108 protein-coding genes, 3 pseudogenes and 2 riboswitches are annotated in these 112,897 nt (G+C 73.5%); of the genes and pseudogenes, 46 read left to right on the top strand and 65 right to left on the bottom strand.

The genetic code is table 11. The features are described from left to right. Positions 1–35: 35 nt before the first annotated feature. Complete coding sequence (gene phoU, locus ABZ783_RS28745) at positions 36–689, top strand: phosphate signaling complex protein PhoU (RefSeq protein ID WP_357443516.1); 654 nt, start codon at positions 36–38, stop codon at positions 687–689. A 53-nt stretch (positions 690–742) separates the two neighbouring features. Here phoU and ABZ783_RS28740 read toward each other — a convergent pair whose 3' ends face one another. Continuing rightward, a complete protein-coding gene (locus ABZ783_RS28740) occupies positions 743–1,510 on the bottom strand; it encodes a phosphoglyceromutase (RefSeq protein ID WP_357443514.1) in 768 nt (255 codons plus the stop codon). 151 nt (positions 1,511–1,661) lie between these two features. Between ABZ783_RS28740 and ABZ783_RS28735 the strand changes: the two genes are divergently transcribed. Further along, positions 1,662–2,987, top strand: coding sequence for an MFS transporter (locus ABZ783_RS28735; RefSeq protein ID WP_357443512.1), 1,326 nt, complete (start codon positions 1,662–1,664; stop codon positions 2,985–2,987). Between the two features lie 101 nt (positions 2,988–3,088). After that, the gene (locus ABZ783_RS28730; protein WP_357443510.1) at positions 3,089–4,351 is read left to right on the top strand and encodes an MFS transporter; all 1,263 of its coding nucleotides are present in this window, start codon (positions 3,089–3,091) and stop codon (positions 4,349–4,351) included. 384 nt (positions 4,352–4,735) lie between these two features. Here ABZ783_RS28730 and ABZ783_RS28725 read toward each other — a convergent pair whose 3' ends face one another. From ABZ783_RS28725 to mshA, 3 genes are all read right to left on the bottom strand, one after another. Beyond that, complete coding sequence (locus ABZ783_RS28725; RefSeq protein WP_357443508.1) at positions 4,736–5,686, bottom strand: hypothetical protein; 951 nt, start codon at positions 5,684–5,686, stop codon at positions 4,736–4,738. Positions 5,687–5,763: 77 nt separating this feature from the next. Next, entirely contained in the window at positions 5,764–6,297 is a 534-nt protein-coding gene (locus ABZ783_RS28720; RefSeq protein ID WP_357443506.1) for a YbjN domain-containing protein, read from the bottom strand. Between the two features lie 58 nt (positions 6,298–6,355). Continuing rightward, positions 6,356–7,720 (bottom strand): D-inositol-3-phosphate glycosyltransferase, encoded by a 1,365-nt coding sequence (mshA, locus tag ABZ783_RS28715; protein WP_357443504.1) that lies wholly within the window; start codon positions 7,718–7,720, stop codon positions 6,356–6,358. A 171-nt stretch (positions 7,721–7,891) separates the two neighbouring features. Between mshA and ABZ783_RS28710 the strand changes: the two genes are divergently transcribed. Further along, positions 7,892–8,671, top strand: a complete 780-nt coding sequence (locus tag ABZ783_RS28710) for an SDR family oxidoreductase (protein WP_357443502.1) — start codon at positions 7,892–7,894, stop codon at positions 8,669–8,671. Between the two features lie 42 nt (positions 8,672–8,713). Further along, a complete protein-coding gene (locus tag ABZ783_RS28705) occupies positions 8,714–9,499 on the top strand; it encodes a class I SAM-dependent methyltransferase (protein ID WP_357443500.1) in 786 nt (261 codons plus the stop codon). A 134-nt stretch (positions 9,500–9,633) separates the two neighbouring features. On the opposite strand, the gene ABZ783_RS28700 is transcribed toward ABZ783_RS28705, so the two are convergent. Continuing rightward, positions 9,634–10,725 (bottom strand): UDP-N-acetylmuramate dehydrogenase, encoded by a 1,092-nt coding sequence (locus ABZ783_RS28700; RefSeq protein ID WP_357443498.1) that lies wholly within the window; start codon positions 10,723–10,725, stop codon positions 9,634–9,636. Between the two features lie 70 nt (positions 10,726–10,795). Between ABZ783_RS28700 and ABZ783_RS28695 the strand changes: the two genes are divergently transcribed. Then, on the top strand, positions 10,796–11,551 hold the full coding sequence (locus tag ABZ783_RS28695) for a maleylpyruvate isomerase family mycothiol-dependent enzyme (RefSeq protein WP_357443496.1): 756 nt from the start codon (positions 10,796–10,798) through the stop codon (positions 11,549–11,551). 121 nt (positions 11,552–11,672) lie between these two features. Next, positions 11,673–12,680 (top strand): LacI family DNA-binding transcriptional regulator, encoded by a 1,008-nt coding sequence (locus tag ABZ783_RS28690; protein WP_357443494.1) that lies wholly within the window; start codon positions 11,673–11,675, stop codon positions 12,678–12,680. Positions 12,681–12,737: 57 nt separating this feature from the next. On the opposite strand, the gene ABZ783_RS28685 is transcribed toward ABZ783_RS28690, so the two are convergent. Continuing rightward, positions 12,738–18,389 carry a ThuA domain-containing protein gene (locus tag ABZ783_RS28685; RefSeq protein WP_357443492.1) on the bottom strand — a complete coding sequence of 1,884 codons (5,652 nt, stop codon included), beginning with the start codon at positions 18,387–18,389 and terminating at the stop codon, positions 12,738–12,740. 178 nt (positions 18,390–18,567) lie between these two features. Between ABZ783_RS28685 and ABZ783_RS28680 the strand changes: the two genes are divergently transcribed. Continuing rightward, a complete protein-coding gene (locus ABZ783_RS28680) occupies positions 18,568–19,467 on the top strand; it encodes a GNAT family N-acetyltransferase (protein WP_357443490.1) in 900 nt (299 codons plus the stop codon). Between the two features lie 43 nt (positions 19,468–19,510). Here ABZ783_RS28680 and ABZ783_RS28675 read toward each other — a convergent pair whose 3' ends face one another. After that, positions 19,511–20,296, bottom strand: a complete 786-nt coding sequence (locus ABZ783_RS28675) for an EI24 domain-containing protein (protein WP_357443488.1) — start codon at positions 20,294–20,296, stop codon at positions 19,511–19,513. Between the two features lie 64 nt (positions 20,297–20,360). Between ABZ783_RS28675 and ABZ783_RS28670 the strand changes: the two genes are divergently transcribed. After that, positions 20,361–21,392: a YafY family protein gene (locus ABZ783_RS28670; RefSeq protein WP_357443486.1), complete on the top strand. Its 1,032-nt coding sequence runs from the start codon at positions 20,361–20,363 to the stop codon at positions 21,390–21,392. Here ABZ783_RS28670 and ABZ783_RS28665 read toward each other — a convergent pair. Then, positions 21,376–22,290, bottom strand: a complete 915-nt coding sequence (locus ABZ783_RS28665) for an SDR family oxidoreductase (protein WP_357443484.1) — start codon at positions 22,288–22,290, stop codon at positions 21,376–21,378. The two genes, ABZ783_RS28670 and ABZ783_RS28665, sit on opposite strands and share 17 nt — an antisense overlap. 77 nt (positions 22,291–22,367) lie before the next feature. Between ABZ783_RS28665 and ABZ783_RS28660 the strand changes: the two genes are divergently transcribed. After that, positions 22,368–23,054 (top strand): nucleotidyltransferase domain-containing protein, encoded by a 687-nt coding sequence (locus tag ABZ783_RS28660; protein ID WP_357443532.1) that lies wholly within the window; start codon positions 22,368–22,370, stop codon positions 23,052–23,054. A gap of 71 nt (positions 23,055–23,125) precedes the next feature. On the opposite strand, the gene ABZ783_RS28655 is transcribed toward ABZ783_RS28660, so the two are convergent. From ABZ783_RS28655 to ABZ783_RS28635, 5 genes are all read right to left on the bottom strand, one after another. Continuing rightward, positions 23,126–23,863 carry an alanyl-tRNA editing protein gene (locus ABZ783_RS28655; RefSeq protein WP_357443482.1) on the bottom strand — a complete coding sequence of 246 codons (738 nt, stop codon included), beginning with the start codon at positions 23,861–23,863 and terminating at the stop codon, positions 23,126–23,128. Between the two features lie 10 nt (positions 23,864–23,873). Beyond that, entirely contained in the window at positions 23,874–24,761 is an 888-nt protein-coding gene (locus ABZ783_RS28650; protein WP_357443480.1) for an alpha/beta hydrolase, read from the bottom strand. Beyond that, positions 24,758–25,078: a DUF2516 family protein gene (locus ABZ783_RS28645; RefSeq protein ID WP_073834475.1), complete on the bottom strand. Its 321-nt coding sequence runs from the start codon at positions 25,076–25,078 to the stop codon at positions 24,758–24,760. Before ABZ783_RS28645 ends, ABZ783_RS28650 begins: the two co-directional genes overlap by 4 nt. A 73-nt stretch (positions 25,079–25,151) precedes the next feature. After that, positions 25,152–25,811 (bottom strand): hypothetical protein, encoded by a 660-nt coding sequence (locus ABZ783_RS28640; RefSeq protein WP_357443478.1) that lies wholly within the window; start codon positions 25,809–25,811, stop codon positions 25,152–25,154. After that, entirely contained in the window at positions 25,808–26,440 is a 633-nt protein-coding gene (locus tag ABZ783_RS28635; protein WP_357443476.1) for a helix-turn-helix transcriptional regulator, read from the bottom strand. Before ABZ783_RS28635 ends, ABZ783_RS28640 begins: the two co-directional genes overlap by 4 nt. A gap of 111 nt (positions 26,441–26,551) precedes the next feature. On the opposite strand from ABZ783_RS28635, the gene ABZ783_RS28630 reads away from it, so the two are divergent. Beyond that, positions 26,552–27,349, top strand: coding sequence for an alpha/beta hydrolase (locus ABZ783_RS28630; RefSeq protein ID WP_357443474.1), 798 nt, complete (start codon positions 26,552–26,554; stop codon positions 27,347–27,349). Between the two features lie 16 nt (positions 27,350–27,365). On the opposite strand, the gene ABZ783_RS28625 is transcribed toward ABZ783_RS28630, so the two are convergent. The 4 genes from ABZ783_RS28625 to ABZ783_RS28610 all read right to left on the bottom strand — a co-directional run bounded on the left by ABZ783_RS28625 (position 27,366) and on the right by ABZ783_RS28610 (position 30,910). Further along, positions 27,366–28,325, bottom strand: coding sequence for an asparaginase (locus tag ABZ783_RS28625; RefSeq protein ID WP_357443472.1), 960 nt, complete (start codon positions 28,323–28,325; stop codon positions 27,366–27,368). A gap of 94 nt (positions 28,326–28,419) precedes the next feature. Beyond that, positions 28,420–29,247, bottom strand: a complete 828-nt coding sequence (locus ABZ783_RS28620; protein ID WP_357443470.1) for a 3-keto-5-aminohexanoate cleavage protein — start codon at positions 29,245–29,247, stop codon at positions 28,420–28,422. Positions 29,248–29,372: 125 nt separating this feature from the next. After that, positions 29,373–30,485, bottom strand: a complete 1,113-nt coding sequence (locus ABZ783_RS28615) for a folate-binding protein (RefSeq protein ID WP_357443468.1) — start codon at positions 30,483–30,485, stop codon at positions 29,373–29,375. Further along, entirely contained in the window at positions 30,482–30,910 is a 429-nt protein-coding gene (locus tag ABZ783_RS28610) for a Fur family transcriptional regulator (RefSeq protein ID WP_073834482.1), read from the bottom strand. The genes ABZ783_RS28615 and ABZ783_RS28610 overlap by 4 nt, the downstream gene beginning before the upstream one ends. A gap of 69 nt (positions 30,911–30,979) precedes the next feature. Between ABZ783_RS28610 and ABZ783_RS28605 the strand changes: the two genes are divergently transcribed. Next, positions 30,980–31,846, top strand: a complete 867-nt coding sequence (locus ABZ783_RS28605; RefSeq protein ID WP_357443466.1) for an aminotransferase class IV — start codon at positions 30,980–30,982, stop codon at positions 31,844–31,846. 76 nt (positions 31,847–31,922) lie between these two features. Here the strand turns inward: ABZ783_RS28605 and ABZ783_RS28600 are convergent, their stop codons facing one another. Both ABZ783_RS28600 and mtfM read right to left on the bottom strand, forming a co-directional pair. Then, complete coding sequence (locus tag ABZ783_RS28600) at positions 31,923–32,528, bottom strand: FABP family protein (RefSeq protein ID WP_357443464.1); 606 nt, start codon at positions 32,526–32,528, stop codon at positions 31,923–31,925. A gap of 55 nt (positions 32,529–32,583) precedes the next feature. After that, positions 32,584–32,688, bottom strand: a complete 105-nt coding sequence (gene mtfM / locus ABZ783_RS28595) for a small membrane protein MtfM (RefSeq protein WP_274534545.1) — start codon at positions 32,686–32,688, stop codon at positions 32,584–32,586. 12 nt (positions 32,689–32,700) lie between these two features. On the opposite strand from mtfM, the gene ABZ783_RS28590 reads away from it, so the two are divergent. The 3 genes from ABZ783_RS28590 to ABZ783_RS28580 all read left to right on the top strand — a co-directional run bounded on the left by ABZ783_RS28590 (position 32,701) and on the right by ABZ783_RS28580 (position 35,605). After that, complete coding sequence (locus tag ABZ783_RS28590; RefSeq protein ID WP_073834485.1) at positions 32,701–33,075, top strand: DsrE family protein; 375 nt, start codon at positions 32,701–32,703, stop codon at positions 33,073–33,075. 89 nt (positions 33,076–33,164) lie between these two features. Further along, on the top strand, positions 33,165–33,557 hold the full coding sequence (locus ABZ783_RS28585) for an SCP2 sterol-binding domain-containing protein (protein ID WP_357443461.1): 393 nt from the start codon (positions 33,165–33,167) through the stop codon (positions 33,555–33,557). Beyond that, positions 33,554–35,605, top strand: a complete 2,052-nt coding sequence (locus ABZ783_RS28580; RefSeq protein WP_357443459.1) for a glycogen debranching N-terminal domain-containing protein — start codon at positions 33,554–33,556, stop codon at positions 35,603–35,605. The genes ABZ783_RS28585 and ABZ783_RS28580 overlap by 4 nt, the downstream gene beginning before the upstream one ends. Positions 35,606–35,660: 55 nt before the next feature. On the opposite strand, the gene ABZ783_RS28575 is transcribed toward ABZ783_RS28580, so the two are convergent. The 6 genes from ABZ783_RS28575 to ABZ783_RS28550 form a co-directional block, all read right to left on the bottom strand. After that, the gene (locus ABZ783_RS28575; RefSeq protein WP_357443457.1) at positions 35,661–36,506 is read right to left on the bottom strand and encodes a hypothetical protein; all 846 of its coding nucleotides are present in this window, start codon (positions 36,504–36,506) and stop codon (positions 35,661–35,663) included. A 243-nt stretch (positions 36,507–36,749) separates the two neighbouring features. Further along, positions 36,750–37,091 carry a DUF1416 domain-containing protein gene (locus ABZ783_RS28570; RefSeq protein WP_357443455.1) on the bottom strand — a complete coding sequence of 114 codons (342 nt, stop codon included), beginning with the start codon at positions 37,089–37,091 and terminating at the stop codon, positions 36,750–36,752. A 5-nt stretch (positions 37,092–37,096) separates the two neighbouring features. Then, complete coding sequence (locus ABZ783_RS28565; RefSeq protein ID WP_073834489.1) at positions 37,097–37,945, bottom strand: sulfurtransferase; 849 nt, start codon at positions 37,943–37,945, stop codon at positions 37,097–37,099. 204 nt (positions 37,946–38,149) lie between these two features. After that, positions 38,150–38,227 (bottom strand): Ms5788A family Cys-rich leader peptide, encoded by a 78-nt coding sequence (locus ABZ783_RS28560; RefSeq protein WP_311202345.1) that lies wholly within the window; start codon positions 38,225–38,227, stop codon positions 38,150–38,152. Between the two features lie 149 nt (positions 38,228–38,376). Then, complete coding sequence (locus ABZ783_RS28555) at positions 38,377–39,162, bottom strand: DUF2993 domain-containing protein (RefSeq protein ID WP_357443453.1); 786 nt, start codon at positions 39,160–39,162, stop codon at positions 38,377–38,379. 113 nt (positions 39,163–39,275) lie between these two features. Continuing rightward, positions 39,276–40,322, bottom strand: a complete 1,047-nt coding sequence (locus tag ABZ783_RS28550; protein WP_357443451.1) for a hypothetical protein — start codon at positions 40,320–40,322, stop codon at positions 39,276–39,278. A gap of 251 nt (positions 40,323–40,573) precedes the next feature. Here ABZ783_RS28550 and ABZ783_RS28545 point away from each other — a divergent pair, with 251 nt between their 5' ends. From ABZ783_RS28545 to pstB, 7 genes are all read left to right on the top strand, one after another. After that, positions 40,574–41,287: a response regulator transcription factor gene (locus ABZ783_RS28545; RefSeq protein WP_357443449.1), complete on the top strand. Its 714-nt coding sequence runs from the start codon at positions 40,574–40,576 to the stop codon at positions 41,285–41,287. 172 nt (positions 41,288–41,459) lie between these two features. Beyond that, entirely contained in the window at positions 41,460–42,305 is an 846-nt protein-coding gene (locus ABZ783_RS28540) for a polysaccharide deacetylase family protein (protein ID WP_357443447.1), read from the top strand. Between the two features lie 226 nt (positions 42,306–42,531). Next, entirely contained in the window at positions 42,532–43,458 is a 927-nt protein-coding gene (mshD, locus tag ABZ783_RS28535) for a mycothiol synthase (protein ID WP_357443445.1), read from the top strand. Between the two features lie 346 nt (positions 43,459–43,804). Beyond that, positions 43,805–44,908 (top strand): phosphate ABC transporter substrate-binding protein PstS, encoded by a 1,104-nt coding sequence (pstS, locus tag ABZ783_RS28530; protein ID WP_073837890.1) that lies wholly within the window; start codon positions 43,805–43,807, stop codon positions 44,906–44,908. Positions 44,909–44,952: 44 nt separating this feature from the next. Then, entirely contained in the window at positions 44,953–46,038 is a 1,086-nt protein-coding gene (gene pstC, locus ABZ783_RS28525) for a phosphate ABC transporter permease subunit PstC (protein ID WP_357443443.1), read from the top strand. Continuing rightward, on the top strand, positions 46,035–47,123 hold the full coding sequence (gene pstA / locus ABZ783_RS28520; RefSeq protein WP_357443441.1) for a phosphate ABC transporter permease PstA: 1,089 nt from the start codon (positions 46,035–46,037) through the stop codon (positions 47,121–47,123). Before pstC ends, pstA begins: the two co-directional genes overlap by 4 nt. Positions 47,124–47,143: 20 nt before the next feature. After that, positions 47,144–47,920 carry a phosphate ABC transporter ATP-binding protein PstB gene (gene pstB / locus ABZ783_RS28515; protein ID WP_357443439.1) on the top strand — a complete coding sequence of 259 codons (777 nt, stop codon included), beginning with the start codon at positions 47,144–47,146 and terminating at the stop codon, positions 47,918–47,920. Between the two features lie 65 nt (positions 47,921–47,985). Here pstB and ABZ783_RS28510 read toward each other — a convergent pair whose 3' ends face one another. After that, a complete protein-coding gene (locus ABZ783_RS28510; protein ID WP_357443437.1) occupies positions 47,986–48,813 on the bottom strand; it encodes an NUDIX hydrolase in 828 nt (275 codons plus the stop codon). Between the two features lie 70 nt (positions 48,814–48,883). Between ABZ783_RS28510 and ABZ783_RS28505 the strand changes: the two genes are divergently transcribed. Continuing rightward, complete coding sequence (locus tag ABZ783_RS28505) at positions 48,884–49,852, top strand: Gfo/Idh/MocA family oxidoreductase (protein WP_357443435.1); 969 nt, start codon at positions 48,884–48,886, stop codon at positions 49,850–49,852. A gap of 42 nt (positions 49,853–49,894) precedes the next feature. On the opposite strand, the gene ABZ783_RS28500 is transcribed toward ABZ783_RS28505, so the two are convergent. The 3 genes from ABZ783_RS28500 to ABZ783_RS28490 form a co-directional block, all read right to left on the bottom strand. Beyond that, positions 49,895–50,899 (bottom strand): inorganic phosphate transporter, encoded by a 1,005-nt coding sequence (locus ABZ783_RS28500; protein WP_357443433.1) that lies wholly within the window; start codon positions 50,897–50,899, stop codon positions 49,895–49,897. 4 nt (positions 50,900–50,903) lie between these two features. After that, positions 50,904–51,530, bottom strand: coding sequence for a DUF47 family protein (locus tag ABZ783_RS28495; RefSeq protein ID WP_073837884.1), 627 nt, complete (start codon positions 51,528–51,530; stop codon positions 50,904–50,906). Between the two features lie 143 nt (positions 51,531–51,673). Further along, the gene (locus ABZ783_RS28490) at positions 51,674–52,648 is read right to left on the bottom strand and encodes a PPK2 family polyphosphate kinase (protein ID WP_357443431.1); all 975 of its coding nucleotides are present in this window, start codon (positions 52,646–52,648) and stop codon (positions 51,674–51,676) included. Between the two features lie 317 nt (positions 52,649–52,965). Between ABZ783_RS28490 and sigJ the strand changes: the two genes are divergently transcribed. Continuing rightward, positions 52,966–53,925 (top strand): RNA polymerase sigma factor SigJ, encoded by a 960-nt coding sequence (gene sigJ / locus ABZ783_RS28485; RefSeq protein ID WP_357443529.1) that lies wholly within the window; start codon positions 52,966–52,968, stop codon positions 53,923–53,925. Positions 53,926–53,931: 6 nt separating this feature from the next. Here the strand turns inward: sigJ and ABZ783_RS28480 are convergent, their stop codons facing one another. After that, positions 53,932–54,438 carry a DUF402 domain-containing protein gene (locus ABZ783_RS28480; protein WP_357443429.1) on the bottom strand — a complete coding sequence of 169 codons (507 nt, stop codon included), beginning with the start codon at positions 54,436–54,438 and terminating at the stop codon, positions 53,932–53,934. Positions 54,439–54,522: 84 nt separating this feature from the next. On the opposite strand from ABZ783_RS28480, the gene ABZ783_RS28475 reads away from it, so the two are divergent. Further along, a complete protein-coding gene (locus ABZ783_RS28475) occupies positions 54,523–56,709 on the top strand; it encodes an ATP-dependent DNA helicase (protein WP_357443427.1) in 2,187 nt (728 codons plus the stop codon). A 99-nt stretch (positions 56,710–56,808) separates the two neighbouring features. Here ABZ783_RS28475 and ABZ783_RS28470 read toward each other — a convergent pair whose 3' ends face one another. Further along, positions 56,809–58,089, bottom strand: a complete 1,281-nt coding sequence (locus tag ABZ783_RS28470) for an AI-2E family transporter (protein WP_357443527.1) — start codon at positions 58,087–58,089, stop codon at positions 56,809–56,811. A 173-nt stretch (positions 58,090–58,262) separates the two neighbouring features. Here ABZ783_RS28470 and ABZ783_RS28465 point away from each other — a divergent pair, with 173 nt between their 5' ends. Together ABZ783_RS28465 and ABZ783_RS28460 are read left to right on the top strand one after the other, a co-directional pair. Beyond that, on the top strand, positions 58,263–58,610 hold the full coding sequence (locus ABZ783_RS28465; RefSeq protein ID WP_357443425.1) for a co-chaperone GroES: 348 nt from the start codon (positions 58,263–58,265) through the stop codon (positions 58,608–58,610). A gap of 76 nt (positions 58,611–58,686) precedes the next feature. Next, positions 58,687–58,854, top strand: a complete 168-nt coding sequence (locus ABZ783_RS28460; protein WP_357443423.1) for a hypothetical protein — start codon at positions 58,687–58,689, stop codon at positions 58,852–58,854. Positions 58,855–58,943: 89 nt separating this feature from the next. Here ABZ783_RS28460 and ABZ783_RS28455 read toward each other — a convergent pair whose 3' ends face one another. Beyond that, a complete protein-coding gene (locus tag ABZ783_RS28455; RefSeq protein ID WP_357443421.1) occupies positions 58,944–60,428 on the bottom strand; it encodes a PrsW family intramembrane metalloprotease in 1,485 nt (494 codons plus the stop codon). Positions 60,429–60,451: 23 nt separating this feature from the next. Next, a riboswitch (SAM riboswitch) is annotated at positions 60,452–60,572 on the top strand. A 49-nt stretch (positions 60,573–60,621) separates the two neighbouring features. Here ABZ783_RS28455 and ABZ783_RS28450 point away from each other — a divergent pair. Then, complete coding sequence (locus ABZ783_RS28450; RefSeq protein ID WP_357443419.1) at positions 60,622–61,941, top strand: aminotransferase class V-fold PLP-dependent enzyme; 1,320 nt, start codon at positions 60,622–60,624, stop codon at positions 61,939–61,941. Between the two features lie 104 nt (positions 61,942–62,045). Here ABZ783_RS28450 and ABZ783_RS28445 read toward each other — a convergent pair whose 3' ends face one another. After that, complete coding sequence (locus ABZ783_RS28445; protein WP_357443525.1) at positions 62,046–63,305, bottom strand: FUSC family protein; 1,260 nt, start codon at positions 63,303–63,305, stop codon at positions 62,046–62,048. A 71-nt stretch (positions 63,306–63,376) separates the two neighbouring features. On the opposite strand from ABZ783_RS28445, the gene ABZ783_RS28440 reads away from it, so the two are divergent. Continuing rightward, positions 63,377–64,018 (top strand): metal-dependent phosphohydrolase, encoded by a 642-nt coding sequence (locus ABZ783_RS28440; RefSeq protein ID WP_357443417.1) that lies wholly within the window; start codon positions 63,377–63,379, stop codon positions 64,016–64,018. Here ABZ783_RS28440 and ABZ783_RS28435 read toward each other — a convergent pair. Then, positions 63,984–64,271: a DUF4031 domain-containing protein gene (locus tag ABZ783_RS28435; RefSeq protein WP_357443415.1), complete on the bottom strand. Its 288-nt coding sequence runs from the start codon at positions 64,269–64,271 to the stop codon at positions 63,984–63,986. The two genes, ABZ783_RS28440 and ABZ783_RS28435, sit on opposite strands and share 35 nt — an antisense overlap. 58 nt (positions 64,272–64,329) lie before the next feature. On the opposite strand from ABZ783_RS28435, the gene ABZ783_RS28430 reads away from it, so the two are divergent. Further along, complete coding sequence (locus ABZ783_RS28430) at positions 64,330–65,730, top strand: FAD-linked oxidase C-terminal domain-containing protein (RefSeq protein WP_357443413.1); 1,401 nt, start codon at positions 64,330–64,332, stop codon at positions 65,728–65,730. Positions 65,731–65,733: 3 nt separating this feature from the next. On the opposite strand, the gene ABZ783_RS28425 is transcribed toward ABZ783_RS28430, so the two are convergent. Further along, positions 65,734–66,210 (bottom strand): hypothetical protein, encoded by a 477-nt coding sequence (locus tag ABZ783_RS28425; protein WP_357443411.1) that lies wholly within the window; start codon positions 66,208–66,210, stop codon positions 65,734–65,736. Between the two features lie 94 nt (positions 66,211–66,304). Further along, on the bottom strand, positions 66,305–68,122 hold the full coding sequence (locus tag ABZ783_RS28420; protein WP_357443523.1) for a glycerol-3-phosphate dehydrogenase/oxidase: 1,818 nt from the start codon (positions 68,120–68,122) through the stop codon (positions 66,305–66,307). A gap of 73 nt (positions 68,123–68,195) precedes the next feature. Between ABZ783_RS28420 and ABZ783_RS28415 the strand changes: the two genes are divergently transcribed. From ABZ783_RS28415 to ABZ783_RS28405, 3 genes are all read left to right on the top strand, one after another. Further along, on the top strand, positions 68,196–70,718 hold the full coding sequence (locus tag ABZ783_RS28415) for a S8 family serine peptidase (RefSeq protein WP_357443409.1): 2,523 nt from the start codon (positions 68,196–68,198) through the stop codon (positions 70,716–70,718). 75 nt (positions 70,719–70,793) lie between these two features. Beyond that, the gene (locus ABZ783_RS28410; protein ID WP_357443407.1) at positions 70,794–71,723 is read left to right on the top strand and encodes a GNAT family N-acetyltransferase; all 930 of its coding nucleotides are present in this window, start codon (positions 70,794–70,796) and stop codon (positions 71,721–71,723) included. A gap of 92 nt (positions 71,724–71,815) precedes the next feature. Next, entirely contained in the window at positions 71,816–72,058 is a 243-nt protein-coding gene (locus ABZ783_RS28405) for a hypothetical protein (protein WP_357443405.1), read from the top strand. 65 nt (positions 72,059–72,123) lie between these two features. Here ABZ783_RS28405 and groL read toward each other — a convergent pair whose 3' ends face one another. The 3 genes from groL to ABZ783_RS28390 form a co-directional block, all read right to left on the bottom strand. Further along, complete coding sequence (groL, locus tag ABZ783_RS28400) at positions 72,124–73,746, bottom strand: chaperonin GroEL (RefSeq protein ID WP_357443403.1); 1,623 nt, start codon at positions 73,744–73,746, stop codon at positions 72,124–72,126. A 277-nt stretch (positions 73,747–74,023) separates the two neighbouring features. Next, positions 74,024–75,076, bottom strand: coding sequence for a hypothetical protein (locus tag ABZ783_RS28395; protein ID WP_357443401.1), 1,053 nt, complete (start codon positions 75,074–75,076; stop codon positions 74,024–74,026). A gap of 415 nt (positions 75,077–75,491) precedes the next feature. After that, complete coding sequence (locus ABZ783_RS28390; protein WP_018787966.1) at positions 75,492–75,695, bottom strand: cold-shock protein; 204 nt, start codon at positions 75,693–75,695, stop codon at positions 75,492–75,494. A gap of 285 nt (positions 75,696–75,980) precedes the next feature. Between ABZ783_RS28390 and ABZ783_RS28385 the strand changes: the two genes are divergently transcribed. Further along, positions 75,981–76,511: a GNAT family N-acetyltransferase gene (locus ABZ783_RS28385; RefSeq protein ID WP_357443398.1), complete on the top strand. Its 531-nt coding sequence runs from the start codon at positions 75,981–75,983 to the stop codon at positions 76,509–76,511. A gap of 266 nt (positions 76,512–76,777) precedes the next feature. Here ABZ783_RS28385 and paaN read toward each other — a convergent pair whose 3' ends face one another. From paaN to ABZ783_RS28365, 4 genes are all read right to left on the bottom strand, one after another. Further along, the gene (gene paaN / locus ABZ783_RS28380) at positions 76,778–78,451 is read right to left on the bottom strand and encodes a phenylacetic acid degradation protein PaaN (RefSeq protein ID WP_357443396.1); all 1,674 of its coding nucleotides are present in this window, start codon (positions 78,449–78,451) and stop codon (positions 76,778–76,780) included. 52 nt (positions 78,452–78,503) lie between these two features. Next, positions 78,504–79,523, bottom strand: coding sequence for a GNAT family N-acetyltransferase (locus ABZ783_RS28375; protein ID WP_357443394.1), 1,020 nt, complete (start codon positions 79,521–79,523; stop codon positions 78,504–78,506). Positions 79,524–79,882: 359 nt separating this feature from the next. Next, a complete protein-coding gene (gene thrC / locus ABZ783_RS28370) occupies positions 79,883–81,172 on the bottom strand; it encodes a threonine synthase (RefSeq protein WP_357443392.1) in 1,290 nt (429 codons plus the stop codon). A gap of 11 nt (positions 81,173–81,183) precedes the next feature. Continuing rightward, positions 81,184–81,315: riboswitch (SAM riboswitch) on the bottom strand. A gap of 83 nt (positions 81,316–81,398) precedes the next feature. Continuing rightward, positions 81,399–82,370 (bottom strand): DMT family transporter, encoded by a 972-nt coding sequence (locus ABZ783_RS28365; RefSeq protein ID WP_357443390.1) that lies wholly within the window; start codon positions 82,368–82,370, stop codon positions 81,399–81,401. A gap of 90 nt (positions 82,371–82,460) precedes the next feature. On the opposite strand from ABZ783_RS28365, the gene ABZ783_RS28360 reads away from it, so the two are divergent. Then, positions 82,461–82,787 (top strand): metalloregulator ArsR/SmtB family transcription factor, encoded by a 327-nt coding sequence (locus ABZ783_RS28360; RefSeq protein ID WP_357443388.1) that lies wholly within the window; start codon positions 82,461–82,463, stop codon positions 82,785–82,787. Between the two features lie 67 nt (positions 82,788–82,854). Here ABZ783_RS28360 and ABZ783_RS28355 read toward each other — a convergent pair. Together ABZ783_RS28355 and ABZ783_RS28350 are read right to left on the bottom strand one after the other, a co-directional pair. Next, a pseudogene (locus ABZ783_RS28355) lies at positions 82,855–83,728 on the bottom strand (ABC transporter permease subunit). 13 nt (positions 83,729–83,741) lie between these two features. After that, on the bottom strand, positions 83,742–86,612 hold the full coding sequence (locus ABZ783_RS28350; protein ID WP_357443386.1) for an alpha/beta fold hydrolase: 2,871 nt from the start codon (positions 86,610–86,612) through the stop codon (positions 83,742–83,744). A gap of 366 nt (positions 86,613–86,978) precedes the next feature. Here ABZ783_RS28350 and ABZ783_RS28345 point away from each other — a divergent pair, with 366 nt between their 5' ends. The 3 genes from ABZ783_RS28345 to ABZ783_RS28335 all read left to right on the top strand — a co-directional run bounded on the left by ABZ783_RS28345 (position 86,979) and on the right by ABZ783_RS28335 (position 90,328). Further along, positions 86,979–87,446, top strand: a complete 468-nt coding sequence (locus ABZ783_RS28345; protein ID WP_357443384.1) for a roadblock/LC7 domain-containing protein — start codon at positions 86,979–86,981, stop codon at positions 87,444–87,446. 83 nt (positions 87,447–87,529) lie between these two features. Further along, positions 87,530–88,000, top strand: a complete 471-nt coding sequence (locus ABZ783_RS28340; RefSeq protein ID WP_357443382.1) for a hypothetical protein — start codon at positions 87,530–87,532, stop codon at positions 87,998–88,000. A 54-nt stretch (positions 88,001–88,054) separates the two neighbouring features. Next, entirely contained in the window at positions 88,055–90,328 is a 2,274-nt protein-coding gene (locus tag ABZ783_RS28335) for an AAA family ATPase (protein ID WP_357443380.1), read from the top strand. Positions 90,329–90,411: 83 nt separating this feature from the next. On the opposite strand, the gene ABZ783_RS28330 is transcribed toward ABZ783_RS28335, so the two are convergent. From ABZ783_RS28330 to ABZ783_RS28255, 16 genes and pseudogenes are all read right to left on the bottom strand, one after another. Then, the gene (locus ABZ783_RS28330) at positions 90,412–90,804 is read right to left on the bottom strand and encodes a gas vesicle protein K (RefSeq protein WP_357443378.1); all 393 of its coding nucleotides are present in this window, start codon (positions 90,802–90,804) and stop codon (positions 90,412–90,414) included. Beyond that, a complete protein-coding gene (locus ABZ783_RS28325) occupies positions 90,801–91,073 on the bottom strand; it encodes a gas vesicle protein (protein ID WP_357443376.1) in 273 nt (90 codons plus the stop codon). Before ABZ783_RS28325 ends, ABZ783_RS28330 begins: the two co-directional genes overlap by 4 nt. Next, positions 91,070–91,897 (bottom strand): GvpL/GvpF family gas vesicle protein, encoded by an 828-nt coding sequence (locus ABZ783_RS28320; protein ID WP_357443374.1) that lies wholly within the window; start codon positions 91,895–91,897, stop codon positions 91,070–91,072. Before ABZ783_RS28320 ends, ABZ783_RS28325 begins: the two co-directional genes overlap by 4 nt. Further along, positions 91,881–92,258 (bottom strand): gas vesicle protein, encoded by a 378-nt coding sequence (locus ABZ783_RS28315; RefSeq protein ID WP_357443372.1) that lies wholly within the window; start codon positions 92,256–92,258, stop codon positions 91,881–91,883. The genes ABZ783_RS28320 and ABZ783_RS28315 overlap by 17 nt, the downstream gene beginning before the upstream one ends. A gap of 1 nt (position 92,259) precedes the next feature. Continuing rightward, positions 92,260–92,610, bottom strand: a complete 351-nt coding sequence (locus ABZ783_RS28310) for a gas vesicle protein (protein ID WP_357443370.1) — start codon at positions 92,608–92,610, stop codon at positions 92,260–92,262. A gap of 1 nt (position 92,611) precedes the next feature. Continuing rightward, the gene (locus ABZ783_RS28305; RefSeq protein WP_357443368.1) at positions 92,612–92,950 is read right to left on the bottom strand and encodes a gas vesicle protein GvpG; all 339 of its coding nucleotides are present in this window, start codon (positions 92,948–92,950) and stop codon (positions 92,612–92,614) included. A gap of 3 nt (positions 92,951–92,953) precedes the next feature. After that, positions 92,954–93,724 carry a GvpL/GvpF family gas vesicle protein gene (locus tag ABZ783_RS28300; protein WP_357443366.1) on the bottom strand — a complete coding sequence of 257 codons (771 nt, stop codon included), beginning with the start codon at positions 93,722–93,724 and terminating at the stop codon, positions 92,954–92,956. A gap of 202 nt (positions 93,725–93,926) precedes the next feature. Then, positions 93,927–94,151 (bottom strand): annotated as a pseudogene (gene gvpJ / locus ABZ783_RS28295) (gas vesicle protein GvpJ); the annotation flags it as partial. Continuing rightward, a complete protein-coding gene (locus ABZ783_RS28290; RefSeq protein ID WP_357443364.1) occupies positions 94,148–95,296 on the bottom strand; it encodes an SRPBCC family protein in 1,149 nt (382 codons plus the stop codon). The gene ABZ783_RS28290 and the pseudogene gvpJ, both read right to left, overlap by 4 nt. A gap of 2 nt (positions 95,297–95,298) precedes the next feature. Then, entirely contained in the window at positions 95,299–95,745 is a 447-nt protein-coding gene (locus ABZ783_RS28285; RefSeq protein ID WP_073837851.1) for a hypothetical protein, read from the bottom strand. Positions 95,746–96,035: 290 nt separating this feature from the next. After that, positions 96,036–96,545, bottom strand: a complete 510-nt coding sequence (locus ABZ783_RS28280) for a GNAT family N-acetyltransferase (RefSeq protein WP_357443361.1) — start codon at positions 96,543–96,545, stop codon at positions 96,036–96,038. A 150-nt stretch (positions 96,546–96,695) separates the two neighbouring features. Then, positions 96,696–97,598, bottom strand: a complete 903-nt coding sequence (locus ABZ783_RS28275) for a hypothetical protein (RefSeq protein WP_357443359.1) — start codon at positions 97,596–97,598, stop codon at positions 96,696–96,698. A 193-nt stretch (positions 97,599–97,791) separates the two neighbouring features. Continuing rightward, on the bottom strand, positions 97,792–98,229 hold the full coding sequence (locus tag ABZ783_RS28270) for a DUF3263 domain-containing protein (protein WP_357443357.1): 438 nt from the start codon (positions 98,227–98,229) through the stop codon (positions 97,792–97,794). Positions 98,230–98,360: 131 nt separating this feature from the next. Next, entirely contained in the window at positions 98,361–99,374 is a 1,014-nt protein-coding gene (locus ABZ783_RS28265; protein WP_357443355.1) for an ABC transporter permease subunit, read from the bottom strand. Then, the gene (locus ABZ783_RS28260) at positions 99,371–100,381 is read right to left on the bottom strand and encodes an ATP-binding cassette domain-containing protein (RefSeq protein WP_357443353.1); all 1,011 of its coding nucleotides are present in this window, start codon (positions 100,379–100,381) and stop codon (positions 99,371–99,373) included. Before ABZ783_RS28260 ends, ABZ783_RS28265 begins: the two co-directional genes overlap by 4 nt. A gap of 118 nt (positions 100,382–100,499) precedes the next feature. Continuing rightward, on the bottom strand, positions 100,500–101,285 hold the full coding sequence (locus tag ABZ783_RS28255; protein WP_073837845.1) for a DeoR/GlpR family DNA-binding transcription regulator: 786 nt from the start codon (positions 101,283–101,285) through the stop codon (positions 100,500–100,502). A 199-nt stretch (positions 101,286–101,484) separates the two neighbouring features. Here ABZ783_RS28255 and ABZ783_RS28250 point away from each other — a divergent pair, with 199 nt between their 5' ends. The 3 genes from ABZ783_RS28250 (at position 101,485) to nagA (ending at position 104,540) form a co-directional block, all read left to right on the top strand. Then, the gene (locus ABZ783_RS28250; RefSeq protein WP_357443350.1) at positions 101,485–102,414 is read left to right on the top strand and encodes a sugar isomerase; all 930 of its coding nucleotides are present in this window, start codon (positions 101,485–101,487) and stop codon (positions 102,412–102,414) included. 76 nt (positions 102,415–102,490) lie between these two features. Next, positions 102,491–103,411: an ROK family protein gene (locus tag ABZ783_RS28245; RefSeq protein ID WP_357443348.1), complete on the top strand. Its 921-nt coding sequence runs from the start codon at positions 102,491–102,493 to the stop codon at positions 103,409–103,411. A 19-nt stretch (positions 103,412–103,430) separates the two neighbouring features. Further along, positions 103,431–104,540, top strand: a complete 1,110-nt coding sequence (nagA, locus tag ABZ783_RS28240; RefSeq protein WP_357443346.1) for an N-acetylglucosamine-6-phosphate deacetylase — start codon at positions 103,431–103,433, stop codon at positions 104,538–104,540. A 32-nt stretch (positions 104,541–104,572) separates the two neighbouring features. On the opposite strand, the gene ABZ783_RS28235 is transcribed toward nagA, so the two are convergent. Next, the gene (locus ABZ783_RS28235) at positions 104,573–105,784 is read right to left on the bottom strand and encodes a DUF4032 domain-containing protein (protein ID WP_357443344.1); all 1,212 of its coding nucleotides are present in this window, start codon (positions 105,782–105,784) and stop codon (positions 104,573–104,575) included. Between the two features lie 143 nt (positions 105,785–105,927). On the opposite strand from ABZ783_RS28235, the gene ABZ783_RS28230 reads away from it, so the two are divergent. Then, a complete protein-coding gene (locus ABZ783_RS28230) occupies positions 105,928–106,665 on the top strand; it encodes a phosphatase PAP2 family protein (RefSeq protein ID WP_357443521.1) in 738 nt (245 codons plus the stop codon). A gap of 4 nt (positions 106,666–106,669) precedes the next feature. On the opposite strand, the gene ABZ783_RS28225 is transcribed toward ABZ783_RS28230, so the two are convergent. Continuing rightward, the gene (locus ABZ783_RS28225) at positions 106,670–108,448 is read right to left on the bottom strand and encodes an NAD-binding protein (protein WP_357443342.1); all 1,779 of its coding nucleotides are present in this window, start codon (positions 108,446–108,448) and stop codon (positions 106,670–106,672) included. Between the two features lie 87 nt (positions 108,449–108,535). Between ABZ783_RS28225 and ABZ783_RS28220 the strand changes: the two genes are divergently transcribed. After that, entirely contained in the window at positions 108,536–109,015 is a 480-nt protein-coding gene (locus ABZ783_RS28220) for an MSMEG_6728 family protein (RefSeq protein WP_357443340.1), read from the top strand. Between the two features lie 286 nt (positions 109,016–109,301). Continuing rightward, positions 109,302–109,745 (top strand): HNH endonuclease, encoded by a 444-nt coding sequence (locus ABZ783_RS28215; protein ID WP_357443338.1) that lies wholly within the window; start codon positions 109,302–109,304, stop codon positions 109,743–109,745. Between the two features lie 113 nt (positions 109,746–109,858). On the opposite strand, the gene ABZ783_RS28210 is transcribed toward ABZ783_RS28215, so the two are convergent. After that, on the bottom strand, positions 109,859–111,712 hold the full coding sequence (locus ABZ783_RS28210) for a hypothetical protein (RefSeq protein WP_357443336.1): 1,854 nt from the start codon (positions 111,710–111,712) through the stop codon (positions 109,859–109,861). Here ABZ783_RS28210 and ABZ783_RS28205 point away from each other — a divergent pair, their 5' ends adjacent. Beyond that, positions 111,713–111,874, top strand: coding sequence for a hypothetical protein (locus ABZ783_RS28205; RefSeq protein WP_357443334.1), 162 nt, complete (start codon positions 111,713–111,715; stop codon positions 111,872–111,874). A gap of 96 nt (positions 111,875–111,970) precedes the next feature. On the opposite strand, the gene ABZ783_RS28200 is transcribed toward ABZ783_RS28205, so the two are convergent. Then, on the bottom strand, positions 111,971–112,738 hold the full coding sequence (locus tag ABZ783_RS28200) for an enoyl-CoA hydratase/isomerase family protein (protein WP_357443332.1): 768 nt from the start codon (positions 112,736–112,738) through the stop codon (positions 111,971–111,973). Between the two features lie 62 nt (positions 112,739–112,800). Between ABZ783_RS28200 and ABZ783_RS28195 the strand changes: the two are divergent. Next, a pseudogene (locus ABZ783_RS28195) lies at positions 112,801–112,897 on the top strand (transcriptional regulator); the annotation flags it as partial.

Here is a 112,897-nt window from a genome sequence, read left to right as displayed (position 1 = left end):
CGGCCGCCCGCGGCCACCGACCTCAGGAAGTGACGATGCGCGACGAGTTCCGGGCCGACCTGCAGATTGTCAGCCAACTGCTGGTGGACATGGCGGAGGGGGTGCGCGCCGCGCTGCGCCAGGCCACCAGGGGCCTGCTCACCGCCGACCGCGCGGCGTCCGAGACGGTGGTCGCGCGGGACGCCGAGATCGACGACCTCTACCGGCACGTGGAGGAGCGGGTCTGCGACCTGCTGGCCCGGCAGGCGCCGGTCGCCTCCGACCTGCGGGCGATGATCACGGCCCTGCACGTGGCGGCCGACCTGGAGCGGATGGGCGACCTGGCCGACCACGTGGCCAAGACGGCGCTGCGCCGGCACCCCTCCCCGGCGGTGCCGGCAGAGCTGCGTCCGGTCTTCACCGACATGGCCGCCATCGCCGACCGGATGGCCGAGAAGATCGCCACGCTGCTGGCCCGGCCCGACGCCGCGCTCGCGGCCGAGCTGGACAGCGACGACGACACCATGGACGACCTGCACAAGAGCCTCTTCGGCGTGCTGCTCGGCGACGACTGGCCGTACGGGGTGGAGACCGCGATCGACGCCACCCTGCTGGGCCGCTTCTACGAGCGTTTCGCCGACCATGCGGTGAACGTCGGCGAGCACGTGATCTACCTGATCACCGGCGAGGCCGCCGCCTCGGCGAGCTGAGCCCGGACGCGACGAAGGGGCCCCGGTCACCCGGGGGCCCCTTCGTCGTCCGGTCAGCGGCCCTGGTTGGCGACCGCGGCGGCGGCCTCCTTGGCCGCCGCCGGGTCCAGGTACGTCCCGCCCAGCGTCTGCGGGCGCAGCTGCGGGTCGAGGTCGTAGCGCAGCGGGATGCCGGTCGGGATGTTCAGCTTGGCGATCGCCTCGTCGGAGATCTGGTCGAGGTGCTTGACCAGGGCGCGCAGCGAATTGCCGTGCGCCGCGACCAGCACCGTACGGCCGGCCAGGATGTCCGGCACGATCGAGTCGTACCAGTAGGGCAGCATCCGCTCGACGACGTCCTTCAGGCACTCCGTCCGCGGCATCAGCTCGGTCGGCAGCAGCGCGTACCGGGAGTCACCGACCTGGGACCACTGGTCGTTGTCGTCGATCGGCGGCGGCGGCGTGTCGTACGACCGGCGCCAGAGCATGAACTGCTCCTCGCCGTACTCGTCCAGGGTCTGCTTCTTGTTCTTGCCCTGCAGGGCGCCGTAGTGCCGCTCGTTGAGCCGCCACGACCGGCGCACCGCGATCCAGTGCCGGTCGGCCGCGTCCAGCGCCAGCTCGGCGGTGCGGATGGCGCGGCGCAGCACGCTCGTGTGCACCACGTCCGGCAGCAGGCTGTGCTCGCGGAGCAGCTCGCCGCCGCGCCGCGCCTCGCTCTCGCCCTTGGCCGTCAGGTCGACGTCGACCCAGCCGGTGAAGAGGTTCTTGGCGTTCCAGTCGCTCTCGCCGTGCCGCAGCAGGACCAGCGTCCCGACGGTGGGCCCCTCGCTCGCAGTCATGCGGATCATCCTGCCGTACCTCGTCGGCGGACACGCGGGGACCGGTCGTGACGACCACCACGTGGAAAAGCTGATGACCGGCGTTCCGGCCCGAGACTAGGTTGTAAGGCGCTGACGATTCGTCAGTCATTACCAAAACGGGGGCGTCGGAATGCGGACGGTGCAGGGCTGGTTCCGGGACACCACGGGCGGGCTGCCGAGGTCCTTCTGGTACCTCTGGACCGGCACGCTGATCAATCGGCTCGGCTCGTTCGTCCTGGTCTTCCTGGCCATCTACCTCACCCGCGAGCGCGGCTTCTCGGCCTCCCAGGCCGGCCTCGTGATCGGCCTGTGGGGCGTCGGCGGCGCGGTCGGCACCACGATCGGCGGCACCCTCACCGACCGGTGGGGCCGCCGCCCCACCCTGCTCACCGCGCACCTCGGCGCGGCCGTCATGATGGTCGGGCTCGGCCTGGCCCGGCCGCTCTGGGCGGTGGCCCTGGGCGCGCTGCTGCTGGGCCTGTTCGCCGAGGCGGCCCGCCCGGCGTTCGGCGCCATGATGGTCGACGTGGTGCCGGAGAAGGACCGGCTGCGCGCCTTCTCGCTGAACTACTGGGCGATCAACCTCGGCTTCGCCTGCGCGGCGGTGCTCGCCGGCGTCGCCGCCCAGGCCGGCTACCTGCTGCTCTTCCTGGTCGACGCGGCGACCACAGTGGTCACCGCCCTGATCATCTTCACCCGGGTCGGGGAGACCCGGACGCCCCCGACCGGCCCGGTCGCCAAGGGACCCGCGGTCCCCGCCGGTGCCCTGCGGACCATCCTCACCGACCGGGTCTTCCTCGGGTTCGTGGCGCTCAACCTGTTCGCCGCGCTGGTCTTCCTCCAGCACATCTCGATGCTGCCGATCGCCATGGGCGACTCGGGCCTGAGCCCCGCCACGTACGGCTCGGTGATCGCGCTCAACGGGGTGCTGATCGTGGTCGGCCAACTCTTCGTACCCCGACTGATCAAGGGTCGGAGCCGCTCGCACGTGCTGGCGCTCGCCTCGGTGGTGACAGGTTTCGGCTTCGGCCTCACCGCGTTCGCCGACGCCGTCTGGTTCTACGGGCTCACCGTGCTGATCTGGACCGTCGGCGAGATGCTCAACTCGCCGTCCAACGCCACCCTCATCGCCGAGCTCTCCCCCGCCGCGCTGCGCGGCCGCTACCAGGGCGTCTTCTCGCTCTCCTGGCAGTTGGCCGGGGCGACCGCCCCGATCCTCGGCGGCCTGGTCCGGGAGCACGCCGGCAACACCGCGCTCTGGGTCGGCTGCGCCGCGATCGGCGGCGTGACGGCGGTGGCCCACCTCGTCTCCGGCCCCGCCCGGGAACGGCGCGCGGTCCAGCTCCGGACCTCCGCCACGCCGGTCCGGCCGGTCACCGTGGTCCGGTCGCCGGCCCCGGAGGTGGCCGAGGCCGCGGCCACCGCTCCCGCCGAGCCGGTCCGGGCCGGTTCCTGAGGTACGCCCGTCCGGGTGGTGATCAGGGCCACCCTGGCGCGGCCCGGACCGGCTCCCTACGGTCTGAGGCGGACCGGTTAACAAACCTTCATGGAGGACGCGTGCGCGGCCTGCGGCGCTGGTGGGACGACACGGCCGGCGGGCTCCCCGCCACCTTCTGGTACCTCTGGTCCGGCCTGCTGATCAACCGGGCCGGGGCCTTCGCGATGCTCTTCCTGTCGCTCTACCTGACCGCCGCGCGAGGCGCCTCCGAGTCCCTCGCCGGGCTCGTGGTCGGGGCTTACGGGGCCGGCGGGGCGGTCGGCACGCTGCTCGGCGGAGTGCTGGCCGACCGGTGGGGGCGCCGGGCCACCCTGCTCGCCGGCCACCTGGGCGCCGCCGGGCTGATGCTGGCCCTGGCGTTCAGCCGGGAGTTGGCGGTGATCGGGGTGCTCGCCGCGCTGGTCGGGGTGGCGCACTCGATGCCCGGCCCGGCCTTCGTTGCGGCCATCGTCGACGTGGTGCCCGAGGAACGCCGCTCGCGGGCGTTCAACCTCCAGTTCTGGGCGTTCAACCTCGGCATGGCGGTGGCCTCGCTGCTGGCCGGCGTGCTCGCCGAGGCGAGCTACCTCGCGCTCTTCCTGGTCGACGCCGCCGCGACGCTGGCCGCCGCGGCCGTCGTCGCCCTGAAGGTCCCCGAGACGCTGGCCCGCCGGGCGGCGGCCCCCCAGGTCGTGGCGGGGCGGTCGCGGCGGCCGGGGCTGCACACCGCGCTGACCGACCGGACCTTCCTCGTCTTCGTCGGGCTGACCTTCCTGTTGGCCGTGCTCACCATGCAGACCTCGACGATCATGCCGCTGGCCATGCGGGCCGACGGGCTGGGCCCCTCGGCGTACGGCGTGGTGGTGGCGGTCGGCGGCGCACTCATCGTGGTGGGCCAACTCTTCGTGCCCCGGCTGATCGAGCCGTTCCGGAAGTCCACCGTGCTCGCGGTCTCCACCGGGCTGATGGCGCTCGGCTTCGGTTGGCTCGCCGTCGCCGACCACCTGCCGTTCTATCTCGGCGCGGCGGTGGTGTGGACGGTCGGGCAGATGCTCGCCGCACCCCCGAACGCGCAGATCAACGCGGATCTCGCGCCTCCGGAGCTACGCGCCCGCTACCAGTCGGTGTTCTACCTGACCTTCCCGGCGGCGTCCTTCGTGGCGCCGGCGCTGGGCGGGCTCAGCCTGCAGCACCTCGGCGAGCGGCACTGGCTCGTGGTGGGCGGGCTGGGCCTGGTGGCGGCGGTCGGTCACCTGCTCGCCGGCCCGCCGCGGGAACGCCGGGTCGCCGCGCTGCGGACGGCGCCGGCGGACCGGGCCGAAGCGCTGGCCGGCGGCCGCTGAGGCGGTCCGGCTCCAGACGGCGTCGAGCGCCCACCACGACCCCCGTCGTGGTGGGCGCTCGCACCGTACGCCCGGCGGCGGCGGGCGACACTCACCCCCGTAAGCGTCGCCCGCTCGCGCCGCCGGTTCCACGGGTGGCACCGTCCCCCAACGGTGTGCTCCACCCGATCCCTCGCGCCTCGCCTGCGCGGATCTGTTCGATCCGCCGCTCCCCCGAACGATTACAAGCGTGGCGCGGTGCAATAAAGTTAGTTCGCCCGGATTCCGGATTCAACTCAGATCGCTGTCTTGCCCGTCACAGCACCCGTGTCGGAAATCCGGCTGTCCTTGCTCCGGGCCATGTGTTGGCCAACAGCGGTTTCCCGCCAGCCATTCCCGCAAACCTCAGGCGTCCTCCCGGTTGGGATTCTCGGTGCGGAAGAAGTTGCTCTGCCGGCCGTCCCGCATCTGCTCCTGGTAGATCAGGTTCAGGCCGCGCAGGTCGAAGGTCCGGAACCAGTCGTCCCAGGTGATCTCCCGGATCCGGCTGCTCTCCCGGTACCCCGGGATGTTGAACGTCAGCACACCCGGCCGGCCCTCCCGCTCGGTGCCGGCGATGGTGGCCGGCTTGGCGCCACGGTCTCGCGCCCAGCGCTGGATCACCTCGTGGTTGGCGGTAACCAGGCTCCGGCCGGGACGCTCCGGACGATCCTGCAGTGAGGTGATCTGCTGGGACGACCGCACCGAACGGGCCGACGACCGGCCGGTCCGGACCGGCGTCGCCGCCGTACCACCGGTGGCGACCGCCGTGGGCCGACCCGCACCGGCGGCCGTCGTCGCGCCGCGCGCCCGGGACGCCGCCTTCTTCGCGGGAGCCGCCCGCTTCGCAGCAGGCACCTTCTTCGCCGCCGCCTTCTTCGCGGGAGCCGCCCGCTTGGCGGCGGGTACCTTCTTCGCCGCGGCCCGCTTGGTGGGGGCGGCCTTCTTCGCCCGCGCACCGGTGACCTTCGCGGCAGGCGCCGCCTTGGCCGCGGCGGTCCGCTTCGCCGGTGCCTTCTTGGCGGCCGCCTTCTTCGTGGCGGCGGCGCGCCCGGCCGGCCCGGTCGGCCGACGTGCCGCGCCACCGCCCCGGCTCTCCGCCCGCAGGGTCTTGGCCAGTGTCTTCACCAGTTCCGGCTTGCGCAGCGTGGAGATCCCGGAGACTCCGCGCCGGCGGAGTTGGTTACGCAGGTCGTCGACCCGCATCCGGGAGATCTCGGATTCGGAGATCCGTGGCGTGTTCGGAGTCTGGTTACCGGGTTGCCGGTTGGTCCTGGTCGCAGTCGTGCCGCGACCTGAGCTGATGCGCTGAGCCATGGGACACGCTCCTCGACAGTTCCGTCCTCGGCCCGCGGTGGGTCCCAAGTGCCGCACCGCGCGGTGCCGCATACCCGTCAGGACGGGTCCGAACCTCCGGCGGCCGAGCCGGTACTGGTCGACGGCGCGAAAAGGTGGGCGAACGCGGCCAGATTGGCCGTCGACTCGCCCCGTTTGACCCGCCACTCCCACTCCCGGCGGATCGCGGTGCCGAAGCCGATCTCCAGCATGCTGTCGAAGGATTCGTCGGCGTACGTCAGGACGGCCCCGAGCAGCCGGTCCAACTCGTCGTCGTCCAACCCGGCCAGGTTGACCCGGCCGGTCAGGTAGACGTCGCCGACCGTGTCGATGGAGAAGGCCACCCCGTACATCCGGGCGTTGCGCTGGAGCAGCCAGGACCAGAGCTCCTCGCGGCGCTCGTCCGGCTGGCGCATCACGAACGCCTCGATCCGCAGCGCGTGCTCGCCGACGATCAGGTTGCAGATCGTCTTGAGCTTGTGCGTCCCCGGCAGGGTGACCGCGTACGACGCCTCGCCGGTGGACTCCCACTCCAGCTCGCGCTCGGCGCAGACGGACTCGATCAGCGCGGCGACGTCACTCCGGCGGCTCACCGGTCCCACTGTACGGCCGCGCCCCGGACCCCGCCGGGCGGCGGCCGGACGGGGCCGGTCACCAGGAACAGGAGAGGGCGGGGTCGCCGGAGAGCTGACCGGCGAGCCGCGCACGATGCTCGGTGATCGCCTCGCCGTACACGGCGAGCAGGCCGGAGACCGTGCGATGCCAGGAGAAGTTGCGGGCGTGCTGCTGTGCACCCCGGCCCAGGGTGGCCCGCCGCAGCCGGTCCGGCAGCAGCCGGGCCAGCGTACGGGCCCAGTCGACCGGGTGGTGACCGTCGATGAGGACCCCGCTGACCCCGTCGCGGACGGCGGTGACCAGGCCGCCCACGGCGGCGGCCAGGACGGGTGTGCCGCACGCCTGGGCCTCCAGCGCCACCAGCCCGAACGACTCGTTGTACGACGGCACCGCGACCAGGTCGGCGGCCCGGTAGAGGGCGGGCAGGTCGTCACCGGTCTGCGGCGGCAGGAAACGCACCCGGTCGGCCACGCCGAGCGCGCCGGCCAACTCGATCAGCGCGGTGGGCCGGTCGAGACCGCTGCCGCTGGGGCCGCCGCAGATCACCACGGTCAGCTCGTCGACCAGCGCGGGCTCCCGCTCGCGCAGCGCGGCGACCGCCCGGATCAGCACGTCCGGGGCCTTGAGCGGCTGGATCCGGCCGACGAAGGCCACCACGTACCCGGTGGTGGGCAGGCCGAGACAGCGGCGGGCGGCGTGCACGGCGGCGTCCCGATCCCCGGCGACGGGGCGGAACCGGTCGAGGTCGACGCCGGGCTCCACCACGGCCACCCGGTCCGGCTCGGCGTCGTACCGGGCGATCAGGTCGCGCGCCTCCACCCGGGTGTTCGCGACCAGCCGGTCGGCCTCGGCGACCACCTGCTCCTCGCCGATGACCCGTGCCTTCGGCTCCGGCCGGTCGCCGGCGGCGAGCTGCGCGTTCTTGACCTTGGCCAGGGTGTGCGCGGTGTGCACCAGCGGCACGCCCCAGCGCTCCTTGGCCAGCCAGCCGACCTGCCCGGAGAGCCAGTAGTGCGAGTGGATCAGGTCGTAGTGGCCCGGCGGGCGGGCCGCCTCGGCGCGGAGCACGCCGGCGGTGAAGGCGCAGAGCTGCCCGGGCAGCTCCTCCTTGGTCAGCCCTTCGAGCGGGCCGGCAGTGACGTGCCGGACGTGCACGCCGGGCGCCATCTCCACCATCGGTGGCAGGTCACCGGAGGTGGCCCGGGTGAAGATCTCCACCTCGACGTCGGCCTCGGCCAGCCGTCGGGCGACCTCCAGGATGTAGACGTTCATGCCGCCCGCGTCGCCCGTGCCCGGCTGGTGCAGCGGCGAGGTGTGTACGGAGACGGTGGCGATGCGGCGCGGCCGCGGCCACGGCAGGGCACCTCGCTGACGACCGACACCGGTGTGCAAATCCGCCACGTCCGCTCCCTCTGTCACGGTTGATGCCGTCCCGCACGACCGGCGCTTCTTCGGTCAACCTCCGCGCCGGATGTCATCTTCCCCATCGGGCATCGGAAATGCCTGCCGGTGGTCCCCGGCGTGACGGACCTCATCGCGCCATGACAGCAGGGGCCGGGAGAGAATGATCGGATGACCTCTGTCGCCATCGTCACCGGGGCGTCCAGCGGGATCGGCGCGGCCACCGCCCGCCGGCTGGCCGCCGAGGGCTTCCACGTGCTCGCCGCCGCGCGGCGTACCGACCGGCTGGCCGGCCTGGTCGCCGAGATCGAGGCGGCCGGCGGCGCGGCCACCGCGGTGGCGTGCGACGTCACCTCGGACGCGTCGGTGGCCGCCCTGGCCGCGGCGGCCGCCGCCGCGCCCGGCCCGGTGACCCTGCTGGTCAACAACGCCGGCGGGGCGCGCGGCCTGGACCCGGTGGAGTCCAGCTCGATCGACGACTGGCAGTGGATGTACGACGTAAACGTGCTGGGCACGCTCCGGGTCACCCAGGCGCTGCTGCCCGCGCTGGAGGCGTCCGGCGCCGGCACCATCGTGGTCGTCAGCTCCACCGCGGGACACGTCGTCTACGAGGGCGGCGGCGGTTACACCGCCGCCAAGCACGCACAGACGGCGATCGCCGGTACGCTCCGGCTGGAGCTGTGCGGCCGGCCGGTGCGGGTGATCGAGATCGACCCGGGCATGGTGCAGACCGAGGAGTTCGGCCTGGTCCGATTCGGTGGCGACGCCGAGCGGGCCGCCGCTGTCTACGCCGGGGTGGCGGAGCCGCTGGTCGCCGAGGACGTGGCCGACTGCGTCGCCTGGTGCGCCACCCGCCCGCAGCACGTGAACATCGACCAACTGGTGGTCCGCCCGCTGGCCCAGGCCGCCCAGCACAAGGTGCACCGGGTCGCGGTGACGCGCGAGGAGTGAGCCGGGTTGCGAGTCCCGCAGTCGCGAACGGAGGGTGCGCCGATGCGGCAGCGCCCGCTCGGCGTGGTGACCCGGGGGACGACCAACCCGAACCGGCTCCGGCGGGTCGACAACTGGATCGTGGAGACTTGCGGCGACGCGCTGCGCGCCGCCGCCGACCCGCTGGTGGTCGACCTGGGCTACGGCGCCACCCCGGTCACCGCCGTCGAGTTGCGGGCCCGGCTCGCGACCGGGGTACGCGCCGACGTCCGGGTGGTCGGCCTCGAGATCGATCCGGTACGCGTGGCCGCCGCCCAGCCCGCCGCCGACCCGCCCGGGCTGGCCTTCGCCCGGGGCGGATTCGAGCTGGCCGGGCTCCGGCCCGCCCTCGTCCGGGCGTTCAACGTGCTGCGCCAGTACGACGAGAGCGAGGTGGCCGACGCCTGGCGTACGGTCACCGAGCGGCTGGCCCCGGGCGGGCTCCTGGTCGAGGGGACCTGCGACGAGCTGGGCCGGCTGGGCAGCTGGGTGCTGCTCGACGCGACCGGCCCCCGCACCCTGACCCTGGCCGCGAAGCTGACCACCCTGGACAGCCCGGCCCAGCTCGCCGAACGGCTGCCGAAGGCGCTGATCCACCGCAACGTCCCCGGCGAGCGGATTCACGATCTGATCCGGGCCCTGGACGATGCCTGGCACGCTGCCGCCGGCTACGCCCCCTTCGGCCCGCGCCAGCGGTGGCTAAGGACAGTCACCACGGTCAGACAGGCGGGCTGGCCGGTCCTCGACCGCCCCCGCCGCTGGCGCCACGGCGAACTCACCCTCCCCTGGCTCACCATCTCCCCCACCTGACCCCGCGTCCGTCCTCCGACCGCCCTCCGACCTCCCTCCGACCGCGTTGATCATGAGGTTAGCGGCGCCTGGTGTCCGATTTGTCGCCGCCACCCTCATGATCACCGAGGGCCGTCGGGGGTGGGTTGGGTGGGTCAGATGGTGCAGTTGATTAGGACGGGTTCGGGGTGGAGGGTTACGCCGAAGCGGTCGTGGACGCCGTCGCGGATCTCCCGGGCCAGGGCCACCAGGGCCGAGGTGCTGGCCGTGCCGCTGCGGTTGGTGAGCGCGAGGGTGTGCTTGCTGGAGATGGCCACCCCCTCCGGGCCGGGGTACCCCTTGCCGAAGCCGGCCTTGTCGATCAGCCAGGCGGCGCTGACCTTGACCACGTCCCCCGCGCCCGGCCAGGACGGCGGCTCGCCGAGCTCCGCGGCGCGCTCCCGGAACAGCTCGTACGCCTCGCGCTCGAGGACCGGGTTGGTGAAGAACGAGCCCACCGACCAGGTGTCCGGATCGTCCGCGTCCAGCACCATGCCCTTGCCGGCGCGCAGCCGCAGCACGGCGGCCCGGGCGTCGGCCAGCGGCACTCGGTCGCCCACCTCGACGCCGAGTGCCCGGGCCAGCTCGGCGTAGCGCACCGGGCCAGAGAGCGGGGAGCGGGCCAGCCGGAAGTCGACCGACAGCACCACCCAGCGGTCGCTGTACTTGAAGATGCTGCCCCGGTACACGAACCCGCAGTCGCCCGCCTCGATCCGCACCACCTCGTGGTGGGTGCGGTCGTACGCCTGGACGCCGGTGATGGTCTCGGCCACCTCCTGGCCGTACGCGCCGACGTTCTGGATCGGGGTGGCGCCGGCCGAGCCGGGGATGCCGGAGAGGCACTCCAGCCCCGACCAGCCCTGCGCCACGGTGGCGGCAACCAGATCGTCCCAGGGCTCACCGGCCTCGACCTGTACGGTGACCGTGTCGGCGTCCTCGGCGACCACCCGGAACCCCCGGGCCCGGACCAGCACCACCGTGCCGGGGAAGCCCTGGTCGCCGATCACCACGTTGCTGCCGCCAGCCAGGATGAGGACCGGCTCGTCCCGCGCCTCCGCGTCCTGCACCTTTTGTACGATTTCTTCGGCGCTGCCGGCGGTCTCCAGCCGCCTGGCCGCGCCGCCGAGGCGAAGCGTGGTGTACCTCGCCAGGGTGGCCGGGTCGATCGGGTCGGCTCCGGTCGTCGGTTCGGCGTAGACGTCTGACACGCCTTTCACCCTAGGCTGAGGGGTAGCCGCGGCACCCACTGGTGGCCGGGTCACCCCCGGGAGGATTGCGATGGGCAGACTGCACGGCACGAAGGACTTCTGGATCGGCGCGTTGCGGACGGAGGGTCCCGCCTTCGCCGCTGCCGTCGCGGAGGCGCCGCTGGAGACTCCGGTGCTCTCCTGCCCCGGCTGGACGATCTCCGACCTCGCCCAGCACCTCTGCGGGGTCTACCGCTGGGCCCGCACGGTGGTGACCGCCGGGACCACCACCAGGCCGGTACGCGAACCGGTGACCCCGCCGGCGGACCTCACCCCGGCGCAGTGGTACCGACAGGAGTACGACCAGCTCATGCGGCTGCTTGAGGGGCTGGACCCGGAGGCGCCGGCGTGGAACTTCGCGCCGCAGCCGAAGAAGGCGGGCTTCTGGCCGCGCCGGATGGCGCACGAGACGGCGGTGCACCGCTGGGACGCCCAGGTCGCCGTCGCCGCCGGTGAGCCGATCGAGGCGAAGCTCGCGGCCGACGGGGTGAGCGAGGTGCTGGACACCTGGCTGCCGGCGGGCCGGCGGATCCAGCCCGGCCAGTGGCACGGCGTGGTGCAGCTGACCGCGACCGACGCCGCCCAGGAGTGGTACCTGCGGCTACGCGGCGAGGGGGTGGCCCTGCTGGACACCACCACCATCCTCGACCACGACGAGCACCACGCCCGGGCGCAGGTCACCGGGACGGCGAGCGACCTGCTGCTGGCCCTGATGGGCCGGATCAGCCTCGACGCCCTCGGAGTGGCCGGCGACCGCCGGCTGCTCGACGGGCTGCGGGTGGGCTGACCCCCCGCCCGGGCGGCGCCGGGTCGCGCAAGGTGCCCGCACCGGAGCATCGCCCGCGGGGTCGACCTGCGCGGCCATCTCGTATGGTCGCTCTGGCGGTGACGAGGTGGGGGTGACGGGGATGACGACGGCCCAGCGTCCGACCCTGGAGGCGGTGGCCCGACGGGCCGGCGTGTCCCGGGCCACGGTCTCCCGGGTGGTCAACGGCTCCACCACGGTCGCCGAGTCGATCCAGCGGGCGGTCCGCCAGGCGGTCGAGGAGCTCGGGTACGTCCCGAACCTCGCCGCCCGCAGCCTGGTCACCCAGCGCACCGACTCGATCGCGCTGGTGCTGCCCGAGGCGGCCACCCGGGTCTTCTCCGACGACCAGGTCTTCCCGGGGATCATCCGCGGCGCCGCGCAGGAGCTGGAGGCGGCGGACAAGCAGCTCGTGCTCATGCTGGCCGGCTCGCCCGCCGGCCACGAACGGGTCGAGCGCTACACCACCGGCCGGCACGTGGACGGCGTGCTCTTCGCCTCGCTGCACGGCGAGGATCCGCTGCCCGGCAAGCTGGCCCGGCTCGGCATCCCGGTGGTGTGCAGCGGCCGGCCGCTGGACGGCGCCGAGGTGCCCTACGTCGACGTCGACCACGTCGGCGGGGTCGCCCGGGCGGTGCGGCACCTGATCGAGGGCGGCCGGCGGCGGATCGCCACCATCGCCGGCCCGCAGGACATGGTCGCCGGCATCGAGCGGCTGGTCGGCTACCGGGAGACCGTCGCCGCCGCCGGCCTGCCGGAGCTGGTCGCGTACGGCGACTTCACCCGGGAGTCCGGCGCCGCGGCGACGCGACAACTGCTCGCCGCACAACCGGACCTGGACGCGCTGTTCGCCGCGTCGGACCTGATGGCGCACGCCGCCCTGCGGACCCTGCGGGAGGCGGGGCGGCGGGTGCCGGACGACGTGGCGGTGGTCGGGTTCGACGACATCGAGACGGCGGCGTACACGGAGCCGCCGCTCACCACGATCCGGCAGCCGATAGTGGAGCTGGGCCGGGCGATGACCCGGCAACTGCTGCGCATCGCGGCCGGCGAGAGCGTGGAGCAGGCGCTGCTGCTCCCCACCGAACTGGTGGTGCGCGAGTCGGCGTAGCCGGGACGCACCGGACCGGGGCCGGGGGTGTGACACCCCCGGCCCCGGCTCGTCGACCTACTTCCCGGACAACCGCTCGATCATCACGTCCGCGTCGCGGACCAGGACGGCGCGCACCTCGGCGTTCGGCACCACCTTCGGATCACCCGCCAGGTCCCGGAACGGCCGGAGCTCCCGCACCGCCTGCTTGTTGAGCCCCTTGGCCGCGAACTTGCCGGCCTGGTCCAACGGTTTGTGCAGCTGACTGGCGCTCTCGGCAGAGAGCCAGCCGGTGGCCCGGAACCGGTCCACCAGGTTGCCCATGTCCTCGATCGAGGTCGTCACGGTGAACGTGATCGACCGGGTCGACCGGTTGCCCGCCGCGTCGGTCGCCACCACGGCCAGCGTGTGCTCGCCGAGCGACAGCCCGTAGAGCGGCAGCAGGGTGTCGTCGAGGATCGGCTTCCCGTCGAGCGTGCCGACCAGCGAGGTGACCCCCGACGTGCCGTCGGTCGCCGAGTAGGTGATCCGCACGTCCTGGCTGTCGCCGTACGTCGCACCGGCCGCCACCCCGGAGAGCAGGACCGCCGGGGCCGTGCCGTCGATCTTCAGTACGGCGGACTTCACGTCCTCCACGTTCCCCGCCCGGTCCGTGGCGCGGTACCGGAGGGTGTGGTTGCCGTCGCCACGCACCTCGACCGAGTCGACGTACGGCGTCCAGGCGCCGCCGTCGAGCGAGTACTCGATCCTCGCCACCCCGGACGTCTGGTCGGTGGCCGTTATGGTGACCGGCACCGCACCGTTGTGCCACCCCGAGTCGCCCGGCGGGGCGAACGTCGCGGCGGAGACGGGCGCGGTCCCGTCAAGCTTGAGCGCCAGTTTCCGCGGCGCCTCGGCGTTGCCCGCGAGGTCCACCGAGCGGTACTCGACGGTGTGCTCGCCGTCGCCGGTCACCGGGATCGGCCCGCTGTAGCGGGTCCACCCGCCGTCGGTCCGGTACTCGGTCCGCGCCACGCCGCTGTCGTCGTCGGTGGCCTGCAGGGTCACCGTGACGTCGGAGCGGAACCAGCCGGCGGCACCGTCCGGCTCGGCCGGCGAGGTGGTCGCCCGGGTGGTGGGCGCGACGGTGTCCGACGGCAGTTGCTTGAGCCGGACGTTGCGGAAGTAGACGTCGTCACCGTTGCCGTGGTTCTGGATGCCGACGTAGCTGGGCTGCCGCATCCGGGCCGGGTCGGTGTTGACGTACTCGTTGATCTTCACGCCGTTCAGGTGGACCACGATGCTCTGGCCCCGGACGACGATCTCGTACGAGTTCCACTGCCCCGGCGGCTTGAGCGCGGCGTCCCGGGCGGCCAGGTCGGCCGACTGGAAGTTGTAGATCGCCCCGGTCGTCTTCTCCGGCACGTCCGTGGCGTCGATCTGGATCTCGTGCCCCTGGTTGACCGCCAGCCACGGGTCGTTGCCCGGGTTCGGGAACCCGACGAAGATCCCGGAGTTGTCGTCCCCGGCCATCTTCCAGTCCAGCTTCAGGCTGTAGTCGCGGAAGCTCTGGTCATACCAGTGCAGGCCCAGCCCGCCGTACGACAGCAGGGTGCAGTCGGCGGCGTGCAGGAACCCGCCCGGCCCGGCTTGCTTCCACTTGGCCAGGCTCGCCGAGGTGCCGTCGAACAGGCTGGTGTAGCCGGCCTCCGGAGCGGTCGGCGTGCAGGCGTTCTGCGGCGCGTCGTCGAGCCGGAAGAAGTCGAACGACGCCGGGTTGCCGGTGCCGTTGAAGGCGGCGACGCCCACCTTCGGGTTCGGCACGGCGGACAGGTCCCGCGGCCGGCCGACGGTCGTCCACTGCTCACCGTCGGTCGAGTACGCCGCCGTCAGCGCCCGCCCGTCGCTGGTGATCTTCATCCACACCGTGTGCGGGAAGTCCACGGCCAGGTTGGGTGAACGGTCGACGGCGCCGCCGTCGATCGGCGACCCGCCCTGCTGCTGGATGAACTCGAAGTTGCGCACCCCGCTGTCGGTCCTGATGAACGAGAACTTGACGAAGTTCGGGTCGTCGCCGTGCACGATGAGCCCCGCCTGCTCCCACGCGTCCGTGTGGTCGATGGTCACCTTCGTCACGGCCTGCCACGCCCCGGCCGGGGCGTCCTGGAGCAGGATGTTCTTCGCGTCGGTGGCGCCGCCGTACATGTCACCCGGGAGGGCGTCGATCTGTAGCGACCCGCCGACGAGCCGGTAGCGCGCGGGGTCTTCGCGCAGCACCGACCACCGGCACCGGTCGATGACCTCGCCGGTGAACTCGTCGTCCGGGTTCACCTCGGCGGACGGGTCTGCGCACGGCGGTGCCACCCGATAAGTGTTCACCGTGACGGTGGCCGACGCGGCCAGCCCGGACGGATCACGCGCGGTGACCTTGGCCGTGTGGATGCCGGCCTTGGTGTAGGTGTGCGTCGGGTTCTGCTCCGTCGACGTCGCTCCGTCACCGAACTCCCAGGCGTAGCTGAGCGGGTCCCCGTCGCGGTCGGTGCCGGCGGCGGTGAACCTGACGGTCGCCGGGATCTGCGCCTGGGCGACGTCGGCCGACGCGGTCACCTCCGGGCGGGTGCTCGACGCCACGCCCTTGCCGTGGAAGGTGAACTCGTCGACGTCGAAGAGCCCGCCGCCGGAACCCTTGAACACCAGGTAGAGCCGGTGGGTGCCACCGGGGTCGGTGACCGGGACGACCGGGCTGTCGACGTAGTTGTCCCAGCCGCCGGTGTTCGCCACGGCCATGCTGGCGAGCAGGGGTCCGTCCGGCCGGTCCGTCCGGAACTCGAGGGTGCCGCCCCCGCCGCCCGAGGAGAGCCGGGCCTGGACGCCGGTGATGCCGGTCAGGTTGTACGTGTCGAACGCGATCCAGTCGCCGTTGTCGATGTAGCCGACGCGCTTCCCGCCGTGCGCGCCACCCGCGTCAACGACCTGGATCCCGTTGGCCTCGGTGAAGTGCTCACTCTGCCGGACCCGCGGCTGGAGGACCAGCCGGGTCTGCCCGGTGAGCGGCGGCACGCCCGCTGCGCCCTGGTCGGTGTAGGTCGCGGCGAGCACGCCGTAGAGGTTGGCGTCGGCGCTGTGGCCGTCCTCGGCGACGGTGTCGAGCACCCCCTCGCAGGCGTGCGTCTGGACCAGCCCGTGGCTGTGTGTGTCGTGGCCCAGGGCGTAGTCGATCTGCACGGTCCCGCAGTCGATCTCGCCGTCCTCCGGGTCGGTGACCCGCGCGGTGAACGGCACCCGGTCACCGAACTGGAACACGCCACCGGCGGGCGGGGCGGCGAACTCGACCCGCGGCGCGGTGTTGCCGACCGTGATCTGCATGGTCGCCGTTCCGGTCGTACCGGCCTGGTCGGTCAGGGTGAGCCGGGCGGTGAACTGCCCGTTCGTGGTGTAGGTGAAGGTGGGGTCCGGCTCGGTCGAGTCGACCGTGCCGTCATCGGTGAAGTCCCAGGCGTAGGTGAACGAGTCGCCCGGATCGGGATCCCGGGACCCGGCGGAGGAGAAGGCCACGGTGAGCGGGGCCGGCCCGGAGGTCGGGTTGGCGCTCACCGCCGGGATCGGGGCACGCTTGCCCTTGACGTAGTCGATCCGGTAGACGGCCGAGTCCGGCGCGCCACCGAAGTAGCCGCTGCCGTAGTCGAGGACGTAGAGGGAGCCGTCCGGGCCGAACTCGATGTCCATCGGCCGCACGACCTGCTCGGGGAACGGGTTGATGCTGAGCGGCTGGCCGGCGTCGTCCAGGACGACGTTCTTGATCCAGCCGCGTCCCCAGTCGGCCGCGAAGAACGTGCCGTCGAAGTACTCGGGGAACTTGGTGTCCGACCTCAGGTCGGGGTCGTACCGGTAGACCGGGCCGCCCATCGGCGACTCGCTGCCGTCGCCGAACTCCGGCACCGAGGCACCGTCGTACGTGATCCACGCCGGCTGCGCGGCGGGCAGGTCCTGCTTGCCGGTGTTGCGGGGCGAGGTGTTGCGGGGGGCGGCGCAGTCGAACTTCGGCCCGGAGGTCCCGGTGGCGAAGTCGTAGTCGTTGTACGCGACGTTCGGGCCGACGCAGTACGGCCACCCGAAGTTGCCGGGGCCGCGGATCTGGTTGAACTCCACCATCCCGCCCGGACCGCGGTTCGGGTCGGCGGCGCCGGCGTCCGGGCCGTACTCACCGAGGTAGAGCCAGCCGGTCTCCGGGTCGACGGTGAACCGGAACGGGTTGCGGAAGCCCATCGCGTAGATCTCGGGCCGGGTGCCGGCGGTGCCGGCCGGGAAGAGGTTGCCCGCCGGCGACTGGTAGCTGCCGTCGGCGGCCACCTTGATGCGCAGCACCTTGCCGCGCAGGTCGTTCGGGTTGGCCGACGAGCGCTGCGCGTCGTACGCCGGGTTGCGGCTGGCCCGCTCGTCGATCGGGGTGTAGCCGTTGGAGGCGAACGGGTTGGAGTCGTCGCCGGTGGAGAGGTAAAGGTTGCCCGCCGCGTCGAAGGCGATGTCGCCCCCGGCGTGGCAGCAGATGCCCCGGTTGGCCGGCACCTCGAGGATCTTCTGCTCACTGGCCAGGTCGAGGGTGCCGTCGGTGAGTTTGAACCGGGACAGCCGGTTCACCCCGTCGAAGCGGGCGAAGTCCGCGCTGGTGCCGTCGTTCGGCGCGTCCCCCTCCGGGGTGTCCAGCGGGGGCGCGAAGTAGAGGTAGATCCAGCCGTTGCTGGCGAAGCCGGGGTCCACCCCGATGCCCTGCAACCCGTCCTCGTCGTGGTTGTAGACCGGGAGCCGGCCAGCGAGGCTGGTCACGCCCTGCGGCGTGGTGAGGAAGACGCGGCCGTCGCGGGAGGTGTGCAGCACCCGCCGGTCCGGCAGCACGGCGAGGTTCATCGGTTCGCCCGTGGTGTCCGCGCCCTTGGCGAGGGTCACCTGCGCGAAGTTGGCGTCGACGGTCGCCCCGCAGTCCGCCGGCACGGCCCCGGCGGCCGTTTTGATCCCGCCGAGCAGGTGCCGCAGGAACTCCGGCTCGCGGTACGAGGCGTCGGTGTGGCCGCCGCCGGTGTACCAGGACCGCCCGCCGTCGTACTGCTGGCACCAGGCGATCGGGTGGCTCGTGCCCATCGCGCCCGCCCCGGCGGCGTACGTCCGCTCGTCGAGGGCCGCGAGCACGTGCACCTCGCCACGCGGATCGGCGCGGTAGTTGTACCACTCGTCGGTGCGGACCCACCGGTCCGGCAGCGACTCGGTGGACGGGTGCACGTGGTCGTCCACCTTGACCGTGGCCTGCTGGATGGCCGGGTGGCTGTTGAAGTACGCGCCGACGAGCTTGCCGTACCACGGCCACTCGTACTCGGTGTCCGAGGCGGCGTGCACGCCGGCGTACCCGCCGCCCTGGCGGATGTACCGCTCGAAGGCCGCCTGCTGGTCGGCGTTGAGCACGTCGCCGGTGGTCGAGAGCCAGACCACCACGTCGTACTGGGCCAGGTTCGCGTCGGTGAACGCCCCGGCGTCCTCGGTCGCGTCGACGGCGAAGTTGTTCTCCTGCCCGAGCTTCTGGATCGCCGCGATCCCGGCGGGGATCGAGTCATGCCGGAATCCCGCGGTCTTCGAGAAGACCAGGGCCCGGAAGCCCGGTTCGGCCGCCGAGGCCGGCGTCGAGAGGCTCCCGGCTATCGGCAGCGCCAGCAGCGCACCGAGCGCTGCCGACAACAGACGGCGTAACGGCTTGCGGGACACGGCGCCTCCTCACCCGATCGACCAGCTTCTACGCGGGACCTTAACGGCCGCGAAACACAAAGGACAGATGCAGGAGACGAAAGTTCTGCCGGACCGTGCACGACTTTTTCCATCTACAGGCGAAAGTGGCCGCCATTAACCCGTCGCGCGTTCCGGAAGCTGCGGCTACCGTCGGCCCGTGCCTGTGATCCGTCCCGCCCGCCCCGACGACGCGCCGGGCGTCGTGGCCCTCCGCGCGGTCGTGCACCCGTACCTGGTACGCGGCGTCGAGTCGACCCGGCGCATGATCGCCCAGCCGCCGCCCGAGGAGGACTGGACCGCCTGGGTGGCCGAGGCGGACGGACAGGTGGTCGGCTGGACGTCGGCCTACCGGAACAGCCAGACCTCGGAGCCGGACGTCGGGGAGGTTGCCACCCTGCACGTGCATCCGGCGTACCGAGGTCAGGGTGCCGGCACCGCGCTCCTGGCGGCCGCGCTCGGTCACCTGCGCGTCATCGGCGCGCGGCGGGTGCTCACCTGGTCCCAGCCCGAGTCCCTGCCGTTCGCCCGCCGGCACGGCTTCACGCCCAGCCGGGAGCTGCGCTACTCCGCGCTCGACCTGCAGCCGGCCCCGCCGATGCCCGAGCCGCCGCCAGGCGTACGGCTGCTCCCGGCCGCCGAGCTGGACCCACGCCGGATCCACCAGGTGGACGCCGAGTCGTCGCTGGACGAACCGGGCGACGTCCCGACGGACGCCATGGGCTACGACATCTGGCACCACGAGGTCTGGGACAACCCGGGGCTGGACCGGGCCGCCAGCACGGTGGCCGAGGTGGACGGCACGCTGGCCGCGGTCAGCCTGGTCAAGCGGGACGGCGACCGGATGTGGTCGGCATTCACCGGCACGGTGCCCGGACACCGGAGCCGCGGCCTGGCCAGGCTGGTCAAGCGGGCCGCGCTGCACCGGGCCGCGCTCGGGGGCGTCCGCGTCGCGTACACCTCGAACGACGGGGCGAACGCGCCGATGCTGGCGGTCAACGCCCGGCTCGGCTACCGGCCGGTGGCCACCCAGTGGTCCTGCCTACGCGAACTCACCTGAGGCCGGCAGCGACCCGACGGCCGCCTGGCACGGCCCGGGAAGACTACTCGACGGACTGGCCGAGCGACCGGCGGGCGAGCAGGGTGGCGCCTGCGACGGCGGCCGGCATGACCAGCACCGCGCCGAGCGGGATCAGGAAGCACACGAAGACGGCCACGCCGAAGCCCAGGGTGGTCGGTCGGTCGGCCTTGAGCAGTGACCGGCGCTCCGGCAGCCCCATCCCTCGGCGGTAGAAGGCCGCGCCGACCAACTCCAGGGCGAGGAACCAGCCACCCACCGCCGCGCCGAGCACCGGGACGACCGTCTGCCCGACCACCGGGATGAAGCCGGCCGCGAAGAGGGGTACGCCGACCAGCACGGAGACCGCCAGCAGCCGCAGCGAGTCGACGATGCTGCGGCGCACCGAGGCCCAGAAGGGCACCTCGACCGCGCCCGGGGTGCCGCCGAGCCGGTCCTCGACCCGCTCGGAGATCTTCTCGTAGAACGGGTCGCCGAGGGCCAGGGTGACCGCGGTGAAGGTGAGCACCCCGAGCAGGCCGGCCAGGCCCACGATCGCCAGCCCGGCGATCACCCGGACCAGACCCCGCCAGGCCCCCGACCAGTCGTCCGCGAACGGGGTGACCAGCGCGGCGAGGTCGTCCACGAAATAGAGCAGGGTGGCGAACGCGGCGACGAAGAGCACGCCGGAGATGAGCGCCGGGACGACGCCGAGCAGCATGAGCCCGGGGCTGCGGACGTAGAGGCCGATGCCGCGCAGCAGCAGACCGGCGCCGGCGAGGAAGCGGGTGGCGGCGCCGGTCACCGGCGCGGCGAGGCGGGGTACGTCCACGACCCGACAGCGTAGTCGTCGCCTGCGGCAACCCTGGTCGCGCGAACTCGGGCAGGATGGTCGGATGCGTGCCTCCCGGCTGATCTCCCTCGTGCTGCTGCTGCAGTCGCGGGAGACGATGACCGCGGCCGAGCTGGCCCGCGAGCTGGAGGTCTCCGAGCGCACCGTCTACCGGGACGTGCTGGCGCTCTCCGCCGCCGGGGTGCCGGTCTACGCGGACCGGGGCCGGGCCGGCGGGTACCGCCTGCTCGGCGGCTACCGGACCCGGCTGACCGGGCTGACCAGGGACGAGGCGGAAGTGCTCTTCCTGGCCGGGCTGCCCGGACCGGCCGGCGACATGGGGCTGGCCGACGCGGTCGCCGGTGCCGAGCTGAAGGTGCTCGCCGCGCTCCCGCCGAGCCTCCGCGACGCGCCGGCCCGGACCGGGCAGCGGTTCCACCTCGACGTGCCGGGCTGGTTCCGGCAGAGCGAGCCGCCCGCATGGCTGACCGAGCTGGCCCGGGCGGTCTGGCGGGACCGGGTCGTCGAGCTGCGCTACCGCCGGGGCGAGCGGGAGGTGACCCGCACCGTCCAGCCGTACGGGCTGGTGCTGAAGAGCGGGGTCTGGTATCTGGTCGGCCGGGTCGGCCACGGGTACCGGACGTACCGGGTGGACCGGGTGGTCGGCGTCGAGGTGGGCGGGGCGACCTTCGACCGGGACGAGGGCTTCGACCTGGGGGCGTACTGGCGGGAGCAGGCCGAGGCGTTCCTGCGGGACATGCTCCGGGCCGAGGTCAAGGTCCGGCTCAGCCCCGCCGGCCTGCGCGCGCTCCGGCACCTCGCCGACGCACCCTTCGTGTACGACGAGGCGGTCGGCGCCGCCGAGGGGCCCGACGGGCAGGGTCGGATGGTGCTCCGGCTGCCCGTCGAGTCCGTCGCGGTGGCGTACGCCCAACTGCTCTCGCTCGGCCCCGAGGTGGAGGTGCTCGACCCGCCGGAGCTGCGCGAGCGGTTCGCCGAGGCGGCCCGTCGCGCGGCCGCGCTCTACCTGGAGCCGGACCCGGCGACGTCGGCAGGGCTCGGCACCGCCGCGCCGGCGGTCAGCGGTAACCGGTGACGTCGGCCGGCTTCCCCGGGTCCTGCACCTCGACCAGATAGCGCCAGGCATCGGGACGGCTGCCGTCGAGGTCGGTGAAGCCGTACACCTGGGCCAGCTCGCCGCTGGAGACGGACCTTCCGTTCCACCGGGCCCGGTCCGGGTCGGCGGCGAGGGCCGCAACCGCGCGTCCGACGAACGCGGGCGTCTCCGAGATGGCGAAGTGCGGTTGCTTCTCCAGGGCGTCCTGCCAGTTCTCCTCGGTGACGCCGAACAGCTCCAGCATGTTCTCGGAACGCAGCCAGCCGGGGGTGAGCGCGACCGCGGTCGCGCCGTGCTGGCGCAGCTCATGGGCCTGAGCGAACGCCAGCCGGTTCACCGCGGTCTTCGCCAGGTCGTAGAAGAACGAGACCCGGTAGTTCGACGCGTTGTATTCGGTGGTGCCGTCGCCGACCTCCACGACCAGGCCGCCGGGGTTGCGCACCAGCAGCTTCAGCGCGAAGTGACTGGTGATGATGTGCGTGTCGATGGCGAGCCGGAGCGCGCGCAGACCGTCATCGAGCGGCTGCTCCCAGAGCGGCGTCTCCCAGGTGATGAACGGCTCGGCGCCCCAGATGTCGTTGACCAGCACGTCCAGCCGGCCCTGCTCGGCGTCGATCCGGTCGACCAGGCGGCGTACCTGGTCGGGGTCGAGGTGGTCGACGGGGACCGCGATGCCGGCGCCCCCGGCGGCCGTGACCAGCTCGGCCGTCTCCTCGATGGTCTCCGGCCGGTCCAGCTCGGAGCGGCGCTCCCGGGTGCTGCGGCCGGTGGCGTAGACGGTCGCCCCGGCGGCACCGAGCTGGACGGCGATCTGCCGGCCGGCGCCCCGGGTCGCCCCGGCGACGAGTGCGATCTTCCCTGTCAGCGGTTGGCTCATGCGGACGACGATGGCAGCGATACCTGACAGCGGAAGTCCGGTTTTCGGTGTGCATCGGATCCGCCATCATGACCGGCATGCACCTGCTGCTCTCCGGGATCGTCGGCTCGGTCGCGTACGGGCTGGCCGGACCAGGATCGGACGTGGACCGGATCGGCGTGTTCGCCGCTCCGACCGTCGCCTTCCACGGTCTGCACCCGCCCCGGGAATCGGTGGTCACCACCGAGCCCGACGTCACGCAACACGAGGCGGCGAAATACTGTCGTCTCGCCTTGAGCGGCAACCCGACCGCAACCGAGCTGATGTGGCTGCCGGACGACTGCTACGAGACGCGGACGGAGTTCGGCGAGCGACTGATCGCCATCCGCTCGGCCTTCCTCAGCGCCCCCCGGGTCCGGGACGCCTACCTCGGTTACGCCACCCAACAGTTCCGGAAGCTGGCCGGGCGAGACTCGTCAACGGGTGGCCGGCGGCGGTCGGCGAAGCACGCCCGGCACCTGGCCCGGCTGCTGCACCAGGGCCGGGTGCTCTACGCGACCGGGGTGCTGGAGATTCGGCTGGCCGACCCGGAGTGGTTCCGGGCGTTCGGCGAGCGGGTCGCGGGCGGCGCGCTGGACGAGGCGGAGGCGCTGGTCACGGCGGCCGAGCGGGACTTCGACCAGATCCGTACGCCGCTCCCGGAGCGGCCCGACGAGGAGACCGTGGAGCGCTGGCTGCTCGACGTCCGGGCCGCCCACCTGCCGCCCGACCTGCTCGCACGCTGACGGCACGGTGCGGCAACCAGCCCAACGTCTGATCCACGGCTCCCGGCGCGCGGCACGCGCCGGGAGTCGCGTCAGTCCACCAGGCGGACGCGGACCCGGCGGTTGGCCCGGCCCTTGCTCTCCACCTTGACCACCTGGACCTTGCCGATCTGGGCGGTGGAGGCGACGTGGGTGCCCCCGTCGGCCTGCACGTCCAGCCCGACAATGTCGACGATCCGGACCTCCTGCTCGTCCGCCGGGATCAGATTGGACTGGGTACGGATGATGTCCGGCAGGGCCAGCGCCTCCGCCCGGGGCAGCACCCGCACGGCGACCGACCGGTCGGCGGCCACCTCGGCGTTGACCAGCTCCTCGATCCGCGACTTGAAGTCGGACGGCACCGCGGGGAGGTTGAAGTCCATCCGGGCCTCGCCGGGTTCCATGTTGCCGCCGGTGACCAGCGCGCCGAAGTCCCGGAAGACCACCCCGCAGAGCACATGCAGGCCGGAGTGGGTACGCATCAGCATGGTCCGCCGGACGTCCTCGACCGCGCCGGTGACGGCGGTGCCGACCGGCGGCAGCGGATCACCCTCGGCCGGGATGAGCCAGAGGTCGTCGCCCTTGCGGGTGCCCACGATCCGGGTCTGCACCCCCTGCCAGAGCAGCACCCCGTGGTCCGGCGGCTGCCCGCCGCCGCCCGGATAGAAGGCCGACCGGTCCAGCACGATGCCCTGCCCGGGATCGGCCGCCAGCACCGTGCACGTCCACTCCCGCAGGGTGGGGTCGGCAAGGTCGAGGCGATGCGTACGGCCGTGGTGTGTGACGCCCATGCCGGGCAGGTTACCCGTTGAGGAACGTCGAGATCCGGTCCCGCAGGTCGGCGCGTTCCGACCAGAGGACGCCCGGGCGGTCGTACACGTGCAGGGTGGCCTGCGGGAGCGCGGCGGCCAACTGCTCGGCGACCGGCACCGGGTGCAGGTCGTCGCCGGCGCAGCCGATCACCAGCGCCGGAGCGGTGACCCCGGCGAGCGCGTCGGCGGTCCGCAGCGGGGCCTGGTCCGGCAGGCTGGCCAGCCCCGGCGCGAGCCCGTCGCGGAGCAGCTGGTCCAGCCGTTGCCGCAGGTAGGCCCAGCCGGCCGGGCTGTTGCGGACGGCCGGCGGCAGTTCCAGCGACACCACGTCGGCCAGGGCCGAGGCGTCCCCCTCCGCCACCGCGTCGAGCAGGTCGGTCAGCCGGGCCCGGGCCACCTCACCGCGCGGGCTGTCCAGCACGGCGGGGAGGAAGAAGACCAGCTTCTCGAAGCGTTCCGGGCTCTCGGCGAGCAGCCGGCACAGCGCGCCGGCGCCCAGGCTCGCCCCGAAGGCCCGGGCGGCGCCGCCGAGGTCGGCGATCGCCCGCAGGTCGCGGGCCAGGTCGAGGTAGTTCCACGGCCCGGGCGGCGAGTCGGAGCGGCCGTGCCCGCGGAACTGGAAGAAGATCTTGCGGCCGGTGACCCCGCTGCCGAACGGGCGGGTGGTGGCGATCCCGTTGCCGAGCCCGTGGGCGAACACCGTCACCGGGTCACCGGTGCCGGTGACCAGCCGCTCCAGCCGTACGCCGTGCGGGGTGGCGACCAGCTCGGTCTCCGGTTCGGGCAGCGCCGGCCGGCCGGTGCGGGGCGCGCCGGGCCCCGGCCCCCAGGTGCGGGGACCGCCGTCCGGCGGCGGGGGCCAGCGGAAACTCCTCACCAGGAACCTCGGCCGTCGTGCAGGTCACGCAAGCCGACCCGGACGTCCAGCAGATAGATCAGACCCGCCGCGATGCCGATCAGGGTAAAGATGCTCAGCACCCCGCCCCCGACCCCGAGCAGGGTGAGCACCAGGCAGACCGCCAGGATGGCGATCCAGCCGCCCTTGGGCAGGGTGCCGATCGCGGCGAACGCGTCGGAGCGCTGGGTGATCGCATGGACCAGGGCGACAGCCTCGATGACCAGGGCGAAGACGAGCAGGATCAGCTCGATCACGTAGCGGACTTCGAACGCGAAGATCGGCGCGGCATAGGCCATGCCGGCAAGCTTATGCCGAGACCCCGGAAAACGTCCTACAGGACGCTGTCCGGGGTCTCGGTCCAGGTTCGACTCACTCGGCCGCGGGGCGGGTCCGCTTCGTGGTCTTCGGCAGCTTCGCCGACGGGGTCGCCGGCTTCGCCGCGGTGGCCCTGGTGGCGGTGGCCTTGGTCGCCCGGGTGCGCTTCACGGCGGCCGGCTTGGCCTCGGCGGCCTCGGCCACCTCGGTCGGGGTCGGCACCTCGGCCGGCTTGGCGGCCGGCGTGGTGACGGCCCCGGTCGCCTCGATGTCGGCGTTCACCGTGTCCGCGGCCTCCAGCACGCCTGCGCCGACGACCCGCTCACCGCGGGCGACCAGCTCGGCGTACGCGGCCACGGCCCGGGCCGACGCGGCCTGGGCCCGCTCCTGGGCGCCGGCCAGGACGGCGGCGGCGTTGCGGCCGGCGGCCTCACGGAACTTGTCCAGGTCGAGGTCGGTCGGGACGGCCTTCTCCCGCAGCCCGGTCGCGGTTGCGGTCTTCAGCGTCTCGTTGGCGCTCTTCAGCGTCTCGGTGGCCTTCTGGCGCAGCTCGACGCCGGTCACGACAGCCTTGCCGCCGAATTCGGCGACGACCCGGGTGCCGAGGTCGCTGACCACGGTGGGCAGCTTGCGGAGCTGCTCGAGGGCCAGCTCGCCGGCGCCGGCGGCGGCGTAGAGCGGGGCCGGAATGCGGTTGGTCTTCGGCTGGGTCATGACTTCTCCTCCTCGGCCGCACCGGCGGCCTTCCGGACCACCCGGTGGGCGGTCTTCTTCTCGGGATCGGCGGCGGTCGGGGCGGGCGCGGGACCCGCCTCGGTGACGGCGACCGACTCGAGGACGCCCTCGGTCGGCGTGCCGTCCGGCGTCGCGGGGCCAGCGGTGGCCGGCGTGATGGTGGCCGCGGTCGGTGGCGCCTCGCCCGGCACGCCGGCCGACGGGGTCGGCTCGGTGGCCGGGGCCGGCTCGGCGGCGCCCTGCGCCGCGGCGGTCGCCTCGGCGAGCCGGGCGTTCTCCCGGCGGAACGTCTCGTAGATCTGGGTGAGGGACTGTTTCTGGGCCATGGTCAGCTCGGGGTCGACGGCGATCGCCGCGAGCACGCCCTGCCCCTCCTTGGCGTCCAGCAGCCCGGCGCGCAAATACATCGCCGGGGTCGAGACGCGCAGCGCGCTGGCGAGCTGCTGGAGCACCTCGGCGCTCGGCTTGCGCAGTCCGCGCTCGATCTGGCTGAGGTACGGATTGCTGACGCCGGCCTGCTCGGCGAGCTGCCGCAGGGAGATCTTCGCGTTGCGGCGCAGATCCCGAATGAACCCGCCGACGTCGGGTAGCTCCTTACCGGTGGCCATGACTCCACGCTAGCGCGGGGTGCTAGCTACTGCAAGCAGAATGCTTGCCAGAGTTAGCAGGGTCTCAGATAGCCGGTTGCGTCCCGGCTGTCGGGTCCGTACGGTTCCCCCGTGCTCAAGATCGACGTGAATGGTGCGGTGCTCGCGTATGACGAGGCTGGCAGCGGCAGCCCGCTGGTGCTGCTCCACGCCGGCATCGCCGACCGGCGGATGTGGCGGGGCCAACTGCCCGCGCTCGCCGCCCGGCACCGGGTGATCGTCCCCGACCTGCGCGGCTACGGCGACTCCGAACTGCCCCCGGCCCCGTTCGCGCACCACGACGACGTGATCGGGCTGCTGGACGCCCTGGGCGTCACGCGTGCCGCCCTGGTGGGCTGCTCGTTCGGCGGCAAGGTGGCGGTGGACACCGCACTGGCCTACCCGGACCGGGTCTCCGCGCTGGCCCTGTTCGGCGCCCCGGTGTCCGGCAATGAGTGGTCCGAGGAGACCGAACAGCTCTGGGACGAGCTGGTCGGCGAGGCGGACCCGGAGGACTTCGCCGCGACCGCGGCCGGCGAGGTGCGGTTCTGGGTGGTCGGCCCGACCCGCCGCCCGGAGGACGTCGATCCGGAGCTGATCCGGTTCGCCGACGAGATGGACCGTCGGGCACTCGCCGCCGAACTGGCCCTCAGCGCCGTCGAGGTGAGCGAACTCGACCCGCCGGCGATCGACCGGCTGGGTGAGCTGGCCATGCCGGTGCTGGTCGGCACCGGCGCGGACGACGTCGCGGACCTCCGCCGGCTCGCCGACCGGATCGCCGCCGAGGCCCCGCACGGGGTGCGCCTACCGGACGTCCCGAACGCCGCCCACCTGCTGCCGCTCGAACGCCCCGAACCGGTCAACGCCGCCCTGCTCGACTTCCTGCCCTGAGCCGCCGCCGCGTGCGTCACCAGACGGCGCGGACCCCACCGACCGGCAGGCCGCCGCCGAGCAGCGGCAGCTCGGCGTACTCGGCCAGCACCGGGGCCTCGACGCCGAGCCGGCGCAGCGCGCTCACCAGCACCGGCATCCGGGCCCGCCCGGCGCCATCATCGATCTTGAGAGCCACCGCGCCGACCCCCGGGACCGCCGCCGCGATGACACCCTCCGCGCCGACCTTCGCCAGCAGCCCGGGCACGCCGCGCATCAGCCGGGTGTCGTCCGCCTGGGTGCCGCCCACCAGCTCCGGGTACGACCGCATGGCGTCGGCCACGGTCCGCTCCACGGTGCCGGGCTCGGCGGAGACCAGCCGCAGGTACGCCCGGGCCAGCCCGGTCAGCGACACGGCGAGCACCGGCGCGCCGCAGCCGTCCACCCCGACGGCCGCCACCCTCTCCCCGGTGCACTCCTCGACGGCGGCCGTCAGCCGCTGCTGGAGCGGGTGCTCGGGCCGCCAGTAGCCGTCCAGTGGCCAGCCGGCGGCGAGGCAGGTCAGCAGCATCCCGGCGTGCTTGCCGGAGCAGTTCATCCGGGTCCGCGTCGGCCCGCCCCCGGCCCGCAGCACCGCCTCCCGGGCGGCCTCGCCGACCGGCAGGTCCGGCGGGCAGTGCAGCGCCTCTTCGGTCAGGCCGGCGCCGCGCAGCAGCGCGGTGACCCGCTCCACATGGAACTCCTCGCCGGCGTGGCTGGCCGAGACCAGCGCCACGTCGGCCGGTTCGGTCAGCGGCAGGCCGGCCCGGAGCATCCCGATCGCCTGCATCGGCTTGTTGGACGAGCGGGGGAAGATCGGCGAGGTCGGGTCCCCCGCCCCGGCCACCGGCGCGCCGGCGGCGTCAAGCACCGCCACGGAACCACGGTGGACGCCCTCCACGAATCCGGACCGGACCACCTCGGCGAGCGGTACGCCGCCCTCGTACGTCTTTCCCACGAGGTGGACGGTACCGACGGGTCCGGCGGGCCCGTCACCGGGGTGACCAGCGGCGTCGACCGCGGGCGTACAGGGGTGTAGGGCTTGCCGCGGCTTACATGCCGAGGAGCTGCCGGGCCTCGGTGGTCGTCAGCGGCGGGCGCTGGGCGAGCTGGGCGAAGCCGACCGCCCGGGCGACCAGTTGCATGTTGGACTCGACCGGCCGGCCCTTGGCGTAGGTGACCGTGTCCTCCATGCCGACCCGCAGGTGACCGCCGGCCGAGAGGGAGGCGAGCAGCACCGGGATGGTGCTGCGGCCGATCCCGGTGGCCGAGAAGGTGGTGCCCGCCGGCAGGTCGCGCAGCATCTGCTCGGCCGCGACCAGGGTCGCCGTGGTGCCCGGCATGCCGCCCGGCACGCCCATCACGAAGTCGACGTGCACGTGCCCGCCGTGCGGCAGGCCGTACTTGCCGAGCAGGCGCTGGAGGGCGGTGAGGTGGCCGAGGTCGAAGATCTCGTACTCGGGGACGATGCCCTTCTCCTGCATCCGGGTGTGCAGGGCGACGATGAACTCCCAGCGGTTGAGGAAGACGTCATCACCGAAGTTGACCGTGCCCATGGTGCAGGAGGCCATGTCCGGGCCGGCGTCCAGCACGGCCAGCCGGTCGGCCTCCGGGTCGGTCACCGCACCGCCGGAGGAGAGCTGCACGATCAGGTCGGTGGTCTCGCGCAGCGCCGCGACGGTCTCGCGCAGCCGCCCCTGGTCGAGGGTGGGCTTCGCCTCGTCGTCGCGGATGTGGACATGGATCACGGCGGCGCCGAGGGCCTCGCACTCCTTGGCGGTCAGCAGCAGCTCGTCGAGCGTCACCGGCAGCGCCGGCACGTCCGCCTTGGCCGACTCCGCACCGGTGGGGGCAACCGTGATCAACGTCCCAGTGGTCATGCTGGCGATCCTAGACGGCCCACCCGCCTCCGGTCGATGCCCGGGAGGCGGCCAGGCGGAAGAATCGTGCCCGTTGACCCATAGAGCCGAAAGATTTCCGGCTTGCGACCCCTAGTAAGGCAGGCTTACGACGCGTCGATGGCGGCGGCGGTCTCGCCGACGAGCAGTCGGGCGTCGTCGGCGACGTTGCGCTTCACCACGGCGAGGGCGATCTGGCCCAGCTCGTAATGCTGCACCGCGGTGCCGATGAAACCGACCGTCCGGCCGTCCAGGGTCACCGGAGCCCCGGCGGCCGGCAACTGGTCCGTGGTCACCCCGTCCAGGTGCAGCAGGACGAGCCGGCGCGGCGGCCTACCCAGGTTGTGCACCCGGGCCACCGTCTCCTGCCCCCGGTAGCAGCCCTTGTCGAGGTGTACGGCCGGCGCGATCAGGTCGACCTCGGCCGGGATGGTGCGATGGTCGGTGTCCACCCCGGCCCGGGGCTGCCGGGCGGCCACCCGGATCGCCTCGTACGCCCACAACCCGGCCACCGGCACGCCGGCGCCCCGCAGCTCGTCCACCACCTGGGTCATCGCGTCGCGGGGCACCAGCAGGTCCACGCCGAGCGGCACCCGCCGGGCCCACCCGCCGATCGGCAGCGGCCGGACGTCGTACACCACGGAGGGCCGCGCCGGCAGATCACCGGAGCGGAACTTCGGACCCGGCACCGCTACCACGTCCGGCGCGGCCAGCCCGCTGACGCCGAGGGCCTCGAGCGCGCCGGTGGCCTCCGGCCCGACCAGCGACAGCAGCGCGTGGTCGGCGGTGGCGTCGCGCGGCTCGACCTTGCTGAAGAACCGCATCTTCTCCAGGTACGACAGCAGCCCGCTGGTCATCCCCGGTTCGGTGTCCAGCCAGGTGGTCTCGCCGTCCTCGGCGACCATGGCGTGCTGCTCGATGTGCCCGTGCGGGGAGAGGACGAGCAGTTCGGTGCCCTGCCAGGCGCCCAGCCCGGCGAGGTGCTGGCTGGTCAGGGTGTGCAGCCAGCCGATCCGCTCCTCGCCCGGCACCGCCACGACGCCCCGGTGCGACCGGTCGACCAGGCCGACGCCGGTGGCCAGGGTGCGCTGCTCGCGCAGCGGGTCGCCGTAGTGGGCGGCCACGGGGCCGACCCCGGCCGCCCGGTGCACCGGCTCCGGCTGCTCCCGGGTCTCCTCGTCGATTGCCTCGGCGGCCACCGCTCCCGCGATGTCGATCATTTGCGTCCCCCGTCCTCGCACTGGCCGCAGACGCCGAAGAGCGCCACGTGCCCGATGTCCACCTGGAACCCCCGCTGCGCGGCCAACTGGTCGGCGAGCGGGCGGAGCAGCTCGGGCTCGATCTCGTCGATCGCGCCGCACTCCCGGCAGACCAGGTGGACGTGCTGGTGCTCGCCCGCCGCGTGGTAGGTCGGCGAGCCGTGGGACAGGTGGGTGTGTGTCACCAGCCCGAGCCGCTCCAGCAGCTCGAGCGTCCGGTAGATGGTGGTGATGTTGACCCCGGCGGCCACCTCCCGGACCGCCGTGTGGACCTGCTCCGGCGTGGCGTGCCCCAGGTCCATGACCGCTTGCAGGACGAGCTGCCGCTGCGCCGTCAGCCGCAGCCCACGGGAGCGGAGCAGTTCCGCGAGGGAGGATTCGGACACCGTCCGATCATAGTTCGGCCGCCGCGCCGGTCCGGTCGCCGCGGTGGTACCCGGCTACCCTCGGCGCTCGTGGGGGCATCGCGGGTGGCCGTGCTGGGTCGGGGCGTCATACCGGCCGGGGAGGCGGTGCTGCGCGGCGACGACCGGGGCGTGCTGCACGGGGACGGCCTCTTCGAGACCATGCACCTGCGCGGCGGGGAGCCCTGGCTGCGCGACGCCCACCTGGCCCGGCTGCGGGCCGGCGCGGCGGCGATCGCCCTGGCGCTCCCGCCCGCCGACGTGCTGGTCGCGTTGCTCGACGAGATCCGGGCCGGCTGGCCGGCCGAGGTGGAGGGGGCGCTGCGGCTGGTCTGCACCCGAGGACCGGAGGGCGATGGCCCGCCGACCGTGTACGCCACGCTGGGCGAGGTGCCGGCCGAGGCCCGGCGAGCCCGGCGGGACGGGGTGACGGTAGCCACCCTGCCGCTCGGGGTGGCCGCCCGGTCCCGCCCCGAGCTGGGCTGGCTGCCGGTCGGTGTGAAGTCCACCTCGTACGCCGTGAGCACCGCGGCGCGCCGTTGGGCGGCCCGGGCCGGCGTGGACGACGTGCTCTGGGTCTCCACCGACGGATACGTGCTGGAGGGGCCGAGCGCGAACGTGGTCTGGCTGGCCGGTACGACGCTGTGCACGGTGCCGGCGGCGGCCACCGGGGTGCTGCCCGGCGTGACCGCCCGCTGGCTCCTCGACCACGCCCCCGAGCTGGGCCTGACCGCCGAGGAACGCCTGGTCACCCCGGCCGAGCTGGCGACCGCCGACGGCGTCTGGCTAACCTCGTCCCTCCGCGGCCTCACGGCGGTCAGGTCCCTCGACAGAACCCCCCTCCCCCACGCCGCCATAACCCCCACCCTGCTCACCCTCCTAGGCTTCCCCCGTCCCCCCGCCGATCCACAGCGTTGATCATGAGGTTGGCGGCAGGATCGGAGACCGCCGCCAACCTCATGATCGACGGGAGAAACAGGACGGAGCGGTGGGGTCAGCCGGCTACGCGGAGGAGGCGGGCGGAGAGGTGGGGGCTCAGGGGCTGGCCCATGGCGGCCATTTCCTGGGCGTACAGCAGGGCACCTTCGACGATGCCGAAGAGGCGGGCGCCGGCGGTGACCTCCTTGGCGGTGGCCGTCCGGACCACCGCGTCGGTGACGAACTCGATCTGGGTGCCCTTGCGCTTGCCGATGTGCAGCTCCATCACGCCGGTGGGCGTGGTCATCAGGGCTTCCAGCTCGTCGGTGACCCGGTCGCCGTCCATCACCGGGCGCCACCAGCCGACCTCACGGCCGGCCGGGCGGACCGGGCGGCTCTGCTCGTCCAGGATCCAGGCGCGGGACTCGTAGAACAGGAACGGCCGGCCGTCGTGGCTGATCCGGATCTCCTGCGCGAAGTCGAAGTCCTCGATGGTCGGGAACCCGCCCCGGCCGCGCCCCCGCCACACCCCGATGTACGGCAGCAGGCCGTCCAGGCTCCGGTGCAGCTTCGGGCCGACGCGCAGGTCGTGGCTCTCCTCGTACGGGTACGAGTCGACCGGCGGCGCGTTCAGCCACGGCGGCGGCGCAAGCGGGTTATCGTCCGACGTGTTCGCGCTCACGGGGCCACCTTCGTTCGCGACTGCGGGGCTCGCAAACCCGGCTCACTCCTCGCGCTCACCATTTTCCTCTCGAAATCTTCACGGCCAGATAGACCAGGCCCCCGGCGAGCGCGCCCAGTCCGGCGACCAGCAGGCTGACGAACCCGATCTCGGTAACCATCCGGGCCATCCTATGCTGGGCGCCATGGCCCGTACTCTCGTCGTCAAGGCCACCGCCGGGGCGGACGCCCCCGAGCGCTGCGCCCAGGCCTTCACCGTTGCCGCCACGGCGGCGGCCGCCGGGGTCGACGTGTCGCTCTGGCTCACCGGGGAGTCGACCTGGTTCGCGCTGCCCGGGCGGGCGCAGGAGTTCGAGCTGCCGCACTCCGCCCCGCTGGCCGAGCTGCTGCACGTGATCCTGGCCACCGGCAAGGTCACCGCCTGCACGCAGTGCGCCGCCCGGCGGGACATCGGCCAGGGCGACGTCATCCCCGGCGTACGCATCGCTGGCGCAGCCGTCTTCGTCGAGGAGACGATGGCCGAGGGCGCGCAGGCGCTGGTCTACTGACGGCCTCCCGGCCGACCCGGGAGAATGTCCGTCTTGGGTGGAGAGCCGATACTGGCCCGACATGTCCGGCTGCTGCCTACGATTCGGATGTGGGCCAGGCGACCGAGCAGTTCTTCGCGGCGCTGCCGAGGCGTGCCCCGGCGGTGCTGCGCGGCCCCACCGCCGGCACTCTCCAGATCGACCTGACCACCGGCAACCGCACCGAGCACTGGTACGTGGAGCTGGCGCCCGGATCGGCCCAGGTGAGCCGGGAGCAGCGGCCGGCCGAGGCCACCTTCACGGTCGGCGCCGACCTGTTCGAGGAACTGGCCGACGGACGCGAGTCGGCCCTCGCGGCGGTGTTCCGCAACGAGGCCACGCTCAGCGGCAACGTACTGCTGTTCCTCCTCTTCCGCCGGTTCTTCCCCGACCCGCCCGGCACCCGGGACCCCCGCGAGGTGGCCCGCGAGGTCGTCCGCGAACAGGCCGGACGGTCGGAATGACGCGGGTCAGCATCCTGGACGGCAACACCTTCCTGGTCAGCGACGAGCGCGGCGACATCGAGCCGTCCTTCGACTTCCCCACCGGGCTGTTCTCCTTCGACACCCGGTTCGTCTCGACCTGGATACTCAGCCTCGACGGCCAGCGGCTGCATCCGCTCTCCATCGACGACTCCCAGTCGTACGGGACCCGGTTCTTCCTGGTCCCCGGCGAGCCGACGCACTACCTCGACGCCAAGGTCTCGGTGCTCCGCAGCCGGTCGATCGGCGGCAGCTTCGGGGAGGAGCTGACCGTGCTCAACCACGCCGGTCAGGAGCAGGAGTTCAACCTCCGGCTCGACATCGGCGCCGACTTCGCGGACGTTTTCGAGATCAAGCACCAGCGGCAGAAGAAGGGCCGCACCACCCCGGGCACCGGGACGAACGAGCTCCGGCTCGTCTACCGGCGGGAGAATCTCCACCGGGAGACCGTGATCAGCACGAGCGCGCCGGGCGACATCGACGAGGGCGGCATGACCTTCCGGATCCGCGTCGGTCCGCACGGCGAATGGACCACCCGGCTGCAGGTCACCACGATCATCTACGGCGCCCGGGGTGAGGACATCCGGACCACCCTGCCGCTGGGCGGGCACCGCACCGCCGCGGCGATCCAAGCCGAGCAGAACGAGCTGATCGAGCGGGCCCCGAAACTCGGCTGCGACTGCCAGCCGCTGGCCGGGGCGTACCGGCGCAGCCTCAACGACCTGGCCGCCCTCCGGTACGAGTCGATCGCGCTGGGGGTACGGCTGCTCGCCGCCGGCCTGCCCTGGTTCATGACCCTGTTCGGCCGGGACAGCATCTTCACCTCGCTGCAGGTGCTGCCCTTCCTGCCCGAGCTGGTCCCACCGACCATCCTCATGCTGGCCGGCCTGCAGGGCAGCCGGGTGGACGACTTCCGGGACGAGGAGCCCGGCAAGATCCTGCACGAGCTGCGGTACGGGGAGACCGCCGGCTTCCTCGAGCAGCCGCACTCCCCGTACTACGGCTCGGCCGACTCCACCGCGCTCTTCGTGATCCTGCTCGACGAGTACGAGCGGTGGACCGGGGACACCACGCTGATCCGGCAACTGGAGCACGAGACCCGGGCGGCGCTGAGCTGGATCGACACGTACGGCGACCTGCTCGGCACCGGATACGTCTGGTACATGACCCGCAACCCGGAGACCGGCCTGCAGAATCAGTGCTGGAAGGACTCCTGGAACTCCGTCTCCTACGCCGACGGCCGACTGCCCGCGTTTCCCCGGGCCACCTGCGAACTCCAGGGGTACGCGTACGACGCCAAGCTGCGCGGCGCCCGGCTGGCCCGGACGTTCTGGAACGACCCCGCGTACGCCGACCAACTGGAACGCGAGGCGGCGGCGCTCAAGGAGCGGTTCAACCGGGACTTCTGGATCCCCGAGAAGGAGTACTACGCGCTGGCCCTGGATCCGGAGGGACGGCACGTCGACGCCCTCTCCTCCAACATCGGCCACCTGCTGTGGAGCGGCATCGTGGACGAGTCACGGGCGGCCGCCGTGGCCCGGCACCTGCTCGGACCGCGCCTCTTCTCCGGGTGGGGGGTGCGTACCCTCGCGGACGACCAGGGCCGGTACAACCCGATCGGGTACCACGTCGGCACGGTCTGGCCGTTCGACAACTCGTTCATCGCGTGGGGCCTGATGAGGTACGGCTTCCGGGAGGAGGCCGGCCGGATCTGCGACGCGATGCTCAGCGCGTCCCGCTACTTCGAGGGGCGGCTCCCCGAGGCGTTCGCCGGCTACGAGCGGGACCTCACCGACTACCCGGTGCAGTACCCCACCGCGTGCAGCCCGCAGGCCTGGTCGTCCGGCACTCCGCTGCTGCTGCTCCGGGTGATGCTCGGCCTGGAGCCGCAGGGTGAGCACCTGATCATCGACCCCGCCCTCCCCGAGGGGATGGGCCGGGTGGAGGTGCTCGACATCCCCGGCCGGTGGGGCCGGGTGGACGCCCTGGGCCGCAGCCGCAGCCCGCACGACGAGAGCCGCGGCCACTGACGGCCACGCGGCCAGGGCGGCCCGCTCCGGTCGGGGCGGCCCGCGACAGGACGGGTCAGCCGGCGCAGCCGGTCGAGGCGGCCAGCCGGAGCTGGTCACCGGTGGTGTCGGCCAGCACGACGACTCGCCCGGTCCGGTACGCGTACCCCTCGGGACGGTCGACCACGGCGGCGCCGAGCGGGCGCAGCGGCGCCAGCGACGCCGGCGTAGCCCCGGCCACCACGCTGATCGTCTGGGCGGCCTTGCCCGCGGGGCAGGGCACCAGGACCACCTCGGGGACCGGCGGCGCGGCCCGCCCCAGCGCCCGCAGCGCCGCCGCCAGCTCCGGCCCGATGGCCTGTCCAGGCAGCAGTTCGGCGTACTCGGTGTCGGCTGGCCGGCAGCCGGTCGCGGCGGACAGTCGGACCCGCCCGTCGGCCACCACCCGCCCGTCGACCGCCACGAACTCCCCCGCGTCGGCGCGCAACCGGGGGCGGCCCGATTCGACGTGGACCCCGGCCCGCCAGTCGGCTGGCAGCCGCTGCGCCACCCGCTCCAGCAGGGCCCGCTCGCCGCCGGCGGCGACCAGCACGTCCAGACCCCGGGTCAGTGCCGTCCCGTCGGCCAACGGGGTGACCCGGCAACCCCGGCGCACCTGGGCCGGGGTCAACTCCCAGGCCTCGCCGTCCACGGCGGCCACCAGGCGCCCCACCGCGCCAGCCACCACCGGAATCGCCTGGCCCAGGCTGCGCTGCTCCTTCACGGTCGGCGGGTCATGGCGCACCGACCACCAGGTCAGCCCCGCGAGCAGCACCGCCCACGCCACCGCCGCGGCCACCAGCCAACGCAGCCGACGCCGGCCGGGGGCCGGCTGGTCGGGACGAGTCGGCGGGGCGTAGCCCGCCTGGACAGCACCACTCACCGGGCCATCGTGTCATGCGGCGGCGACCGCACCGCCACCCGCGTGCGCTCTCCCACGTGCCCAGCACGGCCGGGCTGGCGGGGCCAGGTCGCCGATCCCACGGCCGCCGACCCCACCACAGCGCCGACCCGCGGTCGACCCGACCCGACCCGGGCCAGGCCGGGCGGGAGCGCCCCGGAACGACCCGTGGCCCGCCGCCCTTGGGGGGTAGGGCGACGGGCCACGGGCCGGTCAGAGCGTGGGTCAGGCGGCGACCGTGACGGTCACCTCGTTGATCCCGCGGGCGGCGGCGACGGCGGTGTCGCCGTTGCCGTGTCGGGAGAGCGCCCGCAGGGTCCAGGTGCCCGGCGCGGCGAAGAACCGGAACTGGCCGGCCGGGGAAGTCACCACCTCGGCCGTGAACTCGCCGGTCGAGTCGAGCAGCCGGACGTACGCGCCCGGCACGACCTCGCCGGACTCGGCCTTCACCAGACCGGTGATGACGGTCTCCTTCTCCAGGTCCAGGCTGGCCGGCAGCGGCGCGGCCTGGTCCGGAGCGGCGCAACCGGCGGCAGTGGGAGCCGTTGCTGCAGTGGGAACAGTCATCTCGATCACGCCTCCCCAGGCTCGTCGCCGAGCGCGACCGGCACGCCGACCAGCGAGCCGTACTCGGTCCACGAACCGTCGTAGTTCTTCACGCTCCGGTGGCCGAGCAGCTCCTGCAGGACGAACCAGGTGTGCGAGGAGCGCTCGCCGATCCGGCAGTACGCGATGGTCTCCCGGCTGTCGTCCAGCCCGGCGTCCGCGTAGATCCTGCGCAGCTCGTCGTCGGACTTGAAGGTGCCGTCCTCGTTGGCCGCCTTGGACCACGGGACGCTGATCGCGGTCGGCACGTGGCCGGCCCGCTGGGCCTGCTCCTGCGGCAGGTGGGCGGGGGCGAGCAGCCGACCGGCGTACTCGTCCGGGCTGCGCACGTCGACCAGGTTCTTGGTGCCGATCGCGTCGACCACCTCGTCCCGGAAGGCACGGATCGAGGTGTCCGGCTCGCTCGCGACGTACTGCGTCTTGGGGCGCTCCACCCGGTCGGTGACCAGCGGGCGGGCGTCCAACTCCCACTTCTTGCGGCCGCCGTCGAGCAGCTTGACGTCGCGGTGGCCGTAGAGCTTGAAGTACCAGTACGCGTACGCGGCGAACCAGTTGTTGTTGCCGCCGTAGAGGATGACGGCGTCGTCGTTGGCGATGCCCCGCTCGGAGAGCAGCGCCTCGAACTGAGCCTTGTTGACGAAGTCCCGGCGCACCGGGTCCTGGAGGTCGGTCCTCCAGTCGAGCTTGATCGCCCCGGCGATGTGGCCGGTGTCGTAGGCCGACGTGTCCTCGTCGACCTCGACGAAGACGACGCCCGGGGCGTCGATGTTCTTCTCGGCCCACTCGGCCGAGACGAGTGCGGTGTCGCGACTCATCAGATCACTCCCTGGTGAGGACGGATGGTGAGCCTGCGCGCGGAGATCGAAGTCGGTAGTTGTCGCACCACGCGCGGGACCCAGAGCTAGGAACGGATCACGGGTACGTGCGACGGCGCCGCTGCCGGGCGATCAAGGGAACACCGGAGGGTACGCGGACCCTGCGTGCCGGTGGCCGCTAGGCGGCCGAGGACAGCCCCGCCGTCAGATGACGGGGCGACACAGGCAGGTGGCCACGCGGCACAGGTCGACCGCGCGCCGTTTGGTGAGGAGCGTCCCCATGAGGAGGGAGACTACCAGCCGCTCCGGCCTGCGCCACCGGTCCGACCAGCATCCGGGACGCGGCACGGGCCCGGAGAACGCCGACGGCCCGACCGGTGGTCGGGCCGTGAGCAGGGATTCGTCGGTTGGCTGAGGCGTTGCCCAGCCGGTCAGCCGGCGGAGTTGATCGGCACGTGCTGCGCGTTGGCGGTGACCACCAGGCCCTCCGGCCTCGGTTCCACCTTGCCGACGCTGAGCTGGAACGGCAGCGCCGGCAGGGGCACCTTGACCGAGATGCTCCTGGCGTAGTTAGCCAGCAACGTCTTCGCCAGCGGCAGGTTCGGCAGGCCCTCGGCGGTCAGTTCGTTGAACCGCAGCGCCACCTTGCCGTCGGCGACCGTCAGGTCGGCGGTGCCGTGGACGGTGAGCTTCACACCGAGGATGTCCGCCGGAGCGGTGACCGTGAGCTTGCCGTCCCGCTCGCCGAGGGTGAGCCCCGGCCGGTCGAGCATCTTCGCCAGGCTGTCGTACGCGACGGTGGCGCGACCGTCGACGCTCTCGGCGATCACGTCGCCCCGCCCCGAGCGGAGGGTGTCCAGCGACGCCGTCACGTTGCGGGCATCCACGTCGAGCCGCGGCACGCTGACCGCGTCGCCCTGCACGGAGCCCTGCACGTCGGTCAGCACGATCGAGATGTGCTGGTACCTGCCGGCGGCCACCTGGGTGAGGAACGGGAAACCGCCCACGTCGACCTTCGGCGGCGCGGACCGCACATCCTGCTTGGCGACCTCCTGTCGCACCTGGTCGGCGATGGCGCGCTCGGCCACCCCGGCGGCCACCCGGTCGGCGACCACCAGCAGCCCGGCCAGGACCAGCAGCAGGACGACGAAACCGATTAGCACCTTGCGGCCCCGTCGCCGGGGCCGGTCCTCGTACGCCGGGTACGCCACTGCCACGCCGCCTCCTGTCCTCGCCGGTTCGCCGCCTGGCGGCGCGGGACCCTCGCGGCCGCGCGCCGTCTCGCGGCGCAACGGTACTTACCCGAGGCGTGGAATCCCCAATCGCACGCTCAGAGGAAGAGCACGCACATGGCGTACGCGGCCGGCGCGGCGAGCGCGAAGCCGCCCAGCGGCCCCTGCATGTGGCGGGCGATCCACATGGTGGGCGGCTCGCCGGCCATCAGCCGGCCCGCCTCGGCGTATCCGACGGCGAGGTCGGCCAGCACGGCGGTGGCCGCCGTGACCAGCCCAACCAGGGCGGCGCTGGTCGGGGTGAAGCCGACCAGGTAGCTGCCGAACACCGCGCTGGTCAGGGTGCCGAGCATGGCGCCCACGACCACGCCGGCGGCACCCCGGGGCACCTGTGGGGCGAGCCGGGGCCAGGGCGCCACCGCGTCGGTCAGCCGGGCCACCAGGAGCGCGACGCCGGTGGCGGTGAGGCAGACCGTCATCGCCTGGGTGCCCTTCGGGATCCGACTGAGCACGATCAGGCTGGCGAACGCGACCACGCCCACCACGATCAGCAGGGTGCTGCCGAGCGAGTCGGTCACCCGGACCCGGTCCACCCGGCGGACGAGCTGGCCGAGCACGCCGAGCACGAAGCCGCCGGCGGCGGCGTACCCGAGCGGGGCCAGGCCGGCGATCTCCGTCTGCACCGCCGCGGCGTCGGCGACCGCGGCCACCCCGGCGCTGACCAGCGCGACCACCAGCAGCGCGGGCGGGCGCATGGCCATTGTCCAGGCGAGCACGAAGAGCAGTTGGACGCCGAAGATGATGAATGCGAAGGGCATTCGGTGCCCCGGGCCGGCGGTCTGCGCGCCGAGCACCAGGCCGACGCCGAGCAGCGCGGCGAAGCCCGCGACGGTCAGCGCCAGCGGCCGGCGTACCGGGACCGGGGGCACCTCCTCCGCGACCTCGTCGGCGGACTCGGGGTCCGGGCGCCGCCCCGGGCCGCCCTTGCGGAGCCGGCGCGGGCCCGTCCGCTCGCCCCGCTCCCCGCCGTCGGCCGGACCGGTGCGCGGACCCGGCGGGTAGCCACGGGAGGGGCCGGCCGGCCCCGGACGCGTGTCGGCGGCCCACGGGTCACGGCCCGTGTCCGGCGAGGTCGAGGGAAACACGCCCCGATCGTGCCAGACCCGGCGGCTCCGGCGGAGGTCACGGTTTCGGCAACGTTAAAACCTGAGGCGCGATCGAGGGCAGATCGGGCAAACGGGAAATCTTACGGAGGTGTGGACCGGTCGATCCGTTACGCTCAAGCCGTTAGTCGCCCGTCAGCGACGCCGGGACCCACGCAAGTTCGCAGCGCCACCCGCTACCGGGAGTGTCGCTGGTCGCGCGCGGCCGAGGCCGCCGGGACGGAGGTGATCGTGTGGAGATCCTGCTGCTGGTGACCGCGCGTGCAGGGGAACCATCGGCGGTGCTGCCGGCACTCGACCTGCTGCCGCACTCGGTCCGGACGGCGCCCCGCGACGTCCGCACGCTGGTGTCCGGTCCGACCCCGGACGCCGTCCTGGTGGACGCCCGTTCCGAGTTGAGCGAGGCCCGCGCGACCTGCCGGATGCTGCACGCCACCGGGCTGGGGGTGCCGCTGGTCGCCGTGGTCACTGAGGCCGGGCTGATCGCGCTCAACGCCGACTGGGGCGTGGACGACGTCATCCTGGCCGGGGCGGGCCCGGCCGAGGTGGAGGCCCGGCTGCGGCTCGCGGTCGGCCGGCTCAGCAACGCGACGGCCGGCGCCGGCGGCTCGATCCGGGCCGGCGAGCTCACCATCGACCCGGACACCTACGCGGCCAAGCTCAAGGGTCGCCCGCTCGACCTCACCTACAAGGAGTTCGAGCTGCTGAAGTTCCTCGCCCAGCACCCGGGCCGGGTGTTCACCCGCGACCAACTGCTCCGTGAAGTCTGGGGGTACGACTACTTCGGCGGCACCCGGACGGTCGACGTGCACGTCCGACGGCTGCGCGCCAAGCTGGGCTCGGAGTACGAGTCGATGATCGGCACCGTACGCCAGGTGGGCTACAAGTTCGTCGTGCCGCCGTCGCGCTCGCTGCCGGAGTCGGAGCCCGCTCCGCTGCCCGTCTGATCGGAAACGTCTCCACTTTCCCCCTTCCGTGAGACTTCCTCCCTTCTGACCCTTTTGTGCCCTTGGCCGGATTTATTCTGAGCCAAATTCGGGCAAAGGGGGGCACAGTGCGTACGGGGATCAGGGACAAGACGACAGGCCGACACAGCGAGCCCGACGGGCGGTGCCGCTGATGTCGCCCAAAGCAATCCGCCGGGTCACGACCGTGGCCGTGGTGCTGGCCGCGCTGCTCGGCTCGGCGTTCGCGATCGGCCACAGTCTGATGGCCCAACTGGAACCCCCACCCACCGGGGCGACCGCCAACGTCAACGCCACGCACTACGCCGATCAGCCACCCGTCACCACCCGACCCTCCCCCTCGCCGTCCGCCAGCCCGAGCCCGTCCCGGCGGGACCGCCAGCCGGGTGCCGGCGACGGGCCGTACGGCGCCATGACCACCACCGGGTCGTCGCGGGTCGCGCTGACCTTCGACGACGGACCCGACCCGCAGTACACCCCGCAGGTGCTCGCCCTGCTCAGGGAGTACCGGGTGAAGGCCACCTTCTGCGTGGTGGGGGAGAACGTGGACAGCCACCCGGACCTGGTCCAGGCGATCGTGTCGGAGGGGCACACCCTCTGCAACCACTCCTGGAACCACGACGTGAGTCTGGGCGACCGGTCGCCGGAGACGATCCGGGACGACCTGCTGCGGACCGACGCGGCGATCCGGGCGGCCGCGCCGAAAGCGAGGGTCGACTACTACCGGCAGCCCGGGGGCGCCTGGACGTCCGGGGTGGTGTCGGTCGCCGAGGACCTGGGCATGGTCCCGCTGCACTGGGCAGTGGACCCGGTGGACTGGCAGATGCCCGGCGCGGCGCAGATCACCGAGACGGTGCTGACTCAGACCGAGCCCGGCTCGATCGTGCTGATGCACGACGCCGGCGGCAACCGGTCAGGCACCGTCGAGGCCCTGCAGTACCTGCTGCCCGAGTTGCTGCGCCGGTTCCAACTGGAGGCGCTGCCCACCGGGACCACGTGAGGATCACCATGGGCCGGTGCCCGCGTCGGGGATGATCGGCGGCCCGAGGCCCGCTACCGTGACGGGATGAGCGAGCGTCAGCGAGCGAATCGTCAGCTCAGCGCAAAAGTGCCTCATGCCGACGCCGAGCGCAGCGAGGCGTCGGCATGAGCGAGCGTCAGCGAGCGAATCGTCAGCTCAGCGCAAAAGTGCCTCATGCCGACGCCGAGCGCAGCGAGGCGTCGGCATGAGCAGCACCGAGCCGACCGCTGATCGTGTCGTCCGCGCCGACCGGCTGGCGCCGGTCGAGGTGGCCGAGGTGCTGGCACTGGCCCGCGTCGCCGGGGACGCCGACGGCGCCGACCCGCTCGACGAGCACGTGCTGCTCCGGCTGCGGGAGCCAGCGGCGCCCGCCGTGCACCTCACCGCCCGGGCCACCGACAACACCCTGACCGGGTACGCCCACCTCGACACGACCGACCCGGCCAACGGCATCGGGGTGGAGATGGTGGTGCATCCGACGTACCGGCGGCGCGGCACCGGGCGGGCGCTGGCCCGGGGGGTGCTGGCCGCGGCCTCCGCGCCGCTGCGCGCCTGGGCCCACGGCGACCACCCGTCGGCCGCGGCGCTCGCGGTCGACCTGGGCTTCACCCGCGCCCGGGTGCTCTGGCAGCTGCGCCGCCCGCTGGCCGCCGCGCTGCCCGAGCCGGTGCTGCCGGACGGGGTCGAGCTGCGCGCATTCCGCCCCGGCGAGGACGACGAGGCGTGGCTGGCGCTCAACAACGCCGCCTTCGCCGAGCACCCCGAGCAGGGTCGGTGGACCGCGGCGGACCTGCGCGTACGCCTCGCCGAGCCGTGGTTCGACCCGGCCGGTTTCCTGCTCGCCGTGGAGTCGTCCACCGGCCGGCTGCTCGGCTTCCACTGGACCAAGGTGCACGAGCGGCCCGGCTCGGCCCCGATCGGCGAGGTCTACGTGCTCGGGGTGTCCCCAGCCGCGCACCGGGGCGGGCTCGGCCGGGCGCTCACCACCGCCGGCCTGGCCTACCTCCGCGACCGGCGCGGGCTGGACCGGGTCATGCTCTATGTAGACGAATCGAACACCAGCGCGGTCGCCCTCTACGAGCGGCTCGGCTTCGCCCGCTGGTCCGCGCACGTCAACTACCAGCTCGGCTGACCGCGTCGCGGCCCACGCCGGCGGCCGGCACATGCCCCTCGCCGGCCGGCCTCCAGGACTGGACGAGGACGAGACGTATCACGGGACCGTCACGGGGAGGTTCCGGGGCGATCACGCCCCGCCCGACGTATGGCGATAAAGGGGACACCTCCCCGCCAGTTCATGTAATGGACAACACACACTCAGCTGGCCGTCGTTCCACGGAGCGAGCCTGTTCATCTTCCGTTCACTTCTGACCGGCGAACCGTCTACCTGGCACTTCTAGCTTCATCTTCAGCCGGTCAGCGCCGGCACCCGGCCTCCCGGACCGGGCGACCTGACAAAGACGTGAAGGGAAACCCCTCAGGTGAAGCTCCAGCGCCACGGCGCCATCGCCTGCCTCGCACTTACCGCGGTGCTCGGCCTCAGCGCCTGCGGCTCGGACAACAACGCGCCGAGTGGCACCTCCGCCTCCGGCTCCGCCGCTGCCGCCGACTGCGCCACGGGCACGCTGAACGCGCAGGGTTCCTCCGCGCAGAAGAACGCGATGGCCGAGTGGATCAAGGCGTACCAGCAGAAGTGCGCGGGCACCACGATCAACTACGAGCCCAGCGGTTCGGGCGCCGGCATCCAGGCCTTCATCGCCGGCACCGCCGACTTCGCCGGGTCCGACTCCGCCCTCAAGCCGGAGGAGCAGCCGCAGGCGGACGCCAAGTGCGTCGGCGGCCAGGCCCTCAACCTGCCGATGGTGATCGGCCCGGTGGCCATCGTCTACAACGTAGGCGGCGTGGACAACCTCCAGCTCAAGCCGGCCACCCTGGCGCAGATCTTCGCCGGCAAGGTGACCAAGTGGGACGACCCGGCGATCAAGGCCGACAACCCGGACGCCAAGCTGCCGTCGACCGCGATCCAGGCGGTACACCGCTCCGACGAGTCGGGCACCACCGACAACTTCACCAAGTACCTCTCCAAGACCGCTGAGGCGGACTGGACCTTCGGCAACGCCAAGGCCTGGAAGGCCCCGGGCGGCGTCGGCGCGGCCAAGTCCGACGGTGTGGCCAGCAAGGTCAAGAGCACCGAGGGCACCATCAGCTACGTCGAGTGGTCGTACGCCGAGAACTCCGGCCTGAAGAAGGCCAAGGTCCAGAACGGTGCCGGCGAGTGGGCCGAGCTCACCGCCGACTCGGCCGGCAAGGCCATCGCCGGGGCCAAGATCGAGGGCCAGGGCAACGACCTCAAGATGTCGATCGACTACAACACCAAGGAGGCCGGGGCGTACCCGATCGTCCTGGTGACCTACGAGATCGTCTGCAGCAAGGGCCTTGCGGCCGACAAGCTGCCGCTGGTCAAGGGCCTGCTGACCCACGCGGCCAGCGCCGAGGGCCAGCAGGACCTGGTCGAGCTGGGCTACGCCCCGCTGCCGGACTCGGTCCGGGCCAAGGTCGAGACCGCGGTCAAGAGCCTCGCCTGACGCGCTGACCGACACCACCTTCTCGATACGAAGCGAGCGAGCAGATGGGTGATACCCCTCACCGCTCGGCGCACGCCGGCACCGGCGGGACCCGCGTGGCCACGAGCCACGAGGGACCTGCCGGTGCCTCGGCGCGTGTGGCCGAGACCTCCGGCATCCCCGGTAACAGCGAACCCGGCCTGGGCGGCGGCGGGGCGCTGCCCCGGGCGCGGGCCTTCGGCGCGGAACGGGCGTTCCGTGGCCTGACCCTGGCCGCCGGCACCGCCGTCCTGGTCGTCATCGCGGCGATCGCGATCTTCCTGATCACCAAGGCCGTACCGGCGCTGCGGGCGAACACCGAGTCCTTCTGGACCTTCGAGGGCTGGTTCCCGAACGACAACCCGCCGAAGTTCGGCATCGGCGCGCTCGCCTTCGGCACCGTGCTCACCGCGCTGCTCGCGCTGCTCATGGCGGTGCCGGTCGCGCTGGGCATCGCCCTCTACCTCTCGCACTACGCCCCCCGCCGGCTCGGCAACAGCCTCGGTTTCCTGATCGACCTGCTGGCCGCCGTGCCCAGCGTGGTCTTCGGGCTCTGGGGCCGGGACTACTTCGCCCAGCCGGTCGCCGACCTGTCGGCCTGGCTCAACCGCTACTTCGGCTGGATCCCGATCTTCGGCGACGGCCCGTACGGCAGCTCGGTCCTGCTCGGCTCGGTGGTGCTGGCGATCATGGTGCTGCCGATCATCACCTCGCTCTCCCGCGAGGTCTTCCGGCAGACCCCGACGGCCAACGAGGAGGCCGCCCTCGCCCTGGGCGCCACCCGCTGGGAGATGGTCCGGACCGCCGTCCTCCCGTACGGTCGGCCGGGCGTGATCGCCGCGGTGATGCTCGGCCTGGGCCGCGCGCTCGGCGAGACCATCGCCCTGGCGCTGACCCTCGGCTCGACGTACGCCATCTCGTTCAACATCCTGCAGAGCGGCGGCAACTCCATCGCCGCGAACATCGCGAACCGGTTCGCCGAGGCGAACGACACCGGTCGGGGCGCGCTGATCGCCTCCGGCCTGGTGCTCTTCGCGATCACGCTGATCGTCAACATCACCGCCCGCGCGATCATCTACCGCCGCCGCGAGTTCACGGAGTCGGCCGCATGACCACCACCGTCACCTCCCACCGCCCGCAGCCCCCGGCCCAGCCGGTCACGCTGCGGGCAAAGCGGCTTCCGCGGTACGCCGCGCCCGCCATCGCCGTCGTGGCCCTGCTGGTCGCCGCCGGGATCGTGTACGGCGCCGGCATCGGCGGCCCGGTCCTGGTGGTGGTCGTCGGCGCGCTGCTCTACCTGGCCGGCCTCTACCTCGCCACGAACGCGGTCGAGGGCCGCCGGTCCGCCCGCAACCGGACCTGGAGCGCGCTGATCCACTCCGCCTTCGTGCTGGCGGTGCTGCCGCTGGCCTCGGTGGTCTGGACCCTGGTCAGCAAGGGCGCCGAGCGGCTGGACGGCAACTTCTTCCTCACCTCGATGAACAACATCGGGGCCCGGGACGCGAACGGCGGCGCCTACCACGCCATCGTCGGGACGCTGGAGCAGGTCGGCATCGCCACCTTGATCACCGTCCCGCTCGGCGTGCTCTGCGCGATCTACGTGGTCGAGTACGGCCGGGGCCGGTTCGCCTTCACCATCCGCTTCTTCGTGGACGTGATGACCGGCATCCCGTCGATCGTCACCGGCCTGTTCGTGCTGGCCTTCTGGGTGCTGATCGTCTCGCCGTTCTTCAACGACGGGCGGCCGGGCTTCTCCGGCTTCGCCGCCGCGCTGGCGCTGAGCGTGCTCATGCTGCCGACCGTGGTCCGCTCCAGCGAGGAGATGCTCCGCCTCGTCCCGGCTCCGCTGCGCGAGGGCGCGTACGCGCTCGGCGTGCCGAAGTGGAAGACCATCCTGCGGGTTGTTTTGCCGACGGCACTGCCGGGCATCGTCACCGGTGTGATGCTCGCCATCGCGCGGGCCGCCGGTGAGACCGCCCCGGTGCTGCTCGTCGCCGGTGGCGGCGCGGCGATCAACTTCAACCCGTTCGAGAACAACCAGTCGTCGCTGGCTCTCTTCGTCTACCAGCAGGCCGGCGAGGCCTCGAAGTACTCGCCGGCGCGGGCGTGGACCGCAGCGCTGACCCTGGTCGCCCTCGTCCTCATCCTGACCGTCGCGGCGAAGTTGCTGGCCCGCCGCAACCGGCTCGGCCGATGAATCCCGGAGGTACCACCACCATGGCCAAGCGCATCGAAGCCACCAACGTCACCGCCTACTACGGCGCCTTCAAGGCGATCGAGAACATCAACCTGACTGTCGAACCGAAGACGGTGACGGCCCTGATCGGCCCCTCTGGCTGCGGCAAGTCCACCTTCCTCCGGTCGATCAACCGGATGCACGAGGTGCTGCCGGGTGCCCGGGTCGAGGGCAGCCTGACCATCGACAACCAGGACATCTACGACCCGGACGTCGACGTCACCGCAGTCCGCCGGATGATCGGCATGGTCTTCCAGCGGCCCAACCCGTTCCCCACCATGAGCATCTTCGAGAACGTGGTGGCCGGGCTGCGGCTCAACGGGGTGAAGCGGAAGTCGATCCTGGAGGAGGCGGCCGAGAAGGCGCTCCGGTCGGCGAACCTCTGGGACGAGGTGAAGGACCGGCTCGGCAAGCCGGGCGCCGGCCTCTCCGGCGGTCAGCAGCAGCGGCTCTGCATCGCCCGCACGATCGCGGTCGAGCCGCAGGTGGTGCTGATGGACGAGCCCTGCTCGGCGCTCGACCCGATCTCCACGCTGGCCATCGAGGACCTGATGTTCCAGCTCAAGGACAAGTTCACCATCATCATCGTCACGCACAACATGCAGCAGGCCGCCCGGGTGTCGGACCGGACCGCCTTCTTCTCCATCGAGAAGACCGGCGACCCGGGCCGGCTGATCGAGTACGACAACACCCAGAAGATCTTCAGCAACCCGAGCGTGAAGAAGACCGAGGACTACATCACCGGCCGCTTCGGCTGAGCCGCTGATCCCGGCCCGCGAGGGGAGTCGGTCGACCTCGACCGGCGCCCCTCGGCGTACCCGGGTCAGTCGAGGAGGAAGCGGGGCTCGCCGGCCTCGGGGAGGTCGAGGCGGGGGGTCACCGGCGTGGCTGCGTCGCGGGTCGCGGCGGCCCGGGCCACGCCGGCCAGGTCTCCGGCGGCGGCGACCTCGGCCAGGGTGACCAGGGTGGGCGGGAGCATGGTCAGCTCGCCGGCCTCCGCCCGGGCCACGGCCTCCGCCGGGCGGATCCACAGGGTGTGGTCGGCCTCACCGGAGACGTCCCGGGTCCGCTGCCCCGCCGGCAGCAGGGCCACGAAGAAGTACGTGTCGAAGCGGCGCGGCTCGAACTCCGGCGTGATCCAGCGGCTCCACGGCAGCAGCAGGTCGGACCGGAGGGTGAGCCGGCGGCCGGCCAGCAGGTCGGCGAAGCCGGTCCGGCGGGACACCAGGTCCTGCCGGGCGGCCTCCCAGTCGTCCCCGCTCACGTCGCCCACCACAGTCGCCGCGTCCGGACCGGCCAGCAGCACGCCGGCCTCCTCGAAGACCTCCCGGGCGGCGGCGCAGACGACCGCCTGGGCGGCGTCCGCGGCAAGGCCGAGCCGGCCACCCCACGCGGCTGGCTCAGGGCCGGCCCAGTCCAGGTGCGCCTGCGAGTCGGAGCGGTCCACCCCGCCACCGGGGAACGCGTACACCCCGCCGAAGGCCATCGCGGCGACCCGGCGGATGACGTACACCTCGAAGTCGGGGCCGGCCGGGCGGAGCAGCAGCACGGTGGCCGCGACCCGGGGCACGGCCGGCACGCCGCCCTCGGCGCGGAACCGGCGGGCGTGCTCTACCAGGGCGGGAGGTGCGGCGAAACCGTGGCTGGTCATCCTGCGAGCCTAGTTCCCGACCAATGGATCGATTCTCCGGCGGCGCGGGAGAGCGGGATAGCGTGCCGCCATGACGCGTTGGGGAATCCTGGCCACCGGACAGATCGCCGGCCGCTTCGCCGAGGACCTGCGGCTGGTGCCGGGGGCGGAGCTGGTGGCGGTCGGCTCGCGTACCCGGGAGAGCGCCGAACTCTTCGCGGCCCGGCACGGCGTGCCCCGGGCGTACGCCTCCTGGGCGGAGCTGGCCGCGGACCCGGACCTGGACGCCATCTACGTGGCCACCCCGCACGCCGCCCACCACGAGGCGGCCATGACCTGCCTGGCCGGCGACAAGGCCGTGCTGGTGGAGAAGCCGTGCACCCTCGACCTGGCGACCAGCACCGAGTTGGTCGAGACGGCCCGCGCCCGCGGCCGCTTCCTCATGGAGGCCATGTGGATGCGATGTAATCCGATGATCCTGCGGGTCCTCGAGCTGATCGCGGAGGGGGCGATCGGCGAGGTGACCCACGTACGGGCGGACTTCGGCCTGGCCGGGCCGTTCCCGCCGGAGCACCGGATGCGGGCCCGGACGCTGGGCGGTGGCGCCCTGCTCGACCTGGGGGTCTATCCGGTGAGCCTGGCCCACCTGCTGCTCGGCGTGCCGCAGCACGTGCACGCCTGGGCGAAGCTGAGCCCCGAGGGGGTGGACGAGAACACCGGCCTGGTGCTCGGCTGGGACAGCGGCGCCGTGGCGACGCTGAGCTGCGGAATGATCGGCGCCACCGCGATCACCGCGTCGATCACCGGCACCACCGGCCGGATCGACCTGCCCGAGCCGTTCTACCGGCCGGGCGCGGCGGTGCTGCACCGGCCCGGCGCCGAGCCGGAGACCGTCCCGGCGGACCTGACCGGCGGCGGCTACCAGCACGAGGCCGTCGAGGTGCAGCGCTGCCTGGCCGCCGGGCTGATCGAGAGCCCGCTGGTGCCGCACGCCGCCACTCTGGAGGTGATGGCCCTGCTGGACGACATCCGGGCCCGGATCGGCGTCGCATACGCGTGAGGGCCCCCGGCCCGGTGGCCGGGAGCCCTCCCCACGTCAGCCTCAGAACAGCGGGCGGACCAGCAGATACGCCAGGCAGGCGATGGCCGCCGACGCCGGGAACGTGATGATCCAGGCGATCACGATGTTGCCGGCCACGTTCCAGCGGACCGCGGAGAGCCGCTTGGTCGCGCCCACACCCATGATCGCCGAGGTGATCGTGTGGGTGGTGGAGATCGGGGCCTTCAGCACCAGGGCGTTGAAGTAGAGCACGGCGCTGGCCACCGTCTCGGCGGCGAAGCCCTCCGGCGGGCCCAGGTCGATGATCTTGCGGCCGAGGGTACGGATGATCCGCCAGCCACCCGCGTAGGTGCCGGCCGCCAGCATGGCTGCCGAGGTCCAGAACACCCACTGCGGGATGTGGGTCTTGTCGGACTGGTAGCCGCCCGTGTAGAGGGCCAGCACGATGATGCCCATGGTCTTGGCGGCGTCCTGCATGCCGTGCCCGACCGACATGGCGGCGGCCGAGGCGGTCTGCGCCCAGCGGAAGCCCCGGTTCAGCTTGGCCGGCTGGCCCTTCCGGAAGAGCCAGAGGATCGCCAGCATCACCAGGAAGCCGAGGATCAGGCCGACCACCGGCGAGAGCACCATCGGGATGATGACCTTGTCGATGATGTTGCCCCACTGCACGACGCCGTCGGCGGCGAACAGGGTGGCGCCGACCAGGCCGCCGAAGAGGGCGTGCGAGGAGGACGACGGCAGGCCGAAGTACCAGGTGATCAGGTTCCAGGCGATCGCGCCGAGCACGCCGGCGAAGACCACCCCGAGGCTGGTCACCCCGGTGGGCAGGGTGACCAGGCCGTCGCCGACCGTCTTGGCCACCCCGGCGCCGAAGTGCGCGCCGACGAAGTTGCCGACGGCGGCCAGGGCGAGGGCGACCCGGGGGGTCAGCGCCCGGGTGGAGACGCTGGTGGCGATCGCGTTGGCCGCGTCGTGGAAGCCGTTCGTGTAGTCGAACGCCATGGCGACCACGATCACCGCCAGCACGGCGATGAGTTCGGGAGTCACGGGATCAGGACTCCTTGACCGCGATGGTCTCGACGGTGTTGGCCACGTGCTCGAAGGCGTCGCAGGCGGCCTCCAGCTCGTCGGCCACCTCCTTCATCTTCAGCACCGTCAGCGCGTCGTACTCGCCGGAGAAGAGGCGGACGAGCAGCATCCGGTACGCCTGGTCACCGTCGTTCTCCAGGCGGTTGCACTCGATCCAGTAGTCCTCGAGGTTCTTCATCGACCGCAGCTGCGGCATGGCGTCGGCGGTCAGCTTGGCCTGCTGGTCCAGCACGTTCACCAGCTCGTGCAGCTCGCGCGGAAGGGCGGGGAGCTTGGTCAGGCCGTACAGGTAGAGCAGGTTGCCGACCGCCTCCAGGTGGTCCATCACGTCGTCGAGCAGCGAGCCCAGACGGTAGATGTCCTCCCGGTCGAACGGGGTGATGAAGGTGGAGTTGATCTTCTTGAACAGCTCGTGGGTGATCTGGTCGCTGTCGTGCTCGACCTCGGTCAGCCGCTCGCTGACCGACTGCACGTCAACTCCGGGCAGCGCCAACTCGTTCAGGAGCTCGGTACCCCGCACCAGGTTCTGCGCGGCCCTGGTGAAGAGCTCGTAGAAGGCGCCCTCGGTGGGACGGAAGGAAAACTTCACAGCACGGACCTCGTCGTGTCGGTGGAAGGGTGGCCGTCGCCCCGAAAGGGCGTCCGCTCTGCGCATGCTAGGTACCCGGAGTAACGGGGCATCCTTCGGCCCACCCCTGGTCAGGGGTGATTTACCGCTCGTTCACCTTCCGTTCACCTTGACCTTCTCGGGCCCTCACCCCGCAACCGGTCGCGCTCCCGCTGGACGTCGAAGTCGGCGGGCGGATACCCCAGATCCAACGCGTCGAACGTCTCCCGGAGCAGGTGGGCCACCGCCCAGTCGCGGTACCACTTCCGGTCCGCCGGCACCACGAACCAGGGCGCGGCGTCCGTGCCGCACCGCTGCAGCGCCTCGGCGTACGCGGCCTGGTAGTCGTCCCAGCGGGCCCGGGTGTCAAGATCGCTCGGGTTGTACTTCCAGTACTTCGTCGGGTCGGTGAGCCGCTCCATCAGCCGCTCGCCCTGCTCGGCATACGAGATGTGCAGCATCACCTTCACCAGGGTGACCGAGTCGTCGGTCAACTCCCGCTCGAAGGCGTTGATCGCGTCGTAGCGCCCCCGCCAGGTTGCCTCGTCGACCAGCGACTCGACCCGGGCGATCAGCACGTCCTCGTAGTGGGAACGGTTGAAGATCCCGACGTAGCCGGGCGGCGGCAGGGCCCGCCGGATCCGCCACAGGAAGTCGTGCCGCGACTCCTCCTCGGTGGGCGGGCCGAACGAGCGGATGTGCAGGCCGAGCGGGTTCATCGCGCCGGCCACCCGCTTGATCGTGCCGTCCTTGCCGCCGCAGTCCATGGCTTGGAGCACCAGCAGCACCCGGCGCGGGCGGCCCCCAGCCAGGTGGGCGCCGGCCTGGGCCGGGGCGCTGGTCGGCGCCTCCGGACCGGCGGCGCCCTTCGCCTCGGCGTACAGCATCTCCTGCTGGCGGCCGAGCGCCACACCGAGCAACTCGACCTGCCTACGGGCCCACTCCTTGGGCCCGCGCCCGCTCCCCGCCACCGGGGGCAGCCCCGGCGTCGACCGGGGATCGATGCCCGCGAGGTCCACGGCCGGGCCACCCGGCGCCACCCGCAGCAGCTCCCGCATCGGGCCGCCCACGGGCCGCACCACCTCATCGACTCCGCTCATCCCCCGATCTTCACCCACCTCACCCATCCCCGCCTCCCGAGCGCCCCGCGCCCCGCGCCAAGATCTACACAGTTTCAGGGAAAGAGGTGCTTCCGGCGCGCCGGAGGCAGCATCTTCCGTGACCTAGTGCGGATCTTGCTGGGTGGCTGACCGGCCTGGCACCCAACGCTGCGGAGGGCACGTGAAGTGCGCGGATCTTGGCCGTGGGCAGGGCGGGGCGCGGCGGGACAGCGAACGTGTCACGTTTCGGGGCGGTGGGTCGTCCAGAGGTATGGGGAGAATGTGGTCTCCGACGGGAGGGAGCGGCCGTGACGGACCTGGCGGCGGAGTTCGCGGCGGAGTTCGAGGCGGAGCGCGGCCATCTCATGGCGGTCGCCCACCGGATGCTGGGCAGCCGGAGCGAGGCCGAGGACGCCGTCCAGGAGACCTGGCTGCGGTACGCGGGCGCGTTCGCCGATCCGGCCGCCCGCGCCCAGATCCGCGAGCTGCGCGGCTGGCTGACCACCACCTGCTCGCGGATCTGCCTGGACGTGCTCCGTTCCGCCCGGGTACGCCGGGAGGCGTACCCCGGTCAGTGGCTGCCGGAGCCGGTGGTGACCGACGTGCCCGCGGCGGACGGTTTCGCTCCCGACCCGGCCGAGCGGGCGGTCCGCGCCGACCAGCTCGGCACCGCCCTGCTGGTGGTGCTGGAGCGGCTGAGCCCGGAGCAGCGGGTGGCGTTCGTGCTGCACGACGTCTTCGCCGTGCCGTTCGCCACGGTCGCGGACGTGCTCGGCACCACGACCGTCGCGGCTCGGCAGCTCGCCTCCCGGGCCCGCCGGGCGGTGACCGCGCCGGATGTCCCCCGGCACACCGCCGACCTCGCCGAGCAGCAGCGGGTGCTCGCCGCGTTCATCGCCGCAGCGGAGTCCGGCGAGCTGGAGCGGCTGGTCCAGGTGCTCGCCCCGGACGTGGTGTTGATCGGCGACAGCGGCGGGCACTTCCCGGCGGCCCGCCGGCCGGTGGTCGGCGCCGAGGCGGTGGCTCGGTTCGTCCTCGGGCTCTTCGGCCAGGCGAGCCGCTACGGCGACCGCGTCCTCGCCCGACCCGTGTTGGTCGACGGCGCGCTCGGCTGGCAGGCGGAGACGGTGTTCCGGGACGGGCGGCCGATCCGCGTGGTCACCTCGTTCGCGGTGCACGACGGCCGGATCACGGGTGTGTTCAACCAGCTCAATCCGGAGAAGGTGGCCCAGCTGCCGGCGGTGGGGGCGCAGACCGGCTGGCCGCCGCACTCGTGAGCCGGCTCAGACCACCAGGGCCAGCCACTTCCGGTACGACGTGGCGAACGGCTCGGTGCCGTCCCCGAGCGCGCCGAACAGCCAGCGGGCGGCCGCCTCGGCCTCGACGACCAGGTCGTCCGGATAGCCGAACCGCTCCCGGTGCTCGGCGAACTCGTCCTCGTCGCGCAGCTCGACCACGCCGGTCTCGCGGCGGCGCACCACATCCAGGTCGAGATCGATCAGGTTGACCGTCTCGTCGCCCTCCCAGCGGGCCGGGGTGGCGATGTCGCAGTAGACCTCGCTGGTCCGCGGCGGCGGGTTGAACATCCCGGTCCACCAGGCGTGCCGGGGCACCAGCAGGACGAACGGGATCTGCTCGACCGAGGGCCGGCCGTGGTAGACCGATCCGGTGCCGGCCGGTACGCCGAGCCAGACGCCGAGGTCGTCCTCGGCGAGCCGGCGGGCGGGGTAGTCGCGGTGGGCGCTGCCGTCGTACTTGCGGTAGATCACGCGGACCACGTCGCTCGGCATGACTGGCACCCTAACCGATTCCGGCCACGCGACGCGATCGGCAGGTAACCGGACGCGACCCGGCCGGATCGCGCCACGCGGCGGATGGGCGGGACCGCTGTCGGCGGCGGCGGGTACGGTCGCACGGTGACCCCGCCCCCTGCCGCCACCGGTCCCGCCGTCAGAAAGCAACGTCGGGGCACCCGGCCCGGCGGCGGCGAGCTGCTGGCCGCCGCGGTCGGCGCGGTCCCCGGGGGCGCGACCCGGCCTGGTCAGCAGCAGATGGCCGAGGCGATCGAGCGGAGCATCGCCTCCGGCGAGCACCTGCTGGTGCAGGCCGGCACGGGCACCGGCAAGTCGCTGGCGTACCTGGCCCCGGCGCTGGCCGTGGACGGCCCGGTGGTGGTCTCCACCGCCACCCTGGCGTTGCAGTCCCAGCTGGTCGACCATGACCTGCCCCGGCTGGCCGACGCGGTGGAGCCGCTGCTCGGCCGCCGCCCCACCTTCGCGGTGTTGAAGGGTCGGCACCACTATCTCTGCCTGGCTCGGCTGGACAACTCGGTCGAGGAGGAGCCGGAAGACACCCTCTTCGACACGCCCCGGCCTGGCGGGGGCACCAAGTGGCTCGGCGAGGCGGGCCGGCTCGGCAAGCAGATGCAGCGGTTGCGCGACTGGGCGGAGGAGACCGCCACCGGCGACCGGGACGAGCTCGACCCGGGCGTCGACGACCAGGTGTGGCGGTCGGTCTCGATGCCGGCCCGGGAGTGCGTGGGCGCCACCCGCTGCCCGTTCGGCCAGGAGTGCTTCGCCGAGGCCTCGCGGGTCCGGGCCCGCGAGGCGGACATCGTGGTGACCAACCACAGCCTGCTCGCCGTCGACATGCTGGCCGGCCGGCACATCGTGCCGCCGCACAAGCTGCTGGTCGTCGACGAGGCACACGAGCTGGCCGACCGGGTGTCGTCCGCCGCCCAGGCGGAGCTGGTCCCGGAACTGATCGACCGGTCCGCCCGCCGGGCCCGGCCACTGCTCCGCCCGGAGGTCGCCGAGCGGCTCACCGAGGCGGGCGACGCCCTCGCGGTGGGGCTGGCCGAGGCGCCGGCCGGGCGGCTCACCGCTGGCCTGCCGCCGCCCCTCCGGGAGGCGTGCACGCTGCTCGACGCGGCGACCCGGGCTGCGCTGGAGGCGATCGGCGAGATCAAGGCCGACGACCCGGACCCGGTCCGCAAGCAGCAGGCCAAGGCGGTGCTGGACGAGCTCTCCACCACCGCGCAGCGGCTGCTGGAGGAGGCCGACCACGACGTCGCCTGGGTGGAGAAGCCGGAAAACGGCAGCCGGCGGGCACTGGTGGTCGCGCCGCTCTCGGTCGCCGGCACGCTCGCCACCCACCTGTACGACGAGCGCACCGTGGTCGCCACCTCGGCGACGCTGGCGCTGGGCGGCCGGTTCGACACGGTGGCCCGGGCGCTGGGGCTGGAGGCGCCGCCGCCCGCCCCGCCCTCCCCGGCCGCCGCCGCGCTGGCCAGCGCGGCCGCTGCCGGCCGCACCGGCGCCGCCACCGGGCCGGTGGCGAGCACTCCGGGGAGCCGGGCCGCGGTCGGGACGGTGCCGGCCACCGAGGGGCCCGGCTGGCGCTCGCTCGACGTCGGCTCGCCGTTCGACTACGCCCGACAGGGCATCCTGTACGTCGCCGCGCACCTGCCCCGGCCCAGCGTCTCCGGGCTGCCCGAGGCGGCCGGCGAGGAACTACTGGCGCTGGTCGGCGCGCTCGGTGGGCGTACCCTCGGGCTCTTCTCCTCGCGGCGGGCCGCGCAGCAGGCGGCGGAGTTGCTCCGCGCGCGGACCGACCTGCCCGTGCTGCTCCAGGGCGAGGAGGCGTTGCCGCTGCTGGTCCGCCGGTTCCGGGAGGAGCGGGAGAGCTGCCTGTTCGGGGTGATGTCGCTCTGGCAGGGGGTGGACGTGCCGGGTGACGCCTGCCAACTGGTGGTGATCGACCGGCTGCCCTTCCCCCGGCCGGACGAGCCGCTCGCCGCCGCCCGCGCGGCGGCGGTGGACGCCGGCGGCGGCTCCGGCTTCGCGGCGGTCAGCGTGCCGATCGCGGCGGTCCGGCTGGCCCAGGGCGTCGGCCGGCTGATCCGGGCGACCGGCGACCGCGGGGTGGTGGCGGTGCTCGACTCCCGGCTGGAGACGGCCCGCGGCTACGGCCCGTTCCTGCGGCGCTCGCTGCCGCCGTTCTGGTACACCACCCGCCCGGACGTGGCCCGGGGCGCGCTGGAGCGCCTCGGCAAGTCCTGACCCCCGCCCGGCGTTGACGCCACTCCGGGTGCGGCCGGCGCGGTTCCGACGGTCCGCGCGCCGGCCGCACCCGGAGTGGATCGAGCCGGGGGACGCGCGTCAGGGGGCCTGGGAGGCGACCACCACGGCGTCCGGTGGGGTGTCCGGGACGGTCCGGGCGGCGAGCCGACGGATCGCGGTGTTGAGCACCGCGATCAGCGGCACCGCGACGAGCGCGCCGGCGATGCCGGCGAGAACCACCCCGGCGGCGATCCCGATGATCACCGCGAGCGGGTGGATGGCCACCGCCCGACCCATGATCAGCGGCTGGAGCACGTGCCCCTCCAGTTGCTGCACGCCGATGACCGCGCCCAGGATGATCAGCGCGGTGACCGGGCCGCTGTCGACCAGCGCCACCAGCACGGCCACCCCGCCGGAGAGCGCGGCTCCGACTATCGGGATGAACGCCCCCAGGAAGACCAGCGCGGCCAGCGGGAACGCGAACGGGATGTTGAAGATCACCAGGAAGATCCCGATGCCGACCGCGTCGATGAAGGCGACCAGCACGGTGGCCCGGACATACGCGCCCAGCGTCGCCCAGGAGGCCCGGCCGGCGTCGTCGACCTTCCACCGGGCGGCCACCGGCAGCAGCCGGACCAGGAACCGCCAGATCTTGTTGCCGTCGCGGAGGAAGAAGAAGGTCGCGAAGAGCACCAGGATGGTGCCCGTGAGCACCTCGGCCAGGGTGGCGGCGGTGGAGAGGGCGCTAGTGGTGAACGTCTTGGAGTTGCCGCTGATCCACTTCTGCGCCTCGTCGATGTAGTGGTTGATCTGGCTGTCGGACACGTGCAGCGGGCCGGTCTTGAGCCAGCTCTGGATCTGCCGCACGCCCTGCGACGACTTGTCGCTCAGCTCCGGCACGCCGGCGATGAACTCGTTCACCACCAGGGTCAGCGTGCCGACCACCGCGGCCAGGCCGCCGACGAGCACCACCCCGGTCGCCAGCGACCGCGGGAAGCGGGCCTTGAGCAGCCAGCCGACCGCCGGGGCGAGCAGCGCGGAGAGCAGCAGCGCGATCGCCAGCGGAATGATCACGATGCGGATCGTGCCGACGATCTTGAGCAGCGCCCAGGCCACGAGGCCGATCACGATCAACCGCCAGGACCAGGCCGCGGCGATCCGCAGGGCGTGCGGCACGTCCGCGTCGTCCCGGCTGGTGGTCGAGTTGTGCAGGGCCGCCGGAGGGGCCACCCCGGCCGTCGGGGCGCTGGCGGGGGCGGCCGGGCCCGGCGTGGACGGCGAGGGCGCCGCCGACTCCCCCGGCGCGTCGTCAGGGTCGATCCGGTCGGCCCGCGCCGACTGGCGGCCGGACTCGTACGCACGGCGGAGCCGTCTGCGCATCCGCTCGAAGCGGCTCAAGCGCACCTCCCGCAATTCTGGTCCGCCCACGACACAGGGCGGACAGGATACGTCCGTCCGCCCCACCCTAGGGCGAGTTCGCCACACATTGCCCCTGTCCCGCGCCAATCAACCACGCCGACGGTCGACCACGGGGCACGCGGTAGCGTCTTCGCGTGACCGTCGACCAGAACCTCGACTCCGGCCTGCCGATCCGTCTGCTGCACGACCGCGTGCTGGTGCGTACCGAGGGCGGCGAGGGTGAACGCCGGTCCACCGCCGGCATCGTGATCCCGGCCACCGCGGCCGTGGGCAAGCGGCTGGCCTGGGCTGTCGCCGTGGGGGTGGGCCCGAACGTGCGCTCCATCGTCGCCGGCGACCGGGTGCTCTTCGACCCCGACGACCGCTCCGAGGTCGAGTTGCACGGGCGGGCGTACGTGCTGCTGCGCGAGCGGGACGTGCACGCCGTCGCCGCCGAGCGGGTGGAGAACGAGTCGACCGGTTCGACCGGCCTCTACCTGTAGCCGCCCGCCCCGGGGTGCCGTTTGCGCCGCTTCCCCCTGGGAAGCCAGGCAAGCACCAGCGCCCTGGGGAGGGACCATGCCGGTATTCGTGAAGAAGCTGCTGATCGTGGGAGCGGTCGGCTTCCTGATCTTCTTCATGGCGTTCCGGCCGGACGGCGCGGCGCAGCTGTTCAAGTCGATCGGCGCCCTCCTGATGGCCATCGCCCAGGGCCTCGGCGACTTCCTCAGCGGCCTGATGGCCTGACCTCGCCGCTGTCCCGCCACCGTCAGGCCCTCGGGGGTCAGGGCGCGGCCGGCACCGGAGACCGGGTGCCGGACCAGCCGGGCGGGCCGTCAGGCTCCGGGGGGCCAGGGCGCGGCCGGTCGGTGGCCGTACCAGCCGGGCGGGCCGTAGGGGGACGGCTGGGCCGGGGGCGGGGCCAGCACCACCGGGATCGGCACCACCGGCTCGTCCGGAGCCGCCACCGGCCGCTGCGAGCCGTCCGGGAACCGCAGGTGGTAGTGCTGCCCGTCCCAGACGCCGACCGGGGCCTGCGGATCCCGCCCCACGAAGAACGACCGGTACGCGGTGATCGCGTCCAGCAGCTCCCGTTCCTCCCGTAGGGTCCGCTCCCGTTCGGCCGGCTTCCGGTCCAGCCCGCGGCGCATCCCGTCACGCAGCAGCGCCAGCCGGGTGGCGGCGAACTGGTAGCCCCGCATCGCCTTCAACCCGCCGTCGCCGGCCACCCGCCGGGCCCAGGTACGCGCGGCGTGCCGCCGCCCGAGGCTGCCCAGCGCCGCCACCTCGGGCGGGGTGAGCCAGCCGGCCCGGACGTAGTCCGGCAGGGTCCGCTCGGTGAGCCGCCCCTCCCAGGCGCGCAGCCAGACCGCCAACCCGACCATGCCGAAGAAGATCGGCACCATCACGCCGATGTAGCCGTACAGCACGATGATCGGCTGCCCGGTGGCGACGGCCAGCGACGGCAGCAGGTTCCAGGTGCCGTGCAGCATCATCGCCAGCAGCAGGCCGGCGATCGGGGCGAGGACGCGGATCCGCCGGTCGGCGGTGCGGGCGGCGACGCCCAGCCCCACCCCGGTCATCGAGGTGAACAGCGGGTGGGCGAAGCCGAAGAGCAGGATCCGCACGATGAAGATGGCGATGACCTGCTGCGCGCCGGTGGCCGGTCCGTACTCCTCGACGCCGGTACGGTAGCCGTATCCGCCCAGGTAGAGGATGTTCTCCACCATGGCGAAGCCGATCGCGGAGAGCCCGCAGTAGACCAGCGCGTCGGTGATCCCGGAGAACTCCCGGCGGCGGAAGATCAGCAGCAGGATCGGCCCGGCCGCCTTGGTCAACTCCTCGATGAACGGGGCGACCAGCACCGCGGTCAGCGCCTCGGGCAGTCCCCAGTCCTTGAACAGCCGGGCGCCGGTCTCGTTGACCAGCAGCGAGATGGCGGTGGAGACGAACGCGCCCCAGGCGAAGCAGAAGATCAGATACTTCAGCGGCTCCGGCTCGTACCGGTCCAGCCAGAGGAAGCAGGAGACCAGCACCGGCACCGGCAGGATCGCCGCGACGACGCCGACCAGCAGGGCCTCGGCGCCCAGGCTCTCGCCGAGGGTGAAGACCATGAACACCGCGCCGGCGGCGATCAGCAGCACCACCGCGGCGAGCGCCAGGATCCGCCGCCAGCCGAGCCGGCGCAGCGGCATCCGGGGGGTCGACGACCCCGGCGGCGGGAGGGCGGGCGCGGACGGCGGCGGCGGCAGGGCGCCGCCGGGCGGGGTGTCGGCCATGCGGTCAGCGTAGTCACCCGTGGCCCTCTGGTCCGGCCGCATCGGGCCCGGTATGCTGCCGGGCAGGTCACGAGCGCCAGCGTCAAGCCCCGGCTTGCTGGCCGGCAACCCTCGTCGAGTTCGCGGTGGGGTGCCCCGGGTGATGACCGGGCCCAGCCCGAACCGCGTGCTGGGCAAGCGCGGACCCCGTCCCGGTAGCCCACCCCGGGGTCCCCTGGACCCGGGAGGTTCCGGCATGACCGTCACCGTCGTACCCACACTGCCCACGCTGCCCACACTGCCGGCGTCGAGCCGGCCGGATCCGCTGGGTGTGCTCGGCGTACCCGGGGAGATCAACCTGGACTATGCCGCCAGCGCGCCGTGCGCGCGGGCCGCGGCCGACGCGGTGGCCGAGCTGCTGCCCTGGTACGCGAGCGTGCACCGCGGCGCCGGCGCACTGTCGCGGCGCTGCACCCTGGCCTACGAGCGAGCCCGGCAGACGGTCGCGGACTTCCTCGGTGCCCGCCCGGACGACCACGTGATCTTCACCCGGAACACCACCGACGCGGTCAACCTGCTGGCCCGGGCGCTGCCGGCCGGCACCACCGTGGTCACCTTCGCCGGTGAGCACCACGCCAATCTGCTCCCCTGGCCGCGCGGCTCGGTCCGGCTGCCGGTGCCGGCCAGCCCCGCCGAGGCGGTACGCGCCCTCGACGCCGCCCTCACCGAGCTGCGGCGGGGCAGCGCGGGAACGGGTGTGCAGGCCGGGCAGGCCCGGGTCGGCGCCGGAACCCGGCCGGGCCTGCCGGTGCTGGTCGCGGTGACCGGCGCGAGCAACGTGACCGGGGAATGCTGGCCGGTGGCCGAGCTGGCCCGGGTGGCCCACCGGCACGACGCCCGGATCCTGGTGGACGCGGCCCAACTCGCCCCGCACGTCCCGGTGGACCTGGCCGCGCTGGACGTCGACTACCTGGCCCTCTCCGGCCACAAGCTGTACGCCCCGTTCGGCGCGGGCGTGCTCGTCGGGCGCGCTGACTGGCTGGACGCGGCCCCGCCGTACCTCGTCGGCGGTGGGGCCACCAGCCACGTCGGCGCGGCCACCCACGAGGTGCGCTGGGCCGACGGGCCGGCGCGGCACGAGGCGGGCACCCCGAACCTGCTGGGCGCGGTGGCCCTCGCAGCGGTCTGCGCCGCGCTGACCGAGGCGGACCGGGACGAGCTGCACGCCCGGGAGCAGGCGCTGCTGACCCGGCTGCGGAGCGGGATCGCAGCCCTGCCGCACGTGGTGGAGCTGCGTACCTTCGGGCCGGACGCGCCCCGGGTGGGCATCGTCTCCTTCGTGGTCGCCGGACGGGACTCGGCCGAGGTGGCCGCCCACCTGGCCGACGCGCACCGGATCGGGGTGCGGGACGGGCTCTTCTGCGCTCACCCGCTGGCCCGGCGGCTGCTCGCCGAGGCGGCGGCGCGCAGCGGCCGGCGGGATCTGCCGCCGACCGCGCTGCGGGCCAGCCTCGGCCTCGGCACCGCCCCCGCCGACGTCGACGCCCTCCTCACCGCGCTCGCCACCCTCCCCTGACCGCCGCCCGCCACCGGATCGGCCACGGGGAAGCGGGGCTATTCGCTACCGGATGGCCACTCTTTCGGTGAAGCTGCAGTCAAACGGGACACGCGGGGCGGGGGTCAGCCGACGGGGGGTGCGGTGGGGGGCTTGGGGGATTCGCCCTGGTCGGGTGGACCGCCGGTCCGCTGCTCCCGCTCGCCGAAGGCCTGCCGGATCAGCCGGTTCGCCTCCTCCTGGTCGATGCCGGAGGCCACCATGAGGTCGCTCGCCGCGGTGCGGATCTGGGCGATCACCACGCTGCCAGAGAAACCCACCCCCTCGGCGTACGCCCGGCTGGCCTCGCTGACCGCGCGCAGGGACCGTTCCCGGGCCTTCTGCGGCTCCTCCCCCGCGGCGAACTCCTGGCGGAGCAGGCGGACCGACTCGGCGAGGTGGCTGATCGCGTCGGGCATCGGCCCGGGGATCGGCTCCTCGTCCTCGATCAGGGTGACCGAGCGACGGATCAGGGTGCCGCTGTTGCGCATCGCCCGGTCGATCGGGTCGGCCGCCTCGGCGTAGTGGGTCAGCTCGCTGCGCCGGTGCCAGCGGGCCGGCGAGATGGTGGCGGTCTCCTTGGCGCCCTCGATCGCCTCGGAGAGCGCGGCCAGTTCCTCCTTGTTCTCCCGAAGCCGGAGCAACGCCTGCTGCGCCGCGTGCCGGTCCCGATTGCGCAGCGCCTCCGCGCAGGCCTGGAGCTGGTCGGAGAGGAGGTTCAACGCCGGCCGGGCGGCCCGGTTGATCACGCGTAACGGGTTCAGCGGCAGCAGGACCGCGGTGACCAGCAGCGCGATGCCGCCACCCACCGCCGCGTCGATGAAGCGGGGCACCTCCAGATTCTTGGTGGACGGGCTGAGCGTCACGATCAGCACGGCGGTGGCCGCCGCCTGGATCACCACCGCCACGCTCGCCCCGGCGAAGATGCTCAGCAGGATCGCCGCGGTCACCACCAGACCGAGCTGCCAGGCACCGGTCCCGAGGACGTAGATCAGGCCGTCGCCGAGCAACACCCCGATCGCCACCCCGACGATCAGCTCCACGGTCCGGCGGAACCGCTGGCCGACGGAGGCGGCCAGGGTGCCCACCGCGGAGATCGGGGCGAACACCGGCTGCGGATTCTTGAGCAGCCGGTGGGAGACCAGGTAGGCCAGGGCAGCGGCGAGGCCCGCCTGGACGGCGAGGCCGGCGGAGGTACGCACCCGGTGCAGCCGGTCGTGCCAGGTGGCCCGGCCCCGGTGGCGGAGCTCGTCCATCGCCTCGGCGATCCGGGCCCCGTCGACGTCGACCAGTCCCTCGCGCAGCCGTTTACGCCGCAGGAACGGCAGTCGTCGGTCCCGGGCCACGGCCATGGCCGGGACTACCCGTCCTTCACGGGGTGAATCCTCGTCCCGAGCGGTGGGGCAGACTGCACCGGGTGGACGAACTGATGCAGCGGTGGCGGGACGCGGCCCGCGCGGCAGGCGCGGTCGACCCGGCCGCCGTGGCGGGAGCCGGGGTGCGGCTGCTGGCCGGGTGGCGGGAGCCGCACCGGCACTACCACACGGTGGCGCACCTGCGGGCGGTGCTCGACGTGGTCGACGCGTACGCCGGGCAGGCCCGGCGGCCGGAGCTGGTCCGGCTGGCGGCCTGGTGCCACGACGCCGTCTACGACCCGCGGGCCGGCGGGGACGCCAACGAACGGGCCAGCGCGGAGCTGGCCGGCGAACTGCTCGCCGACCTCGGGCTGCCGGCGGACGCGGTGGCCGAGGTACGCCGGCTGGTGCTGCTCACCGCCGGGCACGTGGTGCGGGCGGACGACCCCGACGGGGAACTGCTGTGCGACGCCGACCTGGCGATCCTGGCCGCCCCGGCCGACCGCTACGACCGCTACGCGGCGGCCGTCCGGCGCGAGTACGCCCACGTCCCCGAACCGGCCTTCCGCGCCGGCCGGGCGACGGTGCTGGCCGGCCTGCTGGCCCTGCCCGCCCTCTACCGCCTCCCCGAGCCGCATGCCCGCTGGGAGGAACCGGCCCGGGCCAACCTCACCCGGGAACTCGCTGCCCTGGAAGGCGGGTGAGGTGCTTGGGGCGGCGCAGCCCGGCGTCCCGCAGCAGCCGCACGAGTTCCCGGGAAGGGACCACCCGGGCGCCGAGCCAGACGGCCATCGGGAACCGCTCCGCCGGCAGGTCGTAGTGGTCCCGGTCGAAGCCGCGGCGGGGTGCGCCCAACGCCTCGGCGAAGGCGTGCAGCTCGGCGTACGAGACGTCGCTGATCAGGTGCGACCAGAGCCGTCCCTGCGAGGGCACCACCGGCCGGTCCAGGTACAGCATGGCGACCAACGGTACGCCCGGTTGATGATCACGACCGGCACGACTTAGCCTTCCCGGCATGGCCGGTACCCCCCTCCTCGACGATCTGCGGGCCGCGCTCGGCGACACCGCGGTGCTGACCGACCCGGATCTGCTCCGCAGCCACGAGCGGGACGAGGCCGACCTCTGCGCGGCGGGTACGCCGCTGGTGGTGGTCCGTCCGCGCACCACCGAGGAGGTGGTGGCGGTGGTCCGGGCGGCGGCCCGGCACGGCGTACCGGTGGTGCCGCAGGGGGCGCGGACCGGGCTGGCCGGCGCGGCGAACGCGGTCGACGGCGCGCTGCTGCTGAGCACGGTGGCGATGGACCGGATCCTGGAGATCGACCCGGTGAGCCGGATCGCCGTGGTGCAGCCGGGCGTGGTCAACGCGGCGCTGGCCGGCGCGGTGGCGAAGCAGGGATTGTGGTATCCGCCGGACCCGGGCTCGTGGGAGTCGTCCACCATCGGCGGCAACGTGGCCACCAACGCGGGCGGCATGTGCTGCGTCAAGTACGGCGTGACGACGGAGTACGTGCTCGGCCTGGAGGTGGTGCTCGCCTCCGGCGAGGTGCTGCGCACCGGCCGACGGACCGCCAAGGGCGTCGCCGGGTACGACCTCACCCGGCTCTTCGTCGGCTCGGAGGGCACCCTCGGCGTGATCACCGAGGTGACCGTCTCGCTGCGGCCGGCACCCGAGGAGTCGCTCACCCTGGTCGCGGTCTTCCCCACCACGGCGGCGGCCGGCACGGCGGTCGCCGGCATCGCCGAGCGCGGGCTCACTCCGAGCCTGCTGGAGCTGCTCGACCAGACCCATCTGCGGGCCATCGAGGCGTACCGGCCGATGGGGTTGCGGACCGACGCGCAGGCGCTGCTGCTGGCGGCGGTGGACACCGGCGGGCGGGCGGCGGACGACCTGGCCCGGCTCGCCGAGGTGTGCACGGCGGCCGGCGCCGACGAGGTCTACGCGGCCACCGACGCGGCGGAGGCGGCGGCGCTGCTCCAGGCCCGGCGGCTGGCCCATCCGGCGATGGAGAAGTTCGCCGCCGACACCTTCCCGGGCGGCAACGGCGGCCTGGTCATCGACGACGTGGCGGTGCCGCGCGGCGCGCTCGCGGCCCTGCTCGACGGGGTGGCGCGGATCGCCGGGGAGTGCGGCGTGCCGATCGGCGTGGTGGGGCACGCCGGCGACGGCAACATGCACCCGAACATCGTGGTCGACCGGGCCGACCCGGCCAGCGTGGCGCGCGGCCGGCGGGCCTTCGACGAGATCATGCGACTCGGGTTGGACCTCGGCGGCACCTGCACGGGCGAGCACGGCGTGGGGCTGCTCAAGCGGGACTGGCTGGCCCGGGAGATCGGCCCGGTCGGCATCCGGGTGCACCAGGCGATCAAGCAGGCGCTGGACCCGGCCGGCCTGTTCAACCCGGGCAAGGTGTGCTGACGCTCAGCCCTTGTCCTCGGCCGGGGTGGTCTGGGTGAGCAGCAGCAGGATCTCGTTGGCCACCGGCGGCTTCTCCTCGCCCGGGCAGTCCTGCGAGGTGATGGTCAGCTCCGGCGAGATCAGCAGGGTGGAGGTCAACGCGTCGATGCAGGTCTGCTTGTAGTGGCGGGCCTGGTCGGTCTCCTGCGCCAGGGCCGGGTCGGCGAGCATCCGCTGCAACCGCTGCGTCTGCTCCGGGTTGAGCGACCCGGTGGAGTCGACCCCGTCGCCGGCGCAGTCCCGGCACTGCCACCGCCCGCTCGGGTCCACCTCGAGCGTGCGGACCGGGCCGTCGGTGCCGAGCTTCTGGATCAGCGAGACCCGCCGGGACTCGCCGGCGACGGCCGTCGCGTTGCCCGCCCCCGGGTTGGTGCCGCCCTCGGCCTGGCCGAACAGCGAGCAACCGGTCAGGGCGGTCGCCAGCAGGACGCCGGCGGACATGAGCGGAACGCGCGACCATGACGGGCGGAGCACGGAGGGAACCTACACTTCCGTAGGTAGCGCCCGATACCCTCCGAACGACGTTACCCGCTGGTCACCGCGAGGACGACGGCAACTCGGCGGCGTCGCCCTCGCCGCCCCGGTCCGCCGCGAAGCCGCGGACGTCCGGAGCGCCCAGCCGCGCCGCGTCGGCGGCCACGTCGTCCGGCATCAGCTGCGACCGCCGCTCGGCCTCCACCCGGGCCCGGTATACCGCTACCTCGCGAGCCCGGGTCGCCGCGTCCCAGCCGAGGACCGCACCCATCAGCTCCGCGGCGTGCTCCGCCGACTCCAGGCCGCGGTGGCTGGTCTCGATGGAGATCCGGGTACGCCGGGTCAGCACGTCCTCCAGGTGCAGCGCCCCCTCGGCGCGGGCCGCGTAGGTCACCTCGGCGGCCAGGTACTCGGGGGCACCGGCGAGCGGCGAGCCGAGCAGCGGGTCGGCACCGACCAGGGCCAGCACGTCGAGGGTGAGCGTGCCGTACCGCTCCAGCAGGTGCTCGACCACACCGACCGGCACCCCGTGCCGGCGGGCCAGGTCGGCCCGGTCCCGCCACATCGCCGCGTACCCGTCGGCGCCGAGCAGCGGCAGGTCGGCCGTACGCGACGGGCGCGTCCCGCCCAGCCGGTGCACCGCCCGGTCGACCACGTCCGACGCCATCACCCGGTACGTCGTGTACTTGCCGCCGGCCACCAGCAGCAGCCCGAGCATCGGCTCGACCACCGCGTGCTCGCGCGAGAGCTTCGAGGTGGAGTCCGCCTCGCCGGCCAGCAGCGGGCGCAGCCCGGCGTACACGCCCTCGATGTCGTCGGTGGTGAGCGGGCGGTCCAGCACGGTGTTGACCTGCTCCAGCAGGTAGTCGATGTCCCGGGCGGTGGCCGCCGGGTGGGACCGGTCCAGCCGCCAGTCGGTGTCCGTGGTGCCGATGATCCAGTGGCCGCCCCACGGGATGACGAAGAGCACGCTGGTGGCGGTCCGCAGGATCAGCCCGGCCTCGCCGGTGATCGCCGAGCGGGGCACCACCAGGTGCACGCCCTTCGAGGCCCGGACCCGCAGGCCGGGGCGCAGCCCGACGTCGTCGAGCATCCGCGACATGTCGTCGCTCCACACCCCGGTCGCGGCGATCACCGTGCGGGCGCGTACCTCGAACTCGGCGTCGGGCGAGCCGGCGGGCGCCTCCAGGTCGCGGACCCGGACCCCGGTGACCTCGCGGGCCTGCCGGAGCAGCCCGACGGCTTGGGCGCTGGTCACCACGGTCGCCCCGAGGCTGGCCGCCGTGCGCGCCAGCGTCACCACCAGGCGGGCGTCGTCGACCTGCCCGTCGTAGTAGCGGATCGCCCCGGCCAGCTTGTCGGCGCGCAGGCTCGGGAAGACCCGACGGGTGCCCTCGCGGGTCAGGTGCCGGTGCAGCGGCATGCCGCGCCCGCCGCCGAAGAGCCCGGCGAAGGCGTCGTAGGCAGCCACCCCGGCGCCGTAGTACGACCGGCGGAAGAAGCGCCCGGGCAGGTCACTCAGCCGGCCCTCGGCAGGAAGCGGGACCAGGATCGGCACCGGGCGTACCAGGTGCGGGGCGAGCCGGGTGGCGAGCAGCCCGCGCTCGGTCAGCGCCTCGTGGACCAGGTGGAACTCCAACTGCTCCAGGTAGCGCAGGCCGCCGTGGATGAGCTTGCTGGACCGGCTGGAGGTGCCGGCGGCGAAGTCCCGCGCCTCCACCAGGGCCACCTTGAGCCCGCGGGACGCCGCGTCGAGGGCGGCCCCCGACCCGGTCACCCCACCGCCGATGACCAGCACGTCGAAGCGCTCGGCCCGGAGGCGGCGCAGGTCGTCGGCGCGGCGCTCGGCGGAGAGTTGACCGGCCGCGGATCGGGACACGTTCGGGTCGCGCACCCGTCCACGGTAACCGTCCGCACGCCACGGCGGCACGCGCCGCCCGGGCCGTACGGTGATGGTCATGGTCTTCGGTCCCCCCGCAGCCCCGGTCCCGCCACCGGTTCCCGCTCCCCGTCGGTCCGGGCCCTGGCCGGTGGTCGCCGCCGTGCTCACCGGCGCCTGGGCCGTCTTCGTGACCGTGCCGGGCCAGGTCGCCGGCTGGGTGGTCGACCAGGTGGTGCTCACCTCGGGTCTCCACCGGGCGGTGCTGACCTGGCCGGTGGTCGTGCTGGTCACCGTGCTGCTGGTGGGCGCGCCCACCCTCGCGCTCGCGCTGCTGCCCCGCTCCCCGGCGGTCCGGGCCACCGGCCGCGCCTGGCTCGCCGGGACGCTGGCGCTCGGCGCGCTGACCCTGCTGCGGACGGTGCCGCCGGTGCACGAGGAGGCGTACCTGGCCGCGCTGGCCGCCACCGGGGCCCTGCTCGCGCTGGTGCTCGGCCGGCTGGCGCGCCGCCGCGCGGACGCCACGCCCCCCGACGTGGTGACCGGCCCGGAGCACCCCCCGGCTGGCCCGGCCGGCGTGCCGCCGGGCTCGGCTCCCGCGCCACCTCGTGGCGGTGGGCCGGCGGGCGGCCGGCGGGCGGACCCGGTGACCCTGCTGGCGGTCGCCGCCGGGCTGGTCACGCTGCTGCCCTGGGCGTGGGTGGGCGCGCTCGGCGGGGTGCTGGAAACGGTGCTCGCCGGCCTCGCCGCCGCCGCGCTCGGCGCACTCGCCGCAGCCCTGCTCGACGCAGCCTTCTGGGCCCGGTTCGCCGTCGGCGCACCGCCCCGGCCGGCCCGGCTGGTGCTGGTCGGCGGGCTGGTCGCCGGGGTCACCCTGGTGCTGCTGGCCGCCGGGGCCGGGCAGTCCGGGGCGCAACTGCCGGCGCTGGTCGTGCTGCCGCCGCTCGGCGTCGTGCTGGGCGCGTTGGAGGTCGCGGCCCGGCGGGCCGGCGCGCCGGCCGGCCGCCGCCCGGTCCGCTGGCTGGTCGGCCTCGCGCTGCTCGGGCCGCTGGCGTTCACCGACCCGGAGGAGATCACCGTCCTGCTGGCCACCAGCCGCGACGTCCCGTTCTGGGTGGCGGTCGCGACCGGCGCCGCGTTCGTCGTCGCGGTCCTGCTCGCCATCGGGTACGGGGTGCTGCTGGCCCGGCCCCGCGCCCGCGCCCCGCGCCGCAACGCGGCCGGGCTGGCCGCCGCGGCCCTGCTCGCCGCCGTGGCCGTGGTCTACGTCGTCCCCGGCCAACCCGGCCTGTACGGCGAGCGGCTGCTCGTGGTGCTGCGCGAACAGGCCGACCTGACCGGCGTCCCGGCCGGGGCGCCCGGGCGGGCCGGCCGGGACGCGCGGGCGGCCGAGGTGTACCGGCGGCTGGTGGCCACCGCCGACCGGACCCAGGGTGACCTGCGCCGCGAACTGACCCGGCTGCGCCTGCACCCCACGCCGTACTACCTGATCAACGCCATCGAGACGGACGGCGGGCCGGCGGTACGGGCCTGGCTGTCCGGGCGCCCCGAGGTGGGCCGCGTGCTGATCAGCCAGCGGCTGCGCCCGTTACCGGCGGCGGCGCCCCCGGCCCGGGGCAACCAGCCGGCGCCCGCCGGTCCGGTCTGGAACGTGTCCCTGATCGGCGCCGACCGGGTCTGGTCGGAGCTGAAGGTGACCGGGACGGGCGTGGTGGTCGGCAGTTCCGACTCCGGGGTGGACGGTCGGCACCCCGCCCTGGCCGCCGGCTTCCGGGGCGGCGACGACTCCTGGTACGACCCGTGGGAGCACCGCCGCACGCCCGGCGACCGAGGTGGCCACGGCACCCACACGATCGGCAGCGCGGTGGGCCGGAACGGGATCGGCGTGGCCCCCGGGGCGGACTGGGTCGGCTGCGTCAACCTGGACCGCAACCTGGGCAGCCCGGCGCATTATCTCGACTGCCTCCAGTTCATGCTGGCGCCGTTCCCGCCGGGCGGGGACCCGTTCACCGACGGTCGGCCGCAACGCGCACCCGACGTGCTGACCAACTCGTGGGGCTGCCCACCGATCGAGGGTTGTGACCCGGGGGCGCTGCGGCCGGCGACCGCCGCGCTGGCCGCGGCCGGCATCCTGGTGGTGGCCGCGGCCGGCAACTCCGGCCCGTACTGCGGCTCGGTGTCCGACCCGCCGGCGCCGTACCCGGACGTGCTGACGGTCGGCGCGGTGGACCGGGCCCGGCAGCTCACCCGCTTCTCCAGCCGGGGACCGGCCGGAGCGGGCATCGCCAAGCCGGATCTGGTCGCGCCCGGCGCGGGGGTGCTGTCGGCGTACCCCGGCGGCGGCTACACCACCCTGGACGGCACCTCGATGGCGACGCCGCAGGTGGCTGGGGTGGTGGCGCTGATGTGGTCGGCGAACCCGGCACTCGTCGGCGATCTGGCCCGGACCCGGCGGATCCTGCTCGACACCGCCGCGCCGGCCAGGGTGCCGCCGGACGCGGCGCGCTGCGGCGGCCCCGCCGACGAGGTCGGCGCCGGCGTGGTCGACGCGTACGCGGCGGTCCGCGCCGCGCAGCGCGCCGGATCACCCTCCTGACACCCGGGTCGCCGTTGGCACCCGGACCGGTCGGGCGGTGCCGGACGGCGGACGGATGACCTAGGGTCGGCGACCATGGACGCGGAGATCATCGAACTCGGCCCGAACCGCCTGCCCGCGATCGTCGACCTCTGCCGGCGGGCCCTCGACCTGCCCGAGGACGCGGCCGAGGCGCCGGCCATCGTGGACACCCTCGCCGCCCGCGCGGCGGCCGACCGGCCGGTGCTGCGGCTCGGCGCGGTACGCGGCACCGAGCTGATCGGCGTGCTGGTCGGGTCGCGGTCCCAACGGGACCCCGAGCTCGGCCACGTGGACCTGCTGGCGGTGGCGCCGGCGCAACGGCGCCGGGGCGTCGGGCGGGCCCTGCTGGCCGAGGCGGAACGGCGGCTCGCCGGGCTGGGCGCGACCGAACTGCTGCTCGCCGGGAACCCGCCGTACTACGCCTGGCCGGGGATCGACGTGCGGTACACCCCGGCGGTCTGCCTCGCGCTACGGCTCGGCTACCGGCAGGACCGGACGGCCTGGAACATGACCGTGGACCTGGCCGAGGGCGCACCGGCGGTGCGTACGACCGAGCCCGCCGAGCGCCGGCTGGCCGACCAGGGCGTCACGGTACGCCGGGCCGAGCCGGCGGACCTGCCCGCGCTGGCCGCGTTCGCCCGGTCCACGTTCGGCGGGACGTGGGACGGCGAGCTGGCCGGTTCGCTCGGGCGGTCGGGCGCTGGCGCGCACCTGGCGGAACGGGACGGCGAGGTTCTCGGGTTCGCGGCGTACGGCTCATCCCGGCCGAGCTGGTTCGGGCCGATGGGTACGGCCCCGGCGGCCGAGGGCTCGGGCATCGGTGGGGTGCTGCTCCGGCGTTGCCTGCGCGACCAGGCGGTAGCGGGAATCGGCACGGCGCAGATCGGCTGGGTGGGTCCGGTGCCGTTCTACGCGGGCGCGGCGGGGGCCAGGATCGAGCGGGTTTTCTTTCTGTACCGGAAGGCGCTGGGTGGACAGGAATGACTAATGGGGCGAAAAGTGCATAGACGCTAATAATGCCATTCCGGCCCGTGGCCATTGACCGCCCCCTACGGTCGAGTCATAAGGAGGCAGCCATGACCACGGACGACGAACGGACCGACGACCAGCCGACGAGCTGGCACCCGGTCGGCGAGGTCTCCGGCCAACTGCCGTTCGACCGGCTCGACTACGGCGACGCCGAGCAACTGGTGGAGATGGCCGGCATCGACGAGCCGGCCAGCGACGAACCGCTGCAACTGGTGGACGAGCCGATCCGCATCCCGCCGCCGTACGAGCGGGTGCACAAGCGGCGAAACCAGCGGCGGCTGCCGACGTGAGACACGGAACGGGGGCGGACCGCTGACGCGGCCCGCCCCCGTTCGGCGTGCTGGTGGAGCTGGACTCAGAAGTCCATCTCCCCGCCACCCGGGCCAGCCGGGGCGGCCGGGGTCTTCTCCGGCTTGTCCGCCACGACGGCCTCGGTGGTGAGGAACAGCGCGGCGATCGACGACGCGTTCTGCAGCGCGGAACGGGTCACCTTGGCCGGGTCGATGATGCCCGACGCGAGCAGGTCGACGTACTCACCGGTCGCGGCGTTGAGGCCGTGGCCCGGGTTGAGGTTGCGGACGTGCTCGACGACGACGCCACCCTCCAGGCCGGCGTTGACGGCGATCTGCCGCAGCGGGGCGTCCAGCGCGATCTTGACGATCTGGGCACCGGTCGCCTCGTCGCCGGCCAGGTCCAGCTTGTCGAAGGCGGTCTTGCCGGCCTGCACCAGCGCGACACCACCACCCGGGACGATGCCCTCCTCGACGGCGGCCTTCGCGTTGCGGACGGCGTCCTCGATGCGGTGCTTGCGCTCCTTCAGCTCGACCTCGGTGGCCGCGCCGACCTTGATCACCGCAACACCGCCGGCCAGCTTGGCCAGGCGCTCCTGCAGCTTCTCCCGGTCGTAGTCGGAGTCGCTCTTCTCGATCTCGGCCCGGATCTGGTTGACCCGGCCCTGGATCTGCTCGGCGTCGCCGGCGCCGTCGACGATGGTGGTCTCGTCCTTGGTCACCACGACCTTGCGGGCGCGGCCCAGCATGTCGAGGCCGACGGCGTCGAGCTTGAGGCCGACCTCCTCGCTGATGACCTGACCACCGGTGAGGATGGCGATGTCGGCGAGCATGGCCTTGCGGCGGTCACCGAAGCCCGGCGCCTTGACGGCGACCGACTTGAAGGTGCCCCGGACCTTGTTGACCACCAGGGTGGCCAGGGCCTCGCCCTCGATGTCCTCGGCGATGATCAGCAGCGGCTTGCCCGACTGCATGACCTTCTCCAGGATCGGGAGCAGGTCCTTCACCGACGAGATCTTGCTGTTGACGATCAGGAGGTACGGGTCGTCGAAGACGGCCTCCATACGCTCCGGGTCGGTCATGAAGTACGCGGAGATGTAGCCCTTGTCGAAGCGCATACCCTCGGTGAGCTCCAGCTCCAGGCCGAAGGTGTTGCTCTCCTCGACGGTGATGACGCCTTCCTTGCCCACCTTGTCCATCGCCTCGGCGATGATCTCGCCGACGCTGGTGTCACCGGCGGAGATGGAGGCGGTGGAGGCGATCTGCTCCTTGGTCTCCACGTCCTTGGCGAGCTTGAGCAGCTCCTCCGAGACGCTGGCCACGGCCGCCTCGATGCCCCGCTTCAGGGCCATCGGGTTGGCGCCGGCGGCCACATTGCGCAGGCCCTCGCGAACCAGGGCCTGGGCCAGGACGGTCGCCGTCGTCGTGCCGTCACCGGCGACGTCGTCGGTCTTCTTCGCGACCTCCTTGACCAGCTCGGCGCCGATCTTCTCGTACGGGTCCTCGAGCTCGATCTCCTTGGCAATGCTCACACCATCGTTGGTGATGGTGGGGGCACCCCACTTCTTCTCGAGCACGACGTTGCGGCCCTTGGGGCCGAGGGTCACCTTCACGGCGTCGGCGAGCTGGTTCATGCCCCGCTCGAGGCCGCGGCGCGCCTCTTCGTCGAACGCGATCATCTTGGCCATACGGCGTTGTCCTCCTGGACACTCACGGGCCACCCGAGTGTGTGCCCCCCGGATGGGCCGCCTGGTGTACGCACCTTGGGACGTCGCCACCTGGCGACGGCGACGTCCGCAGGCCGGGCCGGATAGCCCGCGACGACCGGCCTCGTGCCACTCCGGCGCCATCGAGACGCCGGCGTGGCCGTGGCCCTACCGCCCCGACCATTGGCACTCAACGTATGCGAGTGCCAATGACCTGTTTAGCACTCTCCCTAGCCGAGTGCAAGCACGATGCCCCCGCTCAGCCGAGTTCCGCGGCCAGCCGGGCGGCGTTCACCGGCCCTTCCTGGGCCCGCTGCTCGGCGTACGTGACGACCAGTCCGACCAGCTGCGCCAGGTACACCGGGGTGACCAGCACGGCGGCGACCAGCGACACCGCGACGGCTCCGGCCGCCGTGCCCGGGGTGGCCATCGGCTCCGCCCCGAACGGGAGCTGGCCCACACCCTCGATCACGGCGCCGGCCAGCGACCCGACGACGACCGCCGCGGCGACCAGCGCGACCCGGCCCAGCACCATCCCGAACCGCTGGTGGAACAACCGGAAGGCGCGGCCGATCGGCTCCTGCCGCTCGAACAGGTAGATCGGACCGAACAGGGCGACCGCGAAGGCCGCGTAGATCCCGGGCAGCACGCAGAGGCAGAAACCGACCGAGATCAGCAGGGTGGCGACGATGGTCCAGCCCCAGACGCCGAGGGCCCGACGCCATCCGTACCGGAGGGCGGCCCCGACACCGGCCGGCTCGCCGGCCGCCTGGCGGGCCACCACCCAGGTGCCCGCGGCCCAACCCGCGCTCTGCAGCGGGCCGAAGATCAGGGCGGCGAGGAGCACCAGACCGTAGAGGGCGAACACGTCCTGGAAGTAACCGTCCGGCAGGACCGGGGCGCCGTCCGGCGCGGTGGTGGGCTGCGCCGTCGGGAGGAGGACGAGCGTGAGGATCGACATCACCGCCGCCGGGACCGTCTGGGTGAGCAGCATGATCGGCAGCAACTGGCGCCAGCCGCGCTGCACCGCCCCGGTGCACCGGGCGAACCAGCCACCGATGCCGGCGTACGGCGGCGTGACCAGGGGGTCACCCGGGTCCGCGCCCGGATACCAGCCGTACGGCTGGCCGGGCATCGGGGCACCCGGCCAGGCGCCGGCCGGCACGGGACCGCCCGCGGCCGGCCACACCCAGCCCTGCGGCTGCGCGGCCGGATCCGTCGGGTACGCCTCCCAGGGCTGCCCGCCGGGCACCTCGTACCCCGGCTGGCCGGGCCCGATCGGCGGTCCGGGCGGCGGAAACTGGCCCGGCACGACAGGCTGCCCGGGCGGGACCGGGTGGCCCGGCAGGACGGGCTGGCCGGGCAAGACCGGCTGGCCGGGTGCCGCCGGATATCCAGGCTGGCCGGGTTGCGCCGGCGCTGCGGGGTCACCGGCGCTGGGCTGGGCGGGCACACCCGGAACTGTCGGGGTGGACTGTCCGGGTGTGGCCGGTTCGCCCGTATGCCCCGCCGCCGAGCCCGGCTCGAAGGCTGGCGACGTCGACCGGGTCGGGTCGGCCGGGGGACCGGACGACGCCGGGGGCACTGGCTCGGTGGAACCCGACGGGGGCTGGTCGGACATGAACCCTCCTCAGCGTGACGGCTGGAATGGCTCATGATCTTTCACGGTGCGCGCCGGCACCGCAGCCCCTGATCGGGTGGAAAGCCGCCGGTCGGGCGGCGACGGGTCAGGCGATGAGGCGAACCCGCTCCGCCTGCGGACCCTTCTGGCCCTGCGCGATCTCGAACTCGACCCGCTGGCCGTCGTCCAGCGCCTTGTAGCCGTCCATCTCGATCGCGGAGAAGTGGACGAAGACGTCCTGCCCGCCGTCGACGGCGATGAAGCCGTAGCCCTTTTCGGCGTTGAACCACTTGACGGTGCCCTGTGCCACGGTGCACTTCCTCACTCTGCGCGGCGTTCCACAACCCGGAAACCGGCGGACCGGCACCGGCGGACCACCGGTTCGGCGATCGGCGACGACCGCTGAATCGGTGACCGAAATCGCACGCTACACGAGGCGTGACGACCGCGCACGACCACAAATCGGGCATATTCGGGCCAGCAGCCGACCCGGACGGGCAGAGCCGGCATACCGGGGTGCGGGTGGCGGGCCCTGGTCCTCAGGAGTCCGATTCCGCCCCGCCCTAAACTGCAAGGTCTCCTCGAAGGAGTTCTGATGATCAGCGCGCCGACCACTACCGTGACCCGCCCCGGGACCGTCCGCCGGGTCCGGCCCGAGGACGCCGCGCGAATGCGGGCGCTCCGGCTGGAGATGCTCGCCGATTCGCCGCTGGCGTTCCTGGAGACCGTTGCCGAGGCCGCCGCCCGCCCGCACGCCGACTACGCGGCGCGGATCGCCTCGGTCGCCGACGGCACGGTGACCGCCCAGTTCGTGGCCGATCCGGGCGGTCGGCTGGTCGGCCACGCCGGGGGCACGGTCGTCCCGGGAGAGCCCCAGCTGACCGTGATCTACGCCGTCTACGTCACGCCGACATGGCGCGGCAACGGGCTGCTGGGCGCGCTGGTGGACGAGGTGGCCGCCTGGTCCCGCGCCTGCGGCCGGCCCGAGCTGATGCTGGAGGTGGTGGTGGGCAACGACCGCGCCTACCGGGCATACCGGAAGCTCGGCTTCGTCGACACCGGCGTACGCGTCCCGCACCCCAAGATCCCGGCCCTCAACGAACTCCAGATGCGCCGCCCCGCCTGACCCCGCCACCCGGCGACAACACCCGAGGCAGCGCCGGAGAACGCCCCCGAACCAAGGACCCCACCCAGGGGCAGCACCCGAAGATCACCCACCTCCGGGCCGAAGCCGCGGGAGCAGGGCGACCCGGACGGGTTTCCGGGGCAGGCCGCCTCGCGGAGGGATCAAGCCTGACCGCCCGGAGCGAGGTGGCCTGCCCCGGAAACCCCAACAAGGCCCCCGGAAACCTCAACAAGGCCCGCCCCGGAAACCCCAACAGCAACAGACGATTAGACGTGCCGACGCGACTGCACGATGCGGAACCGGTTCGACACGTAGGCGCCATCAGTAAGAGCAGAGTTGGCAGCCGGGTTCGCCCCCGACCCGTGGAAGTCGGAGAACGCCGCCGACTGGTTGACGAAGACCCCGCCGGTCAGGTTGCAGGACAGGTGCACGCCCGCGTCGATCGCCGCCGCCTCGGCCGCGTCCAGCACCGCCTCGTCGGTGGAGTAGACACCGGCGGTGAGCGCACCCTTCTCCCCCACCGTGGTCCGCAGGATCGCCAGGCTGTGCGCCGTCGAGTCGGTCGCGATGGCGAACGAGATCGGCCCGAACCACTCCCGCGAGTAGGTCGCCGTGTCCGCCGCGTCCAGCTTGACGATGGTCGGCGTACGCACCACCGCGCCGGGGAAGGACGGGTGCTCGACGGTCCGCGACTCCAGCACCGGCTCGCCGACCTTGGTGACCTCCTCCAGCCGCTCCAGCACGCCGTCGTTGACGATCGCGCCGGTCAGCTCGACGCCCCGGGCCGGGTCGGCGGTGAGCTTGCCGACCGCCCCGGCGATCCCGGCGGCCACCTCGTCGAAGCTCTTGTGCCCCTGGTCGGTCTCGATGCCGTCCCGGGGGATCAGCAGGTTCTGGGAGGTGGTGCACATCTGGCCGCTGTAGAGGGTCAGCGTGAAGCCCAGGTTGCGGCACAACCCGGCGAAGTCGTCGGTGGAGTCGATGACCACCGTGTTCAGGCCGGCCTTCTCGGTGTAGACGGCCGCCTGCCGGGCGTTGACCTCCAGCCAGTCGCCGTACTCGGTGGAACCGGTGAAGTCGACGATCTTCACGGCCGGGTGCAGGGCCAGGGTGGAGGCGAGCTTCTCGCCCGGCGCCTCCGGCGCGAGCTGCACCAGATTGGGGTCGAACCCGGCCTCGGCGAGCACCTGGCGGGCGTACTTCACGGTGATCGCGAGGGGCAGCACCGCGCGCGGGTGCGGCTTGATGATCACCGGGTTGCCGGTGGCCAGCGAGGCGAAGAGCCCCGGGTACGAGTTCCAGGTCGGGAAGGTGTTGCAGCCGATCACCAGCGCCACGCCGCGCGGCACCACGTGGAAGGTCTTGGTCATCCGCAGCGGGTCGCCCTTGCCGGCGGCCTTCTCCCAGCCGGCCGTGGCCGGGTGGCGGGTCATCTCGGAGTACGCGTAGGCGATCGCCTCCAGCGCCCGGTCCAGCGCGTGCGCGCCGCCGGCCTGGAAGGCCATCACGAACGCCTGGCCGCTGGTGAACTGCACCGCGTTGGCCAGCTCGAAGACGTTCCGGTGCAGCCGGTCGAGGATCTCCAGGCAGACGCCCGCCCGGGCCTGCGGGCCGGCGTCGCGCCAGGCCGGCAGGGCGGCGGAGGCGGCGGCCACGAGCTGGTCGGCGGTGGTGTGCGGGTAGCGCACGTCCAGCTCCAGGCCGAACGGGCTGACCTCGGTGGCGACGCTCTGCCCGTCACCCGCCTGGTCGAGGGGGAAGTCGGCCTTGAGGTACGCCTCGAAGGCCGCCTTGCCGTCCGCGGCGGCGGTCTCGCCGTACACCCGGGGGCTGGGCGACTCGGGGTAGGCGGACCAGTACCCGCGCTCCGTGATGGCGGTCAGCGCTCGGTTGAGGGTGTCGGCGTGCCTGTCGTACAGGGGGTGCGGGGTCTCCGTCATGCCCGCCATCATGCAACAGCGAGCCACCAGATCAGTAGGGGCGTGTCACAAGTCAGATCGTCAGCTGCCAGTCGGTCGAGCCGGCCGCGGGCCGGTAGCCGAGTTGCTCGTTGATCGCGATCATGTGGGTGTTCGTCGCCGCGTTGAAGGTGTCGATCACGCGCAGCTCCGGTTCGTGCGCCAGCGCGTGGTCGAGGTTCTCGATCTTTGTGAGCAGCCCGAGCCGGTGGCCCCGGTGGTCCGGGTCGACGATGGTGATCTGCTGCCAGGCGTGCCAGGTGGTGTTGGCGGCCAGGCTGACCATGCTCCAGGCGACCAGCCGGCCGGACGCCTCGTGCACCGCTCCGACGTTGTACCGGCGGACCCCGCGCGCGTCGAGCGCCCGCTCCGTGCCGCGGATCCGCTCGGCGTCGACCTTCTCCTGCTCCCATTCGAGGTCACCGAGGGGCGCGTCCACCAGGAGCCGCCCCTCCAGGTAGGCGACGTCGGCGACGTACTCCTCCGGGGTGTGGTTCGACCAGCGGACGGTGCGGTAGCCGGCGGCGGACGTGCGGGCCCCGGCGAGCAGGCCGGCCAGGCGCGGCCGGTCGAGGGCGGTGACGTCCAGCCGGCGGCGGACGTCGGCGAGCGCCGGCTTCGCGCCGACGGTGGCGGCGAAGGCAGCCCCGGGCAGCTCCCGGGCCTCCTCGCCGGGCAGGGCGGTGACGGTCGAACCGACCAGCCGCTTGCCACCGCGTTCCCGCAGCAGCCGCAGCCCGTGCTCGTGCAGCGCCCGCCCCACCCCGCGCCGCCGGTAGGCCGGGTCCACCACCAGCTCGACGCTGGCGTTGTCGGTGTTGTCGAGGGTGTGCAGGTACAGCCGGAGCCAGCCGGCGGGCACCCCGTCGAGGCGGGCGACCCACCAGCGGGTGTCGATGCCCGGCATCGGGTGCCGCAGCGGCGCCTCGAACCGCCGCCGGCACAGCGGCGGGAGGTCCGGCTCGTCCACGGCCTGGGCCGCGGCCGCCGTCCGGTACACCGCGTCGAGGGTCGCCTGGTCGGCGGGATCGAGGGGAGAGACGGAGATGCCCATGCCCCCGAGCGTGGCCCACCGCACAGCGAAGGGGCCAGCGGTTTTCCGCTGGCCCCTTCGGATGCTGGTCGGGAGGGACGTCCGCACAACGCCTCCGGCGTTGGGTCGCAAGAACTTGAAAAGTCTCCGGCGGATGCCCTCCCGCACCGAGCATCTTGCGCCGTCCAATTCCTGCCGTCAAGTCCTTGTCGGCGGGTTTTCCACACTCACAGCGAAAAGCCAGTTACCCGGCGGATCGACCCGATCCCCCGTCCGGGCGATCCGCCCTCCCCCGCATCGTCGAGTTGATCAAGGGGTTTGCGTCCCAGCGCGCGTCGTTCTGGACCCAAACCTCTTGATCGACAAGAGCGGCGGCGCGGTCAGCTGAGGAGGCCGGCGTCGCGGGCGGCGCGGAGGGAGGGCTTGATCCGGTGGGTGGGGCCGACCTGGTCGGCCACCGCGTCGAGGGTCTTGAGGCCCTCGCCGGTGTTGAAGACGACGGTCTCGGCCGCCGGGTCGAGGCGCCCGGACTCGACCAGCTTGCGCAACACCGCCACGGTGACGCCGCCGGCGGTCTCCGCGAAAACCCCGGTGGTACGCGCCAGCAGCCGGATGGCCGCGCGGATCTCGTCGTCGTCGGCGTACTCCATCCAGCCGCCGGTGCGGCGGACCGCCTCCAGCGCGTAGAGCCCGGCGGCGGGGTCGCCGATGTTCAGCGACTTGGCGATGCCGGTCGGCTTGACCGGGACGATGGTGTCGCTGCCGGCGTGCAGCGCCGTGGCGATCGGGTTGCAGCCAGCGGACTGGGCGCCGAACACCTTCCAGCCCCCGGCCGGCGCCTCGACCAGCCCGACCTCGACCAGCTCGGAGAACGCCTTGTCGATCTTCGTGAGCAGCTCGCCGCTGGCCATCGGGATGACCACCTGGGCGGGGATCCGCCAGCCGAGCTGCTCGGCCACCTCGTACCCGAGAGTCTTGGAGCCCTCGGCGTAGTACGGCCGCACGTTGACGTTGACGAACGCGGTGTCCTCGAACTCGTCGGTCTCCACCAGCTCGCCGCAGAGCCGGTTCACGTCGTCGTACGAGCCGTCGATGGCGACCAGCTCGCCGCCGTAGACGGCGGTGGTCACCACCTTGCCCTGTTCCAGGTCGCCGGGGATGAAGACCACCGAGGGCGCCCCCGCCCGGGCCGCGTGGGCGGCCACCGAGTTGGCCAGGTTGCCGGTGGAGGCGCAGGCGTACCGGGTGAAGCCGAGCGCCCGGGCGGCGGTCAGCGCCACCGAGACCACCCGGTCCTTGAACGAGTGCGTCGGGTTGGCGCTGTCGTCCTTGATCCAGAGCGGGGCGGTGAGGCCCAGCTCGGCGGCGAGGTGCGGGGCCGCGACCAGCGGGGTCAGCCCTGGGTTCAGGGTCACCCGGGTGGCCGGGTCCTGGCCGGCGGGGAGCAGGCCCGCGTACCGCCAGAGGTTCTTCGGGCCGGCCTCGATCTGTTCGCGGGTGACCGTGGCGAGGGCGGCGGTGTCGTAGTCGACCTCCAGCGGCCCGAAGCACTCGTAGCAGGCGTGCTGGGCGGCGAGCGGGTAGCGCGCGGAACAGCCGCGACAGACCAGGGCGCGGGCCGGGCTGAGGGTGGTGTCGATGCCGGAGCTGGCGGGAAGCGTCGACGTCATGGCGAGGTGTCCTCTCATCTTCCCCCGCATCGCCTTGTGCGGCGGGGACGGAATTGGCACCTGCCGGCGACGCTCGTCGTCGAGCGCGCGGGTGGTTGCCGGGGCGTCATCGGGCCGTATCCCTCAGCCCCTCTGGATGAGGTATGCAGTTGTGGCACCGAGTCTATGCAGGTCCACCGCCCGCACCAACGGGGGTTCCCATTTTGTGAGCTACCGGCGCGCTGGATCAGCGGGCGAGGACGGCGGCGGGGTCGACGACGGCCTGGCGGTCGGTCACGGCGGAGACCGGCGTGGCCGGGGCGGGAGTCGCGGCGCGGGTACGGGTGGCGAGGTTGGCGGCGATCAGGGCGGCGATGGTCAGGCCCGCGCCGGCCAGCTCCACGGCGCCGAGCCGGTAGCCGCGGAGGGTCTGCACCGCGAACGTGGTCACCGGGACCAGGTTCATGAACAGCGCGGCGTCGGCGGCGCCGAGCCGGCGCACCCCGGTGTTCCAGGCGAGCACCGCGAGGACGGCGGCGACCACCACGGCGTACGCGAGCTGCGGGGCGACCGCGACGAGGTCGGCGGCGGCCGGTGCGTGCTGGAGCCCGGTGAGGTCGGCGGCGGCGCTGGCGGCCAGCATGGCGAGCGTGCCGGCGACGGCGGTCAGGGTGGTGTAGCGCAGCGCGGAGTACTCGGGGAACCGGCCGGCGCCGTGGGTGTAGATCGCCCAGGCGAGCACCGCACCGATCATGAGCAACCCGCCGACGCCGAACTGGCCGAGCCCGTCGAGCCGGCCGCGGGTGATCACCAGACCGACGCCGACCAGGGCGACCAGCGAGAGGCCGAGCAGCGCCGGCCGGGGGCGTACGCCGTCCCGGGCCCAGCGGACGAGCTGGGTGACCAGGGGCGTGGTGGCGGCGAACAGGGCGATCTGCTGCGGGGCGGCGTGCCCGAGGGCGAGGTTGGTGAGCACGTTGAAGCCGGCGAAGCCGACCACGCCGAGCAGCAGCACCTCGGCCCCGCGCCGGCCCGCACGCAGCGCGGTCCACCCCTCCCGGATCAGCAGCAGGGCGACGAGCACGGCGGCGGCGAGGACGTACCGGGCGGCGGTCAGGTTGAGTGCGTCCACCCGGGTGAGCGCGCTGGCCAGGACGGGGAACATGACGCCCCAGCTGAGCACGGCGAAGAGCGGGAACGCGGCGTGACGAGAGCGCATGACAGCTCCAATGTTCGAGTATTGTCGAACCAGCATCGCCGACTCTAGGAGCTTGTTCGATGAAAGTCGAACATGGGTTACCCTGGTCACATGGAGCTGCACGAACCCGAACTGCGCGAGGTGCCGGTCACCGCCGTGCTGGCGGCCCTGGCCGACGACGTCCGGCTGCAGATCGTGCGCGCCCTCGCCGAGGGCGGCGAGTACGCCTGCGGCACCTTCGAGTTCGGCGTCTCCAAGGCGACCCGCAGCCACCACCTCAAGGTGCTGCGCGAGGCCGGCCTGACCCGGACCCGGGTCGCCGGCACCAGCCGCTACGTCCGGCTGCGGCGGGAGGAACTGGACCGCCTCTACCCGGGCCTGCTCGACGCGGTCCTCACCGCCCCGGCCCGCTCTGGGTCTGGGTCTGGGTCTGGGTGAACCAGCGCCAGGCCGCCGACGTGGCGGTGTCCGGACGACCGGATACCGCCACGTCGCCGAAGTGGAGTCAGCTTGTGACGTCCTTGCGGGTGAACCGCCAGAAGGCCAGGCTCCAGAAGATCGTGGCGTAGACGATCGCCGAGATGGCACCGCGTACCACGTCGTCGGTCTGCACCGGCGTGGAGAGCAGGCCCAGCCAGGCGCTGCTGTAGTGGGTCGGCAGCAGGGCACGCAGGCCGCCCAACGCGGTGATCTGGTCCAGGATGCTGGAGAGGATCCAGAGCAGCACCGCCCCGCCGACCGCGCCGAGCGCGGCGTCCGTGCTCACCGAGAGCAGGAACGCCAGCCCGGCCACCACCAGCAGGACGACCGCCAGGTAGCCGAGGATCGCGAGCAGGCGGACCAGCCCGTCCGCCGGGGCCAGCTCGGCGGCGACCTGGCTGCGCAGCGGGGACCAGCCGTACCGCAGGGTGCCGGCGAGCAGCGCGGTGGTGGCGAGCAGCAGCAGGGCCAGCCCCGAGTACGCGAGCGCGACCAGCAGCTTCACCGTGAGCAGCCGGGCGCGGGGCACCGGGACGGCCAGCAGGTAGCGCAGGCTGCCCCAGCTCGCCTCGCTGGCCACCGTGTCCCCGCAGAACAGGGCCACCACCACGACCAGGAGGAACGACGCCGAGACCAGGATCGTGAACAGGGTGAAGTTCAGCCCGCCGGAGGTGGCCAGGTCGGCCAGGCTGGAGAACTCCCCCCGGCCGCCACGGTCGTCCTCACCCGAGTTGAACTGGAACGCGACCAGGATGATCAACGGCAGCAGCACCATGAACCCCAGCGCGAGCTGGGTACGCCGCCGGGACGCCTGCCGGCGGAACTCGGCCAGGAACGGCAGGGTCGCCGACGGCCGGTAGCCCGGCGCGGCCCCGCGGCGCTCCACCGTGGCCACGGATGACGACTGTCCCATCACCGGTCCCCGCTTCCCCGAGAGTTCTCGCCGACCAGGGCGAGGAACGCGTCCTCCAGGCGACGTCGGGGCACCACCCGGTCCACCCCGATGCCGGCCCGGACCAGCTCGGCCACCACCTCGCTGCGGGCCGTGCCGTTCGTGTCCACCACCAGCCCACCGTCGCCGTCGGGCAGCACCCGTACGCCGTGCAGCCGCCTCAGCACGCCGCGTGCCGCGTCCGGGTCGCTGACCTCGAACAGCACGCTCGGCGACTCGCCGACGATCTCCTCGACCGGCCCGGAGGCGACGATCCGCCCCTTGTTCACCACCACCGCGTGGGTGCAGGTCTGCTCCACCTCGGCCAGCAGGTGGCTGGAGACCAGCACGGCCCGGCCGTCGCTGGCGTAGCGCTGGAGCACCCGGCGCATCTCGGCGATCTGCGGCGGGTCGAGGCCGTCCGTCGGCTCGTCGAGCACCAGCAGCTCGGGCAGGCCCAGCATGGCCTGGGCGATGGCCAACCGCTGCCGCATGCCGTGGCTGTACTTCCGGGTCTTGCGGTGCACCGAATCGCCCAACCCGGCGATCTCCAGCGCCTCGTCGAAGTGCGCGTCCGCCCAGGGCCGCCCGGTCGCCCGCCAGTACGCCTTCAGGTTCTCCAGGCCGGACAGGTGCGGCAGGAAGCCCGGCCCCTCGACCAGCGCCCCGATCCGGGAGAGCACCGGCGAGCCGGGCACCAGCCGGTGACCGAAGACGTAGATCTCGCCTGCGGTGGGCTGGGTCAGCCCCATCAGCACCCGCAGGGTGGTGGTCTTGCCGGCACCGTTCGGGCCGAGCAGGCCGACCACCTGACCGGGGTGCACATCGAAGTCCACGTTGGAGACGGCGACGAAGCCGTCCGCGTACTCCTTGCGGAGCTGGCGGACGGCGAGCGGGACGCCCGCGTACGCCGGGTGGATCGAGCTGTCCTGGCGGCGGTGCCGGCGCCGGGCCACCAGGACGACCACGGCGAGCCCGACCGCGATCGCGGCGAGCAGGCCGACCAGCACCCAGCGCCAGATCGTGGCCGTGGTGGGGATCGGCTGGGCGTCGACCGTGGGCAGCACCAGCGGGCCGCCGCCGAGGGCGACGGTGTGCACCACCGGCTCGGCCGGGGTGGCGTACGCCTGGTCGGAGGTGGCCACGACGACCCGCAGCCGGTGCCCGGCCTCGATCCGGCGGACGATCGCCGGCAGGGTGACGGTCACCGGCTGCGCGGCGTCGAGCGCCCTCGGCAGGCCGGTCAGCCGGACCGGGGCGACCAGGCCGTCGGGGAGGGTGGCGGCGCCCTGCGGGTCGACGTCGTAGAGCTTGACGAAGAGCACCGCCTCGCCGGTGGGCGAGGCGGCCCTGATCTGCACGGTGGGCGCGCCGACCACGTCGACCGCGTCGGTCAGCGGGGCGGACTCGAACCGGACGTGCTGGCCGGGGATGTCGCCGGCCACCCCGTCCAGCAGCGAGCCGATCGCCCCGGCGAACGGCACCGAGGAGATCGCCGCCGGGTTGCCGTTGGGCGGGTTGGCGACCGACTGGGCGGGGCCGGCGAGCGTGATGTCCTGCCGGGTCTGCCCGGCCACGCCGGGGTAGTCGGTGGTGCGGTAGCCGGTGGCCACCAGGCCCCGGTCGAGCGCGTCGAAGCCGGCGATCCGGGAGAAGGTGAAGGACTCCCCCGGTGCCGCGCCCTCGCCCTTGACGTAGTGGTCGAGCCACTGCGCGGTCAGGAACTTCACCCGGTCCGAGTCGGAGGTCGGGCCCGTGCCGCCGTCGTGGCCGCCGGTGAACCAGGCGACCCGGACCGGGGTGCCGGCGGCGGCGATGCCGCGCGCGTTGGCGTCCGCCTCGGTGAGCGGGAAGAGGGTGTCCGCCTCCCCCTGCACGAGCAGGGTCGGCGCCTTGATCCGGTCGAGCACCCCGGCCGGGGAGGAGCGGCGCAGCAGGTCGACCGCCTGGGCGTCGGCCCGCCCGGTGGTGGCGATCCGCAGGTACGCGGCGCAGACGTCGGCGGCGAACCGGCCACAGGACGGGTCGGCGGCGCCGCCGGGGGCGCGCCCGGAGCCGGTACCGGGGCCGGCGCCGGGCTGCGGGCTGGGCGCGCCGGCCGACGCCGGGGCGCCCTCGGGCTGGCCGGCGGTGGTGCCGGAGAGGCCGGCCGGGCCGGAGCCGGCGTTGCCGCCGCCACCGAAGAACAGGCCGGCCCAGCCCTTCTTGAACACGCCCTCGGTGGGTGCCTTGCCGGTGCTCTCGGGCAGGAAGGCCCGGGACAGGTCGTTCCAGGTGATCATGGGAACGATCGCGTCGACCCGGCGGTCCTGCGCGGCCAGCAGCAGCGCCAGGCCGCCGCCGTACGAGCCGCCGACCACGCCGACCCGCGGGTCCCCGGCGGCGTCGAGCCGGATGTCCGGGCGGGCGGCGAGCCGGTCGAGCAGCCGCTGGGCGTCCCGCACCTCGTAGTCCGGGCTGTCCAGGTGGATCTCGCCGCCGCTGCGGCCGAAGCCCCGCGCGGTCCAGGTGAGCACCGCGTACCCCCGGTCGGCCAGGTCCTCCGCGTCGGAGCGGACCGACTCCTTGGTGCCGCCGAAGCCGTGCGCCAGCAGCACGGCCGGCACCCGGTGCCCGGCCGACGCATCCCCGGGCAGGTAGAGCGTGGTGTCCAGGTCGACCGGCTGGTCGCCGGCCGGTCCGGAGCGGACGGTCACCAGCGCCGACTCGGTCCGGAAGCCGGGCCGCTGCGGCCGGGCCGCCCAGGTCACCGCGACGGCGACCAGGCCGACCACCACCACCGCGGCGACGACCCGGCGACGGCGGGTGGCCAGGGCACGCCGGATCCGCGCGGCGGTGAGCGGTGATCTCATGCGGCACACGGTACGGCCCGGACGCTGAGCGTTCCCTGAGATCCGCCGTACGTTCGTCCGGCTGCGCCGTTCGGTGCGCGAGATCCGTCGACCGTGGTCCGGCCAGGCCGGCTGAGCGGGACGAATTCGGATCGCGGGAAATCACATCTACGCTCGCAAACCGCCGCCGATCCCGCCATCCTGGCGACTACCCGGGGACGCAGCGTGCCCGACCGGTCGACGACCCGTCACCCACTCGGAAGTGACACCAAGCCGACTCCGCGACGGCGATCACACCGGGCCGGCCTGGGCTACGTTCCGGTCCGAAATCGCCCGTGTTCTGCGCGAAGTCAGTCCGGACCGCCGCTACGAAGAGGACTCATCACGGTGACCAGCCCCGCTGCGCACGGCAACGTCGACCGACCGAACCCCGCCGGGGGCCGCCGGCCCGAGGTCTGCACCTTCAACTGGTTGCTCGACTCGTTCACCTCCAGCACCACCGGGGTACTGGAGGCCGTCGCGGTCTCCGCCGACGGCGTGCTGCTGGCGGCGTCCGCCAGCAAGGACCGGTCCACCGCGGAGCGGCTCGCCGCCGTGCTCTCCGGCCTGACCGGCCTCGCCGGGCGCGCCGCGAACTGGTACGCCCTGGGCGGCCTCAACCGGGTGGTCGTGGACCTGGCCGAGGGCTATCTGCTGATCGGCCCGATCAGCAGTGGTGCCCTGCTCGGCGTGGTCGCCGACCGCTCGGCCAACCTGGGCACCGTGGCGTACGAGATGCGGCTGTTCACCGACCGGGCCGGCGGGACGCTCAGCCCGCGATTGATCGCCGAGTTGAAGAACTCGGTACATCAGTGATGCTGGAGGTGGCCGGCGCGGAACCGGCTACCCGGATCCGCGGCTGCCTGCCCGACCCGTTCTCGACGAAAGGGGTGGACTCGATGAGGGGTGATCTGGACGAGACACTGGCCCGGCTGGCGCGCCGTGAGGAGGCGTTGCGCCGCCGGGGAACCGGCGACGAGGCCGACCGGGACGAGGTGTCGCCGGCGGTGGCGCGGCGGGACGGGCACGGCGCGTACCGGCTGCGCGGCGGGGCCCGGCCCGAACAGGTGGACCCGATCGAGGAGGTGGCCGAGGCGGTACGCCAGGTGGTGGCGGAGCACCCCGGGCTGGCGGTCACCCTGCGGGTGGAGCACGGCGGGCGGGCGTACCCGCTGCGGGTCGCCTGGACGGGCCGGGAGGTGACGGTCGGCCCCGTGCCCGCGCCGCCCCCGCCCCCGCCGGCCTGGCCGATGCCGCCGACCCCCGTGCCGGCCCCCGGCCACGACCGGGAGGGTCCGGACCCGGCGGCCCGGCTGGCCGAGATGGTCCGGCGCGATCCCTCGCTGCTGGAGGATCCGGGCCAGCGCTGACCGGGCGGGACGCGCCGCGGGCACCAGGTGGTGCCGGCGGCTACTGTCGGGCGGGTGGCGGAACCCGAGCTGACCCTGACCGCGAGCCTGCGCCCGGCGGCGCTGGACGCCCGGCGCGGCGTCGTCCGCCTGCACCCCGAGGTGCTGACCGCGCTGGCGTTACGCCCCGGCGACCCGGTACGCCTGACCGGCCGGCGGGCGACCGCCGGCATCGCGGCCGCGGCCGAACCGACCGCAAGCACCGCCCTGCTCTACGCCGACGACCTGCTGCTCGGCAACCTCGGCCTGCGGGACGGCGGGCAGGTGACGGTGGGCCCGCTGCCGGTGGTCCCCGCCCGCCGGGTGACCCTGTCCGGGCCGGTCGCGGTCGTGGCCGCGGTCTCCCCGGAGATGCTCCGCCTCGCCCTGCTCGGCAAGGTCGTCACCGCCGGGGACGACGTCTCGCTGCTGCCCCAGGACGTGCTGCCCGACGCCGCGGTCCGCGGCCTGGTCGAGGCCGCCCGGCGCAGCCTCGCCAACACCGTCGGGTACGCCTGGACCAGCACCCTGCTCACCGTGGTCACGGCGGAACCGGGGGCCGGCGCACTGGTCACCATGGACACGGTGGTCGGCTGGGAGCACGGCGCGGCCACCCACGGCCCCGGCGCGGCCGGCCCGTACCCGAACGGCCGGCCGGCCGGCGGCCGACCCCCGGTCAACCGACCAGCCGGCGCCGGGAGCGAATGGGCCGCACCGGCCCCCGAGCCCGAGCTCGCTGAGCCGGCCGAGGCGCCGGACGTCGACGAGCTGCCCGGGCTGCGGGCCCAGGCCGAGGAGCTGACCGAGCTGCTCGACCTGGGCTTCCACCACCGCGAGGTGCTGCGGCGGCTGGGCACCACCGTCTCGCTGGGCGTGCTGGTCAGCGGACCGGCCGGCTCGGGCAAGTCGGCGCTGGTCCGCGCGGTCGCCGCCCGGGTACGCGCCCGGGTCTGCCCGCTCTGGGCGCCGGAGCTGGCCGCGCTGAGCAACGACGCGGCCGCCCGCCGGCTGCGCGAGGCCGCCGCGGCGGTACGCGCCGACAAAGCGGCTGTGCTGCTGGTCACCGACGTGGAGGCGATCGCCCCGGCGGACGAGCCCGGCCCGGTGGCCACGGTGTTCCGGCAGGTCGTCGCCGAGGCGGTCGGATCCGGGGCGGCGGTGGTCTGCACCACGAGCCGGCCGGAGGCGGTGGACCCCGCCCTGCGCGCCCCGGACCTGCTCTCGTTACGGATCACCGTGCCCCTGCCGGACCAGCCGCTGCGCCGGGAACAGTTGACCGTGCTCACCCGGCAGGTGCCGCTCGCCGAGGACGTCCGGCTCGACGAGGTAGCCGCCCGTACGCCCGGGTTCGTCGCCGCCGACCTGGCCGCACTGGTCCGCGAGGCCGGCGTACGGGCCGCCCTGCGACAGAAGGCGGCCGAGACGCCGACCGTGGCGATGGCCGACTTCACCGCCGCGCTGGAGGTGGTCCGCCCCACCACGATGGCCGCGTCCACCCTGGAACTGGCCTCGGTGACCCTGGACGACGTCGGGGGCCTGCACGAGGTCAAGGAGACGCTGACCGAGTCGGTGCTCTGGCCGCTGACCTACCCGGACACCTTCGCCCGGCTGGGCGTGACGCCGCCACGCGGGGTGCTGCTCTACGGGCCGCCCGGCTGCGGCAAGACCTACCTGGTCACCGCGCTGGCCGGCTCGGGGCGGGCCAACGTGCTGTCGGTGAAGGGCGCGGAGCTGCTCTCCAAGTGGGTGGGCGAGAGCGAACGCGCGGTCCGGGAACTGTTCCGCCGGGCCCGCGAGGCCGCACCCACGCTGGTCTTCCTGGACGAGGTGGACGCACTCGCCCCGGTCCGGGGCCAGGCCACCGACGGCGGCACCACCGACCGGGTGGTGGCCGCCCTGCTCACCGAACTGGACGGGGTGGAGGCGCTGCGCAACGTGGTGGTGGTCGGCGCGACCAACCGGCCGGACCGGGTCGACCCCGCGCTGCTGCGCCCCGGCCGGCTGGAACGCCTGGTGTACGTGCCGCCGCCGGACGGCCCGGCCCGGGCGGAGATCCTCCGCGCGGCTTCCCGGAACGTGCCGCTCGCCCCGGACGTCGACCTGGCCGCGCTCGGCGCCGAGCTGGACGGCTTCTCGGCGGCCGACTGCGCGGCGCTGGTCCGCGAGGCGGCGCTCGCCGCGATGCGCGAGTCCCTGTCCGCCGCCACCGTCACGCGGGCCCACGTCGCAACGGCCCGCACCCGCATCCGCCCCTCCCTCGACCCCACCCAACTAGCCGCCCTGACCGCCTACGCCGCCACCCACCAGTGACGCGTCGATCATGAGGTTGGCGGCAGTCACGGAGATCCACAACGTCGCCAACCTCATGATCGACGGAGTGGAGGGGGGTGCGGTCAGTCGGTGGGGAGGAGAGGGCCTAGGGGGCCGAGGTCCAGGTTGAGGTCTTCGGGGGAGAGGCCGAAGTGCTCGCGGAGGTGGATCATCTGCTCCTCCAGGGCCATCAGCGTGGTGCCGATGCGTTCGACCTGCTCCTCGGTGAGGTCGCCCAGGTCGACCCGGCGCAGCGCCTGCCGTTCCATGAGCTGCCGCAGGAGCTCGATGATGGTGAGCACCAGGCTGGCCAGCCCGCGCTCGACGGAGTCCTGGTCGACGGCGAGCCGGCGGTCCAGCGGCCGGACCCTGGGCGCCTGCCACTGCGGCTCCCCCAGCGCCGCCGCCAGCTCGGCCGCCTCGTCCCGGCCGGTCACCGCCGCACCGCCGTCGGTCGCGTCGTCCCGGCCGGTCACCGCTCGACCTCCCCGAGCTCGGGCGGGGCGAGCGCGTGCCCTAACTCGGGCGGAGCGAGCGCGCCCCCGACCTCGGGCGGGGCGAGCGCGCCGACCGAGGCGATCAGCGCGCGCAGCGAGATCCGGACCAGGTCGACGTCGGCGATGGCGAGCGTAATGTCCCCGGTGATCACCACGCCGGTGGCGAGCACCCGGTCGAGCAGGTCGACCAGGGCCACCGGCCGGTAGGTCAGCGGGTCGTCGGCGCTGCTGGGAACGAGTGAGGTCACGCCCATGCCGCCCCCCCGACCGGTTGCGGCTCCGTCCCCGATTCCGCCACGAAGGAGTACGGCGGCCAGGGGCCGGTCAGCTCCAGCCGGATCTCCGGGTGCCGGTCCGCCAGTGCGCCGATCAGCGCGGAGAAGGCGGCCAGCCCGTCCCGGTCGATCAGGTACGCGCCGTTGAGCACCATGGCCGTGGCCGCGCCGGAGAGCCGCCGGTCCTGCGGGGCGTGCCGGCGGGCGGCCACCGCGTACCCGGCGAGTGCGGTGTGCACGGTGGCTGCCGCCTCGGCGGCCACCCGCCGCCCCTCCTCGCGGGCGCTGAGCTGGGCCTTGCGCCGCCGCAGGTACGCCGCCCCGGCCCCGCCCCCGCCCACCGGTTCCTCGGCGCGCGGCGTCGCCCCGGGCACCACGTACCCCTTGACGCCCCACTCCTCGCGGCCGGTGAGCCGGGCCAGCGTGCTGGTCAGCTCGTCGCGCCGCTCGACCAGCGCCCGGGCCGCCCGCTGGTCGTCGTGGTAAACGGTGGCCAGCCGGGCCGGCACCACCGCACCGGCCCGGGACAGCGCGTCGACCACTGCGTGATGGCTGCGGGCGGCCCGTTCCAGCCAGGCCAGGTCCTCCAGGTTGCGGCGCAGCGCCTCCTCGCCGTATTCGGCCAGCGGGGCGTCGCTCACCACGGCGAGCAGACCGGCCGCGGCCAGGGTCCGCACCGGCGTGCCGGCGATCCCGGTGAGCCCCGCCAGCGTGGCCGGGTCGGCCTCGGCCACCACGCCGTGCAGCCAGACTCCGGTGTGCCGCGCGGCGGCAGCCGGGTCAGCCGTCGTACTCATCCCACTCCTCCCTCGCGGCCCGCTCGGACCGGCCGGCGACCCGCGGCCGCCGGGCCGCCTCGACCTCCTCCGGGTCCCGCGGGCCCGGCTCGACCGGCGGACGGGCCCGGGAGCTGAGCCACGGGTCGTGCTCCCACCAGTCGATGCCGATCTGCCGGGCCGTGTCCACGGAGGCGATGACCAGCCGCAGCTTGAGCGTCAGCAGCTCGATGTCGAGCAGGCTGACCCGGATGTCACCGGCGATGACGATGCCCCGGTCGAGGACCCGTTCGAGGATGTCCCCGAGGTTCGCCGGTTCGTGCCCGGCCGGCAGCACCTGACCGGAGTTCTGCACCACCGCGGGAGTCCGCCCAACCGTCATCTCAGTCCCCCTTGCCCCGCTGATAGCGGCGCGTCCGCCGGTAGGCGAGCAGGCTGCCGGCCAGGTCCAGCTCGACCTGGTAGAGGCCGAGCAGGTCGGTCGAGGCCGGGATGCGGTGGTCCTCGACCACCTCCACCCCGATCAGCCAGCCGTCGTCGGTGGGCTCGATCGAGGTGATCCCGAGCGGGTCCCGGCCGGTCAGTCCGACGATCTGGCGCAGCCCTTCCCGGGCCGCCTCGGCGGCCGAGATCTCCTCGTACTCCTCCTCGTCCGCGTACCGGCCGGCGTCGCGGTCGTCCGGTTCGCGCCGGCGTTCGCGGTCGCCGTCGCCGCGGATCCGTCCTGCTGTCATGTCAGCTCCCTCGCCCGCCGTGCTCGCCCCGCCGGCCGCCGGTCCGCCGCCGGACGGGCGACCGGCGTCGGCCGGCGGTGGCGGCCCTCCGGGGCGGGGTACGACCCGGGTCGCCGGTTGGCGTGGTCAGCCGCTCCAGCACCCGCTGCTGGGCCAGGTCCCGCGCCTGCGGGGTGATCTCGCCGGCCGCCGCGGCCCGGTCCAGCTCCTCCAGCTCCCGCCGGATGTTGACCGGGTTGTACTGCTGCGACTCCGCCTCCCGGGCGATCACCTTGACCACCGCGGTGACCCCGCGCACCGGGGCGTACGGCAGGGTGAGCAGCCCCCAGAGGATGTCCACGGCTCACTCCACCAACTGGTGCGCGCTGACGAAGTCGTACGGCGCGAGGGGGCCGAGCAGCCGCATCCGGATCAGCTCCCGCCGCCGGTCGGCGAAGTCCTCCACCGCCCCGATGAACGCGTCCTCGTCGTCCACCGCGACCAGGAAGGCGACGTTCACCGCGTCCAGCTCGTGGCTGGGCGGGCGGGCGGCGTTCGCCGTCGCGTACCGGTCCACCGCGTCGATCAGGTCGCGGTTCTCCGCCTCCCGCCGCAGCTCGACGGCTTGGGCGATCAGCTCGCCGAGCCGGATCCGCTCATCCCGGCACTCCACCTCGGACCGGCCGCGCACCTGGTCGGCGAGCGCGGCGGCGGGCGGGTTCTGCGCCAGCAGTCCGCGGATGAACTCCTCCTCGTCGAAGCGCCCCTGCACGGTGTACTGGACGTGGTCCGCCAGCTCCGCCAGCGCGCCGGCGAACCGGTCGTGGTGCGCGTCCAGCAGGTCGTCGACCGCGTCCTCGCCGGTGACCACCGTGCCGAACCGGACCGGCAGCACCGGCGCGATCGCCGCGGTCGAGTCCAGCAGCCGCTGGTACGCGGTCAGGTCGGCCGGCCGGCCGATCGGCTCCTCCAGCCGGACCTCGCTGACCAGCAGGGCGAGGTCACCCTGCCGAATCGCGGTCACCTCGGCCGGTGGGTCACCGACCCCCTCCGCATCAGGGGTCGGCTCCACGTCGGACGGCACGATGCCGTAGAGGAACAGTCCGGTCCCGCCGGTCTTCCGCTCGTCGGTCATGTCAACGCTCCTCGTCCCGGCGCCGGCGCGGTCGCTCGCGGTCGGAGTCGCCGTCACCCAGCGAGTCCACCACCGCACCGCTGATCTCCTTTGCCGCCTTGCTCAGGCCGGACACCGCCTTGCCCTTGGTCGCCGCCCCGGCCGCGTCCCCCACCATGTCGGGCAGGCCCTTCGCGCCCTTGGGGGTGATGCTCAGCCGGTCCACCGCCTCGGCGAAGCGCAGGTACGTCTCCACGCTGGCGATCACGATCCGGGCGTTGATCTCCACCAGCTGGATGCCGACGATGGCGACCGACACCTGGGCGTCGATCACCACACCCTTGTCCAGCACTGTCTCCACGACGTCGGCGAGGGTGCCTCCGCCGGCACCGCTGCTGCGCTCCAGGGCGGTACCTGGCTGACTTCCGGTTGCCGTCGCCACCGTCATTCCTCACGCTCCTCTCGCCGGCGGCGTACCACCGGCCGTCGGGGGGATTCGGGGGTACGCCGGGCCGGTCGGGACCGCTGCGGCTCGGGGCGCGGCTCCCGCTCCCCGCGGGGCTGCGGGCGGCGGGCCCGCTCAGGCTGCCGGCGCCGCGACTGCTCCGCCGGCTCCTCGGCGTACTCGTCCTCGTCGTAGTCGTCGCCCTCGTCGTAGGCGTCGTACTCCTCCTCCTGCTCGGGGGGAACCCGACGCTGCGGGGTACGACCGCGGCCGCGCTCGGCGGGCCGCTGTTCCGCGTGTTCCTCCTCGCGGCCCACCCGGGCCTGCTGCTCCTCGCGGAGGGCGGTCTCGTGGTCCTTGACGACCCGGGAGTCCTCGATCTCACCGCGCCAGCCCTCGACCGCGTCGGGGTCGAGCACGGTCCGGGTCATCACGTGCCGGACGAAGTGCTTCAGCTCCAGCCGCACCCGGCGGCCCTGAGCGCGCCAGAGGTTGCCGGTGCGCTCGAAGAGGCCCTGCGGGTGGTACTCCAGGACGACCAGGATCCGGGTGAGTTCGGGGCCGACCTCGTGGAAGCTGACCGTCCCGTCGACGTAGCCCTTCTCGCCCTTGGACCGCCAGTGGATGAGCCGGTCGGGGATCTGCCGGAGGATGGTCGACTCCCAGGTCCGGTGCGACCAGAAGACCTGCGCCTTCCAGGTCATCTTCTCGTCCGACTCGCAGTCGGCCCGCGCCACCTTCTTCATGAAGCTCGGGAAGTCGCCGAAGGTCGTCCACTGGTTGTACGCCACCCGGACCGGCACGCCGACCTCGATCGTCTCCACGATGTTGGTGACCTTGACCTTCTTGCCGCCCTTGCCGCCGCCACCGCCGACCGCCGACATCAACTTCTCCTTACCGCCGGCCAGGCCGGCGTGGAACATGGCCTTCAGCGGCGAGTGGCCCTCGGCGAGCTTCTGCACCCCGGTGGCGGCGGCGATCAGGCCGGGGCCGCCGCCCTGCCGGGCGTAGTCGCTGAGCCGGCCGGTGGCGGCGGTGATCCGCTCGGTGACCACCTGCACGGCCCGCTCGCCGATCGCCGCGGCGAGGTCGCGCAGGTCTTCACCGAGCTGGTCCCGTGCCTTGTCGGCAACGTTGCTGGTCGCCATGCTCACCGCCTCCGCCGCCGGGCGCCGGTCTCGGCGCGGTCCTCGTCGTCCCACGTCTCGGGCTGCTCGTCGAGTTCCTGCTCCTCGTCCGGGGCCGAGCGCTCGCCGGTCGCCGCCTCCTCGTCCTGCCGGTCGCCGCCGGACCGGCGGCGCAACGCGTCGGCGCTGCCGCGCAGCTTGCCGCTCAACGCGTCGATGCCGCTGCCGGCGGCGGCGGTCGCCGCGGCCCGGCCGGCCGTGGCGAGCGGTCCGCCCAGCTTGCTGAGGTTGCTCAACTGGGGCGAGGAGTTCACCAGGTCGCTGCCGTACCTCAGCAGGCCACCGGGGTCCTTGCTGGCCCGCCCGACGGCCACCGCGGCGGCCAGGGTGAGGGCGGTACGCAGCTTCCGGCGGCGGCCGAGGAGGTAGCCGAAACCCACCGCCAGCGCTACCCGTGCTCCGCTCTTCATACGTTCTCCTTCGCTCCCCGGCGGACGCGGACACCGTTTGTGTGGAGCAGGCCGGAAAACAGCTACCGGGGACCAGCGGAATTGGGCCTGCGACCGGGTGTCCCGTATCAGCGGACCCGGCGGGCAGTACCCGGGACCCCATCCGCAAAACGTCTCCACGCAATTCGCGAGACGTGCGTCACCGGTCGACCGGACAGCCGGGCAGAGCCCGGCACTGGCCGGGCAAACCGGACAGACGGGCCGCTGTGAACAGGGAGAAGGTGATATCGCGCAGAACGGAGAGGAAAGGCTCAGCTGGCGGGAAGTGCGGAATCGAGGCACATTTCCGCGTACAACTTACCGTCTTTCTCGCGCAATTCCGCGCCACATTTCTTCAGCACGGATACGGCACCGTGATTGTCCGGGGTCGTCTCCGCGACCACGGTACGCATGCCGGCCGCCGCGGCGGCGTTCAGCAATTCCCGCAGGGCTGCCGCACCCAAACCCTGACCCCGGGCCGAGCGCCCCAGCCACATCCCGGTCTCCACCGTGCCGGGGTCGTCACGGCGGGCCATCCGCACCATGCCGACCACCTCGCCGCCGGCCACGATCGCGAACATCAGGGTGCGGGTGGGGCCGTCCAGGCCGCCGAAGCTGGCCCGGTGGAACTCCCGGAACGCGTCCCGACGGGCCAGCGACCAGCCGGCCGGGGCCTCCACCGGGGGCATGACGTCCTCCGGTTCCGCCTCGGCGGCTGCTACGGAGAGCAACGGCTCCAGGTTTCCCTCGTTCACCGGCTCCAGTCGTACGGCACGCGTCACGAGCCGCAGTCTGCCGGTCGTACCGGCCCAAGTCCACCCCTTTGACCCCGGACTGGCGGTCCGGCGGAGGGTACCGGCCGGTCGTACCCCCTCGGTGTTCCGCATCACGCTCCGTTGTCGGCCGACCGGACCTTCTTCAGTCCGCCGGCTTCAGTCCGCCGCGCCGAACTCGCAGAACACCACCGAAGCGTCATCGGTCCGCTTGTGCCGGCGCAGCCGGTCCGGATGGTCCCGCTCGGCCGCCCGTACCCGGCCGATCAACCCCTCCGGCCCCTCCGCGGCGGTCACCTCGAGCAGGCCGGCCCAGTCGAAGAGGCCGAACTGCTCGACCGCGCAGGATGCGCCGTCGCTGAGCAGGGCCGCGCGCCGCACCGCCCCCGGCCCGCGCAGCGGCAGCGTCCCGGTCACCGCGTGGTACGCCGCGTCCGGATTGGCGGCCGCGGCCCAGTAGCCGTGGGTCCGATTCATCCGAGCCCGCTGCACGGTCACCGACCGGCGGAACCGGGTCACCGGGTCGGCGTCCCCGTCGGGCAGCGCGGCGGCCGTGCCGCGCAGGTCCGCCAGCGCCGCGTCCAGCCGCTCGTCGGAGACCACGCTGACCTCGCCGCCGGCGTCCAGCACCAGCGGGCTGTCGCAGAGCACCAGGTAATCCACCTGGTCGCCGCCCTCCCGGAGCAGACAGACCGTGGACGACGGGGTGCCCGGGTGGTCGAGGTCGCACTCCCCGCTGTGGTCCGCCCGGACGGCCAGGATCGCCGCCGCGAGGCTGCTCATCAGCGTGGCCGCCGGCCGGGCCGCGATGGCCAGGCCGATCCGGGCGGCCAGGTGGCGGACGTACCAGGCCGGACCGTGCACGCAGCCGGTGTCGAAGCCCTCCGGCACGGTGGCCCCGTCGAGGACCCCGACCAGCGGCCCGAGCTGGAAGACGACGTCCTCGTTCTCCGCCCGGCCCGGTGCCGGATCGGAGGCGGACCGGACCCGCATCATCGGCGCCGTCCCGACCGGTCGCGCCGGCCGGCTCCCCGTCAGGTACCGGTGATCTGGTGCCCCCATCCGTCAGCTCCCTCCGTACGCCCCAGCTCCGCGCCGCTGACGTCGCCGTCGCCTCCCCGGCCTACCCGGAGCGGCGGACGCCATGCGGGCGCAGACCGGGACGGCATCCCGCAACGCACCCGATATGCCCAGGCACCCCACCACGGGCCGCTGCCAGCCGGCAAGCGGCGGCCCGCAAGGAGAAGCGGGCCGGTCAACGCCGCCGGTTGCGGCTCCGGGAAGAGCGCAACCGGCGCAGCCGGCCGATCAGCACCGGCTCGGCGGCCAGCGCGGCCGGGTGGTCGAGCAGCGCGTTGAGCAACTGGTAGTACCGGGTGGCGGAGAGCCCGAAGGTGTCCCGGATGGCCTGCTCCTTGGCACCGGCGTGCTTCCACCACTGCTGCTCGAAGGTGAGGATCCGCCGCTCCCGCTCGGTCAGACCGGCCGCGACGTCGGCCGGCTGGCCGTCGGCGGCCTCGTCCGGCGGGGCGGCGGCGGCCGACGGCGGGACGGCGGGCGGGGCCGGATCGGCCTCGACGGCCGGGGCGGAGCGGGGTGGGGGGACGGTGACGCCGGCCTCCCGGCGGGCGACGTCGGCGGGCCCGGACGGCTCGGGCCGGTCGGTGGCGGCCGCGGAGGCGTCGGCGGGCATGGCGCTCCTCGGGAGGCGGGCGGCCGGCACGGCGACCGCCGGCCGGGGGGACCCCAGCGTAACCAGGGCCCGCCCCGGCCGCATCGGACGCGGGGTCCGCGCCGGCCGGCGCCGCGGACACCGGCCGGCGGTCAGGAGATGTCCCGCCGGCGCATCATCCAGAACGCGCCGACCAGCACCACCGCGAAGCCCAGGCCGAACACCAGGGCCGAGTCCTGCCAGGTGATCAGCAGTTCAGCGGGTTTGCACTCACCCTTGGTGAACTCGCACGCGTCGTAGTCGAACAGCTGCACCTGTTTCATGAACCACGCCTGCGCGTACGTGGAGAGGACGAACCGGTCGCCGAACGCAACCCCGAGGACGCCGACCGCGATGCGGATGGCGACCTCGCTGATCGCGAAGACCGCCACGGCGGCGCCGAGCGCCATCGCGGTGTGCCGGCCGAGCGAGGCCAGCGCGAAGGCGACCGCGCCGACCGCCAGGACGAGCCCGACCGCCCGCAGGCCGTCGAGTCCGATCGAGCGCCAGACCCCGGCGGTCACCTCGGCGGTGGTCCCCTTGTAGGTGCCGATCAGCCAGAAGGCCAGCGTCCAGAACGCGCCGAGCACGACGCTCACCCCGAGCACCGTGGTCAGCAGCGCGGCCAGCTTGGTGCCCAGCACGGCGAGCCGTTTCGGCCGCCAGAGCAGCAGGTTCATCATCCCGCCGGTGCTCCACTCGGCCCCGACGAAGGAGGCGCCGACAATGAACGCGAAGAGCGCCACCGCGCCGGCGAACACGGCGATGAACATGGGGAACTCGGCCCGGAAGTCGAACTGGTAGGGCAGGTTCCACTTCGGGTCGAACATCTCCGGCTGCGGCTGCCACTGACGACCGCAGTCCGGTCCGTAGCGATCCTCGGTCTTCTCGCCACGCGCGGCAGCGGCGTCGCACTCGGTGACGGACCGCTCCCAGTCCTTGACCGCCTGCCGGTAGTCGGCGTCCGCCTTCGCCTGCGCTTCGGCAACGACGGCCGGGGAAAGCTTGTGGCTGGAGAAGCTGAAGGCGGTGGCCACCCCGGCCAGCCCGAGCAGCAGCAGGACCAGCAGCAGCCGGGTGAGCCGGCGCTTGGAAAGGCGGCGCAGTTCCGTGACGTACAGGCTCATGCGCCCCAACCTCCTCCGGCGCCGGCGGAGCCCGGCTCACCGACCTTCGTGGACTGGTCGACCTGCCGGTGCTGGCCGGGAACCGGCGCGGTGGCGGTCAGTTCGAGGAAGACGCTCTCCAGGTCGACCGCGACCGGCGTCAGCTCGCTGACGTACAGGCCCTGCTCGGCGAGGAGGCGGCTGACCGTGGCCGGCTTGTCGACGCCGGTGAGCAGCAGGTGGTCCGGTTCCGCGGCGCTCACCCGGATGCCGGCCCGGGTTAGCGCGTCGGCGGCCTGCGGCAGGTCGGTGACCGCCTCCAGCCGCACCCGTACGGTGCCCTGCGAGTGGGCGGCGAGCACCTGCTCGACCGGCCCGAACGCGACCCGCCGGCCCAGCGAGATGATGGTGACCGAGTCGCAGATGAGCTGGATCTCGCCGAGGATGTGGCTGGAGAGCACCACGGTCATCCCCGCGGCGGCCAGGTCCCGCATCAGGCTGCGCATCTCCCGGATGCCGCCCGGGTCGAGGCCGTTGGCGGGCTCGTCCAGGATCAGCAGCTTCGGGTTCTTGAGCAGCGCCGAGGCGACCGCCAGCCGCTGCTTCATGCCCAGTGAATAGGTCTTGACCCGCTCGCCGGCCCGGTCCCGGAGCCCGACCAGCTCCAGCACCTCGTCGACCCGTTGCCGCGGCAGCTCGCCCGCCTGGGCGAGCAGGCCGAGGGTGTCCCGGGCCGAGAAGTGCGGGAAGAACTGCGGACTCTCCACGATGGCCCCGACCTGACCGGCCACGGCTGGCAGCGCCTGCGGCAGCTCGTGGCCGAGGATGGCCATCCGGCCGTCGTTGGGCCGGATGAGGCCGAGCAGCGTACGCAGGGTGGTGGTCTTGCCCGAACCGTTCGGGCCCAGGAAGCCGTGCACCTGCCCGGCCTCGACCCGCATGTCGAAGCCGTCGAGCGCGTGTCGCACTCCGCGTTTGCGGCTCCGGTACGTCTTGCGGAGACCCTCGATCTCCAGGACAGCCGACAAGCTGACCTCCCCCGATGTATAGGTGACAGCGCACACCATACTTGGTATGCAGCCGGCTGCAATACCGGGTATGCACGACTCGCTCAACCGAGTTGTCGAGAGGGGCTTTCCCGGCCGGTCAGGCGCAGATGACCTGCACCCCGGCGTCCCGGAACGCCTGCACCACGGCGGGCGCCGCGCCGGAGTCGGTGACCAGCGTCTCCACCCGGTCCACCGGGCAGATCCGGGCGAAGGCGTGACCGCCCAGCTTGGACGAGTCGGCGATCACCACCACCCGCTTGGCCCGGGCCACCATGAGGCTGTTCATCGCCGCCTCACCCTCGTGATGGGCGGCGGCGCCGAGCTGCGGGTCGATCGCGTCCACGCCGAGCAGCGCGACGTCCAGGGTCACCTCGCGCAGCAGCGCCCCGCCCAGCGGGCCGACCAGCTCGAACGACTTCGGCCGGACGACGCCGCCGGCCACCACCACCTTCATCCGGGAGCGGACCAGCAGCTCGTTGGCGATGTTCAGGGCGTTGGTGACCACGGTGAGCTGGGCGCCCTCGGCGCTGGTGTTGAGGTCCGGCCGGACGGCGAGGGCCCGGGCCACCTCGGTGCTGGTCGTGCCGCCGTTCAGGCCGACCACGGTGCCCGGGGACACCAGCGCGGCGGCGGCCGCCCCGATCCGCTGCTTCTCGGCCGAGTGCTTGGCGGTCTTGTAGCGCAGCGGCAGGTCGTACGACACCCCGTTGGCGACCGCCCCGCCCCGGGTACGCGTGATCATCTGCTGCTGGGCGAGCTGGTCGAAGTCACGCCGGATGGTGGCCTGGGAGACGTCCAGGCGCTCGGCCGCCTCCTCGACGCTGACCCGGCCGCTGTCGGTCAGCATCTCGAGCAGGGCGTTCCATCGGGCGTACCGGTCCACCTCGGGGGCCTCCCCTGACTCTGCACGAACGGTGATTGATTGCGTGCACAGTAGTGCGCGAAACTACCAAGGCGCAAAACCCTGACCTGCGCAATCTGGGAGGCGGTTGCCACAGCCACCCCGGTTCGCGCAGAATGACGCGCGAAAGGCGGCCATAACGCGCCGTATTGCGCAAGGTCTCCCTTGGCGAGGAGTTGTCATGGCGTACGTGCACGCGGAGATCGCGAGCCAGCCCGACTGCTGGCGGGAGGCCGCGCGGCTCGTCCCGGCGGTCGCCGACCGCCTGCCGCGCCCCGGCGAGCGGGTCGCCGTCGTCGGTTGCGGCACGTCGTGGTTCATGGGGACGGCGTACGCCGGGCTGCGCGAGCGCGCCGGCCAGGGCGAGACCGACGCCTTCCAGGCCAGCGAGTTCCCCGCCGGCCGCCGCTACGACCGGCTCATCGCCATCACCCGCTCCGGCACCACGACCGAGGTGCTGAACCTGCTCGCCGCGCTGCGCGGCCAGCTTCCCACCACGGTCCTGGTCGGCGACCCGGCCTCCCCGGCGGTCGAGCTGGCCGACGCCGCGGTGACCATGCCCTTCGCCGACGAGCGCTCGGTCGTGCAGACCCGGTTCGCCACCACCGCGCTCGCGCTGCTCCGCGCCCACCTCGGCGAAGACCTGGGCCGACTGGCCGCCGACGCCGAGGTGGCCGTCCGGGCCCCGCTGCCGCTCGACCCGGCCCAGGTCGAGCAGGTCACCTTCCTCGGGCGCGGCTGGACGGTCGGGCTGGCCCAGGAGGCCGCGCTGAAGTGCCGCGAGGCGGCCACCTTCTGGGCCGAGGCGTACCCGGCGATGGACTACCGGCACGGCCCCATCTCGATCGCCGCCCCGGGCCGGCTGGTCTGGGCGTTCGGCGGGATCCCCGACGGGCTGCCCGAAGACGTCGCGGCCACCGGCGCCACCTTCGTGCACAGCCGTACCCACGGCTGCCACACGGTGCTGACCAGCTGGGCGGCCGGACGTACCCCGGTCGACCCGATGGCCGACCTGATCCTCGCCCAGCGCTTCGCCGTCGCGCTGGCCACCAGCCGCGGCCTCGACCCGGACGCCCCCCGCCACCTGACCCGCTCCGTGGTGCTCGCATGAGCGAGCGCCAGCGAGCGAATCATCAACTCAGTGCGTTGGTGGCTCACGGCGTCGGCGAGCGAAGCGAGACGACGGCGTGAGCTCAGGCGACGAGGTCGTCGTCGCGCTGGACGTGGGCGGCACCGGGATGAAGTGCGCCCTGGTCCGCCCCGACGGCCGGACCGTGCACGCCGAACGGCACGCCACCGAGGCGGCGCGCGGCCCCGAGGCGGTGATCGGGACGATCCTCGACGTCGCCGAGGGACTGGCCGGCAAGGCCTCCGCCGCGGGACTGACCCCGGTGGCCTGCGGAATCGCCGTACCCGGGGTGGTCGACGAGGCCCGCGGGGTCGCGGTCTGGTCGGCAAACGTGGGCTTCCGGGACGTACCGCTGCGGGAGCTGGCGCAGGCCCGGCTCGGCCTGCCGACGGCGCTCGGCCACGACGTGCGGGCGGGCGGCCTGGCGGAGGCCCGCCTCGGCGCCGGCCGCGACGGCGGCCACGTGCTCTTCGTCGCGATCGGCACCGGCATCGCCGCCGCCCACGTGGTCGACGGGTCGGCCGCCGTCGGCGCGCACGGCGCCGCCGGGGAGATCGGCCACATCCTGGTACGCCCCGACGGCCCGCGCTGCGGCTGCGGCCGCCCGGGCTGCCTGGAGGCGGTGGCGTCGGCCTCGGCCATCGGCCGCCGGTACGCCGAGCTGTCCGGTGCCCCGACCACGGCGGCCGAGGTGGCGGACCGAGCGGCGGCCGGTGAACCGCTGGCCGGCCGGGTCTGGCGGGAGGCGGTCGAGGCGCTCGCCGACGGGCTCGCCACCGCCCAGGCGCTCTTCGACGTCGAGACGATCGTGATCGGCGGCGGGCTGGCCCAGGCCGGGCCCCGACTGCTCGACCCGCTGCGCGGGGCGCTACGCGAACGGCTGACCTTCCACCGGGAGCCGCGCCTGGTCGCGGCCGCCCTCGGCGACGAGGCCGGCTGCCTCGGCGCCGCCCTGCTCGCCCTGGACGCCCGACCCTGACCGTGGAGAAGGAGAGCCGATGACCCTGCGCGTGACCGGCAAGGTGGTGACCCCGACCGGCGTGACCCGGCAGGGCTGCGTCGAGATCGTGGGTGACCGGATCCGGGCCGTCGCCGAGTACCCGTCGGTGCGCGACGGGCACTGGATCGTGCCGGGCTTCGTGGACATGCACACCCACGGCGGGGGCGGGCACACCTTCACCACCGGCGACGTCGAGTCGGCCCGCGAGGCCGCCGCGTTCCACCTGCGGCACGGCACCACCACCCTGCTGGCCAGCCTGGTCAGCTCCCCGTTCTCGTTGATGCGGGAGGCGACCACCGCGTACCGGCCGCTGGTCGAGTCCGGCGTGCTGGCCGGCGTCCACTTCGAGGGGCCGTACCTGTCGGCGGACCGCTGCGGCGCGCAGAACCCGGAGTTCCTCCGCGACCCGTCCACGGACGAGCTGGCGGAACTGATCGAGCTGGGCGGCGGCGCGGTCCGCATGGTCACCCTGGCCCCGGAGCGGGACGGTGCGCTGGAGGCGATCAAGCTGCTCGCCTCGCGCGGCGTGGTGGCCGCGATCGGGCACACGGACGCCACCTGGGAGCAGACCCGGGCCGCCGTGGCCGCCGGCGCGAGCGTCGGCACCCACCTGTTCAACGGGATGCGCCCGGTGCACCACCGGGAACCCGGACCGGTGATCGCCCTGCTCGAGGCGCCGAACGTGGTCTGCGAGCTGGTCGCCGACGGGGTGCACCTGCACGACGGCATGCTCGCCTTCGCCACCTCGGTGGCCGGCGCGGAGCGGGCTGCCCTGATCACCGACGCGATGGCCGCCGCCGGCATGCCCGACGGCGACTACGAGCTGGGCGGGCAGGCGGTCACCGTGTCCGGCGGGGTGGCCCGGCTGAGCCGGGACGGCGCGATCGCCGGCAGCACCCTGACCATGGACGCCGCCCTGCGGCACGCCATCGCGGCGGGCATCGCCGTGCCGGACGCCTGCCGGATGGTCGCCACCACCCCGGCCCGGGCGATCGGCCTGGGTGACCAGATCGGTGCGCTCCAGCCCGGGCTCCGGGCCGACCTCGTCGTGCTCGACGACGACTTCAACGTGGTCCGGGTGATGCGCGGCGGCGCCTGGGTGGAGTGACGCCGCGGGCCGCGGCGCGGGGCGTAGCGGCGTCAGCCGGCGGTGGGGACCTCGACGCCGAGCACGGCCTGCTCGTCCGGGCGGTGCACCAGCACGTCCGACAGGTACGACTGCACCGCGTGGCGCATGCCGACGTCCCGGCCGGCCCGCTCGGACAGCAGCCACTTGTGCTCGATGATCTGGGTGAACAGCTCCTGCGGCTCCAGCTTGCTGCGCAGGTGCGCCGGCACCGCCCGAACCACCGGCTCGAACACCTCGGTCAGCCAGCGGTGGGCCGCCTGCTGCTCGTCGGTCAGGTCACTCTCCACCCGGTAGGCGTCCAGGTCGTTGAGGAGCTTGCGGGCCTGGTTCTCCTCGGCGTCCAGGCCGGTGAGGCGGAGCAGCCGCCGGGTGTGGTAGCCGACGTCGACCACCTTCGGTCGGACCAGGTACCGCCCGTCGTCGGCGGTGGACATGGCCACCTCGGCGACGTCGAAGCCCAGCTCGTTGAGGCGGCGGATCCGCCCCTCGATGTCGTGCCGGGCGTCCCGCTCGATCTGCTGCTCGTAGGTGATCTCGTGCCACAGCCGCTCGTACCGCTGCACGACCTCCTCGCAGACCATCTCCGGGTCGATCGACTCGTGCAGCAGCCCGGCGGCCTGCAGGTCCAGCGCCTCGCCGAAGATGTTGACCCGGGCGATCTCCAGGTCCTCGCCGCGCTGCCCGTTGGAGAGCGAGCGGTGCAACGCCCCGGTCTCGGCGTCCACCAGGTACGCGGCGAACGCCCCGGCGTCCCGCCGGAACAGGGTGTTGGACAGCGAGCAGTCGCCCCAGAAGAAGCCGGTCAGGTGCATCCGGACCAGCAGCACCGCCAGCGCGTCGAGCAGCCGGTTCATGGTCTCCGGCCGCAGCGTCCGGGAGAAGAGCGCCCGGTACGGCAGGGAGAACTGGAGGTGCCGGGTGATCAGCACCGGGTCCAGCGGCTGGCCGTCGTCGCCCTGCCGGTCCGCCACGATCGCGACCGCCTCGACCGACGGGAAGTCGATCCGCTCCAGGGCCCGGAGCAGGTCGTACTCCCGCTCGGCGACCCGCTCGCCGGTCTCCTTCACCGCGTAGACGTAATCGCCGAGCCGGACGAAGCGGACGATGTGCCGCGAGATGCCCTGCGGCAGCGCGACCAGGTGCTGGGCAGGCCACTCCTCCAGCGGGGTCGACCAGGGGAGGTCGAGCAGCGCCGGGTCGACGAGGGCCGAGGTGATGCGCACGGCGACAAGTGTGACGCTTCCCCCGGTGCGGCGCTTCCCATCGTGGGCCGGCCCACAGCCGCGCCGCCCGCCCGCGCCCGGGCGACGTGGGCAGCGGCCGGTAGCGTGGTCGCGTGCGGGAGACCACGGGAGTACGCGAGAAGCTGCGGCTCCGGCCCGTCCGGCCGGCTGGCTGGGGGTGGGACGGACTGCTGCTCGCCGCCCTGGTGGCGCTGACCGTGACACTCGCCACCGGCCACCTCCTCGGGGTGGACCGGGCGGTCGCCGACTGGGCCGCGGACCACCGCCCCACCGCCGCCCGATGGACCGCCATGCTCCTCAACCTGCTGGGTCAGGGCACCCCGCTGACGCTGCTCGCGGCCGGGCTGGGGGTGCTGGTGGCGATCCGGCTCCGCTCGGTCCGCCCGGTGCTGCCACCGGTCGCCGGGTTCGTGCTGACCTACCTGACCGTCGGGCCGTTGAAGGTGTGGACCGCGCGGCCGGCGCCGAGCGCCAGCGTCAAGGAGCCGTTCCTGCCGCCGGACCAGACATTGCCGCTGTTCCAGCACGACCTGCCGGTGCGCTTCGCCCAGTCGTACCCGTCGGGGCACGTGGCCAACGCGATCGTCTGGTACGGCGTGCTCGCCCTGCTCCTGGCGCCGCTGCTGCGCACCGTCGGCCGAACCGTCCCGCCCCGGCTGGTCACCGTGGTCCGGGTGCTGCCGCCGCTCATCGTGCTCTGCACGACCACGTACCTCGGCTGGCACTGGCTGACCGACTCGGTCGCCGGGCTGCTGCTCGGCCTGCTGCTGGACCGGCTGCTGCACCGGGCGCCCTGGGACAGCCTGCCGTTACCCCGGGCGCTGCGGAGGTGGGACCGCCCGGTCATCTCGGCCTCGTAGCCGGTCACTCCTCCGGCTGACGCGGCACCGGGGTGCCCGGCGGCTCGGGCGGGAGCGGAGTGGTCTCCCGGAGCAGGGCGCTCAGCCCGGCGCGCCGGGCCACCACGGTCAACCGGTCCCCCGCGTTGATCACCATCCGCGGGTCGGCGGACCACTCGGTGCGCTGCCCGGCGCGGGTGTACGCGAGCAGCCGCACCTCGCCGGGGCGGGCCACCGCGGCGAGGGGGCGGCCGTCCAGCGACGAACCCGCCATGACCGGCACGTCGGTGACCAGCAGCGCGTGCCGGTCGACCGGGATGGTGGCGATCACCGCGCGGTCCAGCAGCGCCGCCGCGAACGCGGGCGCGGCCAGGTACGACACGCTGCGGGAGATGCCGATGCCGAACGCCTGCTGGATCCGCTCGGCGAAGTCGCCGTCGAAGAGTCGCAGCACCACCCGCAGATCGGGGTCGAGGCTGCGGGCGTTCAGCGCGGCGCGCAGGTTGGCGCCGTCGTCGGTGGAGACCACCACCAGCGCCTGGCAGGTCGCCACCGAGGCGGCCCGCAGCGTTTCCTCCTCGCCGGCGTCCCCGACGATCAGCGGCACCCCGAGCCGGTGCGCGAGCGCCGCGCCCCGGGCGTCCGGGTTGCGGTCGATGGCGACCACCTCGACCCCGAAGTCGTGCAGTTGGGCCATCACCCGGGTGCCGATGTTGCCCAGCCCGACCACCACCACATGGCCCGTACGGTCGGGTTGGATCCGGCCGTTGTGCAGGGCGAGCCGGGCGTTGACGATGCCGTCGACCACGGCGGCCGTGATGAGCGGGATCAGCGCCAGCCCGGCCAGGGTGAGCACCACCTGCATGATCTGGGCGGCGACGCTCTTGCCGAGGTCCGGGTCCTGCCCGCTCAACGAGGTGACCAGGGTGAGGTAGAGGGCGTCGGACCAGTTCACGTGCGCGGCGCCGGAGTTCAGCCAGCCGAGGACCGCGATCATCGCGAGCAGCACCAGCACCGCCACGCCGATCTTGCGGGTGGCGAAGCTGCGGACCGCGCGGAGCAGCACCACGGCGGGCTGCCGGCGCCGCCGGGCCCGGACCAGCCGGCGGGCGGCCAGCTCGGCACCGGCCGGCTGCCCGGTCGCCTCGGCCAGCACCACGTCGGCCGCCGCCTCATCGGCGGGCAGCACCCGGATCAGCTCGGGGTCGGTGGTGACGGCCAGCCCGGTGAGCACGTCCTGCGGGCGTACGTCGGCGCGGCGGGCCACGTAGAGGGTGCGTCCGGCGTGCCGGAAATGGGTGGGGGCCAGCTCGCCGAGCGCGGCCGCGACGAACGCCGGGGCGGCCATCGAGGCGTCGGAGAGCAGCGCCGAGTCGGGGAAGAGCTGCCGCAGGCCGTTGGCGAGACTGGTGTTGAACATGCGTACCACCAGGCGGAGCCGGGGCTCGACCTCCCGGGCGCAGAGCGCGGCGTGCATGTTGCCCACGTCGTCCTGGTGCAGCAGGGCCAGCCCGTCCGCGCCAGCCAGCCCGGCCCGGCGGAAGGCGGCCTCGTCGAGCCGGTCGGCCAGGACCACCTGGACGCCCTCGATGTCCCGGCCGTCGGGCCCCTCGGAGCGGCGGCGCTCGGGCACGATCAGCGTGACCCGGATCTGCCCGGTGGGCGAGTCGGTGGCGAGCAACGACCGGACCACCCAGTACGCCAGCGGGTCGGAACCGCAGACCACGTAGTGCGGACGGACCTCGCCGTTCATCCGGAGCCGCCAGCCGGCGCGGCGTGCGCGGTCGCGCAGGGGGTCGGCCATGCCCGGATCGTAGTCACCCGCTCGCGGTGCGCGCAGCCCCATGATCGTGAACGCATGGCGTCCCGGGGTACGGGTAGATGGAGCGCCATGCAGACGTTCCTCCCGTACCCGGATTTTCTGGCGAGCGCCCGGACGCTGGACCAGAAGCGGCTGGGCAAGCAGCGGGTGGAGGCCATCCAGGTGCTGCGCGGGCTGACCTGGCCGACCTACGGCTGGCGCAACCACCCCGCGGTGAAGATGTGGGCCGGGTACGAGGAGGCGCTGACCCGGTACGGGCTGGACGTGTGCGCCGTGTGGGGCGAGCCGGGGCGGGCGGACACCTGCGCGGCCACGCTGACCACGGACCTCGCCACCGCCTGCGGCGTCACCACCGTCCGTACCCAGCTGGAGCTGGCCGAGGCCGGGGAACTGCCGCCCTGGCTGGGCCGGGAGGACCTGCACCGCAGCCACCGGTCGTCGCTGCTGCGCAAGGACCCGGCGCACTACGGCCCCCAGTTCGCCGACGTCCCGCCCGACCTCGAGTACGTCTGGCCCCCGTCGGATCGTGAGCGCCGCTGTCTGAGCTGAGGGAGGGCTGGGCCGCTGGCCGCGCCAGGGATCGAAATGCGTTGCCCGCCTTTCCGGCCCCGATCTACCGTGAGCGCGCAAGGTCAACCACCGCTCCGGGAGCCGTCGATGTCGCTGCCACACCGCACCACCGTGCCGTCGTGGCTGCTCAACGTCGGTTGCCGAGCCGAAGGTCCCCGCCCGGGGTGGCCCGACTGACGCGTGCGCCCGTACGCGCCACAGCCGCCCCGTCGCCAGGACCGGGCGGCTTTTTGCTGCCCGCCACCGATCGTGAAGGGAGAGCCCGGTGGACGCCGTCCTCGTTGTCAACGCCGACCTCGGCCCGCTGCACCGGGTCACCGTCCAGCACGCGATCCGGATGCTCTGCCGTCGGGTCGCCGAGATCCACGAGGCCGAGCCGGACCAGGTGATCGGGATCTTCCCGGTCCCCCGGGTGGTCCGCCTGGTCCGGTACGTGGTCACCCGCTGGCGGTTCAGCGCCGGTCCGGCCTGGTCGCGTGGCGGGGTGCTGCGCCGCGACGGCCGGCGCTGCGCGTACTGCGACGCCCCGGCCAGCACGATCGACCACCTCCTGCCCCGCTCGCGCGGGGGCCGGAACACCTGGAAGAACACCACCGCCGCCTGCTACGAGTGCAACCAGCGCAAGGGCGACCGGACGCCGGCCGAGGCGGGCATGCCGCTGCGGCGCGAGCCGGTGACGCCGACCTGGGCGGCGCTCGCGGGGCGGTGACGGGCCGGCCGGCGGGCACAGGGGGTCGCGTCGGGGGTACGCCTCCGGCGCGGCGCCCGCCGGTCCCGGGGACGAGCGGGGGTGCAGGGCGATCGCCCCGCACCCCCGCGCGGTCAGTTGACGGTGACCGAGAACGAACGCCAGCCGGACGAGGTGCCGTCGGCGTACGTCACCGAGAACCAGAAGTAGGTCCAGCCCGACGCGGTCGGGGTGAAGGTGACCCGGCCCTTCCCGTCGGCGTCCAGCGCGACCGTCTGGTGGGCGCTGTTCTGGGTGGTGAACCAGGTGACCCCGGTCGCGTCCTTGCTGACCTGCGGCGTCACGGTGAACAGGCCGGGCACGCCGACCCCGCCGCCCGAGCCGTCGATCGGGTAGACCCCGTCCGACGTGATCACCGGAGCGTCGTCGACGTACTGGGTGGTCTCCGTCTGGTACAGCACCTCGCCGGAGGCGCTGCGGCCGGCGTACGCGATGGTGTGCGAACCGCCCTTGAGCGGGCCGAGGACCGGCTGCGCCACGCCCTGCGCGTCCACCGCGACCGACTTCTCGTCGCCCCCGTCCACCCGGTAGGTGATGGTGGTGATGCCGTTGCCCGGCTGGGTGCCGAACCGCATCGTCACCAGGATCCCGGTGCCGGACGGGTCCGGCTCCTGCTTCGCCGACCAGGCGGTGACCGTGAGGTCGCGCACCTTGAAGGTGTACGCACGCACCGGCGAGCTGTTGCCGGCCCGGTCCATGCTCGCCACGTAGAGGGTCTGCTCACCCGCGCTGCGGGGCCGCCACTGGATGGTCGCCGCGCCGCCGAGCTGGTCCGCGGGCACCTGGTTGTACATGTTCCACTGGCTGTCGCCGTAGCGGAAGCTGACCACGTCCGGCGCGCCGTTCGCGGTGAAGAGGAAGGTGCCGGTCACGTCGCGGCCACCGGTCGGGTTGGCGGGGTTCTCCGGGTACTCCGGAGAGGCGACGGTCGGCACCGCCGGGGCGGTGCGGTCGACGGTGAACGGGCATGGGTCGCTCCACGGCGACCAGGCCCGCTCGTCGTACGTCCGGGCGTGCCAGGCGTACTCGCCGTCGGGCAGGCTGCCGACCGGCACATCGCCCACGCCGCTGAGCCCGTCGCCCCCACTCGAGATGCTGGTCCGCATGGCGGTGGTCGCCGACGGGTCGGCGAGCGGCCAGAACTCGAACTCGGGGGTCAGCCGGTCGCCCGGGTCCCGGTCCCGGTCCGTCATGTCGGCGTACGCGCTGAACGGGTACCCGGCGAAGTACGCCGGGCCGCAGGGCCGGTCGGTGTTGCCGTTGTAGAGCTTCGTCGGCTTGAGCGGAGCGGTGTTCTTCAGCTCCACCTCGAACCGGAACTCGTTGGTCTCCAGCCACCGGCCGTACGCGACGTCACCCTCGTACTTCTTGGGGACCCGCAGCTCGGCGGTGAACTTCTGCTCGCCCCGGGTCAGCGCATCGGCGAGGGCGGTGGTCAGGTTCCAGGTCGTCCGCCAGGAGGTGCAGTCGCTGCCCTCGGCGGTGGCGGTGACCTCCTTGCCGACGGTCCTCGGCGGGCTGGACCAACTGTTGTCGCCGCCGAAGGGCGCGGTGGGCTGGGCGGTGACGGTCCGCGGCTTCGCGCAGTCGTTCGCCCGGGACTCCCGCGCCACCAGCGTCGCCGTGCTCAGCCGGCCGACGTAGATGCCGCCGACGTCGAAGGTGACATAGACGCGGGAGGTGTGGCGGGCGGACTCGTCGTCCCGCCACGAACCGACCGGGATGTCGCCGCCGCTCGGATAGAAGACGGCCGTGTCCGGAGTGGTGGAGTCGGTGTACGCCAGCAGAGAGGGCGTGAGCACGAAGTGCGGCTCGGCGGCGGCGGCCGACACGGGCGGGAGCACGACGGCCCCCAGCACCAGTGCGGCGACGGCCCCCCGCAGCGACGTGCGCCCGCGCCCCCGTGCGTCGCGGGTCTTGAGTGTCACGTGGAGGGCCTCGGCGACCAGTCGGTGAAGATCCGCTACGTGCCGAACAGCCCCTGGTTGGCCGGCTGGTACGGCGGCACCGACCGGGACTCGGCTCAGAGCGTCCGGCTGAGCAACGGCAAGACCACCAAGATCACCATCGTCATGCCGGATCCGGCCTGACCGGCGCCGGTGGGGCGGCCCGGCCGTCCCACCGGCGCCCGGCGGCACCTCCGCCGGCCTGGTCCCGTACTCCCGCCCGGTGCTGCCCGGTGGCGGTCAGCGGCCGGCAGGCGGCGCCCAGCCGAAGCGCGGCGGCCGTCGGTCGTTGACCGCCGCCACCCCCTCGCGGGCCTCGCCGCTGGCCCGGACCTGGCCGTGCCACCAGGCGACCCGCGCGTCGTCGGCGCGCCCGTCGACGATCTCCTTGGCCGCCGCGACGGTGAGCCGGGACCGCTCGGCGGTGGCCCCGGTGACCGCCGCCACCCGGGCGGCCAGCGCGTCGGCCGGCAGCACCTCGTCGACCAGGCCGATGCGCAGCGCCCGCTCCGCGTCGACCAGCTCGCTGGTGAAGAGCAGGTGCTTGGCGGCGGACGGGCCGACCAGCCGGGCCAGCCGCCGGGTGGTCGGCGCGGGATAGACCAGCCCCAGCCGCGCCGGGGGTACGCCGAACCGGGCGTCCGCCGCGGCGAGCCGCAGGTCGCAGGCGACGGCCAGTTGGCAGCCGCCACCGACGCAGGCCCCTTCGACGGCGGCCACGGTGGGCTTGCCGAAGGCGGCCAGCCGTTCCTCGGCGGCCACCGCGATGCTGCCGTCCCCGGCCTCCAGCAGTTCGTCCAGGTCGCCGAGGTCCGCACCGGCGCAGAAGGTGCCGTCGGCGCCGGTCAGCACCAGCGCGCGCACCGCCGGATCCGCCTCCAGGCCGTCGAGCAGCACGGGGAGCTGCCGCCACATCCCAGGGGTCATCGCGTTGCGGCGGGCCGGGTTCCGGATCACCACGGTCGCCACCGGCCCGGTCACCGTGACGGTGAGCTCCGCGTCCGACATGTCTCCCCCTCCGCCGCCGGTCCGGCTGACCATAACGGCGCGGGCCCGGCGACCACCCGCGTGGGGTGAAGGCATTCGCCGACCCGGCCCGACTGCGGCTGCTCAGCCTGATCCAGTCCGCCCCGGAGGGCGAGGCGTCCGTAAGTGACCTCACCGCCC

Origin of the sequence: Micromonospora sp. NPDC047738, assembly GCF_040642675.1 — a bacterium.
Lineage (GTDB): Bacteria > Actinomycetota > Actinomycetes > Mycobacteriales > Micromonosporaceae > Micromonospora.
Note: the sequence above shows the minus strand (reverse complement) of the source record. Positions and strands in the feature narration are given on the sequence as shown.

Coding starts and splice junctions, on each gene's coding strand:
- ABZ783_RS28620 (WP_357443470.1), bottom strand. CDS start 29,247: ATGACCACTGGGACGTTGATCACGGTTGCCCCCACCGGTGCGGAGTCG.
- ABZ783_RS28735 (WP_357443512.1), top strand. CDS start 1,662: ATGCGGACGGTGCAGGGCTGGTTCCGGGACACCACGGGCGGGCTGCCG.
- ABZ783_RS28640 (WP_357443478.1), bottom strand. CDS start 25,811: ATGACCCAGCCGAAGACCAACCGCATTCCGGCCCCGCTCTACGCCGCC.
- ABZ783_RS28430 (WP_357443413.1), top strand. CDS start 64,330: ATGGCCGGTACCCCCCTCCTCGACGATCTGCGGGCCGCGCTCGGCGAC.
- ABZ783_RS28285 (WP_073837851.1), bottom strand. CDS start 95,745: ATGAAGAGCGGAGCACGGGTAGCGCTGGCGGTGGGTTTCGGCTACCTC.
- ABZ783_RS28425 (WP_357443411.1), bottom strand. CDS start 66,210: ATGTCCGCCGGCGTCCTGCTGGCGACCGCCCTGACCGGTTGCTCGCTG.
- thrC (WP_357443392.1), bottom strand. CDS start 81,172: ATGACGTCGACGCTTCCCGCCAGCTCCGGCATCGACACCACCCTCAGC.
- ABZ783_RS28710 (WP_357443502.1), top strand. CDS start 7,892: ATGACCTCTGTCGCCATCGTCACCGGGGCGTCCAGCGGGATCGGCGCG.
- nagA (WP_357443346.1), top strand. CDS start 103,431: ATGACCCTGCGCGTGACCGGCAAGGTGGTGACCCCGACCGGCGTGACC.
- ABZ783_RS28475 (WP_357443427.1), top strand. CDS start 54,523: ATGGGCGGGACCGCTGTCGGCGGCGGCGGGTACGGTCGCACGGTGACC.
- ABZ783_RS28320 (WP_357443374.1), bottom strand. CDS start 91,897: ATGAGTACGACGGCTGACCCGGCTGCCGCCGCGCGGCACACCGGAGTC.
- ABZ783_RS28450 (WP_357443419.1), top strand. CDS start 60,622: ATGACCGTCACCGTCGTACCCACACTGCCCACGCTGCCCACACTGCCG.
- ABZ783_RS28200 (WP_357443332.1), bottom strand. CDS start 112,738: ATGTCGGACGCGGAGCTCACCGTCACGGTGACCGGGCCGGTGGCGACC.
- ABZ783_RS28315 (WP_357443372.1), bottom strand. CDS start 92,258: ATGACGGTTGGGCGGACTCCCGCGGTGGTGCAGAACTCCGGTCAGGTG.
- ABZ783_RS28565 (WP_073834489.1), bottom strand. CDS start 37,945: ATGAGTCGCGACACCGCACTCGTCTCGGCCGAGTGGGCCGAGAAGAAC.
- ABZ783_RS28310 (WP_357443370.1), bottom strand. CDS start 92,610: ATGACAGCAGGACGGATCCGCGGCGACGGCGACCGCGAACGCCGGCGC.
- ABZ783_RS28385 (WP_357443398.1), top strand. CDS start 75,981: ATGATCAGCGCGCCGACCACTACCGTGACCCGCCCCGGGACCGTCCGC.
- ABZ783_RS28690 (WP_357443494.1), top strand. CDS start 11,673: ATGACGACGGCCCAGCGTCCGACCCTGGAGGCGGTGGCCCGACGGGCC.
- ABZ783_RS28510 (WP_357443437.1), bottom strand. CDS start 48,813: ATGACCAGCCACGGTTTCGCCGCACCTCCCGCCCTGGTAGAGCACGCC.
- mshD (WP_357443445.1), top strand. CDS start 42,532: ATGAGCAGCACCGAGCCGACCGCTGATCGTGTCGTCCGCGCCGACCGG.
- ABZ783_RS28375 (WP_357443394.1), bottom strand. CDS start 79,523: ATGGGCATCTCCGTCTCTCCCCTCGATCCCGCCGACCAGGCGACCCTC.
- ABZ783_RS28415 (WP_357443409.1), top strand. CDS start 68,196: ATGGTCATGGTCTTCGGTCCCCCCGCAGCCCCGGTCCCGCCACCGGTT.
- pstB (WP_357443439.1), top strand. CDS start 47,144: ATGGCCAAGCGCATCGAAGCCACCAACGTCACCGCCTACTACGGCGCC.
- ABZ783_RS28660 (WP_357443532.1), top strand. CDS start 22,368: ATGCACCTGCTGCTCTCCGGGATCGTCGGCTCGGTCGCGTACGGGCTG.
- ABZ783_RS28350 (WP_357443386.1), bottom strand. CDS start 86,612: ATGAGATCACCGCTCACCGCCGCGCGGATCCGGCGTGCCCTGGCCACC.
- ABZ783_RS28275 (WP_357443359.1), bottom strand. CDS start 97,598: ATGGGGGCACCAGATCACCGGTACCTGACGGGGAGCCGGCCGGCGCGA.
- ABZ783_RS28410 (WP_357443407.1), top strand. CDS start 70,794: ATGGACGCGGAGATCATCGAACTCGGCCCGAACCGCCTGCCCGCGATC.
- ABZ783_RS28225 (WP_357443342.1), bottom strand. CDS start 108,448: ATGGCCGACCCCCTGCGCGACCGCGCACGCCGCGCCGGCTGGCGGCTC.
- mtfM (WP_274534545.1), bottom strand. CDS start 32,688: ATGGTTACCGAGATCGGGTTCGTCAGCCTGCTGGTCGCCGGACTGGGC.
- ABZ783_RS28490 (WP_357443431.1), bottom strand. CDS start 52,648: ATGAGCGGAGTCGATGAGGTGGTGCGGCCCGTGGGCGGCCCGATGCGG.
- ABZ783_RS28460 (WP_357443423.1), top strand. CDS start 58,687: ATGCCGGTATTCGTGAAGAAGCTGCTGATCGTGGGAGCGGTCGGCTTC.
- ABZ783_RS28670 (WP_357443486.1), top strand. CDS start 20,361: ATGCGTGCCTCCCGGCTGATCTCCCTCGTGCTGCTGCTGCAGTCGCGG.
- ABZ783_RS28250 (WP_357443350.1), top strand. CDS start 101,485: ATGGCGTACGTGCACGCGGAGATCGCGAGCCAGCCCGACTGCTGGCGG.
- ABZ783_RS28435 (WP_357443415.1), bottom strand. CDS start 64,271: ATGCTGTACCTGGACCGGCCGGTGGTGCCCTCGCAGGGACGGCTCTGG.
- ABZ783_RS28265 (WP_357443355.1), bottom strand. CDS start 99,374: ATGAGCCTGTACGTCACGGAACTGCGCCGCCTTTCCAAGCGCCGGCTC.
- groL (WP_357443403.1), bottom strand. CDS start 73,746: ATGGCCAAGATGATCGCGTTCGACGAAGAGGCGCGCCGCGGCCTCGAG.
- ABZ783_RS28655 (WP_357443482.1), bottom strand. CDS start 23,863: ATGGGCGTCACACACCACGGCCGTACGCATCGCCTCGACCTTGCCGAC.
- pstC (WP_357443443.1), top strand. CDS start 44,953: ATGGGTGATACCCCTCACCGCTCGGCGCACGCCGGCACCGGCGGGACC.
- ABZ783_RS28740 (WP_357443514.1), bottom strand. CDS start 1,510: ATGACTGCGAGCGAGGGGCCCACCGTCGGGACGCTGGTCCTGCTGCGG.
- ABZ783_RS28725 (WP_357443508.1), bottom strand. CDS start 5,686: ATGGCTCAGCGCATCAGCTCAGGTCGCGGCACGACTGCGACCAGGACC.
- ABZ783_RS28705 (WP_357443500.1), top strand. CDS start 8,714: ATGCGGCAGCGCCCGCTCGGCGTGGTGACCCGGGGGACGACCAACCCG.
- ABZ783_RS28580 (WP_357443459.1), top strand. CDS start 33,554: ATGACGCGGGTCAGCATCCTGGACGGCAACACCTTCCTGGTCAGCGAC.
- phoU (WP_357443516.1), top strand. CDS start 36: ATGCGCGACGAGTTCCGGGCCGACCTGCAGATTGTCAGCCAACTGCTG.
- ABZ783_RS28360 (WP_357443388.1), top strand. CDS start 82,461: ATGGAGCTGCACGAACCCGAACTGCGCGAGGTGCCGGTCACCGCCGTG.
- ABZ783_RS28405 (WP_357443405.1), top strand. CDS start 71,816: ATGACCACGGACGACGAACGGACCGACGACCAGCCGACGAGCTGGCAC.
- ABZ783_RS28645 (WP_073834475.1), bottom strand. CDS start 25,078: ATGGCCTATGCCGCGCCGATCTTCGCGTTCGAAGTCCGCTACGTGATC.
- ABZ783_RS28290 (WP_357443364.1), bottom strand. CDS start 95,296: ATGGCGACCAGCAACGTTGCCGACAAGGCACGGGACCAGCTCGGTGAA.
- ABZ783_RS28570 (WP_357443455.1), bottom strand. CDS start 37,091: ATGACTGTTCCCACTGCAGCAACGGCTCCCACTGCCGCCGGTTGCGCC.
- ABZ783_RS28270 (WP_357443357.1), bottom strand. CDS start 98,229: ATGCCCGCCGACGCCTCCGCGGCCGCCACCGACCGGCCCGAGCCGTCC.
- ABZ783_RS28455 (WP_357443421.1), bottom strand. CDS start 60,428: ATGCGGCCGGACCAGAGGGCCACGGGTGACTACGCTGACCGCATGGCC.
- paaN (WP_357443396.1), bottom strand. CDS start 78,451: ATGACGGAGACCCCGCACCCCCTGTACGACAGGCACGCCGACACCCTC.
- ABZ783_RS28220 (WP_357443340.1), top strand. CDS start 108,536: ATGCAGACGTTCCTCCCGTACCCGGATTTTCTGGCGAGCGCCCGGACG.
- ABZ783_RS28300 (WP_357443366.1), bottom strand. CDS start 93,724: ATGACCGACGAGCGGAAGACCGGCGGGACCGGACTGTTCCTCTACGGC.
- ABZ783_RS28505 (WP_357443435.1), top strand. CDS start 48,884: ATGACGCGTTGGGGAATCCTGGCCACCGGACAGATCGCCGGCCGCTTC.
- ABZ783_RS28615 (WP_357443468.1), bottom strand. CDS start 30,485: ATGATCGACATCGCGGGAGCGGTGGCCGCCGAGGCAATCGACGAGGAG.
- ABZ783_RS28340 (WP_357443382.1), top strand. CDS start 87,530: ATGAGGGGTGATCTGGACGAGACACTGGCCCGGCTGGCGCGCCGTGAG.
- ABZ783_RS28665 (WP_357443484.1), bottom strand. CDS start 22,290: ATGAGCCAACCGCTGACAGGGAAGATCGCACTCGTCGCCGGGGCGACC.
- ABZ783_RS28365 (WP_357443390.1), bottom strand. CDS start 82,370: ATGCGCTCTCGTCACGCCGCGTTCCCGCTCTTCGCCGTGCTCAGCTGG.
- ABZ783_RS28560 (WP_311202345.1), bottom strand. CDS start 38,227: ATGGGGACGCTCCTCACCAAACGGCGCGCGGTCGACCTGTGCCGCGTG.
- ABZ783_RS28470 (WP_357443527.1), bottom strand. CDS start 58,089: ATGCGCAGACGGCTCCGCCGTGCGTACGAGTCCGGCCGCCAGTCGGCG.
- ABZ783_RS28540 (WP_357443447.1), top strand. CDS start 41,460: ATGTCGCCCAAAGCAATCCGCCGGGTCACGACCGTGGCCGTGGTGCTG.
- ABZ783_RS28635 (WP_357443476.1), bottom strand. CDS start 26,440: ATGGCCACCGGTAAGGAGCTACCCGACGTCGGCGGGTTCATTCGGGAT.
- ABZ783_RS28695 (WP_357443496.1), top strand. CDS start 10,796: ATGGGCAGACTGCACGGCACGAAGGACTTCTGGATCGGCGCGTTGCGG.
- ABZ783_RS28590 (WP_073834485.1), top strand. CDS start 32,701: ATGCTGGGCGCCATGGCCCGTACTCTCGTCGTCAAGGCCACCGCCGGG.
- ABZ783_RS28480 (WP_357443429.1), bottom strand. CDS start 54,438: ATGCCGAGCGACGTGGTCCGCGTGATCTACCGCAAGTACGACGGCAGC.
- pstA (WP_357443441.1), top strand. CDS start 46,035: ATGACCACCACCGTCACCTCCCACCGCCCGCAGCCCCCGGCCCAGCCG.